Here is a 113,647-nt window from a genome sequence, read left to right as displayed (position 1 = left end):
TGCCGCCCGCGGCGGTGGCGGCGACGGCTCCCGCCGCGCGACCGGCGGGGCTGGGGACGAAGATCTCGGTGGCGAGCGACGCGATGACGATGGCCGCGATCGCGATCACCATGTACCGCAGGTACGGCTCGGAGTCGCCCATCACCACGGTGGCGAGCGCGAGCAGACCGCCCAGGCCCACCACGGCGGCGCTCACGCGACGGTGCGGCACGCGCAGCAGTTCGGGCCAGCCGGCGGCGAACAACACCATGCCGAGCGCGAGCGCGAGGCCCAGCCAGCGCACCCCCAGGAACCCGGTCGCCGCGATCACCGCTGCACACACGGCAGTGATGGACGCGCGGGTCGTGGGATTCATGGGGGTTAGTGTCTCAGAGAATGCGCCGCTAGAGTGATGGCCGAACGGAGGTGGCGTGTGGCAGACCTGCTGGTGCTTACCCCGTCTCCGGACGGGGCGACCGACGTGTTGCCCGCGCTCGGGTTGCTCCCTCACCGGACCCGCGCGCTTCCCCCCGATCCGCAGGCGATGCTCGACGCCTTCGATGCCGACGTGATCGTCATCGACGGCCGCCACGACCTCGCCGAGGCGCGCAACAACTGCAAGCTGGTGCAGGTGACGGGCGTGTCCGTGCCGCTCCTGCTGGTGCTGCGCGAGGGTGGCCTATCGATCGTCAACGCCGACTGGGGCGCCGACGACGTGGTGCTTGCCGATGCCGTGCCGGCCGAGGTCGAGGCGCGCATCCGCCTCCTCGTGGGCCGCGCCAACCAGCAGGATCCCCTCGAGAAGGCCGCCGAGTTCTCCTCGGGCGACCTCACCGTCGACGTGGGCGGCTACACAGCCCGCCTCAAGGGCGTGCCGCTCGACCTCACCTACAAGGAGTTCGAGCTCCTCAAGTACCTGATGCAGCACCCGGGCCGCGTGTACACGCGCGACCAGCTGCTTCAAGAGGTGTGGGGCTTCGACTACTACGGCGGCACCCGCACCGTCGACGTCCACGTGCGTCGCCTGCGCGCGAAGCTCGGCGCCGAGCACGAGCAGCTCATCGGCACCGTGCGCAACGTCGGCTACCGTTTCGACCCGCCGTCGCCCAAGGCTGCCCCCGCGCCCGAGTCGGCCGGCGCCTGACCCGGCCACGGCATCGGCCGTCGGTACCTGTCTCCGCCGCGCGGAGTAGTCCCCGCGGGCGACCTCGCCGCGTGCGCGCGCTCGGTAGTCTGGACGTCATCCCTGTGACGTGACCCGAACGGACTGATCCGATGGCCAAAGATCCCGCGGCCCGCCTCTTTTCCAAGCTGACCCCCTCCACCGAGCGCACCCTGTCCGACGTGCTGCGCACCGAACGCGCCGGGGGGCTGCTGCTCCTGCTGGGCACGGTGCTGGCCCTCGTGTGGGCGAACTCGGCGTGGTCGGGCGGCTACGAGTCGCTGCGTGACTTCGAGTTCGGCCCCGAGTCGCTCCACTTGCACCTGTCGGTCGGCGACTGGGCCAAGGACGGCCTGCTCGCGATCTTCTTCTTCGTGGTGGGCCTCGAACTCAAACGCGAGATCGTCGCCGGTGAGCTTCGCCGACCGGCCACGGCCATCGTGCCCATCGTTGCCGCGATCGGAGGCATGGCGGTCCCCGCCGGCATCTACATCGCGACCAACGTGCTGCAGGACGGCGGGTCCACGGCAGGATGGGCAGTGCCGACAGCGACGGACATCGCCTTCGCCATCGCCGTCCTCGCGGTGGTGGGCAAGTGGCTGCCGGCCGCGCTGCGTGCCTTCCTGCTGACCCTCGCCGTGGTCGATGACCTGCTGGCGATCATCATCATCGCCGCGTTCTTCTCGGAGGACTTGCACTTCGAGTGGCTGATCGCCTCCGCGGTGTGCATCGCGATCTTCGGCTTCCTCGCGCGCAAGCGCATCACCTACTGGTGGCTGCTCATCCCGCTGGGCGTCGCCGCGTGGGCCTTCATGCACGCATCCGGCGTGCACGCCACCATCGCGGGCGTTGCGCTCGGTATGACCGTCCCCGCGCTCGCGGCCAAGGGCGAGAAGCACGCCCTCGCGGAGCACTGGGAGCACAAGTGGCGTCCCATGTCGGCAGGCGTCGCCGTGCCGATCTTCGCCCTCTTCGCCGCCGGCGTCACCATCAACGCAGAGAACCTGTCCGCGGCGGTGTCCGACCCGATCGCGCAGGGAATCTTCCTTGGCCTCGTGATCGGCAAGCCGCTAGGCATCGTGCTGTTCACCTTCATCGCCGCCAAGCTGTTGGGTGCCGGGCTCGATCGCGGGCTGTCCTGGTGGGACGTGGGCTCCGTCAGCTTCGTGGCGGGCATCGGCTTCACCGTGTCGCTCCTCATCGGCGACCTCGCCTTCGCGGGCAACGAGGACGTCGCGGAGGAGGTCAAGATGGCGGTGCTCTTCGCGTCCGTCACGGCCGCGGTCATCGGTGCCGTCCTGCTGACCTGGCGCGACCGCCACTACCAGCGGCTCTACGAGCAGCGCTCGACCTCGACCGAGGTTAACCAGGAGGTGGCGAAGGCGCACGGCGCCCGCGCGGAGCACGTCCACCCGGACGAGCTGCCGCACCCCTCCGAGGACTCGACCCCGTCAAATGGATCCAACTGACTCGTCAAAGACACCTGAAGAGTCAGAATCGACCGCGGGGGCGCCGCGCTGAAGCGAGGCGCCCCCGCGGTTCTTTATTGCCGATGCGGTGGCGACGTGGAGCGCGCTCAGGACGTCACGGCACTGGTGCGGTCGATTTCCCCTCATTGACCGCCTTAGGCGAGCCAGATGGATCCATTTGACGGATTATGAGGGGGCTGAGGCGGGGCGGGTGCGGGCGCCGGGGGCGCTCGGGCACATTGCCGCGATCTCGCACTGACCGCATTCGGGCTTGCGCGCCTTGCAGCGGCGCCGCCCGTGGAAGATCACGCGGTGCGACCACAGGGTCCACTCGCGCCGTTCGATGAGCGCCATGAGTTCGCGCTCCACCACTACAGGGTCCTCGTTGACAGTGAGGCCGAGGCGCCTGGCGAGCCGGCCCATGTGCGTGTCGACCGTGATGCCCGGCACGCCGAAGGCGTTGCCCAGGACCACATTCGCCGTCTTGCGGCCCACCCCTCGCAGCGTCACGAGGTCCTTGAGGCGCCCGGGCACCTCGCCGTCGTAGCGCTCGACGATGTCGCGGCTGAGCCCCAGCAGCGACTCCGCCTTGGCGCGGTAGAAGCCGGTGGGCTTGATGAGTGCCTCGAGCCGGTCGCGGTCAGCGCCCGCCAACGCATGGGCATCGGGGTAGACCGCGAACAGGCCGGGGGTCACCTGGTTGACGCGCACGTCCGTGCACTGCGCGCTGAGCACCGTGGCGACCAGGAGCTGGAACGGGGTCTCGTAGTCCAGCTCGCAGTGAGCATCGGGATAGACCTCGGCAAGCGCCCGGTTCACCGCACGCGCGCGCCGCGTAAGCGACACGGGCGGCGACTGCATGGCCGCATCGGCGACGGTGAGGGGGGTGCGGGAGGCCATGGCGCCACCCTAAGTGATTCTTTAGCGACCCTCGCCTGCCGCCGATAAGGCGGATGTCAGGTGTTCGGCGTGCGACGGAGGTGACATGACCGTGACCGACGAGACGGTGCTGCTTGCCGACCTGCGTCTGCGCCGCCGCGAGATGCGCCGCGAGCTCGCGCGCGTGCGCTGGTGGCGACGCCTCGTCGTGGCTCGGCGCGACCTGGAAGTCGCCCAGCTCACGGATGGTGAGGAGCTGGGACGCCTGGGTTTGCCCGATGCGTGGGAGGCGCTGGCGGCCGACGCCCCGACGGCATCGGAGCTGTCCGGAGCGGTATGGCCGGAATCGGCCGAGTCGTCCCCGACCAGCGTGGAAGCCCTTGCCGCGCTCGATGCACGGCTAGAGTCTTACGAGACGCGCGTCGCGGAGAACCTCGAGTCCGTGACCGCACAGATGGTGAGAGCGTTGGGACAGGCGCATCGCGGACAGGTTTAAGGAGGTGGCGATGCCACAGTCGCCCCGAGAGGTGCAGCTGCTGCGCTCGTCGCCCCTGTTCGGTGGGATGGACGCCGACAGCGCGCGTTCCCTCATCGAGCAGATGACCAGGATCGAACTGACGCGCGGCGAGGTGCTCTTCAACGAGGGCGACCTTGGCCAGGCCATGTTCATTATCGTCAAGGGCAAGATCAAACTGGCCCGCACCGCGCGCGACGGCCGCGAGAACCTGCTGGGCCTGCTCGGCGTGGGCGACATGGCCGGCGAACTGTCCGTCTTCGATCCAGGCCCGCGCGTGTCTCGCGCCCACGCCGTCGAAGACTCGGTGGTCTACGAGCTCCCCAAGGAGATCTTGGACCGGTGGCTCGATGACCACCTGGAGATGTCGCGCCACCTGCTGCGCGCGCTCGCCCAGCGGATTCGTCGCCTGTCCAACTCGATGGCCGACCTTGTCTTCTCGGATGTCCCCGGCCGCGTCGCGAAGGCGATCCTCGACCTGGGGCACCGCTTCGGACGCATGGAGCGCGGCCACATCACCGTGCGCCACGGTCTGACGCAGGAGGAGCTCGCCCAGCTGGTCGGCGCCTCCCGCGAGACGGTCAACAAGGCGCTCGCGGAGTTCGCCTCGCGGGGCTGGATCGACGTGCACATTGGCGCCGTCGACGTCTACGAGCCCGAGCGGCTGCGCGCCCGGTCCCGCTAAGTCGCGGCCGATGCGGTGGCGCCCCGTGTCCGGGGCGTCGCCACCGCATCGGCCACCGGAACTAGCGCGTGGCGACGATGAGTTCGATCTCCACCGGCGCGCCCAGGGGCAGCGCCGCGACGCCGACCGCCGAACGGGCGTGACGGCCGGGCTCGCCGAACACGTCGGCGAGGATGCCGGACGCGCCGTTGACGACAGCGGGCTGGGCGGTGAAGCCGGGAGCCGACGCCACGAAGCCCGTGAGCTTCACGATGCTGGCGATGTTGTCAATGCCGCCCGCGACGGCGGCCGCGGCCGCGATGGCGTTGAGCACGGCTACGCGCGCGCACTCGTTGGCGCGCTCAGGGGTGACGTCGCCGCCGCGCTGGCCCACGACGCCGGACGCCAGGAGCGTTCCGTCGACGAGGGGGAGCTGGCCCGAGGTGTAGATCAGGTCGCCGTGGCGCAGTGCTGGCACGTAGGTGCCGACGGGGGTGGCGACCTCGGGAAGCGTCAGCCCGAGCTCGGCGAGGCGAGCCGATGCGGTCACGCCTTCTCCCGCTTCATGTAGGCGACGAGGCCGCCGGTGGGGCCGGTGACGACCTGGACGAGCTCCCAGCCGTCGTCGCCCCACTGATCGAGGATCTGCTTGGTCACGTGGTCGATGAGCGGCACTGTCGAGTATTCCCACTTGGTCATGGTCACGAGCGTAGCCCGCCGCCTCAGGAAACTCTCAGGGTTCGTGGCGCGTTGTGTCAGCAACGTAAGGTTGGTGTATGGCTTCAAGGTCCTCTGGTTCTGCGCGCCCTGGTGGGCGCGTGACCGCTGTTCAGCTCGTCAGCGCTCTGCTGACGTTCGTTGCGTTCTCCGTCATCGGTGGATTCCTGCTCGCGGGCATCGCGCTGCCGGCGGCGACCGTGGGCGCCTCGGCGGCCGAGGGGACCTCCGACCTCTTCGAGGACCTTCCCGACGAGCTTCAGGACGTGTCGCTGTCGCAGCAGTCGAACATCTACGCGCGCGACGGCAAGACGCTGCTTGCGACCTTCTACAGCCAGAACCGTGTGGTGGTCCCCCTCGAGGAGATCTCCCCCTGGATGCAGAAGGCCATCGTGGCCGTCGAGGACCGCCGCTTCTGGGAGCACCACGGCGTGGACGGCGAAGGCCTCCTGAGCGCCGCTTACACGAACCTCACCTCTGACTCCTCGCCAGGTGCGTCGACGCTGACCCAGCAGCTCGTGAAGAACACGCTGCTGCAGGCGGCAGAGAACGAGGGCGACGACGAGGCCATTGAGGATGCCACCGAGGTGTCGCTGCCCCGCAAGATCCGCGAGTGGCGCCTGGCCCTCGCGCTCGAGCAGAACCTCGACGAGCAGTTAGGCGCCGAGTGCTCCGCCGATGACCCCGCCGTGGACTGCGGCAAGGAGGAGATCCTCCAGCAGTACCTGAACATCGCGCAGTTCGGCGGTAACAGCCTCTACGGCGTCGAGTCGGCCGCCCAGTACTACTTCTCGAAGCCCGCCTCGGAGCTCACCGCGATCGAGGCGGCGACCATTGCCGGCGTCACGCAGAACCCCTCGAAGTGGGACCCCACCCGCGTCTTCGAGGACGGCTCCAACAACTACGACGCCGCCGAGAAGCGCCGCGACACGGTGCTGGGCACCATGTACGAGCAGGGCATGATCACGAAGGCCGAGTTCGACGAGTACGAGGCCACGCCCGTCGAGGACACCCTCAACGTGTCGAAGCCGCTCGTCTCGTGTGCGGCCTCCGACATCGCCCCGTTCTTCTGTGACTACGTCACGAAGGTGATCGCGAAGAACGAGGTCTTCAATTCCGACGGCCAGAGCGGCACGCAGCTGCTGTACAAGGGTGGCCTCGACATCATCACCACGCTCGACGTGAAGAAGCAGAAGATCGCGACCGAGGAGCTCTACAACTCGGTGCCGGCCGGCGACGCCAACGGCTACGCGATGGCGATGGTGGCGCTGGACCCGTCCACGGGCGAGATCCTGTCGATGACCCAGAACAGGTCCTACGATCCTGCCGCCGAAGCGGAGAATTCGACATCGATCAACTACTCCGTTGATCGCGAGTGGGGTGGCTCGAAGGGCTTCTCGGTCGGCTCGACGTTCAAGACGATCGTGTTGGCCGACTGGCTGCAGGAGGGCCACTCGCTCAAGGAGTACGTCAACGCCGGCAAGCAGAAGTGGACCAGCGAGAACTGGGCGGAGACGTGCGAAGGCCCCGTCCTGACCTCCGGAAGCTGGTCGCCGGGTAACGTCGGCGAGGACAGCCAGGGATACATCACGGTCCTCGACGCGACCGCGCGCTCCATCAACACGGCGTTCGCCGACATGGCGAGCCAGCTCGACCTGTGTGACATCCGGGACGTCGGCGAGGCCATGGGCTATCAGAACGCCGACGGTTCCGACTTCCTGCTGTACCCGTCATCCATCATCGGCTCGCAGAACGGTTCGCCGCTCACGATGGCCGAGGTCTACCAGACGTATGCGAACGGCGGCGTGCACTGCGAGCCCTTGGCAATCCGCTCGATCACCGATGCCAACGGCGAGGAGATCGCCGTCCCGCAGAAGGATTGCCGCCAGGCCATCTCGAAGGAGGTTGCCGACGGCGTGACCTACGCGATGGAGGGTGTGCTCGAAACCAATGCGGGAAGGAACTCGCAGCTCGCTGACGGCCGGCCCGCGGCGGGTAAGACGGGTACCTCGCAGAACAACTCCCACACGTGGTTCGCGGGCTTTACCCCGCAGCTCGTCTCGGTGTTCTGGCTGGGCAACCCCGATGAGGACACCCCGCAGCAGAACGTGACGATCAACGGCCAGTGGTACAACTACGTGTACGGCTCCACGATCGCCGGACCCACGTGGTCGCGCTTCATGAATCGCGCGCTCGACGGCCAGGAGCAGGTCGACTTCGACGAGCCGACGGACGACGTCCTGAACGGTATCCCCGTGCGTGTGCCGAATGTGATTGGGATGCGTCAGTGGCAGGCGCGTGATGAGCTCGCCGAGTTGGGCTTCCGCGTGAGCTTCTCCGAGACCCCTGTGTATTCGTCGACGGTGGAGAGTGGAAACGTCGCCGCTCAGAGTTACGGTTCGGGTGCCATGGTGACACCCGGCACCACGATCCGCCTGACCCTTGCTACCGACCAGTTGCCCGAGTGGTGGTACACCTGGCCCGAGGGTTGGGATCAGAACGAGGCGCCGAGTGACTACTGGGGCTCGACGTGGCCCCCTGCCGAGTTCGAGACGAACCCGCCCAGTGGCTGGGTTGCGGAGGAAGCCGCGCAGTGTGAAGACCCCGAGGACTGGTGGAACGAAGACAAGAACGAGCCGTGCCCCGGCTTCTCGGAGGATGGCTCGTCTGCGGACCCCGGAAACGGCAATGGGAACGGCAATGGACGGGGCAACGACGATGACTAACGTTCGTGACGCCGGGGCCGCCTCGGCGTCGGCCGCTGAGGCGAGCGAGACCCTCTCGTGAAGCGCGTGCTCGGGGCGGCCGTGGCCGCCGGTGCAGGAGTGCTCGCGTGGAGCCTCGTGGAGGCGCAGTCCTTCACGGTGCGCCAGATCGCCGCTCCGGTGCTGCCGCCTGGATCTAAGCCGATCCGCATCCTTCACCTGTCGGACCTCCACCTCACGCCGGCGCAGCGTCGCAAGGTAGCGTGGGTACGGGACCTTGCACGCTTCCGTCCGGACCTCGTGGTGGACACGGGCGACAATCTCGCTCACGTCGACGCGGTGCCGACGGCGCTCGAGGCACTTGAGCCGCTCATGGCGTTCCCCGGCGTTTTTGTGCACGGCTCGAACGACTACTTCGCGCCCACGCCGCGCAATCCTCTGAAGTACCTCAAGGAGCCCACCCAGGCACGCGACGGGAAGACCAGCCTCGACACGGACGCGCTCACCGCCGGCCTCGAGACCGGCGGCTGGGTGAACCTGAACAACGTGCGTACTTCTCTCGAGGTCGCCGGGCTGCAGGTCTCCTTTGTGGGCCTGGACGACCCGCACATCGGCCGTGACCGCCTTCCCGCCCCCGCCGAGGAGGCCGCCGAAGCCGCGCTCCAGATCGGCGTCGTGCACGCCCCGTATCTGCGTGCGCTGGGCCAGCTGAGGGAGGACGGCGCCGAGGTGATCCTCGCGGGCCACACTCACGGTGGCCAGGTCAACGTTCCCGGCAAGGGCGCGCTCGTGACCAACTGCGATCTCGACACCACGCGGGCCAGCGGACTGCACGGCTGGCCGGGACCGCGGCCCGACGAGCAGGGCGGCTCCGAGAGTGCCTGGCTGCACGTCTCCGCGGGCCTGGGAACGTCGCCGTACACGCCAGTGCGCCTGGCCTGCAGGCCCGAGGCGACGATGCTCACGCTGCTGCCGCGGCGGGCCTAGGGGCCGGTTAGGTTTCCAGGCCATTCATCGGGTATCCTGACACGGCTGTTTTCACGGGGTGTGGCGCAGCTTGGTAGCGCGCGTCGTTCGGGACGACGAGGTCGCAGGTTCAAATCCTGTCACCCCGACTGCAGATCCCCGGTGGGCCCATCACAGGGCCCGCCGGGGATTTTTTATGGCCATTTCGGTGCCTAGCTCTCCGCGTCGTCGACGCACGGGCTTGCACCGCAGGGCACCGGTTCACGAAGGGCGATGAGGGCGCATGAGTGGTCACGGCACGGTCAGGGGCTTCACCTGGAGGACAGCGGCGGCCATCGTTATCGCCGCCCTGGCATCGATGCTGGTCGTCAGCGGCGCGGTACCCGCCGACGCGGCCGTCGTCAAGACCACCACGACGCACAAGATCACTGTCGCCAAGGTGATCGACGGCGACACGATTGTCACGTCGAAAGGCACCAAGATTCGCCTCATCGGCGTCGACGCCCCCGAGAGCGGCCAGCGCGGCTACGTGTCTGCGACGAGGGTGCTGCGGGACCTCCTGTACAAGCGCACCGTGTGGGTGACCGCGGTCAAGGGGGTCCAGAACAAGGACGCCCACGGACGTTTGCTGCGCTACGTCAAGGTGAAGGTCAACGGGAAGGACCGAGACGCCGGTCAGCACCTCATCAACTCCGGTTGGGTCAAGGCACGCTACGACTCCCGCGACGGCTACCAGAAGCACCCGCGCCAATCGGCGTACCGGTCAGCCGACGCCAAGTACGCGATGCCACGAACCTCGTACGTCATGAAGCGGGTCCCGTCCGCCTCCGGCTCGGCTCAGCCCGCCTCGACATGGAACTGCCCCAAGGCGTTCCCGATCAAGGGCAACGCGCCATCGAAGATCTATCACAAGCCGGGAGGGCGGTACTACAGCGCCACCACCCCGGAGGTGTGCTTCAAGAGCGAGTCTGCCGCCAAGAAGGCGGGGTATCGCGCCTCCAAGGTGTGACCCTCGCGACCCCTGCTACGCGAGCACCTTCGTCAGCGTAGGGCGGTCGAGATTGCGGTCGGCAAACACGAGGCGCACGGCGCTTCGGTCCGGGTTGCCGGCATCGGGCGCCCGATGCACCTCCACGAGCCCCGCGCGGCGCGCCACCGCCGCCGACGCTGCGTTGACCTCGAGCAGGTATGCCACGACGGGGATCTCGGGGCGCAGGCGCCGCGCCGCGGCGATGCCAGCGCGCGCCAGTTCGGTCGCGTAGCCGCGGCCCTGGTGTTCCGGGCGCAGCCGGTACCCCACGTTCCAGAACGCGTCGCGTCGCACGTCACAGCCGCCGTAGCCGACGAAGCCGCCCTCGTGATCGCGGGCGACCCACACTCCCAGGCCGTGCGCGTGCCAGGAGTCCTCCCAGCGCTCGAGGGTGGCCTCGGTGGTCTCGAGGTCGCGATGCACGAGGCTCGGGTAGTGGGTCCACACCGCGGGGTCGGACATGAGGTCGTGGAGGTCGCCGAGGTCGGACGACGTGGGTCGGTGAAGGGTGAGGCGGTCGGTGGCGGAGACGGTGGCGATCACCCCGTCACCCTAGGTCGCCCCACTGACATCGCGCCGGGTGGGGCGCGACGCCTGTGGATAACGCCGGACTAGGACCCGTAGGCGGACGTCGCCGCGCGGTACGCCGCACGAATCTCGGGGCGCGTGTCGACGCCGGGAGCCGCCACGATCGATACCTCCCAGGCGGGCCGGGAGCCCGTGAGGGCCCATGCTGCCTGCACGGCGCCACCGAGCGCCACGTACTCGGCGGGCTCGGGGATCTCGACGGGCGCATCGAACACCTGGGCCGCGATCGCCTGGACGGCGGGATTCTGTGCCGCGCCGCCCACGAGCAGAAGCCGGCGCGGCTCGAGACCCTGTGCGCGCACGGCGTCGAGTCCGTCGGCCAGGGCGCACAGCATTCCCTCGATCGCCGCGCGGGCGAGGTTCTCCCGCGTGGTGGAGGCAAGGGTGAGGCCCGTGAGGGACGCGGTGGCATCGGGAAGATTGGGGGTGCGCTCGCCCTCGAAGTAGGGAACCAGCACGACGCCGCCGGCGCCCGGCTCGGCGTCCAGCGCCAGCCGGCCCAGTTCGTCGTGTGTCACCCCCAGGATGCGCACGAACGAGTCGAGCACGCGTGCAGCGTTGAGGGTCGCGACGAGCGGCAGGAACTCGCCCGAGGCATCGGCGAACCCGGCGACGGCGCCCGAGACATCCCGGGCCGCCACGGGCGCGACCCCGAAGACCGTCCCGGAGGTGCCGATGGAGATCACCACGTCGCCCTCGGCCGCGCCCAACCCCAGGGCCGCGCCGGCGTTGTCGCCCGCGCCGGGGCCCACCACGACATCGGCCAGGCCGGCATCGACCCCCAGGGCCCCACGCCCCGCCGCCTCGCCCGGGCCAAGGACGCGCGGAAGGATCGCGTCGTGGCCGAGCGAGGCGACGAGCAGCTCGCGGTCGTACTCGCCCGTGGACGGGCTCCAGTAGCCGGTGCCGGAAACGTCGGAACGGTCGGTCGCCAGCTCCTCGAGCACGGGTCCCAGGGGCGCGCCGTCGGGGCCATAGCCGCGCAGACGCCAGGTGAGCCAGTCGTGCGGCAGCGCCACGGCTGCCACCCGTGCGGCGTTGTCCGGCTCGGCGTCGCGCAGCCAGCGCAGCTTGGTGCTGGTGAAGGAGGGCACCGGCACCAGGCCCGTCCGCTCGGCGAGGGCGGCCGCCCCGAACTCCTCGATGAGGTCGTTCGCGGCGCCCGCCGAGCGGGTGTCATTCCACAGCAATGCGTCGCGGATCACGCGACCGTCGGAGTCCAGCGCCACCATGCCGTGCTGCTGGCCGCCGATGGAGATGGCGGCCACATCGGCGAGGCCGCCCGCCGCCTCGATAGCGGTGAGCAATGCCTCCCACCAGGCCGCCGGGTCCACCGACGTGCCCTCGGGGTGAGGCGCCTTGCCCGAGCGCACGACGGCGCCCGTGTCGAGGTCGCGCACGACCACCTTGCAGCTTTGGGTGGAGGAGTCGACTCCGGCGACGAGCGTCATCGCGCGTCCTTTCTGATGTCTCCCACTGGTGGATTTTGGTCATCTAAGGACCCTTAGTTGACCAAAATCCACCAGTGCGGGGTAGGGGGGAGGGCCGATGCCGGGGCCCGCCCCCGTACGGAGGCCGGCCCCGGCATCGGCCGGATGAAGGCTAGCCGCGTGCGCCCATGAGGTGCTCGGAGGCGAGCTGCTGGAGGCGGACGAAGCCGAAGCCCTTGCCGCCGAAGTAGGCGTTGGCGTCGAAGTCCTCGAACGCCGAGCGGTCCGCGAGCAGGTCGTCGTAGGACTCGCCCTCACCGAGCGTGGGCTGGCCAAGTTCGAAGACGCGGGCGGCCTCGAGCGCCTCCTGGACCTCGGGGTCCGCGCGGAAGGCCTGCGCGCGCTCCTTGAGCAGCAGGTACATGGCCATGTTGGCGCGCACCGACTCCCACACGCCGTCGAAGTCCTCGGTGCGCGAGGGCTTGTAGTCGAAGTGGCGGGGGCCGTCGTACGTGGGGCCGCCGTTGGGGCCGCCGTGCTCCAGCAGGTCTACCAGCGAGAACGCGTTGTGCAGGTCGCCGTGGCCGAACACCAGGTCCTGGTCATACTTGATGCCGCGCTGGCCGTTGAGGTCGATGTGGAAGAGCTTGCCGTGGAACAGCGCCTGCGCGATGCCGGCGGTGAAGTTCAGGCCGGCCATCTGCTCGTGGCCCGTCTCCGGGTTGAGCCCCACGAGCTCCGGGCGCTCAAGTGAGTTGATGAACGCGAGCGCGTGGCCCACGGTGGGCAGCAGGATGTCACCGCGGGGCTCGTTGGGCTTGGGCTCGATGGCGAACTTGATGTCGTAGCCCTTGTCGGTGACGTAGTCGCCCAGCAGGTTGACGGCCTCGCGGTAGCGCTCGAGGGCCGCGCCGACGTCCTTCGCCGAGTCGTACTCGGCGCCCTCGCGGCCGCCCCACATGACGAACGTGGTGGCGCCCAGCTCCGCGGCGAGGTCGATGTTGCGCAGCACCTTGCGCAGGGCGAAGCGGCGCACGCCGCGGTCGTTCGACGTGAAGCCGCCGTCCTTGAAGACGGGGTGGCTGAAGAGGTTGGTGGTGACCATCTCGACCACCAGGCCAGTGTCGTCGCACGCTCCCTTGAGGGCGTCGATGGCGCCCTGGCGCTGGGAGTCGCTGGCGTCGAAGTCGAACACGTCGTTGTCGTGGAACGTGATGCCCCACGCGCCTGCCTCGGCGAGGCCGTGGATGGCCTCCGCCGTGTCGAGGCGGGGGCGGGTGGCGGAGCCGAACGGGTCCTGCGCCTCCCATCCCAGGGTCCACAGGCCGAACGAGAACTTGTCCTCGCGGGTGGGCGTCGGTGCCATGCCGGTCTCCTTTATGCGTCAGCGTTGACAGAGTAGGTTGTGAGTAACAACATAAGCGGAGCGGGCGGTAGTGTCAACGCGAGGAGGCGGGGATGACGACACCGGTAGGAGCGGCACGCGTGGGCGGCGCGCTCGGCAGCCGTAACGAGGCGACCAGGCGGCACAATCTCGCCACCCTCATGACGCTGGTGCACCGCGCCGACGGCATGTCCCGCTCCGACCTCACCCGCGCCACCGGGCTGAACCGCTCGACCATCGGCGCCCTCGTCAGCGACCTTGTGGACGCCGGCCTCGTGACCGAGGAGCACCCCGAGACCACGGGAGTGGGGCGCCCGAGCCCCATGGTGCGGCCCAGCCGCGACCTCGTCGCCCTCGCCGTCTACCCCGACGTCGACGCGGTCTCGCTCGCCCTGGTGGGACTGGGGCATCGCGTGGTCGAGCGCCGCCGCGTGGCCCTCGACGCCGCCCCGTCCCCCGCGGAGGTGGCCGCGCTCGCGGCGGAGGCCTGGGCAGCATGGTCCGCCGAGCTCGGCGCGAGGTGCGTGGGGGTCGGCGTCGCCGTCCCCGGCCTGGTGCGGACGGCCGATGCTGTGGTCGCCAGGGCACCTCACCTCCTGTGGGAGGAGGCGCCGGTGGGGGAGGTGGTCTCCGCCGCGCTCGGGCTTCCCGCCGCAGTCGACAATGACGCCAACGCCGGCCTCATCGCCGAGTCGCTGTTCGGCGCCGCGAGGGGCGAGACCGACGTCATTTACCTGAACGGATCTACGTCCGGCATCGGCGGCGCCGTGGGTGTGGGTGGCGTCGTGCTGCGCGGGGCGGACGGCTACGCGGCCGAGCTCGGTCACACCCTCGTGGACCGCGAGGGGCCCGCGTGCCACTGCGGCAGGCGCGGATGCCTCGAGACCGAGGTCAACCTCCAGCGCCTTGAGGCCGCTGCCGGCGGCCCGCTCGATCACGGCGACGTTGTCGCGTCGCTGCGCTCACGCGAATCGGAGGCGCTGCACGCCGAGCTCGACCGCCAGGCCGAGGTCCTCGCCCGCGGCATCGCCAACCTCGTCTCGGCCTTCAACCCGCGCCTCGTGGTGCTCGGCGGGTTCCTCGCGGGGCTGCGCGAGCTGCGTGGGGAGGCGCTGCTCGCTGGCGTGGCCGAGCACACGTTCGCGCCCCTGGCCGACTCGCTACGCATCGAGCGCGCGGCGCTCGTGGACGACCAGGTGCTGGTCGGCGCCGCTGAGCTGGCCTTTGCGGGTCTGCTCGCGGATCCGCTCGGGGCGTAACGCCAGGGCATCTCCGCTACGCGGACACCGAGAGGGTCTAGTTGCTGCACCGGTCGACGCTCGCGCTGCGCAATAGCGGGTGCACGCGAGCCTGCGCCAGTTTGTGCACTCGGCACAGGATGATTGGAAGCACAGAACGCCCCTGGAAACCGCGAGATCATCCACTCTTCCGCCCATATGGGAGCACGAATGCTTTCACGCAGGGATGATGGATCGATCCTCGTCGGGCACGAGTTCCACGCCGCGCTACGGCACGCGGTGTGGTGTGCATCAGTGACACGATTTGTCCTAGGTCTGAAGAGGCGGTTTGGGCGCCCACGTCGACATCACTGACGTCAGATCAAGGCCTGGATCTTGCAATTCGTGGGGCTAGAAGCCAAGCACTACTTCTTCCACGCGAAGATTGGTGCCAGCGCGCCCGTGCTGTTCGCATCGGGGTTGAGCCACGAAACTCGGAAGACGTCCCAGGAATTGTTCGATGGCTTCTGGATCGACTTATTTACCGTCCACGACTGGCACACCGTCTTACCTACGGAGTGCCTGGTGATGGTGAACTGCTTGTACCCCGTCGCATTCCAGATGCTCTTCGTCGTATTTCTGATTTGTGGGCTCACGTACATGGCTGATCCAGCCGCCCCTGAAAAGCACACACGGACTGACTTGAGATAGACCGACTTAGACGTATTACTGCTCAGGTTTGCGGTGACGACAAAACTGTACGTTCGACCGTTGTTGTCTTTGCCGACGTAGCTCTGAGTCGACGAGAGCCGTGCGCCCAGGCTCGCATACTTGACGTCTGATGCGGCGCTTGCTGGCTGAGCCGCGGAGGTCGCGAGGAGCACCGCGGCGACGAGACTCGCGCCAACAGTGATCAAGCGACGCAGGTTCGCGCGTAGTTCAAGCATGGATATCCCCCCGAGGTGCGCAGCCGAGAAGGTGAGCGCTTCGCGCGTCGGCCGTTCGTCGAGAACTTAGCATCACGTGTGCCCCCAAGCACAGCGGCCGCCCTCCCCTGGGGGAGAGCGGCCGAGAATGGGTGCCGGGTGAAGGCGTCAGCCGGAGATCTTGGCGGCGACCAGTTCGGCAACCTGGATCGCGTTGAGCGCCGCGCCCTTGCGCAGGTTGTCGCCCACGATGAACAGGGCGAGGCCGCGGCCGTCGTCCACGCCGGTGTCCTGACGGATGCGGCCCACGTAGGTCGGGTCCTGGCCGGCGCCCTTGAGCGGCGTGGGGATCTCCTCCACCACGACGCCCTCGGCCTCGGCGAGGATCTCGTACGCGCGCTGCGGCGACAGGGGGCGCTCGAACTCGGCGTTGATGGACAGCGAGTGGCCCGAGAAGACCGGGACGCGCACGCAGGTGCCGGACACGCGCAGTTCGGGAAGGCCGAGAATCTTGCGTGACTCGTCGATGAGCTTGCGCTCCTCGACAGTCTCATTGGAGTCGTCGCCCACCAGGTCGCCGGCGAACGGCAGCACGTTGAAGGCGATCGGCTCGACGTAGACGCCAGGCTCGGGGAAGGTGGCGGCGCCGCCGTCGCGGGCGAGCCCCTCGGCGTCGTCGATGACCGCGCGCGCCTGCGTGGCGAGCTCCGCGACGCCGGCCACGCCCGAGCCGGACACTGCCTGGTAGGTCGAGACGATGAGGCGAGTCAGCCCCGCCTCGGCGTGCAGCGCCTTCAGCGTGGGCATCGCTGCCATGGTGGTGCAGTTGGGGTTCGCGACGATTCCCTTGGGGATGTCGTTGAGCGCCTCGGGGTTCACCTCGGACACGACGAGCGGAACCTCGGGGTCCATGCGCCACGCGGACGAGTTGTCGACCACCACGGCGCCCGCCGCGGCGAACTGCGGCGCGAACTCCTTGGAGGGTCCGCCGCCCGCGGAGAAGATGGCGATGTCGATGCCGGAATAGTCGCCCGAGGCGATGTCCTCGACGGTGATGTCGCGGCCCAGGTGGGGCAGCGTCTTGCCGGCGGAGCGGGCGGAGGCGAAGAAACGCACCTCCGCCTGGGGGAAGCGCTGGCCCACGAGCTCGCGCATGACGGTGCCGACCTGCCCGGTCGCACCCACGACGGCGATGGTCAGGGTCATCGTCCGGTCCCTCCGTACACGACGGCCTCGCCGCCCTCGATGTCCAGGTCGAACGCGGTGTGCACGGCGCGCACCGCATCGTCCAGCTTGTCTGCCCGGGTCACGCAGGAGATGCGGATGTCCGAGGTGGAGATCATCTCGATGTTGACGCCCGCGTCGCGCAGCGCCGAGAAGAAGCGGGCCGAGACGCCCGAGTTGGCGCGCATACCTGCACCCACGAGCGAGATCTTGCCGATCGCCTCGTCGGTGCGCAGCTCCTTGTAGCCGATGCCCTCGTGGTCGGTCTCGATCGACTCGATGGCGCGCGGCACGGAGTCGGCCGGGAGCGTGAAGGAGATGTCGGTGAAGCCCGTGACGACCGCCGAGACGTTCTGGACGATCATGTCGATGTTGACGTCGGACTTCGCGACGGCCTCGAACAGGCGGGCGGCGGAGCCGGGCACGTCGGGCACGCCGATGACCGTGATCTTGGCCTCGGAGCGGTCGTGCGCGACGCCGGCGATGATCGGGTCTTCCATGTCTTCTCCTTCTTGAGTGTCGCCCGTGACCCAGGTTCCTTCAAGACCCGAGAAAGACGAGCGCACGTGGATCGGCACGTCGAAGCGGCGCGCGTACTCGACGCAGCGCGGCATGAGGACCTTGGCGCCGGAGGCGGCGAGGTCGAGCATCTCCTCGTAGGAGACGCGGTCAAGCTTGCGGGCGGTGGGGACGATGCGGGGGTCCGCCGTGAAGACGCCGTCCACGTCCGTGTAGATCTCGCACACGTCGGCCTGCAGCGCGGCGGCGAGGGCGACGGCCGTGGTGTCGGAGCCGCCGCGGCCGAGCGTCGTGACGTCCTGGGTCTCGGGGTGGAGGCCCTGGAAGCCGGCGACGATGGCGACATCGCCATCGGCCACTGCCTTCTGAAGACGGCCGGGCGCGACGTCGATGATGCGGGCGCGGCCGTGGTGCTCGGTCGTGATGACGCCGGCCTGCGGGCCGGTGAACGCCTGGGCGCCCACGCCCAGTTCGCGGATCGCCATGGCCAGGAGTGCCATCGAGATGCGCTCGCCCGCGGTGAGGAGGATGTCCATCTCTCGCGGCGCGGGGTCGGTCGTCACGGCGTTCGCGAGGTCGATGAGTTCGTCCGTCGTGTCGCCCATCGCTGACACGGCGACGACGACGTCGTTGCCGGCGCGCCTGGTCTCGACGATCCTGCGCGCGACGCGCTGGATCGCCTCGGCATCGGAGACGGACGAGCCTCCGTATTTCTGCACCACGAGTGGCATGCGGGTACTCCAGGGAAAGCGACGGATGGAGCGCCCTGCGGCGGGCGCGTGCCCATTCTAGTGGTGTCGCGTCTGTTCACCTATTCACACCGTGGACAGAAGTGTCCACATCGTGGACACGGCCAGCGGTCAATGGGATCCACTTGGTTCTTTTACGCGCTTACGCGCACCAATGGGATCCATTCGACGGTCAGGTGCCGGCGTTCGCGACCCACCGCTCGAGGTGCGCGACCTCGCGCTCAAGCGGCTCGGCGTCGCCCAGGGCGTGCGCGAGAGCGCCCCCACCCTCGACTCCCGCGAGTAGGTGAAGCGCGCGGGCGCGCGCGGCGGCAGCGGGGAATCCCAGGCCCTCGAAGCGTTCCTGGATCCACGCGAGCGCCTCGCGGTGGGCATCGGCCCCTCCCACGGCCGATGCCGTCGACAGCAGGGTGCCGTAACTCACCGTGGCAGCGGCGTCGCCCAGGTACGAGCGCAGGAACGCGGAGAGTGCCTCGCGCGGGCCGTCGGGGTGCTCGGCGCGCACGGCCGCGAGCCGGGCCGCAATGCCGGCGCCGACCGCCGCGGCCACGTCCTCCTTGGTCTTGAAATAGTAGTAGACGCTCCCCGACGGGACCTGTGCCTCCTGGGCAATGCGCGCGATCGTCGCGGCCTCGAAGCCGGCGGAGCGGGCGAGCTCGATGGCGGCGGCGGTGAGCCGCTCGCGCTTGTCGGAGGCGGGGCGGGGCATGCGGGACTCCTCGGAGGGGACGGCACCTGTTGACAGTCGGTTGACTCACTATGGATCCGGAATGCGGCGACCCTGAGGCGACACGCCGAAAGATCAGGGGATCACCTCATGGGCGTCGCCGCGCGTCGGTGCCAGGGTTGACGTGCCGGGGGGCGCCGAGTCATCCCCGCACACACGAGGGAGTGACATGACGACCACCATCGAAGCCGAGGCGCCGCCATACGCCGCGATCGCGGTGCAGGGGGTGGCGCGTAGCTTCGGCGACGTGCGCGCCGTCGACAACGCGACGCTCACGGTGCCGGCCGGGAGCGTGACAGCGCTCATCGGCCCCAACGGCTGCGGCAAGACCACGCTGATGCTGATGCTCGCGGGCCTTCTGCGCCCGGACGAGGGAACCATTTCCGTCGCGGGCCACGACCCGCGCACCGACGCCGCCGCCGTGCGGGCGGCCATCGGCTGGATGCCCGATCAGCTCGGCTCCTGGGATAACCTCACCTGCCTGCAGACCCTCACCCTCATGGGCCAGGCGTACCGCGTGAACAAGGCCGATGCCCGCGCCCGGGGCGAACACCTCCTCGGCCGCGTGCACCTCGAGGAATTCGCGCACCGCCCGGCAAGGGTGCTGTCGCGCGGTCAGAAGCAGCGACTCTCGCTGGCGCGCGCCCTGGTCCACGACCCGCAGGTGCTGCTGCTCGACGAGCCGGCCAACGGCCTCGACCCGCGCTCCCGCATTGAGTTGCGTGACCTTGTCCGCGAGCTCGCGGGCGAGGGCCGCGCGGTCCTCATCTCGAGCCATGTGCTCGCCGAGCTCGACGAGATGGTGGACGGCGCCGTCTTTATGTCCAAGGGCCGCACGATGGGCGACGAGGCCGCGGCGATGGTCGCGGAGGCGCGTACCAAGTACCGCGTCGACGCGCTCGACCGCGACGCCTTAATCGCGGCCCTGCGGTCCTCGTCCGTGCCGCTTGAGGAGACGGACACGGGCGTGATCCTGCGCATCGACGGCGACGACAATGCCGCCGATGCCCTCGCGTGGATTGTCGGCAAGGGTGTCAGGGTGCACCGCTTCGGACCCGTGGGGTCCGCGCTCGAACAGACGTACATGGCGATGAACGAGGAGCGGCGATGAGCACCGACACCACTACGGCGAGCGAGCTCCGCATGGACCCGTCGTCGTCGCGGCCGCCCGCGCGCCGCGGCAACCCCTGGGCGCCGTCGCTGCACGGCGTGGGCCTGATGACGTCCATCGAGCTGCGCCGCCGTCGCCCCACCACCAAGGGCTACATCTTCTACGGGATCCTGTTCGCGCTCGTCGCGGCCATCTGCATCCTGGCGGCAGTGTTCACGCAAGCGGACAGGTCGTCGGCCAACTTCGAGCTGGTCCTCATCCTGGTGTTGGGCGTCGGCATGCTTATCGCCCCGTCGCTGTCCGCCACGTCGATCAACGGCGACTCGGGCGAGGGCGTCCTCGCCCCACTCCAGATGTCCCACCTCACGGCCGGCGATATCGCGTTCGGCAAGGTGATCGCGTCCTGGCTCGTGTCGGTCATTGCGCTCGTCGCGTTGTCGCCGTTCCTTATCTACACGTACCTGTCGTCGGGCTGGCACCTGGGCGAGGTGGCGATGACCATCGGGGCCATCCTGTTCACGGTGCTCGCGTTCACCGCGGTGGGGCTTGCCTGGTCGTCGCTCGCGGCGCGAGCGGTGGCGTCGGTCTCGCTCGCGCACCTCACGACGGGCGTGTTCCTCATCGGCACGCTTGTCGCCTTCGCGATCGGCGGCGCGCTCGTGACCGAGGACACCGGCGAGCGAGACCGCTACATCGACTACGAGCAGCTCACCCCGGACGCGCAGGCCGCGCTCGAGGAGGCCTACACGACGGGCGACTACTCGACCCTCGACGCCGCCGACTACCCGTGCGTCGACAGCGAGTGGGCCTACACCGTTACCCATACCGACCAGATCGCCTGGATCCTGCTGCTCAACCCCGCGGTGATGGTCATCGAGACCGCGCCCATCGTGGACCCCGAGACGTGGGAGAAGGACGGCAGGGCAGCGCCGGGCACCTTCGCGCTGCTGCACCAGCAGATCTCCGACGCTCGCCTGGGCCCCGTCGAGGGTGAGGCGACACGGTGGGTCTACGACGAGTGTGACGACCTTTTCGGTTCCGGCGCTGAGGCCGCGGAGATGACAGAGGAGGAGATGGAGGCTCAGTGGGCTGCCGACGAGGCCGCCGCCGCCGAGCGGGAGCAGCAGCTCGCCAACCTTCCCCGCAACCCGTGGCCCGCCCTGGGGGTCCTCGCCGTGCTGTTCCTCGGCTCCATGACGATCGTGGTCCGCCGCCTGCGGGTGCCCTACAAGAAGCTGCGCTCGGGCACCCGCGTGGCGTAACCCCAGCATAGGCCTCCTCCGCGCCTCCCGCCGCCACCTCGTGGCGGTAGAGACACGGCGGGGAGGGGGCGTGGCGGGCGCCCTGGCGGTAGACGCCCGGTGGTACGCCCGGGTGGGGCCGATGCCGTGGCCGGCCCTGGCGTCGGGCCCGCCCTCGTGGTGGGGCGGCCGTCGTCGCGGGATGGCCATCGCGGCGGCCAGTCACCGAGAATCGACCGCGAACGTCGCGATGGGTGGCGGCGTCCGCCGTGTATCTACCGCCAGGAGGTGGGGCAGGCGGGGCGGGGGCAGCGTGAGGCGGGGTTAGGAGACCTTGCGGCGGCCCTCGAAGGCGCGGCCCAGGGTGACCTCGTCGGCGTACTCGAGGTCGCCGCCCACGGGGAGGCCGGAGGCGAGTCGCGACACGGTGACGCCCATCGGCGCGAGCATGCGCGTGAGGTAGGTGGCCGTCGCCTCGCCCTCGATGTTGGGGTCGGTCGCGATGATGACCTCCTCGATCTTGCCGTCGCCCAGGCGGGTGAGGAGTGCGCGGATCCTGAGGTCGTCGGGACCCACGCCGTTCATGGGGTCGATGGCGCCGCCGAGCACGTGATACCTGCCCCGGTACTCGCGGGTGCGCTCGATGACGACCACGTCCTTGGGCTCCTCGACCACGCACAGCACGTCCTCGAGCCGGCGGGGATCGGCGCAGATGCGGCACTGCTCCGACTCGGCGACGTTGCCGCACGTGTCGCAGAAGCGCACCTTCTCCTTGACGGTGGTGATGGCGTCCGCGAGGCGTCGCACGTCGGTCGGGTCCGCGGCGAGAAGGTGGAAGGCGATGCGCTGGGCGCTCTTGGGGCCCACGCCGGGAAGATGCCCCAGCTCGTCGATCAGGTCCTGCACCGCGCCGTCATACATGGGGACAAGCGTAGGCGCGCGCGGTGACATCGCCGTACCGGGCGCGCGCCCGGCGCAGCGATGTGCGGATTAGTTGTCGATGACCGTGCCGCCGAGCATCTTCGCGACCACATCGGCGCCGCTCAGCTGCGCGTCGGGGGCGGCCTCGTCGTCGTCCGAGATGACCTCGTCGTCGTACTCGACGGGCGGCGGGGTGTCGTCGTAGGGAACGCTCGCCGTCGCGGCGGTGGCGGCGGCCGCCGGTGCTGCCGCCCGGGCGCCGGTGGCCGCCCCGGCCGGGGCGGTGCCGACTGTCGCGTCGACCCTCACCTGAAGGCCGAGGGTCTCACGCACCGCGAGGGCGACGTTCTCCGCGTGCGACGAGCCGGTGAAGCGTCCCGCCAGGGCCGAGTTGTCGAAGGCGAGCGTCAGGACGCCGCCCTCCACGGACGCGACCTGGGCGCTCTGGCTCACCATGGACCACGTCACGCGCCGACGCTCGAGGGTGCCGAGCACCTCGGGCCAGCGACGGCGGATCAGTTCGGCGTCGGCGGCTCCGCCGGCCTCGCTGCCGGACGGGGCCGGCGCGGCAGCGGTGGACGTGGGCTCCACGACGGGAGTCGACTGCGTGGGCGGTCCCCAGTCGGGCTCGGGCTCGGGTTCAGGTGCCGGGCGAGGCTCGGGGGTGGCGGGCCTCGACGGGGCCTGCGCGGGCGGTGCGGGCGTCGACGGCGCGGCCGGAGCGGGCTGCGACTCGGGCAGCGGTGGTTCGATCTCGTCGGGCTCCTCCCAGGGCGCGGGGCCCGTGGGAGCGGGCTCGGGGCTCGCCTGGGTCGAGGCGGGGCGCGCGGGTGCGCCCGACGGCGCCGCGGACCCTCCGGCCGGTCGGGCGCCGGCCCCCGACGTGCCACCCGAACCGCTCGCGCCGCCGCGCGAGGCGGCGAGCGCTGCGCGTGCGGCCTCGATGGCGGAACGAGCGTCGGAGGCGCCTGCGCCCGCGGCATCGGCCACAGGAGCGGCGGCGGGAGCGCGCCCGCCGGACGGCTGGGCCGCGGGCTCGGCCCCGGCGGCCGCCACCCCGACTGAAGCGCCACCGGGCACAGCCACGGGCACCTCGGCCGCGAGCAGTCGGGCGCACAGGAGCTCGAGGTGCAGGCGCGGAGACGTGGCGCCGATCATCCCGGTCAGAGCATCGTTGATGAGGTCGCCCGCACGCGACGCGCGCGTCAGCGTGAGGCGCCGCGCCTGGTCGGTCATGCGCTCGAGCTGGTCCTGGGGCACCTCGCCGAGCGCCTTCGCGCCCGCGGCGCCGGAGGCGGCGATCACGAGGAGGTCACGCACGCGCTCGAGGAGGTCCTCGACAAACCGGCGCGGCTCGTGCCCGGTCTGGATGACGCGTCCCACGACGTCGAAGAGCGAGGCTCCGTCGGCCGCTGCGATCGCGTCGATAGCGTCGTCGAGAAGGGTCGCGTCGGTGAAGCCCAGCAGGGCGATGGCGCGGTCATACGTGACGCCGCCCTCGTCGGAGCCGGCGATCAGCTGGTCCAGCACGGATAGCGTGTCGCGCACCGAGCCACCGCCCGCGCGCACCACGAGGTCCAGCACGCCGCTCGCGACGGACACCGACTCCGCTTCGCACAGCTGGTTCAGGTAGTCGGCCAGCACCGGCGGCGGGACCAGGCGGAACGGGTAGTGGTGGGTGCGCGAGCGGATGGTGCCGATGACCTTGTCCGGCTCCGTGGTCGCGAAGATGAAGCGGATGTGCGGCGGCGGCTCCTCGACGAGCTTCAGCAGCGCGTTGAAGCCCTGCGGCGTCACCATGTGCGCCTCGTCGAGGATGAAGATCTTGTAGCGGTCGCGCGCGGGCGCGAAGGCCGCGCGCTCACGCAGCTCGCGGGCGTCGTCCACACCGTTGTGCGACGCGGCGTCGATCTCGACGACGTCGACGGATCCGGAGCCGCCGCGCGCCAGTTCCACGCACGACTCGCACACGCCGCAGGGGGTGTCGGTGGGGCCCTCGGCGCAGTTGAGGCAGCGCGCCAGGATGCGCGCGGAGGTGGTCTTGCCGCAGCCGCGAGGGCCGGAGAAGAGGTACGCGTGGTTGACCTTGTCGGCACGCAGGGCTTGCATGAGCGGCGTCGTCACATGCTCCTGGCCCACGACATCGGCAAACGAGTCGGGGCGGTAGCGGCGGTACAGGGCTTGGCTCACGGGAGTGAGCCTAACCGCCGCCGCCGACACGCGCATCGGCCCTCCACAGCGTCTGCTGCGAAGGGCCGATGCGGTGGTCGCGTGGGCGACGGAGGCGGGCTTAGTTGCCCAGGTCCATCACGATGCGACCGTCGATCTTGCCGGCGTGCATCCGGGCGAAGATGTCGTTGATGTTGTCGAGCGGCTCGACCGAGTAGGTCGGGGTGATCTTGCCGCGGGCGAAGAAGTCGATGGCCTCTTCCATGTCGCGGCGCGTGCCGACGATCGAACCGCGGACGGTCCAGCCGTTGAGCACCACCGAGAAGATGTCGAGCGGGAACTGCTCCGGGGGAAGGCCCACGAGCGAGACGGTGCCACCGCGGCGCAGCGAGCCGACCGCCTGCGGGAAGGCCTTGCCGTTGACAGCGGTGACGAGCGCGCCCTGGACGCCGCCGCCGGTGGCCTCCTGGATCGCGGCCGCGGCGTCCTCGACGGTCGCGGCGTTGATCGCGATCTCGGCGCCGTGCTTCTTGGCGAGCTCCAGCTTCGCGTCGTCCACGTCCACCGCGACCACACGGCGTCCCATGGCGACCGCGTACTGGACGGCGATGTGGCCAAGGCCGCCGATGCCGGAGATCAGAACGAAGTCGCCGGGCTTGGTGTCGGTCTGCTTGAGGCCCTTGTAGACCGTGACGCCGGCGCACAGGATGGGCGCCGCGGCGGCCAGGTCCACACCCTCGGGGAGGATGGGGCAGTAGCGCGAGTCGACGAGCATGTACTGACCGAACGAGCCGTCGACCGAGTAGCCGCCGTTCTGCTGCTTCAGGCACAGGGTCTCCCAGCCGGCCTCGCAGAACTCGCACTCGCCGCAGGCGCTCCACAGCCAGGCGTTGCCGACGGTGTCGCCGACGCTGACGCGGGTGACGCGGTCACCGACAGCGACGACCTCGCCGACGCCCTCGTGGCCGGGGATGAAGGCGGGGGTGGGCTTGACGGGCCAGTCGCCCTCGGCGGCGTGCAGGTCGGTGTGGCACACGCCCGAGTAGGCAACCTTGACGAGGGCCTCGAACGGGCCGGGGGTGGGCATCTCGACCTCGGAGACGTCGAGCGGAGCGTCGAAGCTGCGGACAACAGCGGCGCGGAAAGTGTCAGCCATGATGTTTTCCTTCCAGTGGATCGCAGTCCTTCGTTGACTGCCTTGATTCCACGGTAGGACGGCTCGACGCCGATGGCGCGGGAGGAAAGTCCCCGTTCACCTGGGACCATCACCCCAGGTATGAGAACGGTTCTCATGGCCTCGGAAGGGAGGGAGGTGCCGGGGGCCGATGCGGCACGCACCCGGGCATGAAAGGACCCCCCACGCACCCGATAGAGCCCGCTTACCCTTGCTGCATTCCTGCCCTGGGGGAGTTGGGCGAGATATCGCCACGTGGGGGGTCGCCGACAAGTGTAACGGCAGCCGGCCGATGCGTCTGCCGGGAGCCGGTTAGGTGATCCGCGTTCCCTCCGGTAACATCTACGGGCCTGGAGGATTCGCCTAGTGGCCTATGGCGCACGCTTGGAAAGCGTGTTGGGTGCAAGCCCTCAGGGGTTCGAATCCCCTATCCTCCGCCAGTGAAGTCCCTGACCCGTGCGAGGTGACTGCGTGAGCGTGACGCGACGACGCCGCCGAGAGCGACAGATTATCGTGTTCGGCGTCCTCATCATCGTGATTGTCGCGATCGGAGTGGCCGCCGCCGCCGTGTTCCGTGGAGACGCGGAGGGCCCGTTGAGTGCGGGCTTCACCACGCCGGTGGGTGAGTTCGAATCCGACGTCACCCTGGTGTGTCCCCCTGACGGGGCCATGCCGCTCTCATACGACCAGGTCGTGGTGCGTGTGGACAACGGCACCGACATCTCGGGACTTGCGGGGACCACCGCAGGGCAGCTCGAGTCGCGCGGGTTCACGGTGGTGGGAACCACCAACTGGTCGCGCAGCTACGACGACTACGTGCAGATCCTGTTCGGCGCCGATGGCGTGCAGCAGGCCTACACGCTCGCCACCCAGTTCGAGGCAAGCACCGACGCGGCCGTCGAGCTCGTGCTCGACAACCGCGACGGCATCACGCTTGACCTTGTCCTCGGCACCCAGTTCTCCGAGGCCCCCAACCTGCGTGATGCGCTCGCGCCGGAACTGGACATGGAGCTCCCGCTGACGGCGGGCGCGGAATGCCTGCCGGTCAACCTGGTTGAGCCGCGGCCCGCGCCCAACGTCCTGCCGGAAAACCCGCTTGCCGAGGCAAGCCCCTCTCCGTCCGCGGAGGGCGAGGGCGAGTAGCCCCCGGCTACGGCATCGGCCGTGCTGTAGCCGCTGCCGTTCACCGTCGCGCAGACGCGAACGCGGGGACCCGCCCGTCGGCGAATCCCCGCGTCCCTTGTGCCGCCCACGGCGGCGATGGAGCCCCTGGAGGAGAGGTTCAGAGCTCCATCGCCCCGTGGAACGCGGTCCACGACTCCGGCGCCAGGCGGAGCGTGATGGTCCCGTCGCCCGGCTCGACCGGCAGGGCGTCCACGGGGCCGTAGGCCTCGGCGTGCTCCTGGGTCTCGCGGGGTCCCTCGTGATCGGCGAGCACCGCGGTGCCGCCCTCGATGCGGGCGCTCACTCCCGGGTGTCGCAGGGTCACGGTCTGCTCGGTGGCGGAGCGGTTGGTGACGAACAGCGCGAGCGCGCCGGACTCGGGGTCAACCGTCGCCGCGGCCGTCACCGCGGGAACGTCGCCGTGCTTCTCGGTCGCGATCGTGTCGCAGTCGACCTTGACCTGCAGCGCCTCGCCGGTCGCGAGCCGCGCCGCGGCCGCGAAGGGGTGGAACGTGGTCTGGCGCCACGCTGCCCCGTCGGGGTCGGTCATGATCGGCGCGATCACGTTGACCAATTGAGCGAGGCACCCGATCGCGATCCTGTCAGCGTGACGCAGCAGGGTCACGATCAGGTCGCCCACGACCACGGCGTCGAGGCCCGAGTAGCGGTCCTCGATGATGCGCGGGGCGTCGCGCTGGATGGGAAGGTTCGTCTCGCCGGGGAAGCGGGAGACGAGGTACCAGACGTTCCACTCGTCGAAGGAGATGGTGATGCGCTTGTCCGAGCGCTTCTCCGCCCCGATCGCATCGGCTGAGGCCACCACGCGCTCCACGAAGCGCTCCATCGCGGTGCCGGAGCCCAGGAACGACGCGCGGTCGCCGTCGAGCTCCTCGTAGTACGCGTGCATCGAGATGTGGTCGACGATGTCGTAGGTGTAGGACAGCACGGTGCGTTCCCACGAGCCGAACGTGTCCATCTGCATCGACGACGAGCCGCACGCGACAAGCTCGATGCTCGGGTCGGTCAGCTTCATCGCCTTGCCGGCCTCGGCTGCCAGCTTGCCGTACTCGTGGGCGTCCTTGTGGCCAATCTGCCAGGGGCCATCCATCTCGTTGCCCAGACACCACAGCTTCACCCCGTAGGGCTTCTCGCGGCCATTGGCGATGCGCATGTCCGCCCACTTGGTGCCGGCCTCGCCGTTGCAGTACTCGAGCAGGGCGACCGCCTCGGCGACGCCGCGCGTGCCAAGGTTCACGGCCATCATCGGCTCAAGCCCCTCGCGCTCGCAGTACTGGAGGAACTCGTCGGTGCCCACCAGGTTGGGCTCCACGGTGCGCCACGCGAGGTCGAGGAACGGCTTGCGGTCCTCGACCGGGCCCACCGCGTCTTCCCACACGTAGTTGGAGACGAAGTTGCCGCCCGGGTAGCGCACCAGCGTGACGCCCAGCTCCTTGGTCAGTGCGACGACGTCGCCGCGGAAGCCGTGCTCGTCCGCCGTGGCGTGCCCGGGCTCGTACACGCCGGTGTAGACGCAGCGGCCCAGGTGCTCGACGAACGACCCGAACACGCGCCGGTCCACGGAACCGATGCGGAAGTCGGGGTGCAGGGTAATGGTGGTCATGGTGCTCCTTTGCGTATGGCCTGCTGCGGTGCTGGTGGTGCGGTCAGTCGGTGAGTTCGTCCTCGGTCCAGGCGACGGGCCAGCCGTCGTCGGTCCAGCCGAGCTCGCGAACATCGAGCCGGAAGGCTCCGCCGTTGGCGCCGTCGTAGAAGTGCGTGGCGAGGTAGCCGCCGGAGACGGACTGGCCGCCGGGGCCGATCATGTCGCCGCGCGTCGACAGCAGCTCGTCGCCGCCGTTGTAGCGCATGTCGTTGCCCCACGAGTCGAGGTACGGGCCCGTGACGGACTGCGAGCGGCCCACCGCCACCGAGTAGGTGGAGTCGGTGCCCGAGCAGCACTTGTCGCGGGACACGAACAGGTAGTACCACCCGTCGCGTTCGACGATGTAGGGGGCCTCGATGGCGTTGGTGGGGGTGTTGCGGCTGGCCAGCAGCGTGGGCTCCGTGCCCTTGGCCGCGAGTCCCGACGGCCACTCGAGCTGCACCATCTGGATGCCGCCCCAGAACGACCCGAAAGCCATCCACGGTGTGCCGTCGGCGTCCTCGACGATGCCGGGGTCGATCGCGTTGTAGGTCGACGTGGCGGGATCGGAGGCCCACACCTGTCCCTGGTCCGTCCATCCGTAGTCGTCCGCGTCCACGTCGAGCGTGGCCGAGGTCATGAGGCCGATGACGGAGCGGTTCGAGCCGAAGGTCGACGCCGCGTAGTACAGGTACCAGGTGCCGTCGTGCTCGTACAGTTCGGGGGCCCAGAAGTTCTCCACGCCGGGAACCGCCTCGTAGACCCACTCGGGCCGGGTCTGAGCGTCCCAGGCGGTGCCGACCATCTCCCACGTCTCGCCGCCGTCGGTCGAGCGCCTGATCTGCGGCGCCCCGAGCCCGACGCGCACGTCGCCCGTGGAATACACGTACCAGTCCTCGCCCTCGTCCCCGACGACGAGCGCAGGGTCGTGAGTGGCGATGTCTCCCGAGAGGTCGAGCCTCGTCGCGGCGGGCTCTCCCGAGCCCCACAGTCCCCACACCAGCAGCCCGGCTGCTACGACGGCGGCTGCCGCCGCTGCCGCGCCGCCGATGAGCCAGCCGCGTCCACGCGGCCGGGCGGCCACGGCATCGGCCGTCATCAGGTCCTCCTGGGTCGTCATGCCGCCGCCTCGTCGAGGGCGACCCACACCACGCCGTGGGCTGGGATGGTGGCGACGAGGTCGGTGCCGTCGACGCGCGCGTCCGTGACTCCCTCCCACAGGTGCGTCACGGTGAGCGGCCGATGCGGCAGCCCGGTGAGGCTCGCGAGCGGCACCCTGGCGGCGTGGTCGGCCTCGCCGGTCCAGAACAGCGCGGCGTATCGGCGCTCGGAGCGGGCATCGCAGGCGCTCCAGGCGATGAGCTCGCCCCCCTCGAGGGGCTCGCGGGTGACCTCGCGGCCGTCCGTCGAGCCCTCGACGACGGTGGTGATGGCAGGGTTCGCCAGGAGCGCGAGCGTGTCCTCGCGCGAGGTGGGAAGGTCGCCGCCGAGCATCATGGGCGAGCGCGCCATGGACCACAGCGTGAGCAGGGTGCGCTGCTCGTCGAGCGTGAGGCGGCTGTCCCTGGGCTCGCCGCGCTCGGCGCGGATGCCGATGCGGCCCAGCGGGATCATGTCGGCATCGGCCCACGCGCCAGGGCGCTGGAACGGCGCCCACCGGGCGAGGCGGGCGAACTGGGCGTGGATGTCCTCCCAGCGGTCCCACAGGTCGTCGGAGATGCGCCACATCTGCGCGTGCTCGGTGAGGTGCGGCACGTGCTGCGTGGACAGGTGCGTGCCGGGGGACAGGGAGACCACGATGTCGCGGCCCGAGCGCTCGATGGCGAGGGCCAGCGCCTCGATGGCATCGTCGTGATAGGGCGCGAGCATGTCGTCGACCTTGATGAAGTCGAGGCCCCACGAGGCGAACAGCGCGATCTGGCCGTCCATGTAGGCCTGAGCCGCGGGGTGCGCGAAGTTCAGCCCGTAGTTGTCGGGGTTCCACGCGCAGGTGTCGGAGGTGTCGGCAGCGTCGCGTGCCGTCCATTCGGTGCCCTCGATGGGAAGGTCGCGTTCCACGGCGAGGCGGGGGATGCCCCGCATGAGGTGGAGGCCGAACCTGAGGCCGAGCGCGTGCACCTGGGCGGCGAGGGGGGCGAATCCGGCGCCGTCGACGGCGGACGGGAAGCGATTGGCCGCGGGCTGCTGCCGGCCGAAGCCGTCGAGGGTGTGGGGAGCGTCGGCGTTGTAGCCGTGCGCCTTCGCCGTCGGGTCGTACCAGGCGATGTCGACCACGACAGTGTCCCAGCCGAGCGGGAGCAGGTGCTCGGCGAGGTGGCGCGCGTTTGCGAGCACCTCGTCCTCGGTCACCGTGGTGCCGTAACAGTCCCAGCTGTTCCAGCCCATCGGGGGTGTGGTCGCGCGCATCGTCGGGCATCCCTCGTCTGTCAGGTGTCTACATCGTTGTAAGCAAAATGGTGCCAACCGGGCACCGCATTCGTCAACACTACCGGGCGCCGGGAGGGCGATTCAACCGCCGTGGGGTCAGGCGCGACACGCCCCTGGCGAGGTGCCCGTGACCGGTCACGGGCGCATGTTCCCTGGTAATCGGGATGGTCTGGATGGCTTGTCCGAATCGTGATCAAACCCGGCTTGACCCTGAGCGCGGCGCTGTGTCAAAGTTCCATCGTTGTAAAGGAGCCGGCGCGGTGCCGGATCCGAGCCTGGGGTCAAGGAGGACCGGGCGGTAGGACGGGTAGCGGATTCATAGAATTGACGCCCCTGAGGACCGGCGGGCGGGACCTCACTCATCAACGATGATCAGAGAGAGGCAGGCATCATGCGAAGGAAGGGACTCACGGCGGCAGCCGTGACCGTGGCGGGCGCTCTGTTGCTCGCCGCGTGCTCGTCGGACGGCTCCGGCGGCAGCGCGAGCGAGGACCCGGACACGTCGGGCGGCGACTCCCCCAACGAGCTCACGTTCATGTACCGCGGCTCGGACGCGGACAAGGCGGCCTACGAGACCGCGATCGCGGCCTTCGAGGAGGAGACCGGCGCCGAGGTGACGATGATCATCACCGACGCCGACCAGTACGCCACCAAGCTTCAGGCGGCCATCGCCGGCAACAAGGTTCCCGACGTCTTCTACGTCGAGCCGGGCCGCATCCAGGGTTACGTCTACGCGGACGTCATCGCTGACCTCACCGAGTACGTCGACCAGTCCGTGGTCGACAACCTGTGGGACTTCGGCGTCGACGCGTACCGCTTCGACAAGGAGTCGGGCGCGCGCGGCCAGGACGGCGACCCGTTCTACGCCCTTCCCAAGGACGTGGGCCCCTTCGGCTTCGGCTACAACAAGGCGCTGTTCGACAAGTACGACCTCGAGTACCCGTCGGCCGACGAGCCGCTGACGTTCGACCAGTTCCTCGAGCTCGCCAAGGCGCTGACGCAGGACAGCGACGGCGACGGCGAGCTGGACACCTGGGGCACCGGCCTCAACGTGACCTGGAACTCGCAGGCCTTCATCTGGGGCAACGGTGCGGACTGGATCTCCGAGGACCAGAAGACCGTCACGGTCGACACTCCCGAGTTCGCCGAGGCGCTGCAGTGGTTCGCCGACCTGGGCCTCGTCGAGGGCGTGACTCCCTCCGCGGAGCAGGCGCAGACCCTCGACACGTACCAGCGCTGGATGGCGGGCGAGATCGGCTTCTTCCCCGTCGCCCCGTGGGACATCGCGACCTACACCGCGCTGGAGGAGAAGGACCCCGAGACGTTCTCCTACGACGTCATTCCCTACCCCGTGGCCAACGAGGGTGACGACTGGTCCACCTGGATTGGCTCGCTCGGCATCGCGGTGTCGGAGAACTCCGCCAACAAGGAGCTCGCGGCCCAGCTCGCGACCTACCTGTCGACCGATCTTGAGGCCCAGAAGACCCTCGCTGCCGGCATGATCCAGATCCCGACGCTCAAGGACTACGCCCTCGGCGAGTGGATCGAGACCGACGCTCCCGCGGCCGGTTGGCCCGAGAACACCAAGGTGTTCCTCGAGATCGCCGAGGAGAAGGGTCGCCCGCTGCCGGGCACCTGGACCTACACGCCCGAGTGGTACGACAACTTCTGGATCGGCATCGAGAACGTGGTCGACAACGGCTCGCAGACCGCTGCCGACTACCTCGCCGCCAAGCAGCCCGAGATGCAGTCCCTGCTCGACCAGTCCTGGGTCTCCGCGGACCAGGCCAAGGCCGCAGGCTGACAGACGGACGGCACGGGGGCCGGCGCGTGAGTGCCGGCCCCCGTACCGCCCTCGAGGAAGGATCGAGGATGAGCATCACGGCACCGCCCACGCCGCAGTCGACGTGGACCAAGGAGGACGCGAAGGCCTCGCGCAAGGCCAACCGCAAGCTCCATCGCAAGGAGTACATCTGGGCGGGCGCCTTCATGGCCGCCCCCGTCATCGGGTGGCTCGCGTTCCTGTTGTTCCCGCTCGCGTTCTCCGTGTACGCGTCGCTGACCAACTGGAACGGCCTGGGGAACATGGTGTTCATCGGGCTCGATAACTACGTGATGCTGTTCCAGGATCCGTACTTCTGGCGTGCCCTGTGGAACACCGTGTTCTACATGATCGGCATCCCGATCGGCCTCGCGCTGTCCCTGGGGCTGGCGATGGCCCTGAGCCGCCGCATCCCCGGCCGCACCTTCTTCCGCACGGTCTACTACATCCCGGTGATCTCGTCCCTCGCGGCGATCGCGATCCTGTGGCAGTGGGCCTACAACGGCGACTTCGGCCTGGTGAACCAGTTCTTGTCGATCTTCGGCATCGAGGGCCCCAACTGGCTGATGGACGAGAACTGGGCCAAGCCCGCGCTCATCATCATGGCCATCTGGAAGGGCCTCGGCTACTCCACGATCCTTTACCTCGCCGCGGTCCAGGCAGTGCCCCGCTCGCTGTACGAGGCAGCCGCTCTCGACGGCGCCGGCGGCTGGCGCCGCTTCCGCACCATCACCCTTCCCATGGTGCGCCCGGTCACGTTCTTCCTGGTGGTCACCAACATCATCGGCGGATCCATGATCTTCACCGAGATCAACATCATGACCCCCACCGGCGGACCCAACTGGTCCACCGCGTCCCTCGTTTGGTACATCTGGAACAAGGCGTTCAAGAACCTCCAGATGGGCTACGCGACCTCGATGGCGCTCGTGCTCGGAATCCTGGTCCTCATCGTCACGGTGATCCAGTTCCGCATGAACAAGCGCAACGACTTCTCGATCGAGTAAGGCGGAGATACCCATGAGCCTCACCACCAACACCGCCGCCGCTGCCAGCACCGCGGCCCAGCTCACCGAGACTGAGAACCGCGCGCCCAAGATCAACCGCAACCCCTTCGCCGGCCGCTCGGGCACCGAGGAGAACAAGGCCGTCAACTGGACCCTGTTCGGCATCCTCTCGCTCGGCGCCGTGTTCATGGCGGCCCCGCTGCTGTGGATGCTCTCGACGTCGCTGAAGACCAAGGACGCGGTCTACTCCCTGCCGCCGCAGTGGATCCCCGACCCCTTCGTGTGGGACAACTACGTGCGCGTGTTCGACGACACCTACGTGCTGTCCGGCATCAAGAACTCGCTGATCGTCGCGGGAACCGTCACGATCATCGGCACCGTCTTCTCGGCGCTCGCGGCCTTCGCCCTCGCGAAGCTGCGCCTGCCGGGCAAAAACGCCATCTTCATCGCGCTGCTCAGCGGCATGATGGTGCCGTTCCCCACGCTGATGATCCCTCAGTTCGTGCTGTTCTCGAACCTGGGCTGGGTCGACACGCTGCTGCCCCTGATCGTCCCCGTGATCCTGGGCAACGTCATCATGATCTTCTTCCTGCGCCAGTACCTGCACAACGTGCCGGACGGGCTGGTGGAGGCCGCGAAGATCGACGGCGCCTCGTACCTGCGCATCTTCTGGACCATCATCGTCCCGCTGATCCGTCCCGCCATCGCGGCGCAGTTCATCCTGTGGTTCATGGCGGTCTGGAACGACTACCTCGCGCCCATCATCTACCTGAACTCGCCCGAGAAGCAGACCCTCCAGGTGGTGATCGCGAACATGAACGTCCAGTACGCGACGCAGCGCGACTACCCGCTGATCATGACGGCATCGGTCATCTCGGTGCTGCCCATCCTGGTCGTGTTCCTCATCTTCCAGCGCCAGATCATCGAGTCCGTCGCACTCACGGGATCCAAGGTCTGACATGACGCACCTCGACGAGGCCCCGCGCATGGAGCGCGGGGCCGGGGCGGAGCTACGCCTCCATAGCGACGTTTCGGGCATCACCGCCAGCTGGGGAGCGCGCCACGCGCACGACCCGACGGCCGTGCGCGACGACGACGGCACCTACTGGCTATTCTCGACCGATGCCCACGCCGACGGTCCGCTGCCCGGTGCGGGGGCCCAGGTGCGGCGCTCGTCCGACCTGGTGACGTGGGAGTTTGCCGGGTGGGCGCTTGACGGCGTTCCCGGCCCCGCGCGCGAGTGGTCGGGGGCAGACGGCCTGTGGGCGCCCGACGTGGTGCGCGTCGCCCCCGACGAGTGGCGCATGTACTACTCGGCGTCGACCTTCGGGTCGCGCACGTCCGCCGTCGGCCTCGCCGTGGCGCCCCACCCGGCGGGCCCCTGGGAGGACCGCGGCGTCGTGGTCGCCACCCAGCACGAGCGCGACGGCCACAACGCCATCGACGCCCAGCTGGTGATCGACGGGGACCGTCATCACCTCGTCTACGGCTCCTTCTTCGGCGGCCTTCACATCCTCGAGATCGACCCGGCCACGGGCTTCGCACTCGGCTCCGACGGGGCCCCGGCATCGGACCTCGGCACGCTCATCGCGCGCCGTGCGCCGTCGGTGGACACCGCGATCGAGGGCCCGTACGTCATCCCCCGCCCCGGCGGCGGGTGGGCGCTCATCGTGTCCTACGACTCCCTGGTGAGCACGTATCACGTGCGCGTCGCGGTGGCCGATGCCATCGAGGGCCCCTACGTCGACGCGGACGGCCGCTCCATGACCGACCTCGAGGGTGACCCCGAGCGCATCGGCCTCACCGTCCTCGCGAGCCACCGCCTCGAGGCCACCCCTGGACTCCTCGGCCCCGGCCACGCCGCCGTGCTGACCGAGCCGGGGCGCCAGCTCCTGGTGCATCACACCCGGCTTCCCGACGAGCCGCGCCAGCACGAGGTGCAGGTGCGCAGGCTCGTGTGGACCCAGCAGGGCTGGCCGCTCGTCGCGGTACAGCCGTGGGCGGGCGAGCACGAAAACGACGACGAGTCGACCTGGCCCGCGGACGCGTCCGCCCTGGTGGGCGAGTGGGAGATCGTGGACTACGAGCTTCCCACGCAGGAGGTCCAGGCGTCGCGGCGCATCGTGGTGACGGCCGATGCCGTGGCCGGGCTCACCTCCCACGGCCGCGGCCGCTTCACTCGCGGCGGCGACGAGTCGGTGGATGCCGTGGTGTTCCCCGCGTGGGACGCCGCACGCGGCGTCCCCTCCCTGTCGTTTGCCGCCCGCGCGCCCCACGGGGCCGTCGTGGTGGGCACCAAGGTCACGGACGGCCCGGTGGGATGATGGCGGTCATGGCAGGACAGGACCGAGACGAGCGGCGCGACCAGCGCCGTCGGCGCGTGGCGCCCGTCGAGGGCACGCCGGCCGACCTCCAGGAGGTGCCCGGCTGGTCCGGACGCATCATGGTGTGGCTGCGCTGGATCGCGCAGATCATCGGTATCCAGATCTTCATCGTGCTCGGCACACTGCTGGGCCTCGTGATCGCCGGCCTGGGGCCCGCCCTCGCCTCGGGCGGCGCGCTGCTCGCGCGGCTGCTCGACGGCGACGCCTCCGACCAGCTGTGGAAGGACTTCTGGGCGGGCTACCGCGCGCAGTTTAGGCGCGGCGCCCTCGTCACGGCGCCGGCGCTGCTGGTGGTGGCTCTCGCCTGGTACGAGATGCTCGTGCTGCAGGCTCACGGCACCGGCGCGGTGACCGCGATCCTCACCGGCACCACGGCGGCGCTCGCGCTGTATGCGACCGCGTACCTGGGCTACGCGCCGTCGGTGCTGCGTCGGTACACGGACGGCCCCGCGCGCACCTCGCGCTTCCTGCTGGTGGCCCCGCTCGTGTCGCCCCTCACGGCGCTCGGCTGCATGGTGACCGTCGTCGCGTTCGTCGCTGTCACCATCCGGTGGCCGTTCCTGCTCGTGCTTGCCGGCGTCTCGGTGCCGCTGCTGCTGACCGGCATGCTCGTGGACCGCTTCCTCGACAAGGTGGACGCGCGCGACGAGGAGGCCCCGGCATCGGCGACCTGACAGCGTCCCCGTCTGGGGGCGGCGTCAGACGGCGGTGGACTCGCGCTCCACGAGCGTGAAGTCCGCGATCACCCGGCGGAACGGCTCCTCCGAGCCGGCGATGCGCTCCATCAGCACGTCGATCGCGGTGGCGGCGATCTGCTCGCGGCCGGGCGCGATCGAGGTCAGCGTGGGCGCCGCGTAGGCCGCGTCCTCGATGTTGTCGAAGCCCACCACGGCGATGTCGCCGGGCACGTCGATGCGGCGCGCATGCAGGGCGTGCAGGGCGCCCAGGGCGAGCGCGTCGTTGAGGCCGAACACCGCATCGACCTCGATCCCCGCGTCGAGCAGGCCGTTCACGCAGGCCGCGCCGGTGGCGCGGTGCCACAGGCCGCCCTCGACCACCAGGTCGGGGTCGAAGGGGATGCCGTTGGCGGCGAGCGCCGTCTGATAACCGAGGACACGCAGGGCCGCGGAGCCCATCGTCTCGCCCGCGTGCGCGCCGATGACGGCGATGCGGCGACGCCCGGAGTCGATGAGGTGCTGCGTGGCGGCACGCGCTCCGTCGACGTTGTTCATGGTGACGTGGTCCCAGTCGCCGCCGAAGATGCGCTCGCCGAGCACCACCAGCGGGTAGGAGACGTCGAGCGCGGCGGCGTCGTCGGGGCCGAGCGCGAGCGGCGAGAAGATGAGGCCGTCGGTGAGCTGGCGGCGCTCCGAGGTGAGGACGTCGAGCTCGTGCTGGCGGTCCGCGCTGGTCTGCTCGATGAGCACCGTGAGGCCGCGCTCCTCGGCGGCCCTGATGACGGAGTCGGCGAGCTCGGCGAAGTACGGCAGCGACAGCTCGGGAAGCGCGAGGCCGATGATGCCGGTGCGGCCCTGGCGCAGGTTGCGCGCCGACAGGTTCATCCGATAGCCCAGCTCGTCGATCGCGCGCTGCACCTTCTCCCTGGTGGAGGGGCGGATGTGGGGATAGTCGTTGACGACGTTGGACACCGTCTTAACCGACACCCCCGCCTTCGCCGCGACATCGTGCATCGTCACCGCGCCCCGCGTACCGGCTCCCGCCATGCGCGTCACTCCTGTCCGGTCAGGGGGATCCAGACCCTCATCGCGCCCGGCGCGCGGTTCGCCCAGCGGGCGTACGGGATCGCGCGCAGGGGGATCCTGCCCGGAAGCATGCCAGATCGCCCGTCGGGGCGCGAGGACCGCGGGTGCGCCGTGCCGAGCGGAAGGCCCTCGCTCGGCCGCACCGCCGCCTCCGCGAGGATCGTGGCCCCCGCACGCAGGGAGGACACGGCGGGGCCGATGCGCGGGCTGGCCGAGAGGTCGAGAGACACGTCTTCAAGGGTCACCCCCGGCGGCAGGTCCGCCTGCTCGATGCAGTGCACCACGGGCCCGCGACGCAGGGCGACACAACCGCGCACCGCGTCGACCCGGGGGTCGGGGTCGAGGACATCCACGGGCATCGGCAGGTCGAGCACCACCGTAGCGCCGTCGGTGACGGCGATACGGGCGTAGCCGTCGGCATCGGCGCTCGCGGCCGTCACGTCGCCGTCTACGTCGATCGTCGCGTCGCGCGACCACGCGGGGATGCGCAGCGCGAGCGTCTCGAGGGGGCCGGCGACCGTGATGGTGACGCGGCCGTCCCACGGGTAGGAGGTGTCGACGGTGAGGGTGGTCTCGCCGAGCCTGATGCGGCCCTCGCCGTAGAGGTGGAGGCGGGCGTGGGCCTGGGTGCCGGTGGCGACGTAGGCGCCCAGCGACGCGACAAGGCGCGCGAGGTTGGGTGGGCAGCAGGCGCAGGCGAACCAGTCCAGGCGCTCCGACGGCTGGTACTCGCTGGTGCCGTCGTGGCCCGTGCGCAGCTGGAGCGGGTTGGAGTAGAAGAAGCGCACGCCGTCCACGCCGGTGGAGGAGGCGATGCCGTTGTACAGGGCGCGTTCCATGGCGTCCGCGTGGCGGGCGTCGCCGCTCGCGAGCAGCTCTCGCCAGTTCCACTGGAACGCCGCGATGGCCGCGCACGTCTCGGCGTACGAGCGGTCCGGCGGCAGCTCGTACGGGTCCCCGAAGGACTCGTCCTTGTGCCGCGACCCCATCCCGCCGGTGACGTACTCCTTGGAGCCGTGGGCCGAGCGCCACTGGGCGTCGAGCGCCTGGGCGAGGGAGGCATCGGCCGTCTCCGCGGCGAGGTCGGCAAGCCCGGCGTTGAGGTAGAGCTGGCGGACGGCGTGGCCGGTGGCCTCGGTCGCCTGCCTCACCGGCGCGTGGTCCTGGTGGTAGGCGGACTCGAAGGGGCCGATGCCGAGCGCGCCGGTGCCGCGACGCTCCACCATCGCGGTGACAGTGTCGAGGTAGGACGGGTCCCCGGTGTGGCGGTGGAGCTCGACCAGGGCGGTCTCGATTTCGGGGTGGCCGCAGTAGCCATCGGCACGCGTGGCATCGGGCCCGAACTCGCGCACGGCAAGGTCGGCGAAGCGCCTGGCCACGTCGAGAAGGTCGTCGTTGCCCGTGGCGCGCGAGCGTGCGATGGCCGCCTGGATGAGGTGGCCGAGCACGTACAGCTCGTGGCCCCAGCGCATGTCGCGCCACGGATCCTGGTCCTCGTGGCCCTGCACGTGCGAGTAGAGGTAGCCGTCCTCGCGCTGGGCCCGGGCGAGCAGTGCAGTCGCGTCCGCGGTGAAGGTCTCCCAGCGCAGGTCGTCCGGCACGCGCGCCGACTCCCAGGCGATCGCCTCGAGGGTCTTGTGCAGGTCAGAGTCGGCGAAGTTGAAGCCGCGGTAGGCCGCGTCGGACTCGCCGGTGAGGCGGCGCAGGTTGTCCATCACCCCGCTGGACTCGAGGCGGGCCACCACGTGGGGAAGCGTGCGCTCGCGGTTGAGGCGCTGCCATGCGCCCAGTTCCCCGGCGGCGTCGAGGGTGACGGCGGTGAGGGGAAGGGGAGTGAGGTCGGGGGTGGACGCGGAGCGCGCGGCGGGCGCGCAGGCGGTCCTGGCTGTGCGGGTCATGGATCCTCGTCGTCGAGTGCGCGTCACGGCCGCGGCCGTTTTTCTAACGTTGTAAATCATAGGGGACGAGGCGGGTGTGAGCCAGCCCCACCCGCCGGGCGGCTTCCAGTCTGCGCGCGAGGTCGCGTGGGGGTGCCCGATGCGGCGGCTCGCGCGGCGCGTGGGCTCCCCCGTAGCGCGGCTACCCTCGTGGCATGACCAGCGAGCCCCACGAGCCCACGCCCGCGCAGCCCGAGCCCGAGGCCCAGCCCGCGCCGGAGCCCGCACCGGCATCGGCCCAGCCCGCGTCCGACTTCGTGGCGCCGCGCATGAACCCGCTCGCCGTGGTCGCGATCGTGTTCTCGATCCTCGGTGTGCTCGGCCTGCCGCCCATCCTGTCGTCGATCGTGGGCATCGTCTGCGGGTCGATCGCCAAGAAGCAGATCGCCGCGAGCGGTGACGACGGCATCGGCCTCGCGAAGGGCGCCGTCCTCGTCGGCTGGATCGGGCTGGCGCTCGTGCTGCTGGTGTTCCTGTTCGTGTTCGTGCTGATCGCGACCTCGGCCAGCCCCCAGTAGTCGGCCCCGGCACGCGTCAGGGGGCCCGCCTCGCGGCGAGCCCCCTGATGTATGTGCGGGCTAGCGGACCGTGACGGTCAGCTCCTTCGAGCTGGTCTCGCCGCCCTTACCCTCGAGCACCGCCACGTAGGTGTGGGTGCCGGGGGAGGCGTCGGCGATGGCGGTCGAGGCGCTCTGGGCGTTGCGCCCATCGACCTCGAGCGCCTGGGTGTCGATCAGCGCGCCGTCCTCGTACAGGCGGTACTCGGAGCCGTTGGTGCCCCACCACATGTGCATGGTCACCGTGTACTCGCCGTCGCCATCCCAGTTGTCGTGGGACAGCACGGGCGTGCCGGGAGCGGCGTTGCCGACCGTGACGGTGAGCGCACGCGTCTGCGTGGATCCGTGCTGGTTGGTGAGCACCGCGGTGTAGGTGTAGGTGCCGTTGGTGCGACCCTCCACCTCCCACGTCGCGACCTGCTGGGCGGGGGTGGCGTCCGGCAGGTCAACGGTGCCCAGCGACGCGCCGTCCTCGAACAGCTCGACGCTCTGGGCGTTGTCGCCCCACCACAGGTGCATTGCCATCGTGTAGTCGCCGTCGCCGTCCCAGTTGTCCGAGGACAGGTAGCCCATGGCGGGTGCGGCCTCGGCCGCCCCGTCCACGCGCTCGCCCGGCTCGGACGCGGTCGTGTACTCGATCGACGGTGCCGCCGGCTGCTCCATGCCCTCGCCCAGGAAGTACGAGGTGTGCGGGGGCTGGTTGTAGCTGGTGTTCTGCCAGGCGACGCCCAGTCGGTACTGGGAGTCCGACTGCAGGGTGCGCAGGCGGTACTCGGTGAGGTCCACCGTGGTGGCGATCCTGAGCGCCGACGAGTCGTCGGTGCGGGTCACGATCTCCTCGCGCCAGTCACCGAACAGGTCGGCCTGGAGCGCCACGTTGCCCTTCGTGTCGTTGCTGGTCAGGGTGCCGGTGGCGCGGTAGATCTCCACCGACTCCTCGTTCTCCCAGTCCCACTTCGCGATGGTCGGCACTCCCGTGCGGGAGGCTTCGTCCCAGTCGTGATCCTGGATCTCGCGCAGCAGGTCGCCGTCCCACCAGGTGAGGCCGTTGGCCGCGGGGATGGAGTTGCTGATCAGCTCGCCCTTGGCCGAGTTGAGGTAGCCGGCGACGTCGTTCCACGCGCCGCCATCGGAGATGTTCCAGGCCTCGGCCCCGTCGTACCGCGGGTCGATGTCCGCGGCGGCGCCGCGTCCCGTGTCCTTGGTGCCCGGCACTGACCACAGCACGTCGCCGGTCTCCGCGTCGCGGAACGACGCGATCACGCCGCCGTTGGTCGAGATGTCCTCGTGAACCGCGAACACCTCCTGGCCCTCGTGGTCGGGGTCGAGATCCGAGACATGCAGCGCGTCGCCGTGGAACAGCCCGGTCGTGTACAGCGGCGTGCCGTCGTCGTCGATGGTCATCGACCCGAAGACAATCTCGTCCTTCTGGTCGCCGTCGACGTCCGCCACCGAGATCTGGTGGTTGCCCTGGCCTCGGTACTGGTCGCCGGCCTCGTCGGAGTCGAACACCCACCGCTGGGTGAGGTCGGTGCCGTCGAAGTCGAACGCCGCGATGACGGCCCGCGTGTAGTAGCCACGCGAGAACACCACGGACGGGTGCTCGCCGTCCAGATAGGCGACGCCCGCGAGGAAGCGGTCCACGCGGTTGCCGTAGGTGTCGCCCCAGCCGCCCACGTCGCCGCGCGCGGGGACGTAGTCGATGGTGTCGATGGCGGCGCCGGTGAGGCCGTCGAAGACCGTCAGGTACTCGGGTCCGGTCAGGACGTAGCCCGACGAGTTGCGGTAGTCGGCACGAGCGTCGCCGATGACGGTGCCCGCCCCGTCGACGGTGCCATCGGCCGTCTTCATGGTCACCTCGGCCTTGCCGTCACCGTCCAGGTCGTAGACCTGGAACTGGGTGTAGTGGGCGCCTGCCCGGATGTTCTGTCCGAGGTCGATGCGCCACAGGCGCGTGCCGTCCAGCTCGTACGCGTCGACGTACACGTTGCCTGTGTAGCCGGCCTGCGAGTTGTCCTTGGAGTTGGTGGGGTCCCACTTGAGGACGATCTCGTACTGACCGTCGCCGTCGACGTCGCCGATGGACGCGTCGTTGGCCCGGTACGAGTACGGCTGGCCGTCCTTGGTGTAGGCGTCGGCGGGCTTGTCGAGCGGGACGTCGAGCGTCTGGGTGTCCCACACGTCGATGTCCTCGGTCGCCCACCGCTCGATCCCGTTCACGACCGTCGAGATCCGGTAGGTAGAGCCGATGCCGCCATCCTCGTCGAGCAGGTTGGTCGAGTCGGTCAGGGGCTCGTCGGTGATGCGCTCGCCGTCGCGGTAGACGTGGAACGCGATGGACTCCGGGTCGAGGCCCAGCATGCGCCAGCCCAGGTAGACGCCGTCCTCGACGGCGACGGCCACGGGGGAGCGGTCGAGGCGCTCGGCCTGGCGCACCAGGGTGGTCACCGCCTCGGACGTGACGGGCTCGGACTGGGCCGAGACGCCGCCAGCGTTCACCGCCGCCACCGTGTACGTGTACTCGATGGTGGTGAGGACGTCCTCGTCGGTGAAGGTGGTGTCAGACGCGCGGCCGATGAGGCGAAGGTCGCCCCCCTGCTCGGAGCGGTAGACGTGGTAGAACAGCGCATCCTCGCTGGGCTCCCAGCTGAGGGTGACGGCATTCTTCTGCACCGCGTCGACGGCGAGGCCCGTGGGCGTCGGCGCCGTGGCGATCGAGTCGTCGACGGTGGTGAGCTCGACGACGTTGGACGCCACCGACTCCTTGCCCGTCGCGTCCAGGGCGACCACGTGATAGCGGTAGGCGAGGCCCACATCGGCCGTCGTGTCGGTGAACGATGCGTCGGTGACGTCGCCCAGCGCCTCGGGCGCGTCGGCCCCCTCCGCCTGGCGGTACACGCGGTACGCGGTCGCGTCCTCGGTGCCGTCCCAGCTGAGCGGCACGGACACCGCGGAGCCGTCGATGGACACGTCGCCCGCCGCGAGCGCCGTGGGCGCGTACAGCAGGGGCGTGATCTCCAGCCCGTTCAGCCAGCCGCTCGCCGCGATGGTGAGCTGGCCGTCGGTGACGACTACGGGCTGAACGATCTTCGACGCCGTGCCGCCGCGGCCGGTATTGGACGATCCGTAGTCGACTCCCTCGATGGTGAGGGCGAGTCGCGCGGTGCCGATGAGGTCACCCCAGATCGCCTTCACGGCGTAGGTGCCATGGGGCACGTCTACCAGGAAGGGGTTGTCCGATGCCGGCAGCAGGAAGTCGCGCTGCAGGTCGTCGAGCGTGCCGTCGCCGGTACCGCGGTCGCGGCCGCCGGTGCCGGCCTTGGTGAAGCCGTAGCCGGTGTCCTTCGAATAGACGGTGGCCCCGGTGATGGCGGTGTAGCCGGCCAGGGTCGCGTTGCCCGCGAGCTGCATGTCGAACTTGTGCAGCGGGGCGCGGGTGGTGAGCGTCACGACGGCCGACGGTGCGGAGTCGCCCGCGCCGTTGGTGGCGATGACGCGCAGGTCGTAGCTGCCGCCCTCCGTGAGTCCGGTGACGTTGGCCAGCGGGATGGTCGAGGTGGTGGTGAGGTGCCACGCATCGTCGCCCTCGTCGGCACCCTTGATCTCGACCTTGTAGATGTCGGCGCCCTCGACCTCGGTCCAGGTCAGCTGCGCTCCCGAGTTGGACACGGAGCCGGCGACCACGCCGGCGGGGGCCAGCGGGACGTCGGCCGGCGGCTCCACCTCGACCACGTCGTCGGCGAGCGGGATGTCCAGCTCGGCGACGTCGGTGGCGACCAGGCGGGCCATCTGGATGGCGCCGTACTCCTGGAAGTGGGTGTCGTCCTCCGTGCCGCTTGGGCGGTTGGGGTAGACGCCTGCGGGGACGTGGAGGAACACCGACTTGGCGGCCTCGGGGCCGATCTCGGTGAGGTACGCACGCGAGGAGGCGGACAGGTCGACTAGCGGCGTGCCGGTCTCCTCGGCGAGGCGCGTGGCGGCGTCGACATACTCCGGGAAGGACACGTTGGCGGTGCCGTCCTCGGCGTAGGAGCGGCGGGACACCGGCGTCACCACGATGGGCTGAGCGCCGCGCTGCACCGCGCCGTCGATGAACGTGCGCAGGTACTCGTAGTAGTCGTCGGGCGCCGCGTAGCGGTCGTCCACGCCGTACGAGTTGTCGTTGTGGCCGAACTGCACGAAGAGGTAGTCGCCGGGCTGGATCTGCAGGAGCACCTCGTCAAGGCGGCCCTGCGAGATGAAGTTCTTCGAGCTGCGGCCGCCGATCGCCTTGTTGGTGACCTCGACATCATCCGTGAGGTAGCGCTCGAGCATCTGGCCCCAGCCCGCCTGGGGCTGGTAGTCGGACGTGTAGGTCTGGACGGTGGAGTCGCCCGTGACCCACGCGGTGGGCTGGTCGCCGGCCTCGCGCGGGGTGTGCTGGGTGAGGACCAGCGACGCGAGGTTGGGCGCGGTGCCGCCGAACTCGATGGTGATCTGGCCGTCGACGACAGCGAGGTCGAACGACATCTCGAGGGTGTCGCCGGCGTCGACCGCGGTCTGCTGGACCTTGGCCATCTGCTCGACGGTCATCGCGATGTCCGTGTCGGCCTCCGGGTCGCCAGCGATGAGGTCGACCGTGTAGTCGCCGTTGGGTACGTCGATGACGAGCTCGGTGTCGCCGACGGTCACCAGGTCCCCGCGCGTGGCATCGCCGGTGGCGCGGTCGGCGCCGGTCACCTCGGACGTGTCGACGAAGCCGATGCGCTGGTCGGCCCCGTAGGCCGTGGTCTGGTCCACCTTGATGGCGCCGGGCGCGGTGTCGCCGGGTCCCAGGTCGATGCTGAGGACGCCGTCAGAGGGGAAGTCCGCCTCGCTGTCGGGCAGCGACGTCACGGCCGCGGCCGACAGGGGGGACAGGCCCGCGGCGGTCTGGGTCTGCACGCGGTAGTAGCGCAGCTGGGTGGCGTCCACGTCGTCCGTGACGAAGACGGTGCGCTCACCCGTCTGGGCGACCACCTCGTACTCGCCGTCGACGGCATCGGCCCTGCTCACCACGTAGCCCGTGGCGCCCGCGACCTCGTCCCACCGCAGCATGACGCTGTCCGCGGTGACGTGGCCCATGCGGACGGAGTCGGGCGCGGCGATCGATGCGTCGGTGCCGTCGTCGGGGTCCGTGCCGGTGTCGCCACCGTCGCCGTCGCCCGTGCCGTCGTCGCCGGCGGAGGTCTGTGTCACCTCGAGCCCGGCGAGATACGTGGAGCCCTTGCCGTCCATGTCGAGTGTGAGCTGGCCATCGGCGACCTCGACGGTCATGGTCTGGACCGTGGTCTGCTCGGCGTCGGTGTAGATGTGGGTGGCGGTTCCACCCTCGAGGGAGATGGAGGTGCGGGTGCCGCTGGTGCCGGCGAGCGTGTCGCCCGCCGTGGCGGTGACGTCGTAGGTGCCGTTGGGCACGTCGACCAGGAACTGCCAGCCCAGGCCGAGCATGAAGTCGCGCGCCACGGCGTCGTCGCCGTCGCGGTCGCGCGCTGCCATGTCGCCGGCGAAGACGATGCCGTAGCCGGCCTCCTCGGTGTAGCGCTGGGAGGTGCCGATGCCGGTCCAGCCGTCCGCGACGGGGCTGGCGTCGGTGCCGAAGTCGAACTTGGCGGAGAACAACTCCGCGTCGTCCGCCGCGCTCGCGGCCGGGGCCACGAGCGCGAGTGAGGTGAGTGCCATCGCGGCGCCGGTGGCCCCCGCGATGGCCGACCGCGCCCGGGGAGCGCGGCGTGATGCGTCAGTCATTCCTTCTGCCTTCGTCTCGTCGTTGAGAAAACGCTGGAGCGGCTTTGCGCCAGCGCGTGGGTGAAACGATTCATGTCCGACATGCGCCGTTTCACCGAAGTGAGCAGGTTGCTGTGGTGACTTTCCTACCGGCGGTCGTGCAACGATGTCAAGGATTTGGAAGGCGCTTTCCAAAAGGTGCTGGAAAGGCGTTTCCGTGTTACGCGTGCGCGACCATCGATCCCTCGTGTGCCAGGGGTCTTGACGGCCAGCGGCCCATGCGCGGATCCTAAGCACGACGGCCGCGACGGCGTGGACTCCCCGTCGTCACACGGACCCCGGGAGGGCCATGCCGCGCTACCTCGACCAGGCTCAACGTCGCGATGGACGCTTCACGAGCGCCGCGGCGACCACGCTGGCGCGGCGCGATCTCGGGGCCGTCCAGGTGCTCGACGTTCATGCCCCTGCGGGTCGCGGCGCCCCCGCTGGGTACGCCGATCCCGGGGACGCCCTGGTGTGGGCCTTCGCAGGCTCCGGGGCCATCGTCACGGCCCGCGGCTCACACGAGGTCGAGTGCGACAAGGGCCGCCTGCTGGTGAACCACATGCGCCGCGTCGACTCGTTCCGCATGACGCGCGACTACCGCGCGTTGTCGATCCGCGTGAAGGCCGACGACCTTCACCTGCGCCCGCGCGACATCGACAGGCTCTCCGCCGCCTCGGTCCCCTCGTCGCTGCTGTTGCCGCGCCTGCTGGGGGCGTGCGCGGCCCAGGTCATGTCGGGTCCCGCCGAGCGGGACGTGGCCGCGACGGCCGCCGCCGCGCGTGCCCTCATCGACCTCGCGCGCGCCCACGCCGACGCGGTGGTGGGCCGCGCGACCCCGCCCGAGGTGCGCGGCCGCGAGCTGGTCCTGCGGGCCCGCGAGTTCATCGTGCACTTTGCGCCCTTCCGCTCGGTCACGCCGCACACCGTCGCCGACCACGTGGGCGTCTCGCTGCGCACCCTTCAGAAGGCGTTCGAGGCGGACGGCACCACGGTGAGCGAGGTCATCGGCGCCGCCCGGCTCGCCCGTGCCCGCCTGCTCCTGAGGGAGCAGCCGCAGCTCACCGTCGAGGCGGTGGCGGAGCGCACCGGCTTCGGCTCGGCATCGGTGCTCAGCCGCACCTTTCGTGCCGCCCACGGCATGCCGCCGGGCGAGTGGCGCGCCGCCGCGCGCGGCGCGAATGACGAGGCGCGCACCCCAGGCTGACGATGCGCGCAAACGGCTGACGCGCTGGGCGCGTCGCTGGTGGTCTTGGAATGCGCGGCGCACCCTCGCCCGCGCCACGACCGTCAGGAGTCCCCATGTCAGCGAACCCCCGCGGCTACGCGCTCGAGCCGGCCGCCCAGGCCTTCGTCGAGGCGACCGCCGAGCCTCCCTACCTCTTTCAGCTGCCGCCCGCCGAGGGCCGCAACGCCGTGGACGGCGTGCAGGACGCGGAGATCTTCAAGCCCGCGATCGACGAGGAGTGGATCACCGTCGAGGGCGGGCCGACGGGAAGCGTCAAGGTCCGCATTGTGCGTCCCGAGGGCGCCGCCGGAGTGCTGCCCGTCATCGTCTACACGCACGGCGCCGGCTGGGTGTTCGGCGACGCCCACACTCACGACCGGTTGGTGCGCGACCTCGCTGTCGGCGTGGGCGCGGCGGTGGTGTTCCCCGAGTACGACCGCGCCCCCGAGTACGGCTACCCCACGCAGAACGAGCAGTCGTACGCGGTGGCCGCCTGGGTCGCGGCCCACGGCGCCGACCATGGGCTCGACTCCTCTCGCATCGCCGTCGCGGGCGACTCCGTGGGGGGCAACATGGCGATCGCCCTCAACCTCATGGCCCACGAGCGCGGGGACTTCTCCTTCGCCGGCGTGGTGCTGTTCTATCCCGTGACCGATGCGTCCTTCGACACCGCGTCCTACCTCGAGTTCGCCGACGGCTACTTCCTCACCCGCGAGGGAATGTTCTGGTTCTGGGACCAGTACACGACCGACCCCACCGAGCGCGCACTGATCACCGTGTCTCCCCTGCGCGCCACCGAGGAGCAGGTGGCGTTCTTCCCGCCCACGCTGCTCATCACCGCCGAGGCCGATGTGCTGCGCGACGAGGGCGAGGCGTTCGGGGCGCTGCTGCGCCGCGCTGGCGTCGAGGTGACGACGGTGCGCTACGCCGGCATCGTCCACGACTTCGTCATGGTGAATAGCCTCCACGACACCCAGGCGGCCAAGGCGGCGGTGGCCCAGGCCGTCGCGCACCTGAGCGCGGTGCTGGCGGCCTAAGCCCGGCGCCCTCACGCGCGTCCGCGCGACGGCGCGGCGTGGCCCCGGCGTCTCGAGCATCGGCCGGTGTTCGAGGCGTCAGGACCTGCCGCGCCGCCCGTGGATGAGGCCCGTGAGCGCGGCGATGCTGGCGCCGACGGCGGTGTCGACGACGCGTTCCGTGACGGTGCCGAGGGAGCCGGCGGTGCCGGTCGCCGCCGAGGTGAGGATGAGTACCAGGGGCGTGATGAGCGTGAGCGCGAGCGCGTAGTGGCGCACCACGATGAGTTCGACGGAGAATTGCAGCGCGCCAAGCACGAGCGCCACGCCCACGGCGGGTAGCGGGATCCAGGCGATGGCGAGGTAGATGAACGCGCCGGCGATGGTGCCGACGATGCGGTGCAGGCTGCGGGAGGCCGCGACGCCGCGGCCGGGGCGTACGCCGATCACCGCGATGCCCGCCCCCACCACCCAGTAGGCGCGGGTCGGGTCGACCGCGAGCATCGCGACCACGGTGCCGGCGAGCGAGACGATCGCGATGCGGGCCAGCATCTCGCGCGCGGTGCGGTCCAGGCCGGGGCCGGGCAGGATCTCTCGCAGCGGCCGTGCGCCGCCACGATTCGCGCGCCGCAGCATCGGGGTGAGCGCGACGAGGTAGGCGAACGTGCAGCCGCAGGCCATCGCGGCCACCATCGTGGCTGGCGTCACGTGCTGCACGCCGTCGACCGGCGCCGTGACGTGAGCCGAGAGCCCGTACACGAGCGTGACGAACAGCGAGCCCGGCGGCCCCACGCGGAAGGCAAGGTAGGCGGCCGCGGTCACGATGCTGACGACGGCGAGGCCGATGCCGGTGGCGACCGGCGACGTCGACAGCGACGCCCCGAGGGCGGCGGCGAGGACCAGGGCGAGCCCGAACAGGGGCAGCACCTTGGCGCGCTCGGCGACCGGGAGCATGCCGACGTGCAGGACGGTGAAGGCGCCGGACGAGGCAAGCAGCCCCAGGCTCTCGTGGCCGGTGAGGGCGCCGACGAGCACGGGGGTCGAGATGGCGATGCCCGCCTGGAGTGCGAGCGGCCAGCGCTTGCCCGGTGGCGGCTGCACGGTGCGCAGGGAGCCCACGGCCCTGCGTGCCCCACCCGACCAGCCGGCGACGGGCTGATGGCGAGCGCTCACGGGGCCTCCGGGGACTGGGTCTGTCCTCCCAATCTACGCCCGTGCGTCAGTCGCGCTCGACCCAGCGGTCCACGGCCCACACCAGGGCGAACGCGAGCGGGGCCGGCGTGCCGGCGGCCACGTCGATCGTGTAGCGGTCGCGTACGGCGAGCCACTTCTGGGTGATCTGGATGCGCAGCTCGCCCTGGGCATCGTGCACCGCGTAGTCCTTCTCGATGATGTTGCCTATGAGGAGCCACTGCTCGCCCGAGGCGAGGGTGACCTCGACCTTGTCCTTGACGAAGTTCAGCGCGGGGGAGTGAAGGCGGGCGACGGGCTCGCCCGCGCCGTCGACCACGTCCATCCGCTTGGGGATGCCGAGCATGCGGCCGCGGACGCTCGCGACCACGGTGCCGCCCGCGTCGAGGACCTCGCAGCGCGGACGGGGCCCCATCTTGCCGTCGACGAGGAACAGCTGCTCCTCCGTCGCCGGGTCGAGGACCTGGAAGTCCCTGCCCGCGCCGAACTTGCTCTTCATGACGTAGCGCGCGAATCCCTCGGGCGCGGCGGGAACGGTCATCGGGGTGTCTCCTCGTGGTCGGCTCCCCGCATCTCACCACACGCCCCACGCGCGGCGAGGGAGCGCCGCCGGGCGACGCCAGCATCGGCCGTCCGGGAATGACAAGAGCCCGGCCCCCGCGAGGGGGACCGGGCTCTCCTTCAGAGCGGTGACGGTGGGATTTGAACCCACGGTACGGGGGTACCGTACACAGCATTTCGAGTGCTGCACCTTCGGCCGCTCGGACACGTCACCGCGAAGAAGATTACAGGTTGGTGGCCGCAGAACCTAATCGGCGCCGTGAGGGGGTGCGTGACGGTGCGCGGGGTCCGGTGGCGCGGGAGGATGCAGTAGCGCCGTCGCGACCGCGAGCCCCGCACCCAGCAGCGTGTCGAGAATCCGCTCCCCCGTGATGGCGGTCTGGCCGAACGTGCCGGACGCGACAGTGACGATGACCAGCGCCATCGGCGTGACCGCGGTGACGGCGATCGCGTAGTGGCGCGTGATGGCGACCTCGGTGATGAACTGGAGGACGCCGAGCGTGAGCGCCAACGCCACCTGCGGCATGCCCGCCTGGGCGATGAGCAGGTACACGCCCACACCGGCGACGGTGCCGACCGCGCGGTGAAGTCCGCGCGTGACGGCGGGGCCGCGCCCGGGCACCACGCCCACGACGACCACGCCGGCGGCGACGGTCCAGTAGGCCCGGTCGGCGTCGAGCAGCACCACGGACAGGAGGGTGCCCACGAGCGCCACGATGGCGGTGCGCCACACCAGCTCGCGCGCGCCGCGGTCCCACTCCGGGCGCGCCAGCAGCACCTTGAGCGGGCGTGGGGTGATGGTCCAGTGCTCGCGTCGGATAAGCGGCGCGATGGACGCGATCACTGCCCACGTGCAGCCGGCGGCGATGGTGAGGACAAGTGTCGAGGCGGGCATCCCGCCGTCGACGGCGTGGCCCGACAGTCCGTAGATGAGGATGGGGAACAGCGGGCCTGGGGGCCCCAGACGGTAGCCGTGAACGGCGACGCCGATGAGCGTGGTGACCACCACGAGACCCACCGCGTACCAGCCCGGATAGGGCGCGAGGGTGACGCCGACGATGCTCGTGGCGACCAGCACGAGCCCCGCGAGGGGGCGCAGGCGGAGCCGCTCGAGGCGCGGCAGTGCCGCGAAGTACGGCACCGTGAAGGCGCCGGTGCCGGCGATGAGGCCAAGGTCGATGCGCCCGTAGGCGATGCCCACCAGCACCGGGACCACGAGGACGATGGCGGCCTGCAGGGCGATCGGCCACCGGGGCTGCCCCTTCGGTGCCACGGTGCCCAGGCTGATGACCGCGCGCTTGACGCCGCGGCGCCACTGGGTGCGCTTGCGGGGCTCGCCCGCCATCTAGCGCCTCGCCTCGAAGAACTCCGTGAGGATCGCTGCGCACTCGTGGCCGCGGATGCCGGCGATGACCTCGACCTTGGAGCCGATGCGCGCGTCCCGCACCACGTCCCATTGCGACCCCGTCGCGCCGGCCTTGTCGTCCCACGCGCCGATCACCAGGCGCGGGATCCTCGCCGCGAGCAGCGCCCCGGCGCACATGAGGCAGGGCTCGAGGGTGACGACGAGGGTGCAGTCGTCGAGGCGCCACCTTCCGAGGGCCGATGCCGCGGCACGGAGCGCGAGCACCTCGGCGTGGGCGGTGGGGTCGCCGTCCGCCTCGCGGCGGTTGCGTCCCGTGCCGATCACGTCGCCATCGGGACCGATGACGACGGCGCCCACGGGGACGTCGTGCGAGGAGGCGGCGGCGCGTGCGAGCGCGATGGCCTCGCTCATGGCGCCGTCCCAGTTACCCACGATTCCAGGCTACCGGCGCGCGGTGACGTGGACCGCTGGTCCCGGCGCGGTGGCGCACCGACCACGTAGAGTTGGCGGCATGGAGCTGCACGTCGCCGATCACCCCCTCATCCGCCACAAGGTCACCGTCTTGCGTAACAAGGAGACCCCGTCGCCGACGTTCCGTCAGCTGGTCGACGAGCTGGTCACCCTCCTGGCCTACGAGGCGACGCGCGAGGTGCGCGTGGAGCCGCACACCGTCCAGACGCCCCTGACGTCCGCGACGGGCACCCGCATCGCCGACCCGGCCCCCATCATTGTCCCCATCCTGCGCGCCGGCCTGGGCATGCTCGACGGCATGACCCGCCTCATTCCGAGCGCCGAGGTGGGCTTCCTTGGCCTGAAGCGCGACGAGGAGACGCTCGAGGCGATCACCTACGCGAACCGCCTCCCCGACGACCTCACCGGTCGCCAGGTGTTCCTCATCGACCCCATGCTCGCTACGGGCGGATCGCTCATCATGGCGATCGAGTACGTCCTGCAGCGCGGCGCCACCGACGTGACCTGCGTGTGCCTTCTCGCCGCGCCCGAGGGCATCGAGAAGGTGCAGGAGGCCGTGGGCGAGCGCGCCGACGTCAAGGTGGTCGTGGCGCAGGTCGACGAGAAGCTCAACGAGCAGGGCTACATCGTTCCCGGCCTGGGCGACGCTGGCGACCGCCTGTACGGCGTGATCGGGGACTAACCCCTGCGGCGGGCTCGCGTCCGTCAGCCTTTCGCCCCGCACCCGCGTACCTCTCACCACACACCTGGGACAGGTGGTGCGTGTGTGACGGGTGTGCCTGCACGCGCGTCTCAGCCGTCACATCGGCCACAGCCGTGTGTTGAGCGGTACGGGTGCACGCGCGCGGAAGCCGCCCCAACGGGAGGCAAAGGGAACGTAGGGGTATTTTTTACCGGCTGGTAGGGAATAGACTGCCGGTGTCGGAGTTGCATACGAGTGGCGCCCATCCCCGGAGCTGCCTTCGCAGACTGCCCCGACGCCGCCACCGATGACCCCCCTCCTAGCCAGGAAAGTGCTCCGCTGTGTCTTCCGACGTCCACGCCAGCAACGCTGTTGCCCCCACGATTCCCGTCGAGCCCTCCGTGGCGCAGACGCTCGGCCAGACGCTCTCTCGCCGCGAGAAGCTGAAGTACATCCTCATCCTCGGCGCGCTGGTGGCGCTCGGTCCCTTCACGGTCGACCTGTACCTGCCCGCCTTCCCCGAGGTGGCCGCCGACCTGCAGGCGAACGATGCCGCCATACAGCTCACGCTGACGGCCACCATGGTCGGGTTCGCGCTGGGACAGCTCATCGTCGGGCCGCTGTCAGACGCGCTCGGCCGTCGCAAGCCCCTCCTGATCGCCACGGCGATCCACATCGGTGCCTCCATCGCCGTCGCTTTCGCCCCCACGGTCGAGCTCGTCATGGCCGGACGCGTGCTGCAGGGCATCGGCGCCGCGGGTGCCGGCGTGGTCGCGATGGCGATGGTGCGTGACCTCTTCGGTGGCCAGCGCCTGATCCGCATGCTCGCGCACATGGCGCTGGTGAGCGGGCTCGCCCCGGTTGTCGCGCCCGTCATCGGCTCGCAGCTGCTCGCGATCATGCCGTGGCGCGGCATCTTCTACGTCCTCGCCGCGTACGGCCTCGCGATGATCATCGTCGCCGCGTTCCTGATGGTGGAGACGCGGCCCGCGCAAAAGCGTGGAAAGTTCGAGGGTGCCGTGGTGGCGCGCCGCTACGCCCATCTGTTCCGCGACCGCGCCTTCGTGGGCATCGCGCTCGTGGGCGCCATGTCGTTCACCGCGCTGTTCTCCTACCTGTCCGCGTCGTCGTTCGTCCTGCAGGACATCTTTGGCCTGAGCGCTCAGCAGTATGGCCTCGTGTTCGCCATGAACTCCATCGGCCTCGTCCTGTGCAACCAGACCTCGGCACGCCTCATGCGTGTCTTCCCGCCCCGCACGGTCACCACGGCCGGGCTGGCGGTGCAGTCATTCGGCGCCCTCGCGCTGCTCGCCACGGGTGTCGCCGATGCCGGCGTGGGCTGGGTGCTCGCCGCACTCTTCTTCCTGGTCGCCCCGCTCGGCCTCATCATGCCGACGGTGCAGGTGACGGCCCTCGCCGGTCACCCCGAGGAGGCCGGCACCGCCGCCTCGCTGATCGGCGCGCTCAACATGGGTGTCGCCGGGCTCGCCACGCCGTTGATCGGCCTGGGCGGCATCTCGGTGACGTCGATGGCGATCGTCGCGGTCGGCGCGATGCTCCTGGCACAGGCGGCGTTCTGGCTGATCGTCTTCCCCCGCGCGTCGACCGAGGTCGTCAAGTAGTCCGCGGCCGCCTACCCCTAGGGTGGGCGGCATGACGCGCATCGGCATCCTGGTCTACGACGGCTTCGACCTGATCGACGCGGGCGGCCCGTACGAGGTGTTCCTCACGGCCGCGCGCCTGCAGCAGCGCGCGGGTGAGGACGCCGGGTTCGAGGTCGCGCTGGTGAGCCCGGGTGGGGCCGATGCTGTGGCGTTCGGCGGCATGACCCTCACCGCGCTCGGCGCGGCCGAGGAGGCGGGGCCGTTCGACGTGGTGGTGATCCCCGGCACCATCGACGTGGCGGCCGCCGCCGGCGACCCCCGCATCGCCGCCGCCGTGGCCGCGCTCGTGTCGGGCGCCGGCCTCACCACGTCGGTGTGCACGGGGTCGTTCCTCCTGGCACGCGGCGGGATCCTCGCGGGGCTCCCGGCCACCACCCATTGGGAGGACGTCGCCGACCTCGCCCGCGAGGAGGTGGCCGATGCCGTGGCAGGCATGAGGTGGGTGGACGCCGGGGACGTGGTCACGAGCGGTGGCCTCACCTCGGGCATTCACATGGCGCTTCACGTGGTCGCGCGGGTGGCCGGCGTCGACCTCGCCCACGCGACCGCGCGCCAGCTCGACATGGACTGGAGCGCCAGCCCCGAGCGGTAGCGACTACGGCTTCGAGGGCTTCGTGTCCGACAGCGTGACGACCACGGTGCCGATCAGGAAGTCGTCTCCGGTGCTGTACCAGGACGTGTCCGCGTCGTCGTCGGCCTGCTCGTGAGACTCGGCTGTCGTGACCACCACGTTGTGCTTGCCGGCCCCGATCCACTCGGACTGGAACGGCTTCGCGTCGATGCCGAGGGTGTTGGCGTAGGGCGAACCGAAGGCGGTCGAGTCGGCCGCGTTGCCCGAGTCGCCGTTGCCCCGCTCGCGCTCCGGGCGTAGGGTGCGGCCGCCGATCTCGTCCTTGTCGGAGATGCGGACCTGGTCATTGATGAAGCCGCGGTCCGTCTCGTACGCGGTCCAGGACGCGGTCACGTACTGCGACTCGTTCAGGCGGAACGGGATGACCACGGGCGCGTCCTCGGTCGCCCAGTGCGGGCCCTCAAGGACCGCGATGGTGGTGTCGGCCGCGGCGGCGGGGTCCTCGTAGATCACCGTAAGGGTGAAGCCGCCGTACAGGTTGAAGCCCCCCGGTCCGCTGGCGAGCGCGATGTTGGCGACGGCGTACTCGCCGGCCCCGGCATCGGCCACCGCGTCGGTGACGTCGGCGCTGGCGAGGTAGTAGGTCCAGCCGTCACGGGTGAGCTGGCTCACGTCGGCGGTGGAGATGCGGGTGTACGCGCCGCCGGGGGTCCTGAACGAGGCAGTTCCGGTGTCGCCGTCGAAGGTCGAGAAGGCGCTGCGGTTGGCCGACCACTCGAGCGTGGCCTTCGTGACCGTCGCGCCCTCGGGCAGCGTGAGCGTGGTGACGCCTGAGCCGTCGACGTCGCCGTCGCTCAGCGGGACCATGAAGTACGCGTTGTTGTTGTACTTGGGCTGGTCGCCGTTCGCGGTCTGGTCCATCACGTTCGTGCAGTACCGGTACGGGTCGGTGAGGAATCCAAAGAAGCCCCCGGTGGTGCAGCCCATCACGGTGCCGCCGACCTGCGTGGCGCCGATGCCCCCGGTACCCGCGTACCCGGTCTCGAGGTCGTCGCTATCGCTCGCGCTCTCGATGCCCGTGGCGACGCTGTACGACACGTGCTGGTCGCCGGCGTCGACGGTGAAGGTGGTGGTCGCGTCGTCCGCCAGGGTGCCGGTAGCGAGGGCGACGTCGAGGCTGAGCTCGGCGCCCGCACCGGCGCCGACCGAAGCGGTCTCGCAGGTGAGGATGCGCGCGTCGGTCGACAGCGTGCAGGTCCAGCCGTCGAGGTCGAAGTCCGTGCCCGTGGCCGGCGCGAGGCGAACTGCTAGTGCGTCACCGAGCGGCGAGGAGTAGCGGGCGGAGGTGCCCGCGGCCGCGAAGGCGAGGCCGTCGGGAAGGGTGATCGAGGCCGTGACGTCGTCGGCGTCGCCGTCGCCGTCGTTCGAGATGTCGATGCCGACCGTCGGGTCGGTCCGGGAAACCGTCAGGTAGTCCAGGGGAGCGCGGGCGATGCTCAGCTGCGAGGAGCGCGAGCCGCCGGTGGAGCCCCCGGTGTCCGTGCCGGTGTCTGTGTCGGCATCGTCGTCGCCACCCGTGTCAGTACCGCCCCCGGTATCGCCGTCACCACCGGTCGAGCCACCCGTGTCGGTGCCGTTGTCACCACCTGTATCGGTGCCAGTGTCCGTGCCGCCGGTGTCGCCACCAGACGTGCCGCCGGTGTCGCCGCTGCCCGTGCCCGAGCCGCCGGTGTCGCCGCTGCCCGTGTCCGAGCCGCCGGTGCTACCTCCGGTTGAACCCCCGGTGCTGCCTCCGGTCGACCCGCCAGTGGACCCACCGGTCGACCCGCCAGCAGAACCGCTGCCCGGGTCGGTCGTCTCGTCGCCGGCCTGCGCGTCGGTGTGCCCTCCGGCCTGCGCATCGTCCTGGCCCACATGACCGTCGCCGCTGGCCGTCACGTTCTCGTAGATGCCCGCGCCCGGTGCCACCGCCGCGGTGATGGATGTCGTCGCATCGGCCGCATCGAGGGCGGGGTTGTCCGCGTGGCCCTCGAGGTCGGTGACGGCGGGGGACGGGGTAGGGGAGGAGGCGGGGAGGGAGGCTGCCTCCGCATCGACCCCGTCGGGCTGCTGCAGCGCAGTATCGCCGCCGGCCCGCTCCGCGCCCCCGGCCGAGTCGCCGATGACGTCGTCGGCCAAGCCATTGAGGAAACCGGCGCCGTTGATCGCGAGCGCGAGGGCACCCACGGCCGCTGCGGCCGGGAGGGCGATCTTCGTCAGCGCGCCGACGGCGCCCAAGGCGCCAAGCCCGCCAAGCCCGCCCAGGATGCCGGTGCTCGCCGCGGAGGCGCCGCCGCCGGCTCCCGCAGCCCCGCCGGCCGCGCCAGTGCCGCCAGCGGCGGCGCCGCCGGGGCCGTAATAGCCGCCGATGGGAAGCCCGCCCTCGAGCGCGCCGGCGCCTAGCAGCCCCATGAACAGCGGGGCGATGATGGCGCGCAGGCCGCGGTTGACGTCCTCCAACTCGGTGACGAGCGCCGTGCAGCGCTCGCACTCGCGCACATGCGCGTCGATGCGGCCGTGCTCGCGCTTGGACAGTCCGCCACGCACGTACGAGCCCAGCTGTGCGTTGGCCTCCATGCAGCTGACCTCGGTCGAGGTGCTGAGGTGCTGCTGCAGGTAGGCCTGGCGCAGGGCTTCTCGGGCGCGGTAGGCGAGGGCCGCGACGCCGTTGGCGCTCAGCCCGAGTAGGGGAGCGATCTCCTTGGGGCTCTTCTTCTCGACCTCGGTGTACCAGAGCACCGCCTGCCAGCGCTCGGGAAGGGACCGGTAGGCATCGGCCACCATGGACTGCTCGAAGCCTGCGAGCGCGGGCTCGTCCGAGGCGGCCTCGTAGCCGAGCGCGTCCTCGTAGTGACTCATGTCGTCGCGCGGTCGGGTGCGCTTGCCCTTCTCCACGAGGTCGAGTCCGGTGCGGCGCACGATGGTGAAGAGGTAGGCGCGGAAGGCGAGGTCGGGACCGTCTCCGCGCTGCAGGGCGCGCAGGATGCGCGAGAACGATTCGGAGACCACGTCGTCGACGTCGGACGGGGAGTTCGTGTAATGCGCGGCAACCTTGCGGGCCGCGGCGCTGTGACGCTCGTAGAGCACGCCGAAGGCGGTAGCGTCGCCGGCGCGCACGCCGGCAATCAGCTCAGGATCGCTGGACGTCTCCGTCCAGAGTGCGATCGCCTCGGCACTCATGTTCCCTCAGGACTCCCCACCCATGGTGATACTCGACCCCTATCGTTCCGTTGACCACGGGTCGAAATCAACACTCTCGGTGACGGTTTGGTCACAATTGGGGCCTAGGTCCCGTGAAGAAACTCTCGCGGAACCGCGTCATAGTCCGAGGAACCGCCCCTCTCATGGGGTATGACCGACACCGGAACGCACGCCGCGAGCCCCGCGGCACTGCTGCGCTCGTGGCACGCCACGAGCGTGCAGAGCGTGTGGCGCCGGCCTGGTGACTGGTACACGCCTGCCGCCGAGGCGCTGGCCGAGGCGCTCGATGCCCGCCTCGACACGGCGCCCGCCGCCTACCGGCTGGGCCAGGCGCGGTCCGCCGCGGGAGTCGGGATCACCGAGGCCATCGACGACATGGCGGTGCTGTTCAAGGCCGCAGGGTTCGCGTCGGCGCCCATCCGTTCCGTCCGCGCGCTGTGCGAGGGATGGACCGAGGGTGCCACCGTGGTCGCCGCGCAGCCGCCGGTGGTGGACGCCGAGTCCGGCCTGGGCACTGCCGACTATCTCAAGCAGCGCCTTGCCGAGGTCTACGGCGCAGCCACGCGTCGCGGTGAGCAGGTGCCGCGCACCCACGCGCTCGTCATGGTGGACGTCTCGGTCGACAGCGCCGACCCCTGGCAGCGCATGGCGCGCAACGCCACCATCGGCGAGGCGCTGCGCACCGCGTACCCCGAGGGGCACCCGATTGCTCGCCTGGGCGACGGCCTGTACTGCGTCCTCATCTCGCGCGACGCCTCGCTGGGCAACGACCTGGCGATGCTGCGCGACCACATCGTGCTGCGATGCTCCACCGCCCAGGTGGGCAACCTCACGCGCCAGCCGGCGCGGCTGTGGGTGGAGCCGCTTCCGGAGAGCAACACGTACGCCAGCCAACTGGTGGACTCCCTCCAACGCTGAGGGCAGTGGGGGGCGATGGCCCGGTACCGAGCTGAGGGCGGTACCGGGCCATCGTGCTGTCCCGGTACGGGTGGCCGATGCGGGGGTTCAGTCCTCGTAGCCGCGCCACACCACGAGGGCGCGGCCCTCGTCGCGGTTGGCGCGGCGGCCGCGCTCGACGATGACGACCCGGCCGGTGGGGCCGGTCGTGAAGATTCGCGAACCGACATCGGCCCGCGGGCGGAGTTTCTCCACCTCGGCCTCGAGCCTGTCCACGCGGTGCTGGAGCGACAGGATGCGCTTGATGCCGGCGAGGTTGATGCCCTCGTCCTGGCTCATGCGCTGGATCTCCCGCAGCGTGGCCACGTCGCGCAGCGAGTAGCGGCGGCCGCCGCCGGGGCGGCGGCGCGGGATGACGAGGCCAAGGCGGTCGTACTGGCGCAGGGTCTGCGCGTGCATCCCCGCGAGCTCCGCGGCGGCAGAGATGAGGAAGACGGGCTCGTCCACGTCGGGCTGCTCCATGACTCCTCCTGCCTGGTCTGGGTGAAGTGTCTCGCTACTTCGCGGCGTCGTCGTACAGGCGCTCGCGCGGGTCGTGTGTCGCATCGGCAAGGGCGAACGCCTGCAGCGCCTCCTTGGCCTTGCGGCTGAGCTTGCCCGGCACGGCGATCTGGACGGTGACCAAAAGGTCGCCGGTGCCCTGCTTCGTGGTGAGCCCGCGGCCCTTGACGCGCAGCGTGGTGCCGGAGCTGGTGCCGGAGCCGACCTTGACCTTGACGCGGTCGCCGTCGAGCGTGGGCACCTCGACGGTCGCGCCGAGCGCCGCCTCGTCGAAGCTGACGGGAAGCGTCATGCGCAGGTTCTTGCCGTCCATCGTGAAGACGGGGTGCTTGGCGACGCGCACGGTGAGGATGAGGTCGCCGGCCGGGCCGCCGTTGGTGCCGGGGCGGCCCTTGCCCGCGATGCGGATCTTTTGGCCATCGGTCACGCCGACGGGCAGGCGCGTCTTGACCGTCCCCGTGGACGTGCGCAGCGTGACCGTGTCGCCCACGGCCGCCTGGCGGAACGTCACCTCGGTGGCCGCCGCGACATCGGACCCCTTCTGGGGGCCACGCTGGAAGCCGCCGCCACCGAACATGTTGGACAGCACGTCCTCGAAGCCCTGGGCGCGGTACTGCTGCTGGCCGCCCGCGCCGCGGCCGCCCCCGCCGAACATCGACGAGAAGACGTCCTCGAAGCCGCCGTTACCGCCGTTGCCGCCCGCCCCTGCCTGGAAGCGGGGACCGCCGCCACCCATGGCGCGGATGGCGTCGTACTGCTGGCGCTGTTCCTTGTCCGACAGGACTCCGTACGCCTCGCCCACGTCCTTGAACCGCTGCTCGGCGCTGGCGTCGCCGGGGTTGCGGTCGGGGTGTAGGTCGCGGGCGAGGCGCCGGTACGCCTTCTTGACGTCCTCCTGGGAGGCGTCCTTGGAGACGCCGAGCGTCGAGTAGAAGTCCTTGGTGAACCAGTCCTGACTGGACATGGGCGTCTCCTTCCTGGGGTGAGGGGTATTACTCGGGCTGGGCGACGATGACGCGCGCGGGGCGCACCACTCGGTCGCCGACCCGGTGGCCGGGCTGGGCCACCAGCTGGACCGTGGGGACGGTCACCTCGGTGGACGGCTGCGAGGTCAATGCCTCGTGGATCTGCGGGTCGAACTCGTCGCCCACAGCGCCGTAGCTCGACCAGCCGAGACGGCCGAGGGTGTCCTCAAGCTTGGTCGCGATCGATGCGAACGGGCCGCCCTCGAGCTCGCCGTGCTCGCGAGCCGCGGCGATGTCGTCGAGCACGGGGATGAGCTGCTCGACCACCTTGGCGGTGGTGGTGCCGGCGGCGGCCTCGCGGTCGCGCTCCACGCGCTTGCGGTAGTTCACGAACTCCGCCTGGAGGCGCTGGAGGTCCGCGAAGTGCTCGGCCGCCTTGGCCTCGGCGGCCGACAGGTCGGAGTCGAACGCGTCGCCCTCGGTGTCGCCTGCCTGGCCCGCCTCGGACTCGGCGCGCGCTGCCTCGTCGTTGATGATCGACTCGGCCTCGGCGAGCGGGTCGCGGTCGTCGGGCTCGGGCTGGGGGTTGGTGTCAGTCATGTCACGCCTTCCGTGAGCGGCCGCGGCGGGCGACCGATGGCATCGGCCGCCCGCCTGCGGGAATCGCTACTTCTTGTCGTTCTCGTCGTCGACGATCTCGGCGTCCACCACGTCCTCGTCGGACGAGGAGGCGTCGGCGGCCTCGTCGGCGGGAGCGCCGCCGGCCTCGGCCTCGGCGGCCTGGGCCGCGTAGACGGCCTCGCCGATCTTCTGCGCCTTCTCGACCAGCACGTCGTGCTTGGCCTTGATGTCGTCCACGTCGTCGCCCTCGAGGGCGGTCTTGACGTCGGCGATCGCAGTCTTGACGTCGTCGGCCACCTCGGCGGGAACCTTGTCCTCGTTCTCCGAGAGGATCTTCTCGGTCGAGTAGGCGAAGGTCTCCGCGTTGTTGCGGGTGTCCTGGTCCTCGCGGCGCTTCTTGTCCTCGGCCTCGTGCTCCTCGGCATCCTTGACCATGCGCTCGATGTCGTCCTTCGACAGCGCCGAGCCGCCGGTCACGGTGATGGACTGCTCCTTGCCGGTGCCACGGTCCTTGGCGTTGACGTGCACGATGCCGTTGGCGTCGATGTCGAACGTGACCTCGATCTGCGGCACGCCGCGCGGGGCCGGCGCGATGCCGCCCAGCTCGAAGGTGCCGAGCAGCTTGTTGTCACGCGCGAACTGGCGCTCGCCCTGGTAGACCTGCACCAGCACGGAGGGCTGGTTGTCGTCGGCGGTCGAGAAGACCTCCGAGGACTTGGTCGGGATCGCGGTGTTGCGCTCGATGAGGGTGGTCATGACGCCGCCCTTGGTCTCGATGCCGAGGCTCAGGGGGGTGACGTCGATGAGCAGCACGTCCTTGCGCTCACCGGAGATGACTCCGGCCTGGAGGGCGGCGCCCACGGCGACGACCTCGTCCGGGTTCACGCCCTTGTTGGGCTCGCGGCCACCGGTCAGCTCCTTGACGACGTCCGTCACCGCGGGCATGCGGGTCGAGCCGCCGACGAGGACGACGTGGTCGATCTCGGACAGCTGGATGCCGGCGTCCTTGATGACCTGGTGGAAGGGGGCCTTGGTGCGCTCGATGAGGTCCGAGGTCATCTGCTGGAACTGCGCGCGGGTGAGGCGGGTGTCCAGGTGGACGGGGCCGTTCTCGCCGATCGACAGGTACTGCAGCGAGATGTTCGTGCTGGTCGCGCTCGAGAGCTCCTTCTTGGCCTGCTCCGAGGCCTCACGCAGGCGCTGGACGGCGGCCTTGTCCTTGGACAGGTCCACGCCCTCGGTGTTCTTGACCTCCTTGATGAGGTGGTCGACGATGCGCTGGTCCCAGTCGTCGCCGCCCAGGCGGTTGTCACCGGCGGTGGCGCGCACCTGAATGGTGGAGAAGTCGTCCTCGTCCTTGCCGACCTCAAGGAGCGAGACGTCGAACGTACCGCCACCCAGGTCGAAGACCAGGATGAGCTCGTCTTCCTTGCCCTTGTCGAGGCCGTACGCGAGGGCCGCGGCGGTGGGCTCGTTGACGATGCGCTGAACCTTGAGGCCCGCGATCTCGCCGGCGTCCTTGGTCGCCTGGCGCTCGGCGTCGTTGAAGTACGCGGGGACGGTGATGACCGCCTCGGTCACCTTCTCGCCCAGGTACTCCTCGGCGTCGCGCTTGAGCTTTCCCAGGATGCGGGCCGAGATCTCCTGCGCGGTGTACTTCTTGTCGTCGATCTCCTGCGTCCACTCGGTGCCCATGTGGCGCTTCACCGAGGTGATGGTGCGGTCGACGTTGGTGACGGCCTGGCGCTTGGCGATCTCGCCCACCAGGACCTCTCCGGTCTTCGAGAACGCGACCACCGACGGGGTGGTGCGGGCGCCCTCGGCGTTCGCGATGACGGTGGGCTCGCCGCCCTCCAGGACGGTGACCACCGAGTTGGTGGTTCCGAGGTCGATACCGACTGCTCGTGCCATGAGATGTCCTCCTTGAGATGCGGCCGGGGCCGGGGCCCTGACCTGAGTTGTCGCCGGCTCCTACGGAGTTGAGCCGCCTACGCTCAAGTATGCGCGACTCGTCGACGATGTCAAGCCGGATCGGCAAAAGTTGAGTGAACTCTGCTCAACTTCTGCGAATCGCCTCGTCCCGCCGCCTCGCCCGGCCAACTCCGTGTTCCGAAGTGACGGTAGATATCGCGACTCGCCGAGGCGAGTTGCCCCGGCGACGGCGTGTTGCGCCGCTCGACCGTCGCTTCGTCACGGCGGACGACGGGCGTCCGATGCCGGGGCCGGTTCGCTGCTGACAGGCACCCGGGCGCGCGGCTAGGTTGGCGCCATGACCGACACCTCAGCCGCCGCCGCTCACTTCCGCGCCAAGCTCGCGTTCGAGACGGACCCGTCCGACGTCGCTGCCGCGCTCGCGGACGGCACGGCCGACTTCGTGCTGATCGATACCCGCGACGAGCGTGCCTGGCGACAGGGCCACGCCCGCGGAGCCGTTCACCTTGCCAAGCCGGACATGCCCGCCCGCATTCCCGAGTACCCGGCCGGCACGCGCTTCGTCGCCTATTGCTGGGGTCCCGGCTGCAACGGAGCCACCCGGGCGGGCCTCATCATCTCCGAGCTGGGCTACGAGGTGCGCGAGATGATCGGCGGCTTCGAGTACTGGGCGCGCGAGGGTCTCCCCGTCGACACGGTGACGGTCGATGCCGAGGGCCGCGAGGTCACGATCGACGCGACCAGGGCGCCCGACCCGCTGACGGCGCCCCTGGCATCGGCCGGCGAGGCCATCGCCTGCGCCTGCTAACCCCGCTCCCACTGGTGGATTTCGGTCAACGAAGCCCCCTTATTTGACCATAATCCACCAGTGCGGGAGTTACTGGAGCGCCCCGGCGCTCATACGTAGTACGCGTGAGGCCATCACCTCGGCCTCGCGAGGGTCGTGCGTCACGACGATCGCGGCGGTGCCGTCCGCGGCGAGAATATCCCTCACCTCGACCGCAAGCCGCGCGCGCAGGTCGGCGTCCAGCGAGGACAGCGGCTCGTCGAGCGCGAGAAGCCGCGGACGAGGCGCCAGCGACCGCGCGAGCGCCACGCGCTGGCGCTGCCCGCCGGACAGGTCGGTGATGGCCCGCTCGCCGTAGCCGGCGAGGCCCACCACCTCCAGCAGTTCCTCCACCCGCGCGCGGCGCTCGTCGCGCGCCACCCCCGCCATCTCGAGCCCGAACGCGACGTTGCGCGCCACCGACCGATGCGGGAACAGCTGCCCGTCCTGAAACACCAGGCCAAAGCCGCGCCGGTGCACGGGGACGTGGGTGAGGTCCTCGCCGTCCCACGCGACGCTTCCCGCCGCGGGCTCGACGATGCCCACGATCGCTCCGAGCAGCGACGACTTGCCGCAGCCGGACGGCCCGAGCAGCGCCACGGTCTCGCCTGGCGCGACTGTCAGCGACGCGCCGTCCACAGCCACCACGGGCGGGCTGCCCGGGTACTCCACCCGCAGGTTGTCCACCGTCAGCCCGCTCACAGGTCTCCTCCCACGTCGGTGCGCATTCTCTCCGCCACCATCATGATGGCCCCCGTCATCACCGCGAGGACTACCGCGGCCGCGAAGGCCATGCCGACGCTCTCGGCGCCCGGCCGGCCCAGCAGCCGGAAGATCGCGGTCGGCAGGGTGGGGCGGTCCGGCCGCGCCACGAATGAGGTGGCGCCAAACTCTCCCAGCGAGATCGCGAAGGCGAAGCCCACCGCGAGCCCGAACGGCCGGCGCAGCAGCGGCCAGTCCACGCGCGCCCACACCCTCCACGGCGACGCCCCCAGGGCCGATGCCGCGGCGCGCAGCCGCGGGTCGATGGCCCGCGCTGGCGGCACCATGGTGCGCACCACGAGCGGCAGCGCCACCACCGCCTGGGCCGCCGCGACGAGCCACCAGGACCCGCTGAGGTCGATGCCGAGCACGGGCTGGTTCAGCGTCAGCAGCATCCCGAGCCCCACGACCACCGCGGAGACTCCGAGCGGCAGCATCACCACGGCGTCGAGCACCCCTGCCCTGCGCGAGCGCCGCGTCAGCAGCGTCGCGACCAGCTGGCCGATGACGCACGCGACCCCCGCCGCGATCGCCGCGGTCACGAGCGAGTTCAGCGCCGCCTGCGCGACCGACACGGGAAGCACCGTCCTCCCGGGCTGGGTGAACAGCGCCGCGTAGTAGTCGAGCCCGTACCCGTCGGTGGTCCGCAGCGACCGCTCGACGAGCGAGTACAGGGGCAGGGCTAGCAGCGTCCCCAGGGTGAGGGCGGTCGGGACGGCGACCCAGGCATCGGCCGCACGGAAGGGGCGAGTGCCGTCGACGGCGCGCCCGCCGACCGCCCGCTCGCGGCGCCGCCGCGCGGCAGCCGAGAGCCACAGCACCAGCGCCACCACCAGCATCTGGAGGATCGACAGCACGGCCGCGGCGCGCAGGTCGAGGAACTGATTGACCTGCAGGTAGATCTCGGTTTCCAGGGTGCGCACGCGCGTGCCGCCCAGCACCAGCACCACGCCGAACGACGTCGCGCAGAACAGGAACACCACCGCGGCGGCAGACGCGATCGCCGGCGCAAGCGCCGGCAGGGTGACGTGAGCGACGACGCGGCGGCGGTCGGCCCCCAGGGTGCGGGCAGCCGATGCCGTGGCCGGGTCGAGCGCGGCCCACGCGCCTCCCACGACCCTCACCACCACGGACACGTTGTAGAACACGAGGGCGGCGGCGATCGCCACCACCGACTGGTCGAGCCCCAGGAATCCCAGCGGCCCCGACCTGCCCAGCAGCGCGGAGAACGCGGAGGCGACCACGATCGTCGGCAGCACGAACGGCACGCCCACGATCGCGCGCACCGCGCGCTGCCCGCGCCACCGCAGGCGGTACAGGACGTACGCGCCCGACAGGCCAAGGACGAGCGAGCCCGCCGTGCCGGCGGCGGCCAGTCCCAGGGTGGTGACCACTGCATCGGCCGTCCGTGAGTCCGTCACCACCGCCCAGGTGCCGGCGGCGTCGAAGCCGCCGTCGAACAGGCCGTGGACCAGCACCGAGCCGAGCGGCCACAGGAAGAAGGTGCCGAGGAACGCGAGGGGCAGCGAGGCCAGCAGCCACCAGCTGAGGGTCCGGCGCGCGGCCGTGCTCATCGCGTTCCTCGGCACGGGTTAGTCGATGACGACCGAGGTCCAGTCGTCGATCCACGCCTCGCGGTTGGCGGAGATCTCGGCGGGGTCCATAGTGTGGGGGTCGTCGGACAGCGGGGCGTACTCGGCCCACGCCGCGGGCACCTCGACGGAGCTGGAGACGGGGTAGACGTACATGTTGTCCGGCACGGTCGCCTGGAAGTCGTCGGACAGCAGCCAGTCGATGACGGCCTGCGCCGCGGCGGGGTTCTCTGCTCCCTCGAGGACACCCGCGTACTCCACCTGACGGAAGCACGTGTCGAGCAGCGCTGCCGACGTGGGCTCGCCGTCGATCACCTCGGAGGGCGGGGAGGAGGCGTAGGACAACACGAGGGGGTAGTCGCCGCCGTAGTTGGGGACCGAGAAGTCGGTGAAGTAGGTGTCGGACCACGAGGCGGTCACGCGCACCTGGTTCTCGCGCAGCGCCGCCCAGTAGTCCTGCCAGCCGTCGCCCATCTCGTCGATGGTGGCCAGCAAGAAGGCGAGGCCGGGGGAGGAGGTGGCGGGGTTGGTGATCGAGAGCAGCCCGTTGTACTCGGGGTCGGCCAGCTCGCCGATGCTCTGCGGCACGTCGAGGCCGTTGTCCTCGAACCAGGCGATGTCGTAGTTGAGGCAGACGTCCGAGTAGTCGATGGCCGTCAGCGCGCTCGAGCCGTCGATGGCGTACTCGGCGGCGTCGCCGGCGGCAGGGGCGGCCGACTCGTAGTCCGCGAACACGCCCTCGTCGATGGCGCGCGAGGCGAAGGTGTTGTCTACGCCGAACACCACGTCGCCGAGCGGCGCGTCCTTGGTGAGGATCAGCTGGTTGACCAGCGCGCCCGCGTCGCCCGGGGCGGTGAACTCGACCGTCAGCCCGGTCTCGTCCTCGAATGCCGCGAGGACGTCGTCCGGCACGGCGAACGAGTCGTGGGTGACGACGGTGACCGTCTGACCGGTCAGGTCGGGGGCAGCGGTGCTGGCGTCGGCATCGGGCGTGGCCGATGCGGTGGGCGCGCCAGTCGCGGTGGCCGACGGATCGGCGTCCGTGTCGTCTGCCGAGCATGCGGCGAGGGTCAGGGTGGCCAGGGCGATCGCCCCGACGGTGGTGGCGTGCGCGATGCGCATGCGGTGCCTCCTAGGGATAGGAGGGGATCGAGTCTCGACTCCCTACGCCGGTATCACCCGGATCAGGTTCGAGGGTCTGCGGCGGTTCCGCACTCTCAGCGCTCTCATCCCTCGCGGGAAGCGCTCCCCTGTCGTGTCCGGCCAGCATAGCGCTGCCGTGCGCGGCTACCGTTCGCAGGCCCAGCCGTCCTTGTCGCGGTCGGACTCGTCATTGAGGGCATAGAGGCTCGCAGAGACAAACGTCGCCTTGGTGATGGGGCCACCCAGCTTGGTGCCAACCTTGTCTCTCACGGATGACGACTTCGCGATCCCGTCCGGGTAGTGCTTGCGAAGGTCGGTGCAGCTGGCGTAGTCGATTCCCGTGGGCTTCTTGCTCGATGACGTCCTGCTCGTCGTGAAGTAACCGGGCTTGGATCCCGTCACCTTCACCGAGATCGACCGGTACGCGTCGGTGGGGCGGACCCGGAATGTGCTGCCGGTAGCCCCGCTGACCGCCTTGCCGTTGACGTACCACTGGACCTTGGTCGAGACAGTGCCGGGCCCCCAGGTGCCCCTCTTGACAGTGAGGGTGTTGCCCACCTTGGCGGTACCGGTGAGCGTGGGAGTGACCGGAGCGAGTCGCTTTCCCGCCTTGCTGACGCCTGACCAGACGCTTGCCGGCAGATAGCCAGAGCGTGCGCCGGTCACCCTGACCTTGATCTGGTGTCCCGCATCAGCGGACGCGACCTGGTAGGTCACGCGGTTCGCGCCAGCGATGGCGGTGCCGTCGCGGAACCACTGGTAGTTGAGCGTGGTGGGCTTCGGTGACCAGGTGGCTCCGCCGAGGCCGTCGGCACGCAACGTCGACCCCACCACCACTGTCGACGGGAGTGCAGGAGGTGCCGCGTAAGTAAAGGGAAGTGTGGCGTTGACCTTGACTGCGTTGGTCGTGAAGTCACCGGGCCACCAGTAGCCGTATGTGTCGCTCGCGTGCCCACGCACGCTGATGGTGTGGCCGGCATCGGCCGTCGTCAGCGTGTAATAGTGCTTGGTTTGGCCGGGGATGCGAACGCCGTCGCGATACCAGCGGTAGATCAGCGACACCTCAGCCGGGCGGGCGGTCTCCTCGACTCTGAGCGTCTGAGACACCGCACCGGTGCCAAGCAGGCTGATTCCCATCGCCGTGGGAAGGGTTCGTGCAGCATGTGCAGCTCCGGACGTGAGCGGGGTCGGGTCAAAGCCTGCCGTGTCGGGCGCAACACGCACGCGGACGTTCTTGCCGGCCCACTGGCCAGTCGATGCAGAAGGTCCGGTCGCGAGCACCTTGCCGGCGCCGTCTACCCACTCGATCGTGTAGTCCGGATGCAAGCCGTGAGCCCAGGTGACGGTGGCCGTCGCCTTCGCGCCGACGTTCACTCTTGTCGGCGCCGTGATCGTCGCGATGCCGTGCCACGCGCAGGGCGCACCCGAGTCCGCGACCGTCACCGTGAAGGTTCCAGAGAACCTGCCTTGACTTTCTGGGTGATAGAAGCTGACCGTGTGAGTGCCCGGGACGGTCCAGGCCATGGTGCTGCCATCGACAACGCCCACTTGTACGTACTCCGGGTATCCCGTCGTGGGCGTGAGTGGCGCGGAGGCGCCTGTGACGCCTGTGGGCGCGAAGCCGCTCACGGGCGTGCAGGCGATCACGGGATCGTCGACGGTGATCGACTGATCCCATGCGCTGTAGTCGGTGAGTTCCAGGCTCCCGAGGGCAGAGATGTCAGCGAGTTGGTTGGAGTTGACGTTCACCGTTGCCAACTCAGTGAGAGACGCCAGTGGTGAGATGTCCGAGAGGTCATTGCCGTGCACGTCGATGCTCGTAAGTCCGGAGAGCCGCTCGATTCCGGCAAGGCCCTGAAGGCCGGCATCGCTCACTTGCAAAGTGGTGAGCAGGGGAAGCACGTCGAGACCGTCGAGGCTTGAGGCGGACGCCCCGTCGAGAGACAGGCTGGTGAGGTCCTTCATGACCGAGAACATTTCGAGGTCTCCGGCATCGCCGCCGCCCTGGATAGACACCGTCGTGAGCTCTGTGAGCGTCTGAAGTGGCGCGAGCGGTACCCGTGCCTCGGCGGTCGCCGCGGGGACGTTGCGCAGTGACAGCGAGGTGAGGCCGGTGAGTTGGTCGATCCCGGCGATAGAGGGCCACACGTGAGTCACGCGAAGGTCCGTGAGCGCGGGGCCGGGAAGAAGCCCTGCGAGCCCGTCATTCGGCAGTTCCTGGACCGCGAGGCTAGCGAGATTCGGGAGCTGCGACAGTGGAGCGAGCGAGAATGCGACGCCGCCGCCAAAAGACAGGACTGCCGTGTGAAGTGAGGTGACGGAGCGCAGTGGCTCGAGGAACGTTGCAGCTGCGTCAGAATCGAACGTGGTCGGATTGAGCCACCCCGTCAGCGTGAGGGACTCAAGATTGACCGCGTGTTGGAGACCCTCAAGTGTTCTGTCGCCGACGATGCCGCACGCGAGGGTAGTGAGAGTAGCGAGATCGCCTTCGGTGAGAGGGGTGGCGGAGGGGATGCCCAATTTCCCGTGAATGCAGTTCTCGAGGTTACGCCCGGGGATGTCGACGATTCGATCCGCGTCCGCCGTTGCGGGGGCAGCCGCAACGCCAATCATCGTCGCGGCCATGGCGACGACTGTCACGGCTCGCTTGCGTAGAGATGTGAGCGTCATGATCCCCCAGACGATGCGTATCGCGTCGCCTGGCGAGGTTCATCCCACGTGCGCTTGCCGGAATCATCGGGCCTGGCGGGGCCGTGCGTCAAGCATGTGCGAGTCAGATCGGCGTCGCACGATGGCGCACGTGTGCGCGCAGCGGTCTTCTACACGTCGATGCGGTGGAAGTTCTGGAAGCTTCGCGAGGCGGTGGGCCCGCGCTGGCCGCGGTAGCGCGAGCCGTACTTTTCCGAACCGTAGGGGTGCTCGGCGGGGGAGGATAGGCGGAAGAAGCACAGCTGCCCAATCTTCATGCCCGGCCACAGGTTGATCGGCAGCGTCGCGGTGTTGGACAGCTCAAGCGTGACGTTGCCCTCGAAGCCGGGATCGATGAAGCCCGCGGTCGAATGAGTGAGCAGCCCTAGGCGGCCCAGCGAGGACTTGCCTTCGAGCCGCGCGGCGACGTCGTCGGGAAGTGTGACGGACTCGTAGGTGGAGCCCAGCACGAACTCGCCGGGGTGCAGGACGAACGGGCCCTCCGTGATGTCGACGAGGCGCGTGAGCTCCGGCTGGTCGATCGAGGGGTCGATGGCCGCGTACTTGTGGTTGTCGAACACGCGGAAGTAGCGGTCCAGGCGTACGTCGATCGACGACGGCTGGATCATCTCGGGGTCCCACGGTTCGAGGGCCACGCGGCCAGCCTCGATCTCGGTGCGGATGTCGCGGTCGCTCAGCAGCATGGCGCCCAACCTAGCGGGAGAGCGCACGCGTGCCTAGCGATATGGCACTCGGTGCCGGTGCGCGGGCCACCTTGGCATTGGCATGGAGTGGGCATCTGAAAGCGGGTCCGAACCGCCGACGTAAGAGAAACCCCTCCTCGGGGCCACGAGGGCGCTTGTCGCGCGTCCCGGCTGATGGTCAGGTGTCAGCGCACGCGCCGAGCGGGCACGCCAACATAGGTGCCGCCCCGCTCCAGGTCGCCACGGACGACGGCGTTGGCGCCCACGGTTGCCCCGTCGCCTACACGGGAGCCGGGGAGTACTGCCACGCCCGAGCCGAGCCACACATCGCGACCCACGGTGATGGGGGCCATGGAAAAGTCGTCGCGCGCGCCGGGTGGTCCGTGGTTCTCGGTGTGCACCGAACAGTTCTCCCCGATGAGCGTGCCTTCCCCGATCATGAGCGGCGCGAATGCCACGAGCGTGACGTTTTGGCTGATGAAAGTGCGGTCGCCGAGGGCGAGTTCGGCGTCACGTGCCACCAGGCGTGCTCCTCTGGCGACCATCACGTCGTCGCCGATCAGTACCCGGCCGCTTCCGTGGACCTTGAGCGTGAACGGCGGGACCAGGATGAAGCGGCGGCCACGCACGCGGCCGGCCGTCACCACGAACAGTGCCGCCGCGCAGCAGCGTCCGAGTAGCCGTCTGATCACATCGACAACTTAGCGGGGTGAGCGCCTCGCGGCGCGGCGTCGAACGCGAACCGGGCGTGAGCGAGTTCGGCGCCCGCCGCGTCGACGCGCTGACACTCCAGGGTGCGGGTGCTCGCGGCGCTCGCAGCGTCGGTATGGTCACGAAATCGAAACGTTTCGCGTATCGGCTCGCAACGTTTCGATTCCCGCACTACGATGGGCGCGGATCACCCTGCTTATCGGAAGGCCTGCCCCCATGCAGTTCGGACACTTCGACGACGAGGCGCGCGAGTACGTCATCACGACTCCGCACACCCCGTACCCCTGGATCAACTACCTCGGCGCGCAGGACTTCTTTGGTCTCGTCTCGCACACCGGCGGCGGCTACTCCTTCTACCGCGACGCGAAGCTGCGCCGTCTCACGCGCTACCGCTACAACAATGTGCCGGTGGACGACGGTGGCCGCTACTTCACCATCAACGACGGTGGCGACGTGTGGAGCCCCGGCTTCCGGCCGTACAAGACGGAACTCGACCGCTTCGAGACCCGCCACGGCATGGGCTACACCCGCATCACCGGTGAGCGCGGTGGCCTCGAGGCGTCGGTGCTGTTCTTCGTCCCCGTCGACACCAACGCGGAGATCCACCAGGTCACGCTGACGAACACCTCGGACGCGGATAAGTCGGTCTCGCTGTTCAGCTTCCTCGAGTTCTGCCTCTGGAACGCCGAGGACGACCAGACCAACTACCAGCGCAACCTCTCCATCGGCGAGGTCGAGGTCGTCGACGGCGCGATCTATCACAAGACCGAGTACCGCGAGCGTCGCGACCACTACGCGGTCTACGGCGTGAACGCCCCCATCGAGGGCTTCGACACCGACCGCGACACCTTCCTCGGATTCGGCAATGGCTTCGACGAGGCCGCCGTGCCGCACGCCGCGAAGTCCGGCGACTCGGTGGCATCGGGCTGGTACCCCATCGCCTCGCACCACCTCAAGGCCGACCTCGAGCCCGGCAAGTCCCGCACGTACACGTTCGTGCTCGGCTACCTCGAGAACGACCGCGACGACAAGTGGGAGGCGCCCGGCGTCATCAACAAGTCGGGTGCGCGTGAGCTGCTCGCGCGCTTTGAGACCAACGAGGCGGCCGATGCCGCGTTCGCCCAGCTCAACGACTACTGGGACGGCCTGCTCGGCTCGTACACGGTCACCTCGGGCGACGACCGCCTGGACCGCTCGGTCAACATCTGGAACCAGTACCAGTGCATGGTGACCTACAACATGTCCCGCTCGGCCTCGTACTTCGAGACCGGCATGGGCCGCGGCATGGGCTTCCGCGACTCGTCGCAGGACCTGCTGGGCTTCGTGCATCTTGTCCCCGAGCGCGCCCGCGAGCGCATCATCGACATCGCCTCGACGCAGTTCGAGGATGGCTCGGCCTACCACCAGTACCAGCCGCTCACCAAGCGCGGTAACCACACGCTCGGCTCCGGCTTCAACGATGACCCGCTGTGGCTCATCCTCGGCGTCGCGGCGTACGTGAAGGAGACCGGCGACTTCGGCATCCTCGACGAGCAGGTGCCGTTCGACAACGACGAGTCCAAGGCCGCCTCCCTTATGGAGCACCTGCGCCGCTCGTTCAACCACCCGCTCGACAAGGCCGGCCCGCACGGCCTGCCCCTCATCGGCCGCGCGGACTGGAACGACTGCCTGAACCTCAACTGCTTCTCCACGGAGCCCGGCGAGTCCTTTCAGACCACCGGCAACAAGTCCGGCGGCGTCGCCGAGTCGATCTTCATCGCCGGCATGTTCTGCGCCATCGGCCCGGAGTACGCCGCCCTTGCCCGTCGCCGCGGCGACGAGGCCGAGGCCGAGCGCGCCGAGAAGGCCGTCGCCGACATGCGCGCGGCCGTCACGGAGCACGGCTGGGACGGCGAGTGGTTCCTGCGCGCCTACGACTACTACGGCAACAAGGTCGGCACGCACGAGACCCAGGACGGCCAGATCTGGATCGAGCCTCAGGGCTACTGCATCATGGGCGGCGTCGGCGTGGAGGATGGCAAGGCCGTCCAGGCCCTCGACTCGGTGCGCGAGCGCCTCAATACCCCGCACGGCATCGTCCTCCTGAACCCCGCCTACACGGAGTACCACGTGGAGCTGGGCGAGGTCACGAGCTACCCGCCGGGCTACAAGGAGAACGCTGGCATCTTCTGCCACAACAACCCCTGGGTGATCATCGCCGAGACCGTCGTGGGTCGCGCCGAGTACGCCTGGGAGTACTGGAAGCAGATCGCCCCCGCCTACCGCGAGGAGCAGTCCGAGGTTCACCGCCTCGAGCCCTACGTGTACGCGCAGATGATCGCCGGTAAGGACGCTGCCCGCCACGGCGAGGCCAAGAACTCCTGGCTGACCGGCACCGCCTCGTGGAACTTCGTGGCCGTCTCCCAGCACCTGCTGGGCGTGCGCCCGGGCTACGACGGCCTCATCGTCGACCCGTGCATCGGCGCCGAGATCTCCGAGTACACGGTGCGCCGTGTCATCCGTGGCGCGACCTACGTCATCACGGTGACCAACTCGGGCGGCAAGGGCGCGACCCTCACGGTCGACGGTCAGCCGATCGAGGGCAACGAGGTTCCCTACGCCGAGCCGGGTGCCACGGTGGAGGTCACCGCGACCGTCTAACCCGCCTCACCGTCAAATGGATCCCATTGGTTCGCCTAAGGCGATAAAAGAACCAGTGGGATCCATTTGGCGTTTCTAGGCGTCAGTAGGGTCGGCCGATGCCGGGGCCGCCTCGGCAACCCCGGCGGCCGGGCGGCGCTTGCGTGCCGCGCGCACGCCCCACCAGACGAGCAGAGCGACCACGGCGGCGAGGGCCGCCCACGGCAGCAGCACTCCGACGACCACGAGCGCCCCGGCGAAGAAGCCGACGAGCGCGTGCCAGCCCGACGCGAGCCCGTCGAGGAAGGAGCCGGGGGAGTCGTCGACCTCCACCGCGGGCTCTGAGGTGAGCGACAGCTCGATCGTGGACATCGACACCTGATCGTCCAGCCCGCGCTGCTGCGCCTCGAGGCTTTCGAGCTCCGCCTGGCGGCGGTCCAGCTCGTCCTCGAGCTTGATGATGTCGGTGATGTCCTTCGCCTCGAGCAGCAGCGCCTCGATGCGCTCGGTGGAGTTGCGCAGCGTCGAGATCTGCGAGTCGAGGTCGGTCACCTGCCGCGTCACGTCGGCGCTCGACGTCGAGTACTCGTCGACGGTGCCGAGGCCCCGCAGTTCGTCGACGACGCCGTCGAGGTCGTCGGCGGGAATGCGCAGGGTGAGCCACGCGGAGCCCGAGTCGTACTCGCTGGGAGCGATCTCGTTGCGCGAGTCGATGCGCCCACCGGCGCCGCGCACGATGGCAGCGGCCTGCTCGGCGGCGCTCGCGGGGTTGTCCACGGTGATGAACAGCGAGCCCGTCACGATGACGGAGCGGGCGTCATCGGCATCGGCCGCCACGTCGCCCGAAGCCGCGGCATCCGCGGCCGCCTGCTCACCCATCGCCTCGCTCCCCATGCCGCCGCCGGCGTCCATCCCGCCGTCGGAGACGGCAGATGCCTCCGCGTAGGAAGCGTCGTAGCCCGACTCGCTCGATGAGCAGCCGGCGAGCAGCCACGCGGCGGCCGCAAGGCAGACGGCAAAGGCGGCGGGGCGGGCGCGGCGCGGGCCCGCGTCGTTGCGAGTCTTGAAGGCGTTCATGCAGGTCAGACGCGCCGCAGCGCGAAAACGTTGGGTGCGGCGCGGGACCACCCGCAACAGAATTTTTCCAAGGCGGTGCATCCAAACCATGCCCAACGTCGGAAGTAGGTGGTGAGAGGGGCCGCACCCGGTGGTCCCTCTAACCGCAAGGGAGAAGCATCATGCGCACGTCACTGATCGCCGGCGCCGCCGCCGGCACCCTGCTTGCCGCCGGATTCGCCGCCCCCGCCCTCGCCGTCGACGACGGCATGGCTGAGGTGTCGGTCCTGCACGGCATCCCCGACACTCCTGTCGACGTGTATGTCGACGGCACCAACACCATCGATGACTTCCAGCCGGGAGACCTCGCCGGTCCGCTCGAGCTCGCGCCGGGCACCTACGAGGTGGCACTCACCGCGACCGACGCCGCCGACGACTCCGAGCCGGTCCTCGGCCCCGTCGAGCTCACCGTCGAGGAGGGAATGAGCTACACCGCGGTCGCGCACCTCGACGCGGACGGCAACCCCACGGTCACTCCATTCGAAAACGACCTGTCAGAAACCGCTGCCGGTGAGGGGCGCCTGACTGTCCGCCACACGGCTGCCGCTCCCGCGGTGGACGTATGGGCCGATGGCGAGGTGCTCTTCGAGAACCTCGCGAACCCCGACGAGGTGATGGGTGATGTGCCCGCAGCGACCTACGAGGCTGCGGTGTCGCTCACGGGGGAGACCGACCCCGTGCTGGGGCCCACGGACGTGGAGATCCAGGCCGGCGTCAACACGATCGTGTACGCATGGGGATCTGCCGAGGACGGCACGCTCGACCTCGCGGTCCAGACGGTCGATGTCCACTCGGCAGCGCCGAGCGAGGTCCAGGCCGGCTCGTACGGCTACGCGGACCAGGGCGGAGTCCCTGCGATCGCCGTCATCGGTGGCGTCCTTGCCCTTGCGGGCGCGGCCGGCATCGGCCTGCGGTACGCGCGCCGCTAGTCATCCGTGACTCACCCCGGAGGGGCGGGCCTCGGCCCGCCCCTCCCTTCCCCGTGGAGGTGGCCGATGCGCCGTCCAGTCCTCGTGGCCGTTATCGGGTCCGTGCTTGCCGGGATTCTCGCGGGCTGCGCCGGAATGGAGCCAGAGACCCGTCCCTCTGCGACCCCGACCGCTCCCTCCGTGACCTCCGCCCCGTCCGTCGGTGAGGTCACGGCACCGCGCGTTATGGGGAGTGTCGAGGTGCGGTCGGCCTCGCCTGCCGAGATGGACGTGGCTCAGGTGGACGGGCCGGTGAGGCTCGAGGTCGCGGGCGTCGACATCGACATGCCGGTGGTGCCGGTGGGCGTCGACGACCGCGGGGGGATGACCATCCCTGAGGGCGCGCTCAGCGCGGGCTGGTACCGGTTTGGTCCCGCTCCGGGAGGCTCGGCGGGAAACGCCGTGTTGGCGGCCCACGTCGACAACGCTGACGGACTTGGTCCCTTCGCGCGGCTGCGCGAGGTCGTGCCGGGTGAGCGGGTCGAGGTCACGACGGAGGGAGGCGCCGAAATCCTCTACGAGGTCGCCTCCGTCGAGCAGACCGGGAAGAGTGACGTCGACCTCTCCGCCGTCTTCGATCCCGATGGTCCGCCGGCCCTCATCCTGGTGACGTGTGGCGGCGACTGGCAGGAGAGCATCGGCCACTACGCCGACAATGTCATCGTCACGGCCACCCCACTCGATGACGTACCGTGAGCATCACGACTCTGCCGAACACCGAAAGGCCACCGATGACCCTCGGTACCAGCGCCCATGGGCGGGCTCTGGCGCGCGCCTTCGTGGAGGGCGACGAGCGTGCACTCGAAGAGTTGTACCGCGACGTGTCCTCGCTGGTCTACAGCCTTGCCGCACGGGCCCTGGAGTCGACAGCCGATGCCGAGGACGTCACTCAGCAGACTTTCGTCTCCGCGTGGCGAGGGCGCGCGAGCTACGATCCGGATCGCGGGGACCTTCGCGGCTGGGTGGTGAGCATCGCCAAGCGACGCATCGCCGACGCGCTCGCGGCACGCGCGCGCGAGGCGAGGCGGGAGCAGGCCGTTCAAGGCATTCACGTCACCACCGTCGACGAACATGCGGATAAGGTGCTGCTCGCCTGTGAAGTGGAGGCGCTCGGGGATCCCCGCGCGACCATCGTGGCGCTCGCGTACTACGAGGGCGCAACTCACGAGCAGATAGCGCAGCGTCTCGGGATGCCGCTGGGAACGGTGAAGAGTCACCTCAGGCGCAGCCTGATCGAGTTGAGGAACCGGTGGGAGGTGTCCGATGTCGCATCTTGATGACGACGCGCTTGCCTCGATCGCCATCGGCGACGGCACCCCGGACGAGCTCGAGCACGTGGCGACGTGCCCCGAGTGCGCGGCAGAACTCGCATCATTCACCGCGATGACCGCACGCCTGGGCGCCCTGGACTCGGAGGTTCTCGCACAGCCGCCTGCAGAGCTGTGGCAGGCCATCTCCTCCGACCTCACCCCTCACCCCGATTCCGAGCCTGCCCAGGAGCGTGCCGTCCCGGTCGCGCCCGCCGATGACCTCGCCACTCGCCGCAATGCCCGCCGCGCGCGCACAGGCGCGCGCTGGTGGACACTCGGCGCGGCTGCCGCTGCCGGTGCTGTGATCGGCGGGGTGGGCGTGGCCGCGCTCGGAAGCGGTGATGACCAGGTGCGCTCTGTGCTGGCGAGCTCTGCGCTCACGGATCTCGCCACGGAGCAGCCCGCAGGTGAGGCGACAGTGGAGGTGCTGGACGATGGGCAGCGCGTACTGGTCGTCGATACCAGCGACGTCGTGCAACGCGACGATGCCTACCTCGAGGTGTGGCTGATTGACGAGCAGATCGAGGGAATGGTCAGCCTCGGGCACCTCACCGGGGATCACACGGTGTTCACGCTGCCCGACGGAGTGGACATTGCTCAGTTCCCGATCGTGGACATCTCGATCGAGCCAGTCGACGGCGTCCCGACCCACTCCGGTGACTCGATCACCAGGGGAGTGCTCGGGACCTAGGTCGGCACGCACCGCCCGGGGCACCGAGTACCCTGGCCTCGCCCGCGCGCACCCGCGCCGGGAAACGCCGTCATGAGGAGGAGCCCGTGACCCACGCCGTGCCGCCCATGACGATGTCGCTGTCGCTGACCGACCCCGCGACGCGCCCCTACACCTCCGCGCCGCAGCCCCGCCAGGCCGTGGCGCAGCTCCAGGCTGCCCACCGCGCCTGAGCACACCGCTCCGGGGCGAGGCCCCGGAGCATCACCACCCCCGCGGCCTTCCCTCCGGTTCCACCGAAAGGAATGCCCGATGCCCGCCCTCCACGAGAAGCTTCTTCCCGTCCTCGACGACGTGGTGCGCCGCAACCCCGGCGAGACCGAGTTCCACCAGGCCGCCCGCGAGGTCCTCGAGACGCTCGGCCCCGTGGTCGCGAAGCGCCCCGACTATGTGGACTCGCAGGTCATCAGCCGGCTGTGCGAGCCCGAGCGCCAGATCATCTTCCGGGTGCCGTGGACGGACGACCAGGGGCGCATTCACGTCAACCGCGGCTTCCGCGTCGAGTTCAGCTCCACGCTGGGCCCCTACAAGGGCGGGCTCCGGTTCCATCCCAGCGTCTACCTGGGCATCGTCAAGTTCCTGGGCTTCGAGCAGATCTTCAAGAACTCGCTCACGGGTCTGCCCATCGGCGGCGGCAAGGGCGGCTCCGACTTCGACCCCAAGGGCCGCTCGGACGCCGAGATCATGCGCTTCTGCCAGTCCTTCATGACGGAGCTGTACCGCCACCTGGGTGAATACACCGACGTTCCCGCTGGCGACACGGGGGTGGGCGGCCGCGAGCTCGGCTACCTCTTTGGGCAGTACAAGCGGATCACCAACCGTTACGAGTCCGGCGTGCTGACGGGCAAGGGCCTCACGTGGGGCGGCTCGCAGGTGCGCACCGAGGCCACCGGCTACGGCACGGTGTTCTTCGTGGAGCGCATGCTTGCCACGCGCGGCGAGGGCCTGGAGGGGCGCCGCGTGGTGGTGTCGGGCTCCGGCAACGTCGCGATTCACGCGGCGGAGAAGGCCGCGCAGCTGGGCGGAACCGTGGTGGCCTGCTCCGACTCGGGCGGCTACGTGGTGGACGAGGCCGGCATCGACATCGGCCTGCTTAAGGACATCAAGCTGTCACGCCGCGGACGGGTCGAGGACTACGCGACCGAGCGCGGGGCGCGGTTCGTGCGCGGCGGCAGCGTGTGGGACGTGCCGTGCGACGTCGCGCTGCCGTGCGCCACCCAGAACGAGCTCACTCAGGCCGATGCGGCGACCCTCATCCGCAACGGCGTGGTCGCCGTCGCCGAGGGCGCGAACATGCCCTCGACCCCCGAGGCCGTCCGCGCCTTCACCGAGGCGGGGGTGCTGTTCGGGCCGGGCAAGGCGGCAAACGCCGGCGGCGTCGCGACCAGCGCCCTTGAGATGCAGCAGAACGCCTCGCGCGACTCGTGGAGCTTCGCCCACACGGAGGAGCGCCTCCACGGGATCATGGGCGACATCCACGACCGCTGCCTCGCCACCGCCGACGAGTACGGCACGCCCGGCAGCTACGTCGCGGGCGCCAACATCGCGGGCTTCACGCGCGTGGCCGATGCGATGCTCGCCTTCGGCGTGATCTAGCCACCCCGCGGTCCGTGTGGCCCACGGCTGGGACGCCAGTGGCGCGTGGGGCGGGTGTGGCATTCCCTGGAGTCACATCAGCCGCACGCGTCCCACGCGTGGGCCACACGGACGGGGTTACGGCCGCTGCGCGAAGCGCTCGACGAGGTCGCCGTCGCCACCGACCACCAGCAGGTCGTCGGCGTGGATGACGGTGCCCTTCGAGCCGTACTCGAACTCGCCGCCGGGCGACATGACGCCGATCACCTGGATGCCGTACTTGCCGCGCAGGTTGAGGTCCGCGAGCGAGAAGTTGTGGGTCTCCTGCGGGGGAGTCATCTTGACGATGGTGAAGCCCTCGTCGATCTCGATGTAGTCGAGCATCTTGCCGCCCACCGAGTGGGCCACGCGCACGCCGGCCTGCGACTCGGGAAGCACCACGTGGTGGGCGCCGATGCGCCGCAGGATGCGCGCGTGCTCGTCCGAGATGGCCTTGGCCCAGATCTCCTGCATGCCCATGTCGACCAGGTTGCCGGTGATGAGCACGGAGGCCTCGAGCGAGGTGCCCACGCCCACCACGGCGGCGGAGAAGTCCTTGGCCCCGATCTGCTCGAGCGCGCGGGGGTCGGCGGCATCGGCCTCGACCACGGGAAGGCGCTTCGAGAGACGCTCCACGCGCGCGGCGTCGCGCTCCACGGCGAGCACCTCGACGTCCATCGAGTCGAGGGTGTCGGCGAGCGCCGTGCCGAACCGGCCCATGCCAATCACAAGCACGCCCGATGCGGTGGACAGGTTGCTAGCCAATGAGGGGCCTTTCTGACGGGTAGCGGATCACGCGCCGCTGCTTGTTCAACGCTAGCGCCGCCGCGATCGTCATGGATCCCACGCGGCCGACGTACATCATGACGATCAGGGTGATCTTGGCATCGTCCGGCAGGTCGCCCGTGATGCCGGTGGTCAGGCCGCACGTCGCGTACGCGGAGATGACCTCGTACAGCGACCTGTCCAGCGGGATGCCCGTCTGGGCCATGAACACCGTGGTGCCGACCACGACGATCGCGATGCCGATGATGGTGACGGCGACCGCGCCGCGCAGCACCTCGGTGCCTACGCGCTTGCCGAAGGCCTCCATGTCGCGGCGACCGCGGGCCTCCGCCATGATCGCGAGCAGCAGGACCGCGACAGTGGTGACGCGGATACCGCCGGCCGTCGATCCCGAGCCGCCACCGATGAACATCAGTACGTCCTCGAGGAGCCAGGTCTGCTCGCGCGCCTCACCGATATCGAACGACGCGAAGCCGCCCGAGCGCTGGTTGATGGACTGGAAGAAGATGTTGCCCAGCGTGTCCGCGGTGGAGTGCGCGCCGAGCGTCGCCGGGTTGGACCACTCGAAGATGGCGAGCAGCCCCGCGGAGATGACCATGAGCGAGCCCACCATCACCAGTGTGAGCTTGGTGTGCAGCGACCAGGTGCGCGGGCGTCGCCAGTTGCGCACCAGATTGAGGTACACGGGGTAGCCGAGTGCGCCGATCAGGACGCCCAGGCCCAGCGGCACCAGGATCCAGAAGTCGTGCGAGTACGGGTACAGGCCCACGGGGTCGGGGCTGAAGCCGGCGTTGTTGAACGCGGAGATGCCGTAGAAGAACGAGTAGCCGATGGAGCGGCCCACCCCGTAGTCCAGCGTCAGGAAGCGCGGGATGAGGATGAGGGCGATCGCGATCTCCACCGAGAACGACACGACGATGACGGTGCGCAGCAGCGAGCGCAGGTCGCCAAGCCCGGCCGCGCGCGCCTCGCCCGCGGCGAGCAGGCGCTGGGTGAGGCCCAGGCGGCGGGACACGGCGAGGCCGATGAGGGACGCGAGCGTCATGATTCCCAGGCCGCCGACCTTGATGCCCGTGGCAATGATCGCGAGGCCCCAGCCGGACCAGTAGGTGCCGGTGTCGACGGTCGTCAGGCCGGTGACGCAGACGGCGGACGTGGCGGTGAACAGCGCGTCAATGAAGGGCGCGCGGTGCCCGTCAGCGGTGGCGAACGGCAGCGACAGCAGCCCCGCGAACAGGAGGATCACCAGGGCGAACGAGCCGAGCGCGAGCCTCGCGGGGGAGCGGAGCGCCGAGCGGGAGAACGCCTCGCCCATGGCGGACTTCACTCCGCGCAGCCTCTCCATGGATCCCCTTCGTCACGCCCACCGACCCGTGCGGGCGGCCTCGCGCGGGCGCGAGCCTGCCCGCGCCCCGTCCTTCACATCATCGGCCGTTTTCACTTACTTCACAACTGTCACTTCTGCCCCTACAGTAGAGGCAGGGTTCGGCCGATAGAGCAGCCGGAGATCCTTCGAGGGGAGAAAGACTGCATGGCTGACAACGGGGCCGCGAGGACCACCTTCCTCACCGTGGCCGAGGTGGCTGAGCTGCTGCGTGTGTCGCGCATGACGGTCTACCGCTGGATTCACGCCGGCGAGATCCCCGCCGTGCAGTTTGGACGCTCGTACCGCGTGCCCCGCGCCGCCGTCGAGCAGTTCATGGAGCAGGCCGGTTACGAGGGCTTTTCGGGCCAGAGTGACGAGCGCCGCTCCGGCACGGTAGGCTAGGTCCTCGTCTGTCGCGTCCAGCGCGCACTGGACGCCGTAGCACCGTTAACGATTCGAGGTAGGTTCCGTGGGATCCGTCATCAAGAAGCGTCGCAAGCGCATGTCGAAGAAGAAGCACCGCAAGCTGCTTCGTAAGACGCGCCACCAGCGCCGCAACAAGAAGTAACGTCCCGCCGGGTCAGCCCCGGCCGCACGTCACGCGCCCGTGTCACCGTCAGGTGGCGCGGGCGTTCGTGTGTCTGGCCGATGCGGCGGCACCCCCACGCCCCACCCCCTGCCGCAAATGGCCGCATGTGCGGCAGGTAGCGCGCCGACACGCCGCAAAAGGGGCCACCAGGAGCTGTGGGGGCGCGAGTGAGCCGCGGGCGCGCCGGCGAGCTGCGGGCGCCAGGCGCAGCGCGCACGACAGCGCGCGCCGTCTACACCTGAGTCGCGTCGTCGCCCTTGGCCCTGCGCGAACCCGACCGGAGCGCCTTGAACGGCGCGCACAGCAGCGCCTTCACGCCGCGTGCGACCACGAGAGTGGCCCACACGCCACCGGTGACGGTGGAGCGGACGATCCCGCGGCGGCCGTTCTTGCGGCGGCGCCGGAACTCCTCGATGCCCCAGCCGGACTCGACGGCGTGGCGCCGCAGTGCCGTGTCGGGGTTGATGGCGCACGCATGGCCCACGACGGACAGCATCGGGATGTCGTTGTGCGAGTCGCCGTAGGCCGACGATGCCGCCAAGTCGATGCCCCGCTCCTCGGCCAGTGCCCGCACCGCCACGGCCTTGACTCCCTTGTGGAGGAACTCGCCGTCGAGCCGGCCGGTGTAGAACCCGTCGATGTGCTCGGCGACCGTCCCCAGCGCCCCCGTGGCCCCCAGCCGGTGCGCCACGAGCGAGCCGACCTCGACGGGGGAGGCGGTCACGAACCACACCTCGTGGCCCTGAGCCAGGTGCTCGTCGATGATGGCCTTGGTGCCGGGGTAGACCCGCAGGGCGAGGAACTCGTCGTAGACCTGCTCGGCGACGGCCTGGATCTCCGCGGTGGAGCGGCCCTTGACGAAGGACATCGCCTCCTCGCGCAGCTCGTCCATCGGCACCGCGGCCTCGCCGAAGAGCAGGTATTTCACCTGCGACCAGCCGAACCGCAGCAGGTCCCGGTTGGAGAAGAATCCGTGGCGCTTGAAGATGCGCACCACGTGGAAGGCGGCGCCCCCGCGGATGACGGTGTTGTCGACGTCGAAGAACGCCGCCACCGTCGCGGGGCTCGTCTCATGCGCGTCGCCGGCCATCACCGTCCCACTCTAGCGACGCCGCATCGGCCCGCACCCCTATCCTGACCAGATGCCCGCCCGAGTCGTCCTGTATACCCGTCCCGGATGCCACCTGTGCGACGAGGCGCGGCCCGTGGTGGCCGCCGCGTGCGGCCGCAAGGTCGCCTGGGATGAGGTCGACATCTCGGCCGATGCCGTGCTCACCGAGCGCTTTGGCGAGCAGATTCCCGTGGTGACGGTGGACGATGCCGTGGTGGGGTTTTGGCGCATCGACGAGGCTCGCGTCAAGGCGGCGCTGAAGCGCCGCTGACGAGCGTGCCGCGCACCCGCGCGCGTGGGTGACAATAGAGGCCATGCCCGTCGTTCACCTTCTGCGCCACGGCCACGTCCACAACCCGGACAAGGTGCTCTACGGGCGCCTCCCCGAGTTCCGGCTGTCGGACGCGGGACAGGCGATGGCCCGCGCGGTCGCCGACGATCTGCGCGCCCGCGAGGTCCCCGTGACCCGCGTCGTCGCGTCGCCGTTGCTGCGCGCCCAGCAGACCGCGCAGCCCGTCGCCGACGCCTACGGCCTGGAGATCGCGACCGACGAGCGGCTCATCGAGGCGCTCAACGCCTACGAGGGCACCGTGCTGCAGTCGGGCGCCAAGGACTTCCTGCACCCGCGCAACTGGTGGCTGCTGCGCAACCCGTGGAAGCCGTCGTGGGGCGAGCCGTACACCGAGCAGCGCGACCGCATGTGGGCAGCGATTCGTGACGCCGCCGCGGCGAACCCCGACGGCGACACCGTCATGGTCAGCCACCAGCTGCCCATCTGGGTGGCGCGCATGGAGTTCGAGAAGCGCCGCTTCCTTCACGACCCGCGCTCGCGCCAGTGCGGCCTCGCGTCCCTCACGAGCTTCGACATCCGCGACGGCGAGCCCGTCGCCATGAGCTACGCGGAGCCCGCGGCGCATATCGAGGTGCCCAAGTGAGGCGGTCCGCGCGGTACGTGATCCTCGCCGCGATCCTGGTGGCCGTCGTGCTGTGGCTCGCGGGCTGCGCGCCGGGCGACGCCGAGGAGTCCCCGGGCTACGTCTCCGGTGACGGCACCGTCACGGAGTGGGCCGAGGGTGAGCGCGGCGAACCGCTCGAGCTGACGGGGACCTCCTTCGAGGGTGGCGCCGTCGACGTCGAGGACTTCCGCGGCCAGGTGGTGCTGGTCAACACCTGGTACGCCTCCTGCCCGCCGTGCCGCGCGGAGGCGCCCGAGCTCGTCGAGCTCGACGCCCGCGACGACGTCCAGCTCATCGGCGTCAACTCCCGCGACGATGCCGGCACCGCCGAGGCCTTCCAACGCACCTTCTCGGTCGAGTACCCCAGCATCGACGACTCCGACGGCAAGGCCACCGCGCAGCTGCAGGGCCTTGTCGCCATCAACGCCGTCCCCACCACCCTCGTGCTGGACGCCGAGGGCAGGGTGGCCGCGCGCGCCGTCGGCCGCGTCGAGGCCTCGACCCTCGAGTCCCTCGTCGACGCCGCGGGGGCCGCCGAGTGATCGTCGCCGCCTCGAGCCTGTCGGGGCAGGTCCTCACCGGCTCCCTGCTCGCGGCGATCCCCATCGCGATCCTCGCGGGACTCGTGAGTTTCGCCTCGCCCTGCGTCGTGCCCCTCGTGCCCGGCTACCTCGGGTACGTCTCTGGCATGGCGGGCACGGGCGGCACCGGCAAGGCAAGCCGCCCCAAGCTGATCCTCGGCGTCCTGCTCTTCATCGCCGGCTTCACGGCGGTGTTCGTCACGCTCAGCATCATCGTGTCGACCGCCGGGGCGCTGTCCCAGCAGCAGCTCGACATCATCACGCGCGTGCTCGGCGTCCTCGTCATCCTGCTCGGCCTCGCCTTCATGGGCGCCGTGCCGTTCCTGCAGAACGAGCGCCGGCTGCACGTGAGCCCCAAGGCGGGCCTCGCCGGCGCCCCGCTGCTCGGCATCACCTTCGGGCTCGGCTGGACCCCGTGCATCGGCCCCACGCTGTCGGCCGTCCTCGCGCTCGGGCTCAACGAGGGCACCGCCGGCCGCGGGGCGACCCTCGCGGTCGCCTACTGCCTGGGGCTCGGGCTTCCCTTCCTCGCGCTCGCCATCTGGTTTGAGCGCTCGGGCGCGGTGCTGGGGTGGCTGCGCCGCCACCGCCGCGCGCTGCAACTCATCGGAGGCTCGATGCTGGTCATCCTGGGCGTCATGTTGGTGACGGGCCTGTGGGGCACCGTGACCGGCCACCTGCAGGGCTGGATCGACGGATATTGGACGGCCATCTGATGGCGCGCGTGAAGATCGACAACTACGCCTACCGCGACATGCCTCGCCTGGGCCTGCGCGGCTGGCTGCGCTGGATCTGGCGCCAGGTCACCTCGATGCGCGTGGCCCTCATCCTGCTGCTGATCCTGGCGCTCGCGGCCATCCCCGGCTCGGTCCTTCCCCAGTGGCCGCACAGTGTGTCCGACACGCAGGCCTTCATCGACGAGCACGAGTTCTGGGGTCCGCTGCTGGACCGCCTCGGCTTCCTCGACGTCTTCGGCTCGGCCTGGTTCACGGCGATCTACCTGCTGCTGTTCGCGTCGCTCATCGGCTGCATCATCCCCCGCGTCGCCGTCTACTGGCGCGAGCTGCGCGCGGAGGTCCCCGCCGCACCGTCGCGCCTGGATCGCTACGCGCCCGTCACGGAGACCTCGCCCCTCAGCCCGGCCGATGCCGTGGCCGCCGCCCGCTCCGAGCTCACCGGCCGTGGCCCCGCTCCGTGGCGGTGGCTCACCGGCCACCGGGTGCGTGTCGACGAGCGCACGGGCCCCGACGGCGCGCCGCAGCTGGCGCTGTCCGCACACCGTGGCCACCTGCGCGAGCTGGGCAACCTGGTGTTCCACCTGTCGCTCGTGGGGATCCTGCTGTCGGTCGCCGCGGGCTCGCTGCTGACGTACCGCGGCCAGGCGCTCATCGTCGAGGGCGGCAGCTTCACGAACGCCGTCGTCGCTTACGACACGTACTCGGCCGGCGCGCTGTTCAGCGAGGACGACCTCGACCCGTGGATCCTCACGCTCGACGAGCTCGACGCGCAGTTCGAGGAGTCCACCGGCAGGCCCACCAGCTTCACCGCCTACGCGACCCTCACGGAGCCCGGCCAGGAGCCGCGCGAGGTGGAGGCCCAAGTGAACCGCCCCATCCAGGTCGAGGGCGCCAAGATCTACCTGCAGGGCAACGGCTACGCGCCGTCGTTCACCATCACCGACTCGGAGGGCAACGTCGCCTTCGAGGGAGCGGTGCCGTTCATCCCGCAGGACGACGTGTACACATCCACCGGTGTGGTGAAGGTCCCCGACGTGACCGAGGGCGAGCAGATGGGCTTCAAGGGCACCCTGCTTCCCAGCGCCCTGGGCGAGGGCGCCGACGCGATCTCGATCTTCCCCGACGCCGAGAACCCCGTGATGTACCTGCAGATGTACACGGGAGACCTGGGCCTCGACGAGGGCGTCCCCCAGAACGTCTACACGCTCGACGAGAGCCAGCTGAGCCCCGTGCGCGACGAGGACGACGAGCCCGTGGTCCTCGAGCTCACCCCGGGCGAGACGGTGGAGCTGCCCGACGGCATGGGCACCCTGACGTGGAATGACCTGCCGCGCTACGCCGCGTTCGACCTGCGCCGCGACCCCTCGCTGCCGTGGCTGCTGGGCTTCGCGGTGACGTCGCTGCTGGGCCTCGGCACCAGCCTGTTCGCCCCGCGCCGCCGCGTGTGGGTGACGGCGCCCACGGCCGATGCCGCCGACGCCGCGGCTACAGTGGTCACGGTGGCCGTGTGGTCGCCCCCGCACGATCAGGGGGCAACGCTCGAGCGCGACCGCGCCCTCGCGGCCGCGTGCGACCGCCCCCGCCCCGCCTCGATCCCCCCGGAGGACGACGAATGACCGCCCAGTCCCTGAGCTGGCTCGCGCTGTGGGGCGCGACAGCGCTCTATGCGATCGCCATGGTGGCCTCCTCGATGCACCTGGCCAAGGTGGCCGATGCGAAGGTGGCCGCCAAGAAACAGCGCAGCCTTGTCGCCGCCGGCTCCCAGGACGCCACCGCGGGCGAGTCCGCGGCCTCCCCGGCATCGGCCTTCCGTCGGGCCGACGTGCACTCTAAGGCGCGCGGCATCGCCCGCTCGACCATGATCATGGGAGCGCTGCTCCAGGGCGTGGGAGTCGTGGCGCGCGGCATCGAGGCCGGCCACGTGCCGTGGTCGACGATGTACGAGTACACGATCACCGGCACCTGGGTCGCCGTCGTCGTGTTCCTGGTGGTGCAGTCGCGTCGCGACGTGTCCTACCTCGCGCCGGGCGTGACCGGCTTCGCGACCCTGGGACTCGGCCTCGCGATGACAGTGCTGTACAACGCATCGACCGGCCTGATGCCTGCGCTTCAGTCGTTCTGGCTGGTCATCCACGTCTCGATCGCGATCATCGCGACGGGCATCCTCACCGTCGGCGCCATCGCCACGGTGCTCCAGCTGATGCGCGACTACCGCGACGAGCCGCTGTCCGCTGTGCCCACGGGGGGCCTCCGCCGCCTGCGCGTGCGCTGGCGCAACGCCAACGTGCGGATCCTCAAGGGATGGAACTGGCTCGAGGGCGTTCCCTCGCCGGCGCGGCTTGAGGCCCTCGCCTTCCGCCTGCACGCCGTCGGCTTCGTGCTGTGGACGTTCACCGTCATGGCGGGCGCCGTGTGGGCCGAGCACGCCTGGGGCCGTTACTGGGGTTGGGACCCCAAGGAGGTGTGGTCCTTCGTCATCTGGGTGATCTACGCCGCCTACCTGCACGCCCGCACCACCCAGGGCTGGGCCGGACGCCGCAGCGCGGTGGTCGCCCTCATCGGCTTCGTGGCCCTGATCATGAACTTCACCGTGGTGAACCTCGTCTTCCAGGGTCTCCACACCTACTCGGGAACGTGACCTGAGTGAAGGTTGCGCTCGTCCTCGATGACTCCATCGACCGTCCGGACGGGGTCCAGCAGTACGTCCTGACCCTGGGCGCGTTCCTCGAGCGCGCGGGCCACGAGGTGCACTACGTGTGCTCCGACGCGAGCCGCTCTGACGTGACCGTGCACTCGCTCGCGAGGAACGTGGGAGTGACCTTCAACGGCAACGGGCTGCGGATGCCGCTGCCCACGTCCCGCGCCATGCTGCGCGAGTTCCTCGCGCGCGAGCGGTACGACGTAATCCACGTCCAGACGCCGCATTCGCCGCTGTTCGCCGCGCGCGTCGTGGACGAGGCGCGGCGCGTCCAGGGCGACGCCGTGCGCATCGTCGGCACGTTCCATATCCTTCCCGACGGCGCCGTGAGCGAGTACGGCACGCGCCTCTTGGGTCGCTGGCTGCGCCGCAACCTCGCGCGGTTCGACGCGTTCTGCGCCGTGTCGCCGCCCGCCCACGACTTCGCGGCCCGTGCCTTCGGGATCACCCCCCAGGTCATCCCGTGCCCCGTCGACGTGACGCGCTTTGCGCGCGAGGCGGCCGATGCCGTGCGTTGGCCAGGTGCCGATGGCCGCCTTGTCGTGGCGTTCCTCGGTCGCCTCGTGGAACGCAAGGGTGCCGTGGAGCTGGTGCGCGCCCTCGCGGGTCTCGACCCCTCCGTGCTCGCACGGCTCGAGGTGCGCATCGGCGGCAAGGGTCCCCTGCTGGATCAGCTGCGGGAGAGCGTCGCGAAGCACGGGCTGGGCGACGCGGTGTCCTTCGCCGGGTTCGTCGCCGAGGAGGACAAGGCGGGGTTCTACGCCGACGCCGACATCGCCGTCTTCCCCGCCACCGGCGGCGAGAGCTTCGGCATCGTGCTGGTGGAGGCCATGGCGTCGGGCGCGGGAGTGGTCCTCGCCGGCGCTAACCCCGGCTACCTGTCGGTCATCGGCGACGGCCCTCACGTGAGCGTCGACGCCCGCGACACCCGCGCGTTCGCCGAGGCCCTCACCCTGCTGGCCCAGGCTCCCGACCTGCGAGCCGAGCTGCACGCCGAGCAGGCCGAACGCGTCCAGCGCTTCGATGTGGAGACCGTCGGCGCCCAGGTGCTCGCCCTCTACGGCGCCTGACGGGCGCCGCTAGGGTGAGGCTCATGGACGCCTCCGACCCGGCCGTGACCGACTCCCTTCCCCTCGCCGGGGCCGGTGCCAGGTATCTGGCGACCACGGTCGCCATCCTCGAGGACGCGATCCGCGAGGAGTCTGTGAGGATGGCCGCGGCCGCCGAGGCCATCGCTGCCGCGCTCGTCACGGGGCGCACGCTTCACACCTTCGGATCGGGCCACTCGAACCTGCTGAGCGAAGAGCTGTTCTATCGCGCCGGCGGCCTCAAGTCCGTGCGACCCCTGTTCTTCGAGGGCCTGATGCTGCACGGTTCGAACCGCCTCGCGACGCGACTCGAGCGCATCGAGGGACTCGCCGCCCACCTGCTCGACGACCACGGCGTGTCCGAGGGCGACGTCCTCATCGTGAGCTCCAACTCCGGCGGCAACGCCGTGTCCGTCGAGGCGGTGCAGGAGGCGCGGGAGCGCGGGCTGATCACCATCGCCGTGACCTCCATCGCGCACGCGACCTCGCCGGACGCGCGCCCCACCCCGCACCCCAAGCTTCACGAGGTCGCGGATATCGTCCTGGATAACCACGGGGCAGTGGGCGACGCCGCCGTCGCTGTGGAGGCCGCTGGCACGCGGCTGGGCCCCACCTCGACGGTGGTCGGAGCCGCGCTGCTCAACGCGGTGATGGCCGAGGCCATCGAGCGAGCCGCGATCCGCGGCTGGGAGCCGGACCTGTGGGTCTCGAGCGGCCTCGCCATCGGCGACGCCGCCAACGGCTGACTAGCGCTTGTCGCGCCTCCCCTGGTCGCGCAGCCACCGCAGGTAGTCCGGGTCGTCGTCCGGGGCCCGCTGGGCAGGGGGAGCGGTGCGTCCGCCGCCGCGCATCTGCAGCCCGATCCAGATGAGGGGGCCGATGTACGGGGCGAGCACAATGATCGCGATCCAGGCCCCGCGGCTGAGGCCGGCGTACGACTCCTGGCCCTTGTTCAGCACGTCCGTGACGGCGTAAGCAGTGAGGCCGACGTACAGAGCTGCCAGGACGAGGTACTTCATCCCCCTACTGTAGGCGCGCGCCGCGCCGCCGTGGCATCGGCCGTGAGCACGATCATGCGGCACGGGGCGCGCGTGCGCCCGCGTACCCTGGTGGCATGAAAATCCTCGCCTACTGGGGCGCCCGCACGGGCATCTTCCTTGCCGTGTTCGGGGTGCTGTACCTGGTGGGCTGGTTCGATGTCCTGGCGCTGATCGCGGCGTTCATCATCGCGTGGCTCATCTCGTACCTGGTGCTGCCCGGCATGCGTTACGAGGCCGGCAAGCAGATGGAGGGCGTGATCGACCGCTCCCAGAAGGGGCTGCGCAGCCTCGACGCCGAGGAGGACGCCGAGTCCGAGGGCCCCCAGCGTCAGGACTGACGGGGCCTCTTGGCCTGCTCGCGCGCGACGCGGCGCGCAAAGTGCGCGTCGGTGAACTGGTGCCACGCGCACGCGGCGAGCGCCACCGTGAAGGCCCCGTACATCCACGGGTTTCCCGTACCGGTGTCGAGCGCCGCGATCGTGAACAGCGCCTCGATGGCGGTGAACAGCACGAAGAAGGCCCCGAACACGAGGTGGCGGACGGGTTTGCCGTCGCGGCCCCAGCGCAGGCGCGCCCACACGATTCCCTCGTAGCGCACCGGCATGCCGCTCACAGCGCGAGCCCCAGCCCGAGCAGCAGGCCGTAGGCGAGGCCCACGCCCGAGATGCCCTTGAAGATCAGCGGCATCGAGATCTTCTCCGCGCCCACCCGCATGCCGAAGGCGATGAGGAGGCTGGGGAGCGCCACCACGGTGGAGATCAACGCCCACGGGTGGACGAAGGCGACCACCACGGAGCAGGCGACCGGGAGCATCACGACGGTCATGAACATGCGCCGCGCGCGCGCCTCGCCCACCCTCACGGGCAGGGTGCGTTTTCCGGCGATCGTGTCGGTGGCGATGTCGCGGATGTTGTTCACCAGCATCAGCGCCACCGAGTACAGGCCCACACCCACGGAGGCCACCACTGCCCACCAGGTGATGGTGCCCGTCTGGGTGTACAGCGTGCCCAGCGTGGCGACCGGCCCGAAGAACACGAACGCCACCACCTCACCCCAGCCGGAGTAGCCGTAGGGGCGCGAGGTGCCGGTGTAGCCCCACGCGGCGGCGATCGCGACGGCGCCGACGGCGAGCAGCCACCACGTTTCGGTGACCGCCACGAGCGCCAGGCCGGCGATCGCGGCGACGCCGAAGCTGAGGAACGCCGCGTTGCGCACGGCGGTGGGGGTGGCTTTGCCCGTCGCGACCAGGCGGTCGGGGCCCACACGGTCCATGTCGGTGCCGCGCACGCCGTCCGAGTAGTCGTTGGCGTAGTTCACCGCGATCTGGATGGCGAGGCCCACGGCGAGTGCGAGGAGCGCGGGGATCAGGCGGAAGCCGTCGAGGAGGATCGCGGCGCCCGTGCCCACCGCGACCGGCGAGATCGCGGTCCACAGCGTGCGCGGACGGGCCCCGGCGACCCAGTCCTGGGAGGTGGTCATGCGTGCTCCTCGAGGTCCGATGCCGCGGCGATCTCGCGTGCGGCGCTCCGATCGATTTTGCCAGCCTCGGTGCGCGGCAGTGACCGCACGCGCGCGAGCGCGCGCGGCAGCGCGTGGCGGGGAAGGGTCAGGCGCTCGCGCAGGGTCTCGAGCGCGGGGGCGGACGCCGTGACGACGCCGACCAGGCGCTCGCCCCACTCGTCGTCCGGCAGGCCGACGACGATGCACTCGGGTGCGCCGGCGTCGGCCATCGCGCGCTCCACCGCGGCCGGGTGGACGTTGTGGCCGCCGGTGATGATGACGTGGTCGGCGCGGCCATGGACGGTCAGGCGCGAGCCGTCCCAGTCGCCGAGGTCGGAGGTACGGAACCAGCGCCTGCCCGCGTCCGTCACGAACGCGGAGTCGTCGCCGTCACGGTAGCCGTCCGCGAGCATCGGCCCCGCCAGCTCGATGCGCCCATCGGAGGAGATCCGCACGTCGACGCCGTCGAGCGGCACGCCGTCGTACAGGCAGCCCCCGCTCGTCTCCGTCATGCCGTAGGTCTCCACCGCGTTCGACGGCAGGTCCATGCCGGGAGGGGCGCCGCCCACGAGGACCGCGTCGAAGGTGGCGAGCGCCGCCGCCCCGGCCTCGTCGGCGAGCACGCGCCGCAGCTGCGTGGGCACCAGCGACACGTACCGCCGGCCCGCGGGAAGGGCCGCGGTGGCGGCCGCGAAGGCCGTCGCGGTGAAGGTACCGGGGGGCATCGGGGCGACCGCGGCATCGGCCACGCTGGCACGGGTGAGCACCATCGCGCCGGCGATCCTGTCGGCCGGGACGGCGAGCAGCCAATGCCCGGCGCCGCCCAGGCGATCCAGCGTCGCGGTGGCCGATGCACGCATCGCGGCGCCGCTCACCAGCACCTCGCGGGGCTCGCCGGTCGAGCCGGAGGTCCGTGCGGCGATGCCCTCCACGGTGCCGTCGAGCGCCTGGGCCACGGCCGTGCGGGGGTCGTCGACGAGCCGTGCGAAGTTCATGCCCTCAGCCTAGGCGCGCCCCTACACTGGGCCGCATGAGGACCACCCGCGCCCTGTCGCTCTCCGCCCTCGCCGTCGTGACCTCCCTGGTGGCGGCGGCGTGTTCCTCCCCTGAGGTGGAGCAGGCGCCCGCGGTGACGCAGACGGCATCGCCCACGCCTGTCGAGCGCACCACGGTGCCGAAGGCGCCGGACGACGGCATCCCCGACGTGGTGTGGCCGCTGACGGGCCTCGACGCCACGAAGGCAGACGAGGCGGATCTGGGGCGCGCGGCGCTGTCGATCAAGATCGAGAACTCGGCCGACGCCCGCCCGCAGCAGAACGTGCAGAACGCCGACATCGTGTTCGAGGAGTACGTGGAGTCGGGAATCTCCCGCCTGCTCGCGGTGTACCAGTCGGACATCCCCGAGACGCTCGGCCCGGTGCGCTCCATGCGCCCGATGGACAAGAACATCATGGGTTCGATGGAGGGGCCGCTGATCTTCTCCGGCGCGCAGGGTCGCTTCATCAGCGCGACGGTGAACTCCGGCCAGGAGGTCATCGCGCAGGACACGGGCGACTACGGCTTCTACCGCACCTCCGACCGCCGCGCCCCGCACAACCTGTACGGGCGCACTGCCGACTTCTACGAGCAGACCGACGCGACGGCGCCCGCCCAGCAGTTCGCCTACGCGTACGAGACGCAGACGTCGAACGTGGTCGACGAGGGCAAGAAGGTGTCGAACATCGACATCACGATGTCGCAGTACTCGCACCCGGGCTGGCGCTGGGACGCCGACGAGGCCTCGTGGATGCGGATCGAGGGCGGCGAGCCCCACACGCAGGACGACGGCACTCAGCTCAACGCCGAAAACGTCATCATGCTGTGGGTCACCGTCCGGTACACGTCCTCCGACGGCGGCTCCTCCGTGCCGGAGACGCTGCTCGCCGGCGAGTCGGGCACCGGCTACGTGGCCGCGGGCGACTCGATGGTCGAGGTCGATTGGTCGAAGGCCGGCCAATACGACCCGTACGTCATCACCACGCCCGCGGGCGAGGAGGTGGAGCTGGTTCCCGGCAACACGTGGGTGGAGCTCATCCCGAACAAGGGTGTGGCCAACGCCACCTCGATCGACATCTCCTAAGCGTCCCGCCCATCCCCTGGCGGTAGATACACGGCGGGCCGGAGGGAGTCACGGCCGGTTCGCGGTCGATTCTCGGTGATGGTGAACTCAGGGCGCCGCCTCGGCATCGGCCGTCAGAACGCGTAGGGGAAGCGCGTCCAGTCGGGGTCGCGGCGCTCGAGGAAGGCGTCGCGACCCTCCTGCGCCTCATCCGTCATGTAGGCCATGCGGGTCGCCTCGCCGGCGAACACCTGCTGGCCTGCCAGGCCGTCGTCCGCGAGGTTGAACGCGAACTTCAGCATCCTGATCGCCTGTGGCGACTTGGTCGCGATGGTCTTGGCGTACTCGAGCGCGGTGGACTCGAGCTCGGCGTGCGGCACCGCCTCGTTGACGGCGCCCCAGCGCTCCGCATCGGCCGCCGAGTATTCGCGCGCCAAAAAGAAGATCTCCCGTGCCCGCTTGTCGCCCACCTGGCGCGCCAGCAGCGCCGAGCCGTAGCCGGCATCGAACGAGCCCACGTTCGCGTCGGTCTGCTTGAACCGCGCGTGCTCGAGCGACGCGATCGACAGGTCGGCCACCACGTGAAGCGAGTGCCCGCCGCCCGCGGCCCAGCCGTTGACGGCGGCGATGGTGACCTTCGGCATGGTGCGCATGAGGCGCTGCACCTCGAGGATGTGGAGGCGGCCGCCGTGGGCGGGGGCGTCGGCGGCCGAGCCCTCGTACAGGTAGCCGTCGCGGCCCCGGATGCGCTGGTCGCCGCCCGAGCAGAACGCCCACACGTCGTCCTTGGGAGCGGGGCCGTTGCCCGTGAGGATCACGGCGGCGACATCGTCGGTCATACGGGCGTGATCGAGCGCGCGGTAGAGCTCGTCGACAGTCTGGGGGCGGAACGCGTTGCGCACCTCCGGCCGGTTGAAGGCGATGCGCACCGCGGGAAGGTCACGCTCGGTGTCTCCGTCGCGCGCCACCCACCGGTGGTACGTGATGTCGCCGTCGGGGAAGCCGTCGATGGCCCGCCACTGCTGGGCGTCGAACGTGTCAGAGACCTGGGTCGGCACGGAGCTCATGCGGCCAGCGTATCCGCGCCCCCTCGCTCACTTTGAACCGATCCGGGGGCCGACACGCCGGTGCCGGCGGGTCAGGACGGCCGATGCCACGGCGTGTCACGCGCCACCTGGTTCAGATTGCGGGGGGGTCGGGTAGGCGGCGAGGGGCCGTCGAGGCGGCGAGAGCAGAGGACGTGGCGGCCGTAGGCTGAGCGCATGGAGTTCCGACCCTTCGCCGTCGAGCTCTCCACCCGTTTCCGCGCCACCACCCGCCGCTCCGGCGTGCTGATCCGTACGCGCGACGAGGCCGGCCGCGAGCACTGGGGCGAGTACTCGCCGTTTCCGGACTACGACGCCGAGCGCGCCTCGCGCTGGTGGAGGGCCGCGATGGAGGCCGCTCGCGGCCACTGGCCCGCGCCGCAGCGCGACAGCGTTGCCGTCAACGCCATCGTCCCTCTCGTGGACCCCGACGCGGCGCGCGACTACGCGACAAGGAATGGGTGCATCACCGCCAAGGTCAAGGTGGGCGGGGGCTCGGACCTCGCCGCCGACCTCGCCCGCGTCGAGGCGGTGGCCGATGCCTTGGGCCCCGCCGGCGCGGTCCGCGTCGACGTGAACGGCGGCTGGGACCTCGACGAGGCGGCCCGCTGCCTTCCCCAGCTGGACCGCGCCGCGCGCGCCGGGGGAGCGCCCGGCCTGCAGTACGCGGAGCAGCCTGTCGCGTCGGTCGATGACATGGCCGTGCTGCGCCGGCGCGTGGACGTGCCGATCGCGGCCGACGAGTCCATCCGCATCCCTGGCACGGCCGATGCCGTCATCGCCGCGGGCGCCGCCGACGTCGTCATTCTCAAGGCGCAGCCCCTGGGGGGCGTGCGCCGCGCGCTCGAAATCGCCGACAGCGTGGGAGACCTGCCGATCGTCGTGTCGAGCGCGATGGAGTCCTCCGTGGGCCTCGCCGCCGGGGTGGCCCTCGCGCGGGCGCTGCCGCGCGAGCCGCTGGCGTGCGGGCTCGGCACCGGGGCGCTGCTCGCCACCGACACCGTGGCGCGCACGTGGCTTCCCATCGACGGGCGCATGGGCGCCCAGGACCTCGAGGTGATCGTGTGAGCCATCCGTCCGCCGAGTTTGCCCGCGAGCTGATCGCGGCGCTCGCCGCCAGCGGTGTGAGGGAGTTCGTCCTGTGCCCCGGCTCGCGCTCGGGCCCCCTGGCGCACGCCCTCGCGGAGGCCGGGGCGGACAACCCGCCGCTCGGCGCGCCCGGCGTTGACCTTCACGTCCGCATCGACGAGCGCTCGGCAGCGTTCCTGGCGCTCGGCCTCGCGCGCGGCGGCGCTGCGACGGGTGAGCCGCGCGCGGTCGCCATCGTCACCACCTCCGGCACCGCGGTCGGCAACCTCATGCCGGCCGTCATGGAGGCGCATCACGCGGGGGTGCCGCTCCTCCTGCTCACCGCCGACCGGCCCGGCGAGCTGCGCGGCGTGGGCGCCAACCAGACCACGGATCAGGTGGGCATCTTCGGCACCTTCGTGCGCTGGAGCGCCGATGTTGCCGCTCCCGCGGACGGCGACGAGCCGGGCCGCGCGGCCCGCCTTGCGATGCGGGCCGTGGGCGTCGCGCTGGGCGACCCCGCGCGGGACGACATGACCGGCACGCCCGGTCCCGTGCACCTCAACCTCGAGTTCCGCGACCCCCTGGGCCCGGACAACGGCGTGTGGGACGACGTCCCGCGCGTCGAGGGGCACCCGTCGAGCGGGGCCTACGGCCTCCCCGTCGCGCCCGACCCCGCGCCGCTGCCCGCCGTCGAGCGCGGCGTCGTGATCGCGGGTGACGGTGCCGGCGATATCGCGCGGCTCGTGGCGGAGGCGCACGGCTGGCCGTTGCTCGCCGAGCCCACGTCGGGCGCGCGCGCCGGAGACGCCTGCATCCCTGCCTACCTCGAGCTGCTGGCGGCCGATGCGGGCGCCGACCTGGCGCGTCAGGTGCACCAGGTGGTGGTCATCGGCCGTCCGACGCTGACCCGGCCGGTCCAGCGGCTCATCGCCGACGCCCCCGCGCTCATGGTCGCGGCTCACGGCGCGCGCTGGCGCGAGGCCCCGCGCCACGCGGAGCGCGTGCTGCGCGCCGTCCCCGACGCGTGGACCACCCGCGCCGACGGCACGCTGGCGCTGGGCGACTCGCCGTGGCTCGCGCGCTGGCACGCGGCGGCATCGGCCCTGGTCGCGCCCGAGCCTGCATGGGACCGCGACGCGATCGGCGCCGCCTTCCTCGCCTCGCTCGCGCCAGGAGGCCTGGCGCTGCTGGGGTCGTCCGGCTCCATCCGCGCCGCCGACAGGGTCGCTCCCGCCTGGGCGCCCGGCGAGGCGCCCATCCTCATCGCCAACCGCGGTCTCGCCGGCATCGACGGCACCGTCTCGACCGCCGCCGGGATGGCGCTGGCCGCCGGCGCCCCCGTGAGTGCGCTCATGGGGGACGTGACGTTCCTGCACGACGTGGGCGGCCTGCTGGTGGGCCCGCGCGAGCGCCGGCCGCGCCTCAGGATCGTGGTGATCGACGACCACGGCGGCACCATCTTCGGCGGACTCGAGCATTCGGCGGCGCCCGCGGCGAACGTCGAGCGTGTCTTCACCACGCCCCACGGGGCCGATCTCGCGGCGCTGTGTGCCGGCTACGGCGTGGCGCACACGCGGGTGGCGAGCGCCGAGGCGTTGACGAGGGCCCTCGCGCGGCCCGTCTCGGGGCTTGAGGTGATCCAGGCGGTGCTGCGCTGACGCGAGCCGTCAGCCGACGCTGAGGACCACCTTGCGCTGCCCCGGACGCGGGTGGCAGGCCGCCGCGAACGCGTCTTCCACCCGCTCGATCGGCACCACGTCGGTGACCATGCGCTCCGCGAACCACGGGTTGGCGATGAGGTAGTCCTGCGCCTTCTCGAGCATCGCCCGGTGGTGGCGCGTGACTCCCGTCACGAGGGTGCCGCCGCGGCGGAAGAAGGAGCGCATCGGCAGCGCGTACCAGTCGTCGTCCGGGACGCCGAAGGCGACGACGGTGCCGCCGGGGGCGACGGCGTTCATGGAGTCGGCCACGGTGGCGCTCTGGTGGCCCACCATTTCGATCACGATGTCCGGCCTGTCCGAGTCCGCGATCCCCGCCGCCCACACGCGCGAGTTCAGCGGCACCAGGGCGTCGAAGCCGAGCCCCTCGGCGTCAGCGGCGCGGTCAAGCGGGTCGATGCCCACGATGCGCCCCGCGCCCAGGTCCCGCGCGAGGACGGACGCCATGAGCCCGAACGGCCCCACGCCCACGATCCCGACCGCCCGCCCGGCGAGCGGCCCCAGCCGGTCGAAGACAGTGAACAGGCAGGCGACCGACTGCGCGACGGTGGCCAGCGCATCGGACGTGTCCATGCGCACCCGCGCCACCTGGTCGCCGCGCGTCACGAACACGCCGCGCAGCGCATCCCAGTTCGAGGCCCAGCCGACCACGCGGTCGCCGGGGGAGAAGTCCACGTGGGCGCTCGCGAGCACCTCGCCCACCACCTCGTGCATCGGCCGTCCCGGCTGGCGGGGCCCGCCCTCGGGCACCAGGGCGCCGCGCGCGAAGGGAAGGTCGGAGCCGCATACGGCACCCGCGGTCAGGCGCACCACGAGCTCGCCAGGCTTCGGCTCCGAGGGCACCGGCACCTCGACGCGCTCGAATCGGTACGGGGCGATGAGGCGGTAGGCCCAGGTGGTGTCGACGCTCATGATCGGACGGTAATGGCCGATGCGCGGGCCGGCCTGGGACCGAAGACCGGGGTGGCGAGGTGGTGGCGGCAGGGTCAGCCGTGGCGGCGCGCCACCAGCACCGAGTCGCGCCACAGGCGCTCGTGACCACCCTCACCCAGCGTGGTGCGCTCGCGGATGGACGCTGACACCTCCCACTCCGAGCGGTCGAGGGCATCGGCCACGTCCTCCGCGGCGAAGGCCGCGTCCGCGAGGTCGGGATGCTCGGCCGCATGCGGGTCGGTCGGATGGTGGCCCACCACGAGGAGTCTGCCGCCGGGCGCCACCGCCGCGGCGAGCGTTTCGACGAGCCACCGGCCGCCCTCGCCGGGGTGCGTGTACATCGACGTGACGAGCTCCCACGGCCCGTGCGCGGCGATGACGTCGCCGATCGCCGCATCCGTGAACGTCACGTGCGCCGCGACTCCCGAGGCCTCGGCGTGCACCTGGGCGCGCGCGAGCGCCGTTGCCGACAGATCCACGCCCGTCACCTGCCAGCCCTGCGTCGCAAGCCACACGGCATCGGCCCCCTCGCCGCACCCCACCTCGAGGGCCGATGCGGGGGCGAGGTTTTCGACCTCGTCCACGAGGGGAGCGTTGGGCTGGCCCGACCACAGCGCCTCGCGCTCGCGGTATTTCGCCTCCCACGACTCGCGCGAGAAGTCCGCCATCGGCTCGGCGGCGTGAGCGTGGACGTGTCCGGTGTGGGTCATGGCGCCTCCCTGCGCTGCGGGTCCCTCCTCATTGTGCCCATGCCCGCCGACACGCGCGAGGGGCGTGACTTCGGTAGGTTCGCAGTCATGAAGACAACGGGGGCACGGTTCATGGCGGCATTTGTGGTGGCGGGCGTCCTGCTCGCCGGTTGCTCGGGGGGTGACGCGGACGACGAGCCGACGGGCGCCGCGACCGCAGCCGAGACATCGGCGGAGCCGATGGAGACCGCCACCGCCACCTCTCTGCCCGACGTTTCGACGCCAGACGACACCGCCGCCGCCGGCGACTTCTGCGCGGAGTACAACGAGGTCCGCGACTTCGGCCTGAGCGCCGACAGTATGGATACCAGCGACATCGACGGCGCGCTCGCGTCCCTCGACGAGGCCCGTGCGACGCTCACCGGGCTCGACGTCGACGGCGAGGTGGCCGATGCCAGGGACACCATCGTGGAGTCGCTCGACACCGTGACGGGCGCCATGGGCGACCTTCAGGCTGCCATCCCCGAGGGCGTCGACATCACCGATCCCGACTACTCCACGCTCACCGAGGAGGAGGTCGAGGCGCTCACGAACTTCGACTTCGCCGGGTACATGGAGGCGATCACGGACGCGACCGGCGAGGACTTCATCGCCGCGGCCGGGGTGCTCGAGCAGTACGCCGCGGAGGCCTGCGCCTGACGGATTAGAGCGCGCCGAGCGCCCTTCGCATCGGCTCCAGCTTGGCCTCCGACTCGGCCCACTCGGAGCCGGCCTCGGACGCCGCCACGATGCCGCAGCCGGCGAACAGGCGCAGGCGCGTGGGGTCATCGGGGGAGATTTCGGCCGAGCGCAGGCCGATGCACCACTCGCCGTCGCCGGCGGCGTTGATCCACCCGACGGGGCCGGCGTAGCGGGCACGGTCGAGGCCCTCGAGCTCGTCGATGATGCGCGCCGCGGTGAGGGTGGGTGTGCCGCACACGGCGGCCGACGGGTGCAGCTCGCGGATCAGCTCGAGCGCCGACGCGTTGTGGCTGAGGACTCCCGTGACGTCGGTCGCGAGGTGCATCACGTTGGGGAGGTGGAGGACGGAGGGCTCCTCGGGAACGTTGACCGATCCGCAGTGAGCCTCGAGCACGTCGCGCACCGAGCGCACGGCGTATTCGTGCTCCTCGCGGTCTTTCGACGAGCGCGCTAGCGCCGCCGCGTGGGCGAGGTCCGCGGTCTCGTCCCCGGTGGGGCGGATGGTGCCGGCGAGCACGCGGGATGTCACGAGGCCGTGGTCCACGCGGGCCAGCAGCTCGGGGGTGGCGCCCACCAGGCCGTCGATGGCGAACGTCCAGCAGCTGGGGTAGTCCTCGGCGAGGCGCGCGAGGACGGCGCGGGTATCGATGGCGGCCGATGCGGTGGCCGCGACCGCTCGCGCCAGCACCACCTTGTCGAGCTCGCCCGCGCCGATGCGCGCGACGGCCTGGGTGACGGCGGCCTCCCAGGCCGCTCGGTCACCCTCGTCGAAGGCCACGGCAGGAACGGGGGCCACGGGGGTGGGGTCGGCAGTCGCCTCGTCGAGGTCGGGCATGGGGGTGGCGCCGTCCTCGGAGATGACGGTGAGCCACGCGGAGTCTCCCCGCAGCCCCAGGACGTAGCGCGGGACGATGAGCGCGCCGCCGGCCGACGAGGAGTCCGCGAACGCGAAGGACCCGAAGGCGATGAGCCCGGTGCCGGGCTGGTGAACGTCATCACGCACCACCGCGTGGCGGGTGACGCGGCGCCACCAGGCGTCGGCCTCGTCGATGCGGTGGGTGCCGGCAGTGTCGAGCCTGGCCACCTCTCCCCAGGCGACCATTCCCTCGCCGCGCCTGACCCAGGAGATGCCTGGCTGGGGGAGGCGGGAGATGAGATCCCCGGGGTGGTCGATCTCGACGGTGCGGACGGTCAGCGGACCCGGGGTGGCTGCTTGGACGCTCACCCGTCGAGGGTACGCCGCGCCGGGCCTGGGTCCCGACGCGACGTTAGGAACGGACTCCCAGGCGGCGCAGGTGGGCGTTCGCGAAGCGGCCGTCGACGTCGAGCGCGTCGAACAGCAGGCGCGCCTGGCCGAGCATCGGATGGGCGGCCGCCACGGCATCGGCCGTCATGGTGTGCACCTTTCCCCAATGGGGCCGCGCGCCGAACGGGGCGAGCGCCTCCTCGATGCGCGGCGTGAGCGCCGCGACCTCGGCGGGCCGGTTGCGCCACGTGAAGTGGATGGCGAGGGTGTCGCGGCCGTACGCCCCCGACAGCCACAGGTCGTCCGCCGCGAGGGTGCGCAGCTCCGTGACCAGCAGGTGGGGGGCGATGTCCGCCGCCATGGCACGCACGGCGACGAGGGCATCGGCCCCGTCCTCGAGCGCCACAAAGTACTCGGTCTGGATCTCGTCGCCGTTCGAGGGCGTGTGGTCGAGCCGGAAGTGAGGAAGCCGCTCGAGCCACGGCCCCTCGACGCCTCCGCGCACCGTGAGGGCCGCGGGGTCGGCGTCGACGAGCCCCGACTCCTCCGGCAGTTCCAGGCGCGAGCCGAGCCAGTCGGGGCCCGGCGCCTCGCCCTCACCCACGCGGCTCTTGCGCCACACCTGCTGGACAGTGTCCTCGTCCCACGTGGTGAAGGCGCTGACGGAGTAGCCGGCGCTCATGACTCCCGAGAGGTCGTCCAGCAGCGCCGCCCATGGCAGGCCGCGGTACACGTCCTGACGCACCGTGTAGGCGGGCTGGATGTCGAGCGTGACGCGCACCACGATGCCGAAGGCGCCCAGCCCCACGGGAAGCGCCGTGAAGCCCTCCTGGCCGCGCGACATGGTGCGCACCGCGCCCCTGGCGCCCACGTACGTCAGGGCCGCCACCGCATCGGACAGGCAGCCGTTCGTCACCCCGGAGCCGTGGGTGCCGGTCGCGATGGCGCCTCCCACGGAGATGTGGGGGAGCGAGCCCATGTTGTGCAGCGCCCAGCCGCGCTCGTGGAGCCAGGCGGCGAGGACGCCGTACCTGATGCCGGCGCCGACGGTGACGGTGCGGGCCCGCTCGTCGAGGACGGGGTTGGCGGGGATGCCCGTGACGGTGACGAGCGTGCCGGCGGTGTCGGCGAGGTCGTTGAAGCTGTGGCGAGTGCCGAGGGCGCGGACCGGCCCGTCGGTGGTGGTGAGGAGGTCCTGGACCTGATCGATGCTCGTGGCCTCGATGAGGCCAGCGGCCTCGAAGGTGTGCGTGCCCGCCCATGTCGCGCCGATGCTCATGCGGCAAGCCTAGGGTGCGGCCGCTGGAACCCCGTCGACGGCCGATGCGTTGGCTCGCTAACGGTGTCCGCGCACCGCCCGGGACGAGGGTCCCGGGGACCTTGGTCCCGATTTACGCAACGCAAGAGTGCCTTTATTTGTGCGGAAGCCAGGGCATTTATGTGCACGGGCACCCCTTGACACCGCGTAGGCTGTGTGCGTGAAATCCACAGCAGATGTCATCGTGGTGGGCGCTGGGCCTGGAGGCTCCGCCGCCGCGTACTACCTGGCATCCGAGGGATTTAACGTCATAGCTCTCGAGAAGTCGCGCTTCCCCCGCGAGAAGGTCTGCGGCGACGGTCTCACTCCCCGCGCCGTGCGCGAGCTGGATCTGATCGGATTGCCCACCCCCCGCGAGGAGGGCTGGATTCCGAACTGGGGCCTGCGCATGGTGGGCGGCGGACACCGCCTCGAGTTCCCGTGGCACGAGCAGGACTCCTTCCCGAACTACGGCCTGTCGCTCGCGCGCGCCGACTTTGACCACCGCCTCGCCGAGCACGCCCGCTCCGCGGGTGCCGACGTCCGCGAGGGCTGGTTCGTCACCGGCGCCGTGCGCGACGAGCACTCCGGCCGCGTCATCGGCGTCACCGCCAAGGAGACCGACGAGAAGGGTCGCAAGGTGGGCGACGAGGTCACCTTCACCGCCCCCGTCGTGATCGCGGCCGACGGCGTCAGCGCCCGCATCGCGCTCGGCCTCGGCATGGAGCGCAAGGACGACCGCCCCATGGGCGTCGCCGTCCGCACCTACTTCGAGACCCCCCGCCACGACGAGGAGTGGATGGAGGGGCACCTCACCATCTGGGACGGCGAGCCCGGCAAGTCCAACCTCCTTCCCGGCTACGGCTGGATCTTCCCCCTCGGCGACGGCACCGCGAACATCGGCCTCGGGACGCTCAGCCCGAACGGCCAGCCCTCCGGCCTCGACCACCGCGCGCTGTTCGACGGCTGGATCCGGCACGGCATCACCGACTGGGAGATCGACCCGGACGCCCCCACCGCCAAGGTGCAGGGCGCGGCCATCCCCATGGCGTTCAACCGCCAGCCCCACTACGTCCCCGGCATGATGCTCGTGGGCGACTCGGGCGGCATGGTCAACCCGTTCAACGGCGAGGGAATCGCCTACGCGATGCAGGCAGCGCGCCGCGCCACCGAGGCCATGGTTGCCTGGCGCGATGCCACGACCGACGTCGCCAAGGAGGCGGCGCTCGCGGGCTACGCGCGCCAGATGAAGGAGGACCTCGGCGGGTATTACTCGCTCGGCAGGGTCTTCGCCGAACTGGTGTCTCACCCGCAGGTGATGAAGGTGTGCACCCGGTACGGGTTGCCCCAGCCGTTGATCATGAGGTTTACGCATAAACTGCTCGCGGACGTCTACGAGCCGCGCGGCGGGGACTGGGCCGACAGGCTCCTATCCACCCTGACCAAGATCGCGCCAGCCGCATGAGCGGCGTGAACCCACCCATGGACCTGACAAGCGAGGGAGTCGACCAGTGAATCCGTACGTGCCGATCGTGGTGATGATCGTCATCGCGGGACTCATGGCAGCGGCCGGCCTCATGGCCAGCAACCTGATCGGTCCCAAGCGTTACAACGCGGCGAAGCTCGACCAGTACGAGTCGGGCCTTCAGCCCACCCCGGGAGCCGCCGGCGGCGGACGCATCCCGATTAAGTACTACCTCGTCGCGATGAGCTTCATCGTGTTCGACATCGAGGTGGTGTTCCTGTACCCCTGGGCGATCGCACACGACGCGCTCGGCTGGTTCGGGCTCATCGCCACCATGACGTTCCTCGCCCTCATCACGATCCCGTTCGTGTACGAGTGGCGACGCGGCGGATTCGACTGGGAGTAAATCGACATGGCACACGACGACAGCGCACCCCCGTTCCTGCTGGGGACGGTCGAGAACTTCGTGGGCTGGGCACGGTCCGGCTCGCTGTGGCCGGCCACCTTCGGCCTCGCCTGCTGCGCGATCGAGATGATGGGCACCGGAACGTCCCGCTTCGACATCGCGCGCTTTGGCGCCGAGGTGTTCCGCGCCTCGCCCCGCCAGGCTGACATGATGATCGTCGCCGGCCGCGTCTCGCAGAAGATGGCCCCCATCGTGCGTCAGGTCTACGACCAGATGCCCGAGCCCAAGTGGGTCATCTCCATGGGCGTGTGCGCCTCCTCCGGCGGCATGTTCAACAACTACGCGATCGTTCCCGGCGTTGACCACGTCATCCCGGTCGACATCTACCTGCCCGGCTGCCCGCCGCGCCCGGAGATGCTGCTGAACGCCCTCATCGAGCTTCAGGAGCAGGTGAAGCAGTACCCGATGCTGTCCCACCGCAAGGAGATCGCGCGCAAGGCCGAGGCCGCCGCGCTCGCCGCGACGCCCACCTCCGAGATGAAGGGCCTGCTGCGGTGACGGACGACAAGAACCTCGAGGCGGTGGCACCCGCCGGTCGCGAGCCCCTCACCCTCATCAATGTGCGTGAGGGAATGTTCGGAGCCAAGGGCGACACGTCCGGCTTCGACGGCCTGATCCAGCACGTCCAGATGCCCGGCGCCTCCGAGCGCCCCTACGGCGAATGGTTCGACGGGGTCGTCGACGTCCTCACCGAGCTGCTCGGCGACGACGCCGATGCCGCCATCGAGTACGTCGTCGTGGACCGCGGCGAGCTCACGCTCTACATCGCCCGCGAGCACCTCCTCGCCGTCGCCCAGCACCTGCGCGACGACCAGGACCTCCGCTTCGAGATGTGCCTGGGAGTCTCCGGCGTGCACTACCCGGCCGACACCGGCCGCGAGCTGCACGCGGTTTACCCGATGCAGTCGATCACCCACAACCGCCGCCTGCGCCTCGAGGTTGCCGTCGCCGACGGCGACTCGCACATCCCGTCGATCACCTCGATCTACCCGATGAACAACTGGCACGAGCGCGAGACCTGGGACTTCTTCGGCATCGTCTTCGACGGCCACCCCTCGCTCGCCCGCATCGAGATGCCGGACGACTGGGTAGGCCACCCGCAGCGCAAGGACTATCCGCTCGGCGGCATCCCCGTCGAGTACAAGGGCGCCGAGGTTCCGTCGCCCGACGAGCGGAGGCAGTACCGATGAGCACCAACGCGAACGCCACCGGGCCCATCCTCGAAGACCCCGAGGTCCCCGAGTACACCGTCTACGGCTCCGACTGGTCCGAGGTTGCCGACGAGGCAGTGCGCCTTGGCCAGCAGCGCATCGTCATGAACATGGGCCCCCAGCACCCGTCGACGCACGGCGTGCTGCGCGTCATGCTCGAGATCGAGGGCGAGACCGTCACGGAGGCCCGCGCCGGCATCGGCTACCTCCACACGGGCATCGAAAAGAACATGGAGTTCCGCACCTGGACCCAGGGCGTGACGTTCTGCACGCGCATGGACTACGTGGCCTCCATGACCCAGGAGCTCGCCTACTGCCTTGGCGTCGAGAAGCTGCTCGGCATCACCGACGACGTGCCGGAGCGCGCCTCCGTGCTGCGCGTCCTCATGGCCGAGCTCACGCGCATCGGCTCCCACCTCGTCGCGGTCGGCACCGGCGGTAACGAGCTGGGCGCCACCACCATCATGACCACCGCGTTCGTGGCGCGCGAGGAGACCTTCCGCGTCATCGAGGCGATCTCCGGCCTGCGCACCAACAACGCGTACATCCGCCCCGGCGGCGTGGCCCAGGGCCTGCCCGAGGGTGGCGTCGCGATGATCCGCGACATGATCCCCAAGGTGAAGGAGGGCCTCGACGAGCTGGCCCTGCTCCAGATGGAGAACCCGATCCTCAAGGGCCGCCTCAAGAACGTCGCGACCATGAACCTGTCGGCCTGCATGGCGCTGGGCATCACCGGTCCCATCCTGCGCTCGACGGGCCTGCCGTACGACCTTCGCAAGGCCGAGCCGTACTGCGGCTACGAGACCTACGACTTCCAGGTCCCCACCTCGACGGACGACGACGCGTGGTCGCGCATGGTCATCCGCATGGAGGAGTGCTACGAGTCGCTGAAGATCGTCGCGCAGTGCGCCGACCGCCTCGAGAGGCTGGGCGACGGGCCGGTCATGGTCGAGGACAAGAAGATCGCGTGGCCCGCTCAGCTGTCGATCGGGTCCGATGGCCAGGGCAACTCGCCCGAGCACATCAAGCACATCATGGGTGAGTCCATGGAGGCGCTGATCCACCACTTCAAGCTGGTCACCGAGGGCTTCGACGTCCCGGCCGGCCAGGTCTACCAGGCCATCGAGGGCCCCAAGGGTGTGCTCGGCGTGCACCTGGTGTCCGACGGCGGCACCAAGCCGTGGCGCGCGCACTTCCGCGACCCGGGATTCAACAACCTGCAGGCGCTGTCGATCATGGCCCAGGGCGGCCAGGTGGCCGATGTCGTGGTCGCCATCGCCTCGATCGACATGGTGCTCGGAGGCGTGGACCGATGACCTATACCGCTGAGACCCTCGCGCAGCTCGAGACGGACGCCGCCGACATCGTCGGCCGCTATCCCGTCAAGCGCTCCGCGCTGCTGCCGCTGCTGCACCTCGTGCAGTCGGTGGACGGCTACGTGAGCCCCGACGGCATCGCGTTTTGCGCGAAGACCGTCGACCTGACCTCCGCCGAGGTCAGCGCCGTCGCGACCTTCTACACGCAGTACAAGCGCCGCCCCAACGGCGAGTACCAGGTGGGCGTGTGCACCACCGCGCTGTGCGCCGTCATGGGCGGCGACGAGATCTGGCGACAGGTCTCCGAGAAGTGTGGCGTCGGCCACGACGAGACCACCGGCGACGGCAAGATCACGCTCGAGCGCATCGAGTGCAACGCGGCGTGCGACTACGCGCCCGTGATGATGGTCAACTGGGAGTTCTTCGACAACATGACGCCCGACCGCGCGCTGCGCGTGGTGGACGACATCCTCGAGGGACGCGACGTCAAGCCCACCCGCGGATCCCACAAGGTCGGCACGTTCAAGGAGACCGAGCGCGTGCTCGCCGGCTTCGAGGACGGCCGCGCCAACGAGGACCAGGGCCTGGGCGACCCCACTCTCGCGGGACTGAAGATCGCGCGCGAGCAGGGCTGGGAGGAGAAGCGATGACCGACCTGACCCCCGTCCTCACGGCCACCTGGGACGCCGAGGAGTCCTGGAAGCTGAGCACCTACGAGAGCCACGGCGGCTACGGCGCGCTGAAGAAGGCCCTCGGCATGGAGCCCGGCGACATCATCCAGATGGTCAAGGACTCCGGCCTGCGCGGCCGTGGCGGCGCGGGCTTCCCCACCGGCATGAAGTGGGGCTTCCTGCCCCCGGACGATGGCGGCCCCCGCTACCTCGTCGTCAACGCCGACGAGTCGGAGCCTGGCACCTGCAAGGACATTCCGACCATGCTGTCGGCCCCGCAGATCCTCATCGAGGGTGTCGCGATCACGTCCTTCGCCATCGGCTGCAACCACGCCTTCATCTACCTGCGCGGAGAGGTCACCCACGTGTACCGCCGCCTGCTGCAGGCAGTGCGCGAGGCATACGAGGCAGGCCACCTGGGCAAGAACATCCACGGCTCTGGCTTCGACCTTGACGTCACCGTCCACGCGGGCGCCGGCGCTTACATCTGCGGCGAGGAGACCGCGCTCCTCGACTCGCTCGAGGGCCGCCGCGGCCAGCCCCGCCTGAAGCCCCCGTTCCCGGCCGTCGCTGGCCTGTACGCCCGCCCCACGGTCGTCAACAACGTCGAGTCAGTGTCCTCGGTGCCCGCGATCGTCGACCGCGGCGTCGAGTGGTTCACCGCCATGGGCACCGAGCGCTCGAAGGGCATGGGCATCTTCTCGCTGTCCGGCCACGTCACCCGCCCGGGCCAGTACGAGGCTCCGCTGGGCATCACCCTGCGCGAGCTCATCGACATGGCCGGCGGCATGCGCGACGGCAAGAAGCTGAAGTTCTGGACCCCCGGCGGCTCGTCGACCCCGATCTTCACCGACGAGCACCTGGACACCCCGCTCGACTACGAGTCGGTGGGCGCCGCGGGCTCGATGCTCGGTACCCGTGCCCTGCAGATCTTCGACGAGACCACGTGCGTGGTGCGCGTCGTGACCCGCTGGACGGAGTTCTACAAGCACGAGTCGTGCGGCAAGTGCACGCCATGCCGCGAGGGCACGTTCTGGCTCACCCAGATCCTGAAGCGCGTCGAGGGCGGACGCGGCACCGAGGCGGACATCCAGCAGCTGCTCGACACCTGCGAGTCCATCCTTGGCCGCGCGTTCTGCGCGCTGGGCGACGGCGCGACGAGCTCCATCTCGAGCTCCGTGAAGCTGTTCCGCGAGGAGTACGAGCGTCACGTGACCGAGGGTTGCTGCCCGTTCGACCACGCCGCGTCGGCGCTGTTCGACTACGAGACGAAGGCCATCGAGGAGGCCCACGCATGACCGCCACCCCCGAGAAGGCTGCGGCCGTCGACACCGTCTCCCTGACGATCGACGGCAAGGAGGTGAGCGTTGCCAAGGGCACGCTCATCATCCGCGCCGCCGAGCAGGTGGGCATCGACATCCCGCGCTTCTGCGACCACCCGGCGCTGAAGCCCGCCGGCGCGTGCCGCCAGTGCCTCGTGGATGTCGCGAGCCCCGGCCCCGACGGCAACCTGCGCGCCTTCCCCAAGCCGCAGCCGTCGTGCGCGATGACCGTGTCCGAGGGCATGGTCGTCAACACGCAGCACACCTCCGAGGCCGCCGACAAGGCGCAGAAGGGGGTCATGGAGCTGCTGCTCATCAACCACCCCCTCGACTGCCCCGTCTGCGACAAGGGTGGCGAGTGCCCCCTGCAGAACCAGGCGCTCAGCAACGGCCGCCCCGAGTCGCGCTTCATCGACGTCAAGCGCGTCTTCGAGAAGCCCCTCGCGCTCAGCTCCGAGATCCTCCTCGACCGTGAGCGCTGCATCCTGTGCCAGCGCTGCACCCGTTTCTCGAAGGAGATCGCGGGAGACGCGTTCATCGACCTGCAGAACCGCGGCGCGATGCAGCAGATCGGTACCTTCAACGAGGAGGTGCTCGACTTCGACGGCTACGAGCCGATCGGCGTCGCCGCCGAGGACGAGTCTGGCAAGGCCTTCTCGTCGTACTACTCGGGCAACACCGTCCAGATCTGCCCGGTGGGCGCGCTGACCTCGGCCGCCTACCGCTTCCGCTCGCGCCCCTTCGACCTGATCTCGAGCCCCGGCATCGCCGAGCACGACTCGTCGGGCGCCGCGATCCGCGTGGACCACCGCCGCGGCAAGATCCTGCGCCGCCTCGCCGACCAGGACATGGTCGTGAACGAGGACTGGGTCACCGATAAGGACCGCTTCGCCTTCGCGTGGCAGAACCTGTCCGACCGCATCACCCGCCCGCTCGTGCGTGGGGAGGACGGCGAGCTGCACGAGGCGTCATGGCCCGACGCCCTCGCGGCCGCCGCCGCCGGCCTCAAGGCCGCGACCGAAGGTGACACCGCGCAGGGCGCCGCCGTGCTTCCCGGCGGCCGCGTCACCCTCGAGGACGCCTACGCGTACGGCAAGTTCGCCCGCGTGGCCCTCGGCACCAACGACGTCGACGCCCGCACGCGCGTCGCGTCCGACGAGGAGCAGGCGTTCCTCGGCGCGACCGTTGCCGGCACCGGCATGGGCGTCACGTTCGGCGACCTGGAGAAGGCCCCCGCGGTCCTGCTCGCCGGCTTCGAGGCCGAGGACGAGGGCGGCGTGGTGTTCCTGCGCCTGCGCAAGTCGCTTGGCCGCCAGCAGGTCTTCACCATCGCCCCGTTCGCGACGCGCGGCTCCGAGAAGCTGAACGCGACGCTCATCCCCACCGCCCCCGGCGGCGAGGGCAAGGCGTTCGCCGCGATCAAGGCCTCCACCGACGCCGCCGAGGCGCTTAAGGCCGAGGGCTCCGTCATCGTGGTCGGCGAGCGTCTCGCCGGCTCGCCCGGTGCCTTCACCCAGGCCCTCGCGCTCGCCAAGCGCACCGGCGCCCGCCTCGCGTGGATCCCGCGCCGTGCGGGTGAGCGCGGAGCGCTCGAGGCCGGCGCGCTGCCGGACCTGCTGCCCGGCGGCCGCGACGTCGCCAGCGCATCGGCCCGCCAGACGGTCGCCGAGGCGTGGGGCGTGGCCTCGCTTCCCGAGACCCCCGGCCGCGACGCGGCCGCGATCATCGCCGATGCCGCCGCCGGCAAGGTGGGCGCGCTCGTCGTGGGTGGCGTGACGCCGTCCGACCTCACCGGCCCCATGGGCGAGGCCCTCGCGCGCACGCCGTTCGTGGTGTCGCTCGAGGTCCGCCGCGGCGAGGTCGCCGAGCACGCCGACGTGGTGCTGCCCGTCGCCCCGCCCTCGGAGAAGGCCGGAACGTTCGTCAACTGGGAGGGTCGCCTGCGCGGCTTCGCCACGGCGATCAAGACCGACGCGATGGGCGACCACCGCGTGCTCGACCTGCTCGCCCGCGAGCTGGGTGTCGACCTGAAGACCGGCACCGTTGCGGATGCCAACGAGCAGCTCGCCGCCCTGGGCGCCCCCGCCAAGGGCGAGCGTCCCGCGGCACCCAAGGTCGATGCCGCCAAGGTCGACGCGAAGCCTGGCGCCTCCGTGGTGCTCGCCTCGTGGCACCAGCTGGTGGACGAGGGCGCGCTGCAGGACGGCGAGCCCTACCTCGCCGGCACCGGCCGCACCGCCGTCGCCCGCCTGTCCGCGAAGACGGCCGAGGCCGCTGGCGCGACCGAGGGTGTCGTCACCGTCGCCTCCGCTCACGGATCGCTCGAGCTCCCGGTCGTCGTGACCGAGGGTATGGCCGATGGCGTGGTGTGGGTGCCGACCAAGTCGCCCGGCGCATGGGTGGCTCAGGAGCTCGGCGTGGAGCCGGGCGCGCTCGTCACCGTGAAGGGGGGAGTGGCGTGATCGCTCTCGAGACCGTCGACCCGGCCGACCTGTCGGTCGCCGAGGCGCTGGCGAATGACCCGCTGTGGCTCGTCATCGTCAAGGCCGTCATCGTCCTGGTGTTCCTCCTCACGAGCGTGCTGTTCGCCGTGTGGTTCGAGCGCCGCGTCATCGGCCGCCTGCAGCGCCGTCCCGGCCCCAACCGCAAGGGCCCCTTCGGCCTCCTGCAGTCGGTGGCCGATGCGGTGAAGCTGCTGACGAAGGAGGACATCACCGTCCGCGCGTCGGACAAGGTGCTGTACATCGTCGCCCCGGCGATCTCCGTGTTCTGCGCGTTCCTCATCTTCGCGGTGATCCCGTTCGGCCCGGTGACCCACATCCCCGGCACGGACATCTACACGCCGCTGCAGCTCACCGACTTCCCCGTCGCGGTGCTGTTCATCCTCGCGTGCGCCGCACTCGGCGTGTACGGCATCGTGCTCGGTGGCTGGGCCTCCGGCTCGGTCTACCCGCTGATGGGTGCCGTCCGCTCGACGGCGCAGGTGATCTCGTACGAGCTCGCGATGGGCCTCTCGCTCGTCACGGTGTTCCTGCTGTCGGGCACGATGTCCACGTCGGGCATCGTCGAGGCGCAGGCCGATCGCTGGTGGGCGTGGCCGCTGTTCCCCGCCTTCATCCTCTACGTCATCTCCATGGTCGGCGAGACCAACCGCCTTCCCTTCGACCTCCCCGAGGCCGAGGGCGAGCTGGTCGCCGGCTTTATGACCGAGTACTCGTCGATGAAGTTCGCCTGGTACTTCCTCGCGGAGTACATGAACATGGTGAACGTCTCTGCCGTGGCCGCCACCCTGTTCCTGGGCGGCTGGCACGCGCCGTGGCCCGCCTCGTGGGCAGGCGCCGACTTCCTCAACTCCGGGATCTTCCCGCCCATCTGGCTGATCCTCAAGATCTGGCTGCTGATGTTCGTGTTCGTGTGGATCCGTGGCTCGCTGCTGCGCTTCCGCTACGACCAGTTCATGCGCTTCGGCTGGAAGGTCCTCATCCCCGTGGGCCTCGCCTGGGTCGTGTTCTTCTCCGTGGGACGCGAGGCGTTCGACTCGTGGGGCCGCGACCTCAACGTCTACGACGCCGTGGCCGGACTGGTGGGCATCCTGCTCACCATCTCCGTGATCAGCTTCGTCACAGACGCCAAGGAATCCAAGGCCGCCAAGGAGACGCCGCCGGAGCCGACTGAGCCCGAGGTGCTGGACGCCTTCGCCGGCGGTTACCCTGTCCCGCCGCTTCCCCACCAGACCCTGCCCCCCTCGCCCCGGTCCGGACGGACCGTGGACGCGAGCGCCACCCGAGCCCCGGAAGGAGGCGAGTGACATGACCGAATCGGATGACGTCTGGAAGGTCAACCGCGAACGCGACGGCAAGTCCGAGCCCTTCGTGTCGAACCTGCCGCAGGCCGGCCCCGTCGGCAAGATCTTCGCGCCCGTCGCCGGCTTCGGCGTGACGCTGCGCAACTTCTTCAAGCCGACCGTCACCGAGCAGTACCCGGAGAAGAAGGTCGCGCCCATGCCGCGTTACCACGGCCGGCACCAGCTCAACCGGTATGCGGACGGGCTCGAAAAGTGCATCGGTTGCGAGCTGTGTGCGTGGGCGTGCCCCGCGGACGCGATCTACGTCGAGGCCGACTCGAACACTCCGGACGCGCAGTACTCGCCCGGCGAGCGCTACGG

Annotated in this window: 104 protein-coding genes, 3 tRNA genes, 1 other RNA gene and 1 riboswitch (2 of these 109 only partly in view); of the genes, 58 read left to right on the top strand and 50 right to left on the bottom strand. The window is 70.3% G+C overall.

The annotated features are described in order from the left end of the window. Positions 1-355, bottom strand: partial view of a hypothetical protein gene (locus B7K26_RS04460; protein ID WP_084077429.1) — the 5' portion only. Its footprint begins 380 nt before the window's first position; the window shows 355 of its 735 coding nt (coding positions 1-355); it begins with the start codon at positions 353-355; the stop codon falls past the left edge of the window. Between the two features lie 57 nt (positions 356-412). Here B7K26_RS04460 and B7K26_RS04455 point away from each other — a divergent pair, with 57 nt between their 5' ends. Continuing rightward, positions 413-1,123 carry a response regulator transcription factor gene (locus B7K26_RS04455; protein ID WP_084077428.1) on the top strand — a complete coding sequence of 237 codons (711 nt, stop codon included), beginning with the start codon at positions 413-415 and terminating at the stop codon, positions 1,121-1,123. A 131-nt stretch (positions 1,124-1,254) separates the two neighbouring features. Next, the gene (gene nhaA / locus B7K26_RS04450; RefSeq protein WP_084077427.1) at positions 1,255-2,610 is read left to right on the top strand and encodes a Na+/H+ antiporter NhaA; all 1,356 of its coding nucleotides are present in this window, start codon (positions 1,255-1,257) and stop codon (positions 2,608-2,610) included. Positions 2,611-2,796: 186 nt separating this feature from the next. Here the strand turns inward: nhaA and nth are convergent, their stop codons facing one another. Continuing rightward, the gene (gene nth, locus B7K26_RS04445) at positions 2,797-3,510 is read right to left on the bottom strand and encodes an endonuclease III (RefSeq protein WP_234998684.1); all 714 of its coding nucleotides are present in this window, start codon (positions 3,508-3,510) and stop codon (positions 2,797-2,799) included. Between the two features lie 85 nt (positions 3,511-3,595). On the opposite strand from nth, the gene B7K26_RS04440 reads away from it, so the two are divergent. After that, a complete protein-coding gene (locus tag B7K26_RS04440) occupies positions 3,596-3,985 on the top strand; it encodes a hypothetical protein (protein WP_084077426.1) in 390 nt (129 codons plus the stop codon). Between the two features lie 10 nt (positions 3,986-3,995). Then, positions 3,996-4,688, top strand: a complete 693-nt coding sequence (locus B7K26_RS04435) for a Crp/Fnr family transcriptional regulator (RefSeq protein WP_084077425.1) — start codon at positions 3,996-3,998, stop codon at positions 4,686-4,688. A 61-nt stretch (positions 4,689-4,749) separates the two neighbouring features. On the opposite strand, the gene B7K26_RS04430 is transcribed toward B7K26_RS04435, so the two are convergent. Continuing rightward, the gene (locus B7K26_RS04430) at positions 4,750-5,217 is read right to left on the bottom strand and encodes a RidA family protein (RefSeq protein WP_084077424.1); all 468 of its coding nucleotides are present in this window, start codon (positions 5,215-5,217) and stop codon (positions 4,750-4,752) included. Next, the gene (locus B7K26_RS12820) at positions 5,214-5,366 is read right to left on the bottom strand and encodes a DUF4177 domain-containing protein (RefSeq protein ID WP_143340453.1); all 153 of its coding nucleotides are present in this window, start codon (positions 5,364-5,366) and stop codon (positions 5,214-5,216) included. The genes B7K26_RS04430 and B7K26_RS12820 overlap by 4 nt, the downstream gene beginning before the upstream one ends. 119 nt (positions 5,367-5,485) lie before the next feature. Here B7K26_RS12820 and B7K26_RS04425 point away from each other — a divergent pair, with 119 nt between their 5' ends. The 4 genes from B7K26_RS04425 (at position 5,486) to B7K26_RS04410 (ending at position 10,064) form a co-directional block, all read left to right on the top strand. After that, on the top strand, positions 5,486-8,110 hold the full coding sequence (locus B7K26_RS04425) for a transglycosylase domain-containing protein (RefSeq protein ID WP_159449602.1): 2,625 nt from the start codon (positions 5,486-5,488) through the stop codon (positions 8,108-8,110). Positions 8,111-8,167: 57 nt separating this feature from the next. Further along, positions 8,168-9,076 (top strand): metallophosphoesterase, encoded by a 909-nt coding sequence (locus B7K26_RS04420; protein ID WP_084077422.1) that lies wholly within the window; start codon positions 8,168-8,170, stop codon positions 9,074-9,076. A gap of 54 nt (positions 9,077-9,130) precedes the next feature. Then, positions 9,131-9,204: transfer RNA gene (locus B7K26_RS04415), tRNA-Pro, on the top strand. Positions 9,205-9,338: 134 nt separating this feature from the next. Beyond that, complete coding sequence (locus B7K26_RS04410) at positions 9,339-10,064, top strand: thermonuclease family protein (protein WP_084077421.1); 726 nt, start codon at positions 9,339-9,341, stop codon at positions 10,062-10,064. Positions 10,065-10,079: 15 nt separating this feature from the next. Here B7K26_RS04410 and B7K26_RS04405 read toward each other — a convergent pair whose 3' ends face one another. The 3 genes from B7K26_RS04405 to xylA form a co-directional block, all read right to left on the bottom strand. Beyond that, a complete protein-coding gene (locus B7K26_RS04405; RefSeq protein WP_200810948.1) occupies positions 10,080-10,628 on the bottom strand; it encodes a GNAT family N-acetyltransferase in 549 nt (182 codons plus the stop codon). A gap of 68 nt (positions 10,629-10,696) precedes the next feature. After that, positions 10,697-12,124, bottom strand: coding sequence for a xylulokinase (gene xylB / locus B7K26_RS04400; RefSeq protein ID WP_084077420.1), 1,428 nt, complete (start codon positions 12,122-12,124; stop codon positions 10,697-10,699). A 151-nt stretch (positions 12,125-12,275) separates the two neighbouring features. Further along, positions 12,276-13,469, bottom strand: coding sequence for a xylose isomerase (xylA, locus tag B7K26_RS04395; protein ID WP_084077419.1), 1,194 nt, complete (start codon positions 13,467-13,469; stop codon positions 12,276-12,278). 92 nt (positions 13,470-13,561) lie between these two features. Here xylA and B7K26_RS04390 point away from each other — a divergent pair, with 92 nt between their 5' ends. Then, the gene (locus B7K26_RS04390) at positions 13,562-14,746 is read left to right on the top strand and encodes an ROK family transcriptional regulator (protein ID WP_084077418.1); all 1,185 of its coding nucleotides are present in this window, start codon (positions 13,562-13,564) and stop codon (positions 14,744-14,746) included. 383 nt (positions 14,747-15,129) lie between these two features. Here B7K26_RS04390 and B7K26_RS12815 read toward each other — a convergent pair whose 3' ends face one another. The 4 genes from B7K26_RS12815 to B7K26_RS04370 form a co-directional block, all read right to left on the bottom strand. Next, the gene (locus B7K26_RS12815) at positions 15,130-15,651 is read right to left on the bottom strand and encodes a hypothetical protein (protein WP_143340452.1); all 522 of its coding nucleotides are present in this window, start codon (positions 15,649-15,651) and stop codon (positions 15,130-15,132) included. Between the two features lie 147 nt (positions 15,652-15,798). Continuing rightward, the gene (locus B7K26_RS04380) at positions 15,799-16,836 is read right to left on the bottom strand and encodes an aspartate-semialdehyde dehydrogenase (RefSeq protein ID WP_084077416.1); all 1,038 of its coding nucleotides are present in this window, start codon (positions 16,834-16,836) and stop codon (positions 15,799-15,801) included. Next, positions 16,833-18,104: an aspartate kinase gene (locus B7K26_RS04375; protein ID WP_084077415.1), complete on the bottom strand. Its 1,272-nt coding sequence runs from the start codon at positions 18,102-18,104 to the stop codon at positions 16,833-16,835. The genes B7K26_RS04380 and B7K26_RS04375 overlap by 4 nt, the downstream gene beginning before the upstream one ends. 190 nt (positions 18,105-18,294) lie before the next feature. Further along, a complete protein-coding gene (locus B7K26_RS04370; RefSeq protein WP_084077414.1) occupies positions 18,295-18,831 on the bottom strand; it encodes a TetR/AcrR family transcriptional regulator in 537 nt (178 codons plus the stop codon). Positions 18,832-19,018: 187 nt separating this feature from the next. Between B7K26_RS04370 and B7K26_RS04365 the strand changes: the two genes are divergently transcribed. Next, a complete protein-coding gene (locus tag B7K26_RS04365; protein WP_084077413.1) occupies positions 19,019-19,960 on the top strand; it encodes an ABC transporter ATP-binding protein in 942 nt (313 codons plus the stop codon). Then, positions 19,957-21,222: an ABC transporter permease gene (locus tag B7K26_RS04360; protein ID WP_084077412.1), complete on the top strand. Its 1,266-nt coding sequence runs from the start codon at positions 19,957-19,959 to the stop codon at positions 21,220-21,222. The genes B7K26_RS04365 and B7K26_RS04360 overlap by 4 nt, the downstream gene beginning before the upstream one ends. Before the next feature lie 303 nt (positions 21,223-21,525). Here B7K26_RS04360 and recR read toward each other — a convergent pair whose 3' ends face one another. The 4 genes from recR to ffs all read right to left on the bottom strand — a co-directional run bounded on the left by recR (position 21,526) and on the right by ffs (position 25,733). Continuing rightward, positions 21,526-22,122, bottom strand: coding sequence for a recombination mediator RecR (recR, locus tag B7K26_RS04355; RefSeq protein WP_084077411.1), 597 nt, complete (start codon positions 22,120-22,122; stop codon positions 21,526-21,528). Positions 22,123-22,191: 69 nt separating this feature from the next. Next, positions 22,192-24,312: a DNA polymerase III subunit gamma and tau gene (locus B7K26_RS04350; RefSeq protein WP_084077586.1), complete on the bottom strand. Its 2,121-nt coding sequence runs from the start codon at positions 24,310-24,312 to the stop codon at positions 22,192-22,194. A 100-nt stretch (positions 24,313-24,412) separates the two neighbouring features. Next, positions 24,413-25,447 carry an alcohol dehydrogenase AdhP gene (adhP, locus tag B7K26_RS04345; RefSeq protein ID WP_084077410.1) on the bottom strand — a complete coding sequence of 345 codons (1,035 nt, stop codon included), beginning with the start codon at positions 25,445-25,447 and terminating at the stop codon, positions 24,413-24,415. Between the two features lie 189 nt (positions 25,448-25,636). After that, an RNA gene (ffs, locus tag B7K26_RS04340) (signal recognition particle sRNA small type) lies at positions 25,637-25,733 on the bottom strand. A gap of 84 nt (positions 25,734-25,817) precedes the next feature. Here ffs and B7K26_RS04335 point away from each other — a divergent pair. Then, positions 25,818-25,905: transfer RNA gene (locus B7K26_RS04335), tRNA-Ser, on the top strand. Between the two features lie 31 nt (positions 25,906-25,936). Further along, positions 25,937-26,608, top strand: coding sequence for a LytR C-terminal domain-containing protein (locus B7K26_RS04330; RefSeq protein WP_143340450.1), 672 nt, complete (start codon positions 25,937-25,939; stop codon positions 26,606-26,608). Between the two features lie 139 nt (positions 26,609-26,747). Here B7K26_RS04330 and B7K26_RS04325 read toward each other — a convergent pair whose 3' ends face one another. The 3 genes from B7K26_RS04325 to B7K26_RS04315 are packed head-to-tail and all read right to left on the bottom strand — an operon-like array spanning position 26,748 to position 30,677. Continuing rightward, entirely contained in the window at positions 26,748-28,250 is a 1,503-nt protein-coding gene (locus B7K26_RS04325; RefSeq protein ID WP_084077408.1) for an alpha-N-arabinofuranosidase, read from the bottom strand. 43 nt (positions 28,251-28,293) lie between these two features. Then, positions 28,294-29,391 carry an arabinan endo-1,5-alpha-L-arabinosidase gene (locus B7K26_RS04320; RefSeq protein ID WP_084077407.1) on the bottom strand — a complete coding sequence of 366 codons (1,098 nt, stop codon included), beginning with the start codon at positions 29,389-29,391 and terminating at the stop codon, positions 28,294-28,296. Continuing rightward, the gene (locus B7K26_RS04315) at positions 29,388-30,677 is read right to left on the bottom strand and encodes a glycoside hydrolase family 27 protein (RefSeq protein ID WP_234998683.1); all 1,290 of its coding nucleotides are present in this window, start codon (positions 30,675-30,677) and stop codon (positions 29,388-29,390) included. The genes B7K26_RS04320 and B7K26_RS04315 overlap by 4 nt, the downstream gene beginning before the upstream one ends. Before the next feature lie 412 nt (positions 30,678-31,089). On the opposite strand from B7K26_RS04315, the gene B7K26_RS04310 reads away from it, so the two are divergent. From B7K26_RS04310 to B7K26_RS04290, 5 genes are all read left to right on the top strand, one after another. Then, positions 31,090-32,502, top strand: coding sequence for a sugar ABC transporter substrate-binding protein (locus B7K26_RS04310; protein WP_084077405.1), 1,413 nt, complete (start codon positions 31,090-31,092; stop codon positions 32,500-32,502). Positions 32,503-32,570: 68 nt separating this feature from the next. Continuing rightward, on the top strand, positions 32,571-33,524 hold the full coding sequence (locus B7K26_RS04305) for a carbohydrate ABC transporter permease (protein WP_084077404.1): 954 nt from the start codon (positions 32,571-32,573) through the stop codon (positions 33,522-33,524). A gap of 13 nt (positions 33,525-33,537) precedes the next feature. Continuing rightward, positions 33,538-34,482 carry a carbohydrate ABC transporter permease gene (locus B7K26_RS04300; protein WP_084077403.1) on the top strand — a complete coding sequence of 315 codons (945 nt, stop codon included), beginning with the start codon at positions 33,538-33,540 and terminating at the stop codon, positions 34,480-34,482. Between the two features lies 1 nt (position 34,483). Further along, positions 34,484-35,848, top strand: coding sequence for an arabinan endo-1,5-alpha-L-arabinosidase (locus B7K26_RS04295; protein ID WP_234998682.1), 1,365 nt, complete (start codon positions 34,484-34,486; stop codon positions 35,846-35,848). A gap of 8 nt (positions 35,849-35,856) precedes the next feature. Continuing rightward, on the top strand, positions 35,857-36,582 hold the full coding sequence (locus B7K26_RS04290) for a YesL family protein (protein ID WP_159449601.1): 726 nt from the start codon (positions 35,857-35,859) through the stop codon (positions 36,580-36,582). Positions 36,583-36,606: 24 nt separating this feature from the next. Here B7K26_RS04290 and B7K26_RS04285 read toward each other — a convergent pair whose 3' ends face one another. Both B7K26_RS04285 and B7K26_RS04280 read right to left on the bottom strand, forming a co-directional pair. Continuing rightward, complete coding sequence (locus B7K26_RS04285) at positions 36,607-37,632, bottom strand: LacI family DNA-binding transcriptional regulator (RefSeq protein ID WP_084077401.1); 1,026 nt, start codon at positions 37,630-37,632, stop codon at positions 36,607-36,609. A gap of 5 nt (positions 37,633-37,637) precedes the next feature. After that, entirely contained in the window at positions 37,638-39,569 is a 1,932-nt protein-coding gene (locus B7K26_RS04280) for a glycoside hydrolase family 127 protein (protein ID WP_084077400.1), read from the bottom strand. Positions 39,570-39,763: 194 nt separating this feature from the next. On the opposite strand from B7K26_RS04280, the gene B7K26_RS04275 reads away from it, so the two are divergent. Continuing rightward, a complete protein-coding gene (locus tag B7K26_RS04275) occupies positions 39,764-40,126 on the top strand; it encodes a DUF4190 domain-containing protein (protein ID WP_084077399.1) in 363 nt (120 codons plus the stop codon). A gap of 60 nt (positions 40,127-40,186) precedes the next feature. Here B7K26_RS04275 and B7K26_RS13195 read toward each other — a convergent pair whose 3' ends face one another. Next, positions 40,187-45,931, bottom strand: a complete 5,745-nt coding sequence (locus B7K26_RS13195; protein ID WP_304441436.1) for a fibronectin type III domain-containing protein — start codon at positions 45,929-45,931, stop codon at positions 40,187-40,189. Positions 45,932-46,259: 328 nt separating this feature from the next. Here B7K26_RS13195 and B7K26_RS04265 point away from each other — a divergent pair, with 328 nt between their 5' ends. After that, entirely contained in the window at positions 46,260-47,159 is a 900-nt protein-coding gene (locus B7K26_RS04265; protein WP_084077398.1) for an AraC family transcriptional regulator, read from the top strand. 95 nt (positions 47,160-47,254) lie between these two features. Further along, a complete protein-coding gene (locus B7K26_RS04260) occupies positions 47,255-48,217 on the top strand; it encodes an alpha/beta hydrolase (protein ID WP_084077397.1) in 963 nt (320 codons plus the stop codon). A gap of 78 nt (positions 48,218-48,295) precedes the next feature. Here B7K26_RS04260 and B7K26_RS04255 read toward each other — a convergent pair whose 3' ends face one another. The 5 genes from B7K26_RS04255 to B7K26_RS04235 all read right to left on the bottom strand — a co-directional run bounded on the left by B7K26_RS04255 (position 48,296) and on the right by B7K26_RS04235 (position 51,746). Next, a complete protein-coding gene (locus tag B7K26_RS04255; RefSeq protein ID WP_143340447.1) occupies positions 48,296-49,369 on the bottom strand; it encodes an FUSC family protein in 1,074 nt (357 codons plus the stop codon). A gap of 46 nt (positions 49,370-49,415) precedes the next feature. Continuing rightward, on the bottom strand, positions 49,416-49,928 hold the full coding sequence (locus B7K26_RS04250) for an LURP-one-related/scramblase family protein (protein ID WP_084077395.1): 513 nt from the start codon (positions 49,926-49,928) through the stop codon (positions 49,416-49,418). A gap of 146 nt (positions 49,929-50,074) precedes the next feature. Further along, positions 50,075-50,162, bottom strand: a tRNA-Ser gene (locus B7K26_RS04245). A 33-nt stretch (positions 50,163-50,195) separates the two neighbouring features. Further along, positions 50,196-51,293: an FUSC family protein gene (locus B7K26_RS04240; RefSeq protein ID WP_084077394.1), complete on the bottom strand. Its 1,098-nt coding sequence runs from the start codon at positions 51,291-51,293 to the stop codon at positions 50,196-50,198. Then, positions 51,294-51,746 (bottom strand): nucleoside deaminase, encoded by a 453-nt coding sequence (locus tag B7K26_RS04235; RefSeq protein ID WP_234998681.1) that lies wholly within the window; start codon positions 51,744-51,746, stop codon positions 51,294-51,296. A 79-nt stretch (positions 51,747-51,825) separates the two neighbouring features. Here B7K26_RS04235 and upp point away from each other — a divergent pair, with 79 nt between their 5' ends. The 3 genes from upp to B7K26_RS04220 all read left to right on the top strand — a co-directional run bounded on the left by upp (position 51,826) and on the right by B7K26_RS04220 (position 54,723). Continuing rightward, complete coding sequence (upp, locus tag B7K26_RS04230; RefSeq protein ID WP_084077392.1) at positions 51,826-52,467, top strand: uracil phosphoribosyltransferase; 642 nt, start codon at positions 51,826-51,828, stop codon at positions 52,465-52,467. A 341-nt stretch (positions 52,468-52,808) separates the two neighbouring features. After that, positions 52,809-54,089, top strand: coding sequence for a multidrug effflux MFS transporter (locus B7K26_RS04225; protein WP_234998680.1), 1,281 nt, complete (start codon positions 52,809-52,811; stop codon positions 54,087-54,089). A gap of 31 nt (positions 54,090-54,120) precedes the next feature. Further along, complete coding sequence (locus tag B7K26_RS04220; RefSeq protein ID WP_084077391.1) at positions 54,121-54,723, top strand: DJ-1/PfpI family protein; 603 nt, start codon at positions 54,121-54,123, stop codon at positions 54,721-54,723. A gap of 3 nt (positions 54,724-54,726) precedes the next feature. On the opposite strand, the gene B7K26_RS13190 is transcribed toward B7K26_RS04220, so the two are convergent. Then, on the bottom strand, positions 54,727-57,921 hold the full coding sequence (locus B7K26_RS13190; protein ID WP_084077390.1) for a sigma-70 family RNA polymerase sigma factor: 3,195 nt from the start codon (positions 57,919-57,921) through the stop codon (positions 54,727-54,729). Positions 57,922-58,092: 171 nt separating this feature from the next. Between B7K26_RS13190 and B7K26_RS04210 the strand changes: the two genes are divergently transcribed. Continuing rightward, positions 58,093-58,860, top strand: coding sequence for a hypothetical protein (locus B7K26_RS04210; RefSeq protein WP_084077389.1), 768 nt, complete (start codon positions 58,093-58,095; stop codon positions 58,858-58,860). An 87-nt stretch (positions 58,861-58,947) separates the two neighbouring features. On the opposite strand, the gene B7K26_RS04205 is transcribed toward B7K26_RS04210, so the two are convergent. The 4 genes from B7K26_RS04205 to dnaK all read right to left on the bottom strand — a co-directional run bounded on the left by B7K26_RS04205 (position 58,948) and on the right by dnaK (position 62,897). Further along, positions 58,948-59,361 (bottom strand): heat shock protein transcriptional repressor HspR, encoded by a 414-nt coding sequence (locus tag B7K26_RS04205; protein WP_084077388.1) that lies wholly within the window; start codon positions 59,359-59,361, stop codon positions 58,948-58,950. A gap of 34 nt (positions 59,362-59,395) precedes the next feature. Continuing rightward, entirely contained in the window at positions 59,396-60,364 is a 969-nt protein-coding gene (locus B7K26_RS04200) for a DnaJ C-terminal domain-containing protein (RefSeq protein WP_084077387.1), read from the bottom strand. Between the two features lie 28 nt (positions 60,365-60,392). After that, positions 60,393-60,965: a nucleotide exchange factor GrpE gene (locus B7K26_RS04195; RefSeq protein WP_084077386.1), complete on the bottom strand. Its 573-nt coding sequence runs from the start codon at positions 60,963-60,965 to the stop codon at positions 60,393-60,395. A 66-nt stretch (positions 60,966-61,031) separates the two neighbouring features. Beyond that, a complete protein-coding gene (gene dnaK / locus B7K26_RS04190; protein ID WP_084077385.1) occupies positions 61,032-62,897 on the bottom strand; it encodes a molecular chaperone DnaK in 1,866 nt (621 codons plus the stop codon). A gap of 358 nt (positions 62,898-63,255) precedes the next feature. Here dnaK and B7K26_RS04185 point away from each other — a divergent pair, with 358 nt between their 5' ends. Continuing rightward, a complete protein-coding gene (locus tag B7K26_RS04185; protein ID WP_084077384.1) occupies positions 63,256-63,726 on the top strand; it encodes a rhodanese-like domain-containing protein in 471 nt (156 codons plus the stop codon). A gap of 69 nt (positions 63,727-63,795) precedes the next feature. Here the strand turns inward: B7K26_RS04185 and B7K26_RS04180 are convergent, their stop codons facing one another. From B7K26_RS04180 to B7K26_RS04155, 6 genes are all read right to left on the bottom strand, one after another. Further along, positions 63,796-64,446 carry an ABC transporter ATP-binding protein gene (locus B7K26_RS04180; RefSeq protein WP_084077383.1) on the bottom strand — a complete coding sequence of 217 codons (651 nt, stop codon included), beginning with the start codon at positions 64,444-64,446 and terminating at the stop codon, positions 63,796-63,798. Beyond that, positions 64,443-66,080 (bottom strand): iron ABC transporter permease, encoded by a 1,638-nt coding sequence (locus tag B7K26_RS04175; RefSeq protein WP_084077382.1) that lies wholly within the window; start codon positions 66,078-66,080, stop codon positions 64,443-64,445. Before B7K26_RS04175 ends, B7K26_RS04180 begins: the two co-directional genes overlap by 4 nt. Before the next feature lie 18 nt (positions 66,081-66,098). Beyond that, complete coding sequence (locus B7K26_RS04170; protein WP_084077381.1) at positions 66,099-67,220, bottom strand: thiamine ABC transporter substrate binding subunit; 1,122 nt, start codon at positions 67,218-67,220, stop codon at positions 66,099-66,101. A 22-nt stretch (positions 67,221-67,242) separates the two neighbouring features. Further along, positions 67,243-67,360: riboswitch (TPP riboswitch) on the bottom strand. Between the two features lie 25 nt (positions 67,361-67,385). Continuing rightward, positions 67,386-69,881 (bottom strand): excalibur calcium-binding domain-containing protein, encoded by a 2,496-nt coding sequence (locus tag B7K26_RS04165; protein ID WP_159449600.1) that lies wholly within the window; start codon positions 69,879-69,881, stop codon positions 67,386-67,388. Positions 69,882-70,060: 179 nt separating this feature from the next. Beyond that, positions 70,061-70,633, bottom strand: coding sequence for a dCTP deaminase (gene dcd / locus B7K26_RS04160; RefSeq protein ID WP_084077379.1), 573 nt, complete (start codon positions 70,631-70,633; stop codon positions 70,061-70,063). A gap of 185 nt (positions 70,634-70,818) precedes the next feature. Continuing rightward, entirely contained in the window at positions 70,819-71,325 is a 507-nt protein-coding gene (locus B7K26_RS04155; protein WP_143340446.1) for a DapH/DapD/GlmU-related protein, read from the bottom strand. A 235-nt stretch (positions 71,326-71,560) separates the two neighbouring features. On the opposite strand from B7K26_RS04155, the gene B7K26_RS04150 reads away from it, so the two are divergent. Then, on the top strand, positions 71,561-73,984 hold the full coding sequence (locus B7K26_RS04150; protein ID WP_084077377.1) for a GH36-type glycosyl hydrolase domain-containing protein: 2,424 nt from the start codon (positions 71,561-71,563) through the stop codon (positions 73,982-73,984). Positions 73,985-74,059: 75 nt separating this feature from the next. On the opposite strand, the gene B7K26_RS04145 is transcribed toward B7K26_RS04150, so the two are convergent. Next, positions 74,060-75,040 carry a DUF4349 domain-containing protein gene (locus B7K26_RS04145; RefSeq protein ID WP_159449599.1) on the bottom strand — a complete coding sequence of 327 codons (981 nt, stop codon included), beginning with the start codon at positions 75,038-75,040 and terminating at the stop codon, positions 74,060-74,062. Between the two features lie 161 nt (positions 75,041-75,201). On the opposite strand from B7K26_RS04145, the gene B7K26_RS04140 reads away from it, so the two are divergent. The 6 genes from B7K26_RS04140 (at position 75,202) to gdhA (ending at position 79,683) form a co-directional block, all read left to right on the top strand. Next, complete coding sequence (locus B7K26_RS04140; RefSeq protein WP_084077375.1) at positions 75,202-76,008, top strand: DUF4397 domain-containing protein; 807 nt, start codon at positions 75,202-75,204, stop codon at positions 76,006-76,008. Positions 76,009-76,074: 66 nt separating this feature from the next. After that, positions 76,075-76,743 (top strand): class F sortase, encoded by a 669-nt coding sequence (locus tag B7K26_RS04135; protein ID WP_084077374.1) that lies wholly within the window; start codon positions 76,075-76,077, stop codon positions 76,741-76,743. A gap of 83 nt (positions 76,744-76,826) precedes the next feature. Next, positions 76,827-77,324 carry an RNA polymerase sigma factor gene (locus B7K26_RS04130; RefSeq protein ID WP_234998679.1) on the top strand — a complete coding sequence of 166 codons (498 nt, stop codon included), beginning with the start codon at positions 76,827-76,829 and terminating at the stop codon, positions 77,322-77,324. Then, positions 77,311-78,048 (top strand): anti-sigma factor, encoded by a 738-nt coding sequence (locus tag B7K26_RS04125; protein ID WP_084077373.1) that lies wholly within the window; start codon positions 77,311-77,313, stop codon positions 78,046-78,048. Before B7K26_RS04130 ends, B7K26_RS04125 begins: the two co-directional genes overlap by 14 nt. An 86-nt stretch (positions 78,049-78,134) precedes the next feature. Continuing rightward, positions 78,135-78,260: a hypothetical protein gene (locus tag B7K26_RS13160; protein ID WP_255376045.1), complete on the top strand. Its 126-nt coding sequence runs from the start codon at positions 78,135-78,137 to the stop codon at positions 78,258-78,260. A 79-nt stretch (positions 78,261-78,339) separates the two neighbouring features. Then, positions 78,340-79,683, top strand: coding sequence for an NADP-specific glutamate dehydrogenase (gene gdhA, locus B7K26_RS04120; RefSeq protein ID WP_084077372.1), 1,344 nt, complete (start codon positions 78,340-78,342; stop codon positions 79,681-79,683). A 117-nt stretch (positions 79,684-79,800) separates the two neighbouring features. Here gdhA and B7K26_RS04115 read toward each other — a convergent pair whose 3' ends face one another. Together B7K26_RS04115 and B7K26_RS04110 are read right to left on the bottom strand one after the other, a co-directional pair. Next, entirely contained in the window at positions 79,801-80,466 is a 666-nt protein-coding gene (locus B7K26_RS04115; protein ID WP_084077371.1) for a TrkA family potassium uptake protein, read from the bottom strand. After that, positions 80,459-81,832, bottom strand: a complete 1,374-nt coding sequence (locus B7K26_RS04110) for a TrkH family potassium uptake protein (protein ID WP_084077370.1) — start codon at positions 81,830-81,832, stop codon at positions 80,459-80,461. The genes B7K26_RS04115 and B7K26_RS04110 overlap by 8 nt, the downstream gene beginning before the upstream one ends. 186 nt (positions 81,833-82,018) lie before the next feature. Here B7K26_RS04110 and B7K26_RS04105 point away from each other — a divergent pair, with 186 nt between their 5' ends. Next, positions 82,019-82,255: a helix-turn-helix domain-containing protein gene (locus B7K26_RS04105; protein ID WP_084077369.1), complete on the top strand. Its 237-nt coding sequence runs from the start codon at positions 82,019-82,021 to the stop codon at positions 82,253-82,255. A gap of 67 nt (positions 82,256-82,322) precedes the next feature. After that, the gene (locus B7K26_RS04100) at positions 82,323-82,421 is read left to right on the top strand and encodes a 30S ribosomal protein bS22 (protein ID WP_005504750.1); all 99 of its coding nucleotides are present in this window, start codon (positions 82,323-82,325) and stop codon (positions 82,419-82,421) included. Between the two features lie 253 nt (positions 82,422-82,674). On the opposite strand, the gene B7K26_RS04095 is transcribed toward B7K26_RS04100, so the two are convergent. Next, positions 82,675-83,532 (bottom strand): HAD family phosphatase, encoded by an 858-nt coding sequence (locus B7K26_RS04095; RefSeq protein WP_084077368.1) that lies wholly within the window; start codon positions 83,530-83,532, stop codon positions 82,675-82,677. A 52-nt stretch (positions 83,533-83,584) separates the two neighbouring features. Here B7K26_RS04095 and B7K26_RS04090 point away from each other — a divergent pair, with 52 nt between their 5' ends. From B7K26_RS04090 to B7K26_RS04055, 8 genes are read left to right on the top strand one after another with little or no spacing between them, the layout of a single operon-like run. After that, positions 83,585-83,824: a glutaredoxin family protein gene (locus B7K26_RS04090; protein WP_084077367.1), complete on the top strand. Its 240-nt coding sequence runs from the start codon at positions 83,585-83,587 to the stop codon at positions 83,822-83,824. Between the two features lie 43 nt (positions 83,825-83,867). After that, the gene (locus B7K26_RS04085; protein WP_084077366.1) at positions 83,868-84,488 is read left to right on the top strand and encodes a histidine phosphatase family protein; all 621 of its coding nucleotides are present in this window, start codon (positions 83,868-83,870) and stop codon (positions 84,486-84,488) included. Beyond that, complete coding sequence (locus B7K26_RS04080; protein ID WP_084077365.1) at positions 84,485-85,051, top strand: TlpA disulfide reductase family protein; 567 nt, start codon at positions 84,485-84,487, stop codon at positions 85,049-85,051. The genes B7K26_RS04085 and B7K26_RS04080 overlap by 4 nt, the downstream gene beginning before the upstream one ends. Next, positions 85,048-85,806: a cytochrome c biogenesis CcdA family protein gene (locus tag B7K26_RS04075; RefSeq protein ID WP_200810944.1), complete on the top strand. Its 759-nt coding sequence runs from the start codon at positions 85,048-85,050 to the stop codon at positions 85,804-85,806. The genes B7K26_RS04080 and B7K26_RS04075 overlap by 4 nt, the downstream gene beginning before the upstream one ends. Positions 85,807-85,814: 8 nt before the next feature. Beyond that, positions 85,815-87,443: a cytochrome c biogenesis protein ResB gene (locus B7K26_RS04070; RefSeq protein ID WP_234998678.1), complete on the top strand. Its 1,629-nt coding sequence runs from the start codon at positions 85,815-85,817 to the stop codon at positions 87,441-87,443. Then, positions 87,440-88,465, top strand: a complete 1,026-nt coding sequence (ccsB, locus tag B7K26_RS04065) for a c-type cytochrome biogenesis protein CcsB (protein WP_084077363.1) — start codon at positions 87,440-87,442, stop codon at positions 88,463-88,465. The genes B7K26_RS04070 and ccsB overlap by 4 nt, the downstream gene beginning before the upstream one ends. Positions 88,466-88,470: 5 nt before the next feature. After that, positions 88,471-89,595, top strand: coding sequence for a glycosyltransferase family 4 protein (locus B7K26_RS04060; protein WP_084077362.1), 1,125 nt, complete (start codon positions 88,471-88,473; stop codon positions 89,593-89,595). 23 nt (positions 89,596-89,618) lie between these two features. Beyond that, complete coding sequence (locus tag B7K26_RS04055) at positions 89,619-90,359, top strand: sugar isomerase domain-containing protein (RefSeq protein WP_084077361.1); 741 nt, start codon at positions 89,619-89,621, stop codon at positions 90,357-90,359. On the opposite strand, the gene B7K26_RS04050 is transcribed toward B7K26_RS04055, so the two are convergent. Beyond that, the gene (locus tag B7K26_RS04050) at positions 90,360-90,632 is read right to left on the bottom strand and encodes a PLD nuclease N-terminal domain-containing protein (protein ID WP_084077360.1); all 273 of its coding nucleotides are present in this window, start codon (positions 90,630-90,632) and stop codon (positions 90,360-90,362) included. It lies immediately after the preceding gene. Between the two features lie 95 nt (positions 90,633-90,727). Between B7K26_RS04050 and B7K26_RS04045 the strand changes: the two genes are divergently transcribed. Beyond that, positions 90,728-90,991, top strand: a complete 264-nt coding sequence (locus B7K26_RS04045) for a DUF4229 domain-containing protein (RefSeq protein WP_084077359.1) — start codon at positions 90,728-90,730, stop codon at positions 90,989-90,991. Here the strand turns inward: B7K26_RS04045 and B7K26_RS04040 are convergent. Genes B7K26_RS04040 through B7K26_RS04030 form a run of 3 tightly spaced genes read right to left on the bottom strand, consistent with a single transcriptional unit; the run spans position 90,982 to position 93,148 of the window. After that, complete coding sequence (locus tag B7K26_RS04040) at positions 90,982-91,266, bottom strand: hypothetical protein (protein ID WP_143340445.1); 285 nt, start codon at positions 91,264-91,266, stop codon at positions 90,982-90,984. The genes B7K26_RS04045 and B7K26_RS04040 overlap by 10 nt on opposite strands. Then, a complete protein-coding gene (locus tag B7K26_RS04035; RefSeq protein WP_084077357.1) occupies positions 91,263-92,132 on the bottom strand; it encodes a 1,4-dihydroxy-2-naphthoate polyprenyltransferase in 870 nt (289 codons plus the stop codon). Before B7K26_RS04035 ends, B7K26_RS04040 begins: the two co-directional genes overlap by 4 nt. Next, the gene (locus tag B7K26_RS04030) at positions 92,129-93,148 is read right to left on the bottom strand and encodes an AMP-binding protein (RefSeq protein WP_084077356.1); all 1,020 of its coding nucleotides are present in this window, start codon (positions 93,146-93,148) and stop codon (positions 92,129-92,131) included. The genes B7K26_RS04035 and B7K26_RS04030 overlap by 4 nt, the downstream gene beginning before the upstream one ends. A 35-nt stretch (positions 93,149-93,183) precedes the next feature. Here B7K26_RS04030 and B7K26_RS04025 point away from each other — a divergent pair, with 35 nt between their 5' ends. Next, positions 93,184-94,272 (top strand): DUF3048 domain-containing protein, encoded by a 1,089-nt coding sequence (locus tag B7K26_RS04025; RefSeq protein WP_084077355.1) that lies wholly within the window; start codon positions 93,184-93,186, stop codon positions 94,270-94,272. A 113-nt stretch (positions 94,273-94,385) separates the two neighbouring features. Here the strand turns inward: B7K26_RS04025 and B7K26_RS04020 are convergent, their stop codons facing one another. Beyond that, a complete protein-coding gene (locus B7K26_RS04020) occupies positions 94,386-95,318 on the bottom strand; it encodes a 1,4-dihydroxy-2-naphthoyl-CoA synthase (RefSeq protein ID WP_084077354.1) in 933 nt (310 codons plus the stop codon). A 195-nt stretch (positions 95,319-95,513) separates the two neighbouring features. On the opposite strand from B7K26_RS04020, the gene B7K26_RS04015 reads away from it, so the two are divergent. Both B7K26_RS04015 and menD read left to right on the top strand, forming a co-directional pair. Continuing rightward, entirely contained in the window at positions 95,514-96,404 is an 891-nt protein-coding gene (locus B7K26_RS04015; protein ID WP_084077353.1) for an o-succinylbenzoate synthase, read from the top strand. Next, positions 96,401-98,065 (top strand): 2-succinyl-5-enolpyruvyl-6-hydroxy-3-cyclohexene-1-carboxylic-acid synthase, encoded by a 1,665-nt coding sequence (gene menD, locus B7K26_RS04010; RefSeq protein WP_084077352.1) that lies wholly within the window; start codon positions 96,401-96,403, stop codon positions 98,063-98,065. The genes B7K26_RS04015 and menD overlap by 4 nt, the downstream gene beginning before the upstream one ends. A gap of 9 nt (positions 98,066-98,074) precedes the next feature. Here the strand turns inward: menD and B7K26_RS04005 are convergent, their stop codons facing one another. Together B7K26_RS04005 and B7K26_RS04000 are read right to left on the bottom strand one after the other, a co-directional pair. Continuing rightward, positions 98,075-99,037: a zinc-binding dehydrogenase gene (locus B7K26_RS04005; protein ID WP_084077351.1), complete on the bottom strand. Its 963-nt coding sequence runs from the start codon at positions 99,035-99,037 to the stop codon at positions 98,075-98,077. Between the two features lie 74 nt (positions 99,038-99,111). Further along, complete coding sequence (locus tag B7K26_RS04000) at positions 99,112-99,768, bottom strand: bifunctional 2-polyprenyl-6-hydroxyphenol methylase/3-demethylubiquinol 3-O-methyltransferase UbiG (protein ID WP_200810942.1); 657 nt, start codon at positions 99,766-99,768, stop codon at positions 99,112-99,114. Between the two features lie 87 nt (positions 99,769-99,855). On the opposite strand from B7K26_RS04000, the gene B7K26_RS03995 reads away from it, so the two are divergent. Further along, positions 99,856-100,446 carry a hypothetical protein gene (locus B7K26_RS03995; protein WP_143340443.1) on the top strand — a complete coding sequence of 197 codons (591 nt, stop codon included), beginning with the start codon at positions 99,856-99,858 and terminating at the stop codon, positions 100,444-100,446. A gap of 4 nt (positions 100,447-100,450) precedes the next feature. Here B7K26_RS03995 and B7K26_RS03990 read toward each other — a convergent pair whose 3' ends face one another. Both B7K26_RS03990 and B7K26_RS03985 read right to left on the bottom strand, forming a co-directional pair. Continuing rightward, the gene (locus B7K26_RS03990) at positions 100,451-101,713 is read right to left on the bottom strand and encodes an isochorismate synthase MenF (protein ID WP_234998677.1); all 1,263 of its coding nucleotides are present in this window, start codon (positions 101,711-101,713) and stop codon (positions 100,451-100,453) included. 43 nt (positions 101,714-101,756) lie between these two features. Continuing rightward, a complete protein-coding gene (locus B7K26_RS03985) occupies positions 101,757-103,013 on the bottom strand; it encodes an FAD-binding protein (RefSeq protein WP_084077348.1) in 1,257 nt (418 codons plus the stop codon). Between the two features lie 199 nt (positions 103,014-103,212). Here B7K26_RS03985 and B7K26_RS03980 point away from each other — a divergent pair, with 199 nt between their 5' ends. The 10 genes in view from B7K26_RS03980 to nuoI are tightly spaced (at most 46 nt apart) and all read left to right on the top strand, a layout consistent with a single transcriptional unit that may run on beyond the window. Continuing rightward, on the top strand, positions 103,213-104,496 hold the full coding sequence (locus tag B7K26_RS03980; protein ID WP_234998676.1) for a geranylgeranyl reductase family protein: 1,284 nt from the start codon (positions 103,213-103,215) through the stop codon (positions 104,494-104,496). A gap of 46 nt (positions 104,497-104,542) precedes the next feature. Further along, the gene (locus B7K26_RS03975) at positions 104,543-104,902 is read left to right on the top strand and encodes an NADH-quinone oxidoreductase subunit A (protein ID WP_084077347.1); all 360 of its coding nucleotides are present in this window, start codon (positions 104,543-104,545) and stop codon (positions 104,900-104,902) included. A gap of 6 nt (positions 104,903-104,908) precedes the next feature. After that, a complete protein-coding gene (locus B7K26_RS03970) occupies positions 104,909-105,460 on the top strand; it encodes an NADH-quinone oxidoreductase subunit B (protein ID WP_084077346.1) in 552 nt (183 codons plus the stop codon). Beyond that, complete coding sequence (locus B7K26_RS03965; protein ID WP_084077345.1) at positions 105,457-106,152, top strand: NADH-quinone oxidoreductase subunit C; 696 nt, start codon at positions 105,457-105,459, stop codon at positions 106,150-106,152. The genes B7K26_RS03970 and B7K26_RS03965 overlap by 4 nt, the downstream gene beginning before the upstream one ends. Beyond that, entirely contained in the window at positions 106,149-107,489 is a 1,341-nt protein-coding gene (locus B7K26_RS03960; protein ID WP_084077344.1) for an NADH-quinone oxidoreductase subunit D, read from the top strand. The genes B7K26_RS03965 and B7K26_RS03960 overlap by 4 nt, the downstream gene beginning before the upstream one ends. Next, positions 107,486-108,139: an NADH-quinone oxidoreductase subunit NuoE gene (nuoE, locus tag B7K26_RS03955; RefSeq protein WP_084077343.1), complete on the top strand. Its 654-nt coding sequence runs from the start codon at positions 107,486-107,488 to the stop codon at positions 108,137-108,139. Before B7K26_RS03960 ends, nuoE begins: the two co-directional genes overlap by 4 nt. Continuing rightward, positions 108,136-109,458 carry an NADH-quinone oxidoreductase subunit NuoF gene (gene nuoF, locus B7K26_RS03950; protein WP_084077342.1) on the top strand — a complete coding sequence of 441 codons (1,323 nt, stop codon included), beginning with the start codon at positions 108,136-108,138 and terminating at the stop codon, positions 109,456-109,458. The genes nuoE and nuoF overlap by 4 nt, the downstream gene beginning before the upstream one ends. Beyond that, a complete protein-coding gene (locus tag B7K26_RS03945) occupies positions 109,455-111,944 on the top strand; it encodes an NADH-quinone oxidoreductase subunit G (RefSeq protein ID WP_084077341.1) in 2,490 nt (829 codons plus the stop codon). The genes nuoF and B7K26_RS03945 overlap by 4 nt, the downstream gene beginning before the upstream one ends. Next, positions 111,941-113,290 (top strand): NADH-quinone oxidoreductase subunit NuoH, encoded by a 1,350-nt coding sequence (gene nuoH / locus B7K26_RS03940; RefSeq protein WP_375537567.1) that lies wholly within the window; start codon positions 111,941-111,943, stop codon positions 113,288-113,290. Before B7K26_RS03945 ends, nuoH begins: the two co-directional genes overlap by 4 nt. A gap of 1 nt (position 113,291) precedes the next feature. After that, positions 113,292-113,647, top strand: partial view of an NADH-quinone oxidoreductase subunit NuoI gene (gene nuoI / locus B7K26_RS03935; protein WP_084077339.1) — the beginning only. Its footprint extends 427 nt past the window's final position; only the first 356 of its 783 coding nucleotides appear in the window; it begins with the start codon at positions 113,292-113,294; its stop codon lies off the right edge, out of view.

This window comes from Demequina sp. NBRC 110057, from assembly GCF_002090175.1.
Classification (GTDB): Bacteria; Actinomycetota; Actinomycetes; order Actinomycetales; family Demequinaceae; genus Demequina.
Note: the sequence above shows the minus strand (reverse complement) of the source record. Positions and strands in the feature narration are given on the sequence as shown.

Coding starts and splice junctions, on each gene's coding strand:
- nhaA (WP_084077427.1), top strand. CDS start 1,255: ATGGCCAAAGATCCCGCGGCCCGCCTCTTTTCCAAGCTGACCCCCTCC.
- nth (WP_234998684.1), bottom strand. CDS start 3,510: ATGGCCTCCCGCACCCCCCTCACCGTCGCCGATGCGGCCATGCAGTCG.
- B7K26_RS04440 (WP_084077426.1), top strand. CDS start 3,596: ATGACCGTGACCGACGAGACGGTGCTGCTTGCCGACCTGCGTCTGCGC.
- B7K26_RS04435 (WP_084077425.1), top strand. CDS start 3,996: ATGCCACAGTCGCCCCGAGAGGTGCAGCTGCTGCGCTCGTCGCCCCTG.
- B7K26_RS12820 (WP_143340453.1), bottom strand. CDS start 5,366: ATGACCAAGTGGGAATACTCGACAGTGCCGCTCATCGACCACGTGACC.
- B7K26_RS04410 (WP_084077421.1), top strand. CDS start 9,339: ATGAGTGGTCACGGCACGGTCAGGGGCTTCACCTGGAGGACAGCGGCG.
- xylB (WP_084077420.1), bottom strand. CDS start 12,124: ATGACGCTCGTCGCCGGAGTCGACTCCTCCACCCAAAGCTGCAAGGTG.
- xylA (WP_084077419.1), bottom strand. CDS start 13,469: ATGGCACCGACGCCCACCCGCGAGGACAAGTTCTCGTTCGGCCTGTGG.
- B7K26_RS04390 (WP_084077418.1), top strand. CDS start 13,562: ATGACGACACCGGTAGGAGCGGCACGCGTGGGCGGCGCGCTCGGCAGC.
- B7K26_RS12815 (WP_143340452.1), bottom strand. CDS start 15,651: ATGCTTGAACTACGCGCGAACCTGCGTCGCTTGATCACTGTTGGCGCG.
- B7K26_RS04380 (WP_084077416.1), bottom strand. CDS start 16,836: ATGACCCTGACCATCGCCGTCGTGGGTGCGACCGGGCAGGTCGGCACC.
- B7K26_RS04375 (WP_084077415.1), bottom strand. CDS start 18,104: ATGCCACTCGTGGTGCAGAAATACGGAGGCTCGTCCGTCTCCGATGCC.
- B7K26_RS04370 (WP_084077414.1), bottom strand. CDS start 18,831: ATGCCCCGCCCCGCCTCCGACAAGCGCGAGCGGCTCACCGCCGCCGCC.
- B7K26_RS04365 (WP_084077413.1), top strand. CDS start 19,019: ATGACGACCACCATCGAAGCCGAGGCGCCGCCATACGCCGCGATCGCG.
- B7K26_RS04360 (WP_084077412.1), top strand. CDS start 19,957: ATGAGCACCGACACCACTACGGCGAGCGAGCTCCGCATGGACCCGTCG.
- recR (WP_084077411.1), bottom strand. CDS start 22,122: ATGTATGACGGCGCGGTGCAGGACCTGATCGACGAGCTGGGGCATCTT.
- adhP (WP_084077410.1), bottom strand. CDS start 25,447: ATGGCTGACACTTTCCGCGCCGCTGTTGTCCGCAGCTTCGACGCTCCG.
- B7K26_RS04325 (WP_084077408.1), bottom strand. CDS start 28,250: ATGACCACCATTACCCTGCACCCCGACTTCCGCATCGGTTCCGTGGAC.
- B7K26_RS04320 (WP_084077407.1), bottom strand. CDS start 29,391: ATGACGACCCAGGAGGACCTGATGACGGCCGATGCCGTGGCCGCCCGG.
- B7K26_RS04315 (WP_234998683.1), bottom strand. CDS start 30,677: ATGCGCGCGACCACACCCCCGATGGGCTGGAACAGCTGGGACTGTTAC.
- B7K26_RS04310 (WP_084077405.1), top strand. CDS start 31,090: ATGCGAAGGAAGGGACTCACGGCGGCAGCCGTGACCGTGGCGGGCGCT.
- B7K26_RS04305 (WP_084077404.1), top strand. CDS start 32,571: ATGAGCATCACGGCACCGCCCACGCCGCAGTCGACGTGGACCAAGGAG.
- B7K26_RS04300 (WP_084077403.1), top strand. CDS start 33,538: ATGAGCCTCACCACCAACACCGCCGCCGCTGCCAGCACCGCGGCCCAG.
- B7K26_RS04295 (WP_234998682.1), top strand. CDS start 34,484: ATGACGCACCTCGACGAGGCCCCGCGCATGGAGCGCGGGGCCGGGGCG.
- B7K26_RS04290 (WP_159449601.1), top strand. CDS start 35,857: ATGGCAGGACAGGACCGAGACGAGCGGCGCGACCAGCGCCGTCGGCGC.
- B7K26_RS04285 (WP_084077401.1), bottom strand. CDS start 37,632: ATGGCGGGAGCCGGTACGCGGGGCGCGGTGACGATGCACGATGTCGCG.
- B7K26_RS04280 (WP_084077400.1), bottom strand. CDS start 39,569: ATGACCCGCACAGCCAGGACCGCCTGCGCGCCCGCCGCGCGCTCCGCG.
- B7K26_RS04275 (WP_084077399.1), top strand. CDS start 39,764: ATGACCAGCGAGCCCCACGAGCCCACGCCCGCGCAGCCCGAGCCCGAG.
- B7K26_RS13195 (WP_304441436.1), bottom strand. CDS start 45,931: ATGACTGACGCATCACGCCGCGCTCCCCGGGCGCGGTCGGCCATCGCG.
- B7K26_RS04265 (WP_084077398.1), top strand. CDS start 46,260: ATGCCGCGCTACCTCGACCAGGCTCAACGTCGCGATGGACGCTTCACG.
- B7K26_RS04260 (WP_084077397.1), top strand. CDS start 47,255: ATGTCAGCGAACCCCCGCGGCTACGCGCTCGAGCCGGCCGCCCAGGCC.
- B7K26_RS04250 (WP_084077395.1), bottom strand. CDS start 49,928: ATGACCGTTCCCGCCGCGCCCGAGGGATTCGCGCGCTACGTCATGAAG.
- B7K26_RS04240 (WP_084077394.1), bottom strand. CDS start 51,293: ATGGCGGGCGAGCCCCGCAAGCGCACCCAGTGGCGCCGCGGCGTCAAG.
- upp (WP_084077392.1), top strand. CDS start 51,826: ATGGAGCTGCACGTCGCCGATCACCCCCTCATCCGCCACAAGGTCACC.
- B7K26_RS04220 (WP_084077391.1), top strand. CDS start 54,121: ATGACGCGCATCGGCATCCTGGTCTACGACGGCTTCGACCTGATCGAC.
- B7K26_RS13190 (WP_084077390.1), bottom strand. CDS start 57,921: ATGAGTGCCGAGGCGATCGCACTCTGGACGGAGACGTCCAGCGATCCT.
- B7K26_RS04210 (WP_084077389.1), top strand. CDS start 58,093: ATGACCGACACCGGAACGCACGCCGCGAGCCCCGCGGCACTGCTGCGC.
- B7K26_RS04205 (WP_084077388.1), bottom strand. CDS start 59,361: ATGGAGCAGCCCGACGTGGACGAGCCCGTCTTCCTCATCTCTGCCGCC.
- B7K26_RS04200 (WP_084077387.1), bottom strand. CDS start 60,364: ATGTCCAGTCAGGACTGGTTCACCAAGGACTTCTACTCGACGCTCGGC.
- B7K26_RS04195 (WP_084077386.1), bottom strand. CDS start 60,965: ATGACTGACACCAACCCCCAGCCCGAGCCCGACGACCGCGACCCGCTC.
- dnaK (WP_084077385.1), bottom strand. CDS start 62,897: ATGGCACGAGCAGTCGGTATCGACCTCGGAACCACCAACTCGGTGGTC.
- B7K26_RS04185 (WP_084077384.1), top strand. CDS start 63,256: ATGACCGACACCTCAGCCGCCGCCGCTCACTTCCGCGCCAAGCTCGCG.
- B7K26_RS04175 (WP_084077382.1), bottom strand. CDS start 66,080: ATGAGCACGGCCGCGCGCCGGACCCTCAGCTGGTGGCTGCTGGCCTCG.
- B7K26_RS04170 (WP_084077381.1), bottom strand. CDS start 67,220: ATGCGCATCGCGCACGCCACCACCGTCGGGGCGATCGCCCTGGCCACC.
- dcd (WP_084077379.1), bottom strand. CDS start 70,633: ATGCTGCTGAGCGACCGCGACATCCGCACCGAGATCGAGGCTGGCCGC.
- B7K26_RS04150 (WP_084077377.1), top strand. CDS start 71,561: ATGCAGTTCGGACACTTCGACGACGAGGCGCGCGAGTACGTCATCACG.
- B7K26_RS04145 (WP_159449599.1), bottom strand. CDS start 75,040: ATGAACGCCTTCAAGACTCGCAACGACGCGGGCCCGCGCCGCGCCCGC.
- B7K26_RS04140 (WP_084077375.1), top strand. CDS start 75,202: ATGCGCACGTCACTGATCGCCGGCGCCGCCGCCGGCACCCTGCTTGCC.
- B7K26_RS04135 (WP_084077374.1), top strand. CDS start 76,075: ATGCGCCGTCCAGTCCTCGTGGCCGTTATCGGGTCCGTGCTTGCCGGG.
- B7K26_RS04125 (WP_084077373.1), top strand. CDS start 77,311: ATGTCGCATCTTGATGACGACGCGCTTGCCTCGATCGCCATCGGCGAC.
- gdhA (WP_084077372.1), top strand. CDS start 78,340: ATGCCCGCCCTCCACGAGAAGCTTCTTCCCGTCCTCGACGACGTGGTG.
- B7K26_RS04110 (WP_084077370.1), bottom strand. CDS start 81,832: ATGGAGAGGCTGCGCGGAGTGAAGTCCGCCATGGGCGAGGCGTTCTCC.
- B7K26_RS04105 (WP_084077369.1), top strand. CDS start 82,019: ATGGCTGACAACGGGGCCGCGAGGACCACCTTCCTCACCGTGGCCGAG.
- B7K26_RS04095 (WP_084077368.1), bottom strand. CDS start 83,532: ATGGCCGGCGACGCGCATGAGACGAGCCCCGCGACGGTGGCGGCGTTC.
- B7K26_RS04090 (WP_084077367.1), top strand. CDS start 83,585: ATGCCCGCCCGAGTCGTCCTGTATACCCGTCCCGGATGCCACCTGTGC.
- B7K26_RS04085 (WP_084077366.1), top strand. CDS start 83,868: ATGCCCGTCGTTCACCTTCTGCGCCACGGCCACGTCCACAACCCGGAC.
- ccsB (WP_084077363.1), top strand. CDS start 87,440: ATGACCGCCCAGTCCCTGAGCTGGCTCGCGCTGTGGGGCGCGACAGCG.
- B7K26_RS04055 (WP_084077361.1), top strand. CDS start 89,619: ATGGACGCCTCCGACCCGGCCGTGACCGACTCCCTTCCCCTCGCCGGG.
- B7K26_RS04050 (WP_084077360.1), bottom strand. CDS start 90,632: ATGAAGTACCTCGTCCTGGCAGCTCTGTACGTCGGCCTCACTGCTTAC.
- B7K26_RS04045 (WP_084077359.1), top strand. CDS start 90,728: ATGAAAATCCTCGCCTACTGGGGCGCCCGCACGGGCATCTTCCTTGCC.
- B7K26_RS04035 (WP_084077357.1), bottom strand. CDS start 92,132: ATGACCACCTCCCAGGACTGGGTCGCCGGGGCCCGTCCGCGCACGCTG.
- B7K26_RS04030 (WP_084077356.1), bottom strand. CDS start 93,148: ATGAACTTCGCACGGCTCGTCGACGACCCCCGCACGGCCGTGGCCCAG.
- B7K26_RS04025 (WP_084077355.1), top strand. CDS start 93,184: ATGAGGACCACCCGCGCCCTGTCGCTCTCCGCCCTCGCCGTCGTGACC.
- B7K26_RS04020 (WP_084077354.1), bottom strand. CDS start 95,318: ATGAGCTCCGTGCCGACCCAGGTCTCTGACACGTTCGACGCCCAGCAG.
- B7K26_RS04015 (WP_084077353.1), top strand. CDS start 95,514: ATGGAGTTCCGACCCTTCGCCGTCGAGCTCTCCACCCGTTTCCGCGCC.
- B7K26_RS04005 (WP_084077351.1), bottom strand. CDS start 99,037: ATGAGCGTCGACACCACCTGGGCCTACCGCCTCATCGCCCCGTACCGA.
- B7K26_RS04000 (WP_200810942.1), bottom strand. CDS start 99,768: ATGACCCACACCGGACACGTCCACGCTCACGCCGCCGAGCCGATGGCG.
- B7K26_RS03995 (WP_143340443.1), top strand. CDS start 99,856: ATGAAGACAACGGGGGCACGGTTCATGGCGGCATTTGTGGTGGCGGGC.
- B7K26_RS03985 (WP_084077348.1), bottom strand. CDS start 103,013: ATGAGCATCGGCGCGACATGGGCGGGCACGCACACCTTCGAGGCCGCT.
- B7K26_RS03970 (WP_084077346.1), top strand. CDS start 104,909: ATGGCACACGACGACAGCGCACCCCCGTTCCTGCTGGGGACGGTCGAG.
- B7K26_RS03960 (WP_084077344.1), top strand. CDS start 106,149: ATGAGCACCAACGCGAACGCCACCGGGCCCATCCTCGAAGACCCCGAG.
- nuoE (WP_084077343.1), top strand. CDS start 107,486: ATGACCTATACCGCTGAGACCCTCGCGCAGCTCGAGACGGACGCCGCC.
- nuoF (WP_084077342.1), top strand. CDS start 108,136: ATGACCGACCTGACCCCCGTCCTCACGGCCACCTGGGACGCCGAGGAG.
- B7K26_RS03945 (WP_084077341.1), top strand. CDS start 109,455: ATGACCGCCACCCCCGAGAAGGCTGCGGCCGTCGACACCGTCTCCCTG.